The following is an 88,241-nucleotide window of genomic DNA, read 5'->3' on the forward strand; positions in this document are numbered from 1 at the left end:
ACAGCTCCTTCAGCAGAACTTGCTGCAGCTATTGATGCCACATTTGGTTCATTTGAAGACTTCAAAGCAGCCTTCACAGCAGCAGCAACGACACGTTTTGGTTCTGGCTGGGCATGGTTGGTTGTCAACAAAGAGGGTAAACTTGAAGTCACTTCAACAGCAAACCAAGATACACCAATCTCTGAAGGAAAAACACCAATCCTTGGTTTGGATGTTTGGGAACATGCCTACTACGTGAAATACCGTAACGTACGTCCTGACTATATCAAAGCTTTCTTCTCAGTGATCAACTGGAATAAAGTGAATGACTTGTTTGCGGCAGCAAAATAATAAAATAAAGGAATCTATAAGAGCGACAATTGCCTCTTATAGATTTTTTTGTTTGTATCCGGAAAATCGGAGTATAATTTCTTGCGTTTGGACAGGAAAATGATACACTAGTAGGAGTGTGTCTTACTTATCAAAAGCCCAGTTTGAAGGGCCTAGGCAAGGAAAAGATGACCGTTAAAATGAAAACTGAAACATGCAGGGAGAAATGAAATGACTAGTATTACCATTACCAAAGGAGCAGTTGAGACGCCTATCTATTTACGGATGTTGAATCGTCATGGCTTAATTGCAGGAGCAACAGGGACAGGGAAAACAGTTACCCTCAAGGTCCTCACAGAAAAATTAAGCAAAGAGGGCATTCCGGTCTTTCTAGCTGATATCAAGGGAGATTTATCTGGTTTAGCCAAAGCGGGACAATGGACTCCAAAACTGGAAGAACGCTACAAACTGCTTGGTCTCACAGATCCGTTTGAGCCGCAAGCCTTCCCTGTTCGATTGTGGGATGTCTTTGGCCAAGCTGGTCATCCTGTTCGTGCGACTGTCGAAGGAATGGGGTCATTGCTTCTTTCTCGTCTGCTTGATTTGAATGAAACTCAATCAGGAATTCTTGCAATTGTCTTTAAAGTGGCTCAAGAGAAAGATTGGCCCTTGATTGATTTGAAGGACCTACAAAGCCTTTTAAAGGAAGTCTATGAACACAGCTCGGACTATTCTGCCCAATATGGTAATATCACCAAACAATCTGTCGGAGCCATCCAAAGAAGCCTCTTGGTTCTTGAAGAAGAAGGAGCGGATCAGTTTTTCGGAGAGCCTGCACTTGATTTAAATGACTTTATGCAACTCGATGCATCAGGGCGTGGGTATATCAATATTCTTTCGGCTACAAAGCTCTTTCATTCACCAAAATTGTATTCAACCTTTTTAATTTGGATGTTGTCTCGTCTCTTTGAAACACTTCCCGAGGTTGGGGATCCCGAAAAGCCAAAACTGGTTTTCTTCTTTGATGAAGCCCATCTCCTCTTTAAGGATGCAAGCAAGCTCTTTCTTGAGAAGGTCGAGCAAGTCGTGCGCCTGATTCGTTCTAAGGGTGTAGGGATTTACTTTATTACCCAAAATCCTCAAGATCTACCAGAATCTGTTTTGGCACAGCTTGGAAATCGTGTACAACATGCTCTTCGAGCTTATACACCAAAAGAAATGAAGGCCATCAAGGTGGCTGCCCAAAGTTTTCGTCCGAATCCAGACTTTGATACAGAAACAGTGATCACAGAATTAGGGACAGGGGAAGCCTTGGTTTCTTTCCTAAATGAGAAGGGGCAACCTAGTGTTGTTGAGCGTGCTTATATTCTCTCTCCTCAATCAAGTTTTGACCTCTTAAATGAAAGTGAACAATTAGCCTTAATCACGACATCGCCTTTCCATCAAAAGTATGCGACGACGATTGATCGGGAATCTGCCTATGAAAAATTAGCAGCTAAAGCAAGCAAGGAAGCACAAGAAAAAGAGCAAAAAGAAGCAGAAAAGGAAGAGGCTGCAGCAGATAAGGCAGCTCAAAAACGTAGTCCGGGTCGTCCAAGAAAATCTAGTCTTGAAAAGGCAAAAGATTCCTTCTTGAGTTCCTTATTCCGGACGATTGCGCGTGAGATCGCTAAGCTAATTATGGGCTCCTTTAAACGGAAATAACCCTTTTATGAAAAGAAAAAAACTTTTTAAAAAGAAACCGTTTTCTCTTTCTGATAATTCTTGTTATTTTCAGTAGAATCTTTTATAATTAATCTCGTATGAAAAAATATTTTAATCTACGCTCGATCATGATTGCGGTCAGTATTTTATTGTGCTTAGTGGGAACAAGCGCACTGGGCTACTTGCATCTTACGCAACCAACAGCATCAGCAATTGAAAAAAAATCAAAGAAAACAAAAGAAGCAAAAGAACAAGATATCGAAAAGTCTACCCCTGAGACGAAAAAACCGCGTGTCAAATCTCCTGAAGCTAAGCAAGCAGTAGTAGATGCAGACATGGAAACGATGAGCGCTTATGGCCTTGTCTATGATTATGCTAATAAAGGTTTGGTAGAGGTTGTCCAGGATTTCCTAGCGGAAAGTGGAATTGATCCGTCACAAGTTGCCTTCACGTATCGCAATGCCATTACTGGAGAGCAATTTGCCATGAATGATCTTCAACCAATGACGGCAGGTAGTACCTATAAGCTACCCTTGAACATGTTGGTGGTGGATGAAGTCGCAAAGGGTAAACTCAATTTAACAGATCGATTTGATATTACCAATACCTACTATGAATATGTAGGGGAGCATGACAATTACGTTGCTGCCTTTGATGGAGCTATGTCTATTCCTGATATGCAGCGCTATTCATTGGTTTACTCTGAAAATACCCCAGCCTATGCTTTGGCAGATCGTTTAGGGGGGATGGAGCAAGCGCGCAAGTTATTCAGTCGTTATGGTCAATCCCGTTCACCAGAAGTCAAAACCTTTAGCGAAGATAATAAAACGACAACGGATTATTACATCCATGTCTTGGAATATCTTTGGAATCATCAAGAAAAATATGCAGATTTACTAGAACTGATCGGGGAGTCTTTCCCAGGTGAGTACTATAAAAAATTCTTGCCAGATTTGGTGATTCAACAAAAACCAGGATATGTTGCTGAAGCACTTAATGTGGATGCGATTGTCCGTGAATCGACTCCTTATTTGGTTGCCATTTACACTGCAGGACTTGGAGGTACGACTCCAGAAAGTTCTGAAATCAGTGGCGTTGGTCTTTATCAATTGGGACAATTGGCTTATGTTATCAATGAATGGCATCGTGTCAATATGAATGAATAATCGACAAAAGGTCTGAGTTTTGCTCAGACCTTTTCTTTTAACAAAGTATCATGAAAATGACTTGGTGTTTCGAATTACTTTTCTGTTCTAAAGAGACTTCTTTCCCTTTTCTATAAAAAGTATGTTATACTACTAATAGTAATAAGAGGAAGTATAGACATGATTACAAAGGAAGATTACCAGTTGCTCCGCTCGCATCCAGCCTTTTCTGCGCTACCAGTGGAGCTATTTGATAAATTAGCTGTTGAAATTCATGCCAGGGATATCCCTAAAGGACAAATTTTATTTTATGCAGGAGATAGGCGGGAGCGCATTTTTCTTCTGGCAAAAGGCTTTGCTCGTATTGAGCAATTCGATTCGTCTGACCAATTCTCCTATATGGATTATATTAAGAAGGGGGCTCTGTTCCCTTATGGTGGGATGTTCCAGGATGAGCGTTACCACTATACAGCTAGTGCGGTGACGGATTTGCGTTGTTTCGTGATTCCCGTCAACCTCTATGAATTATATGCCCAAGAGAGTAAGGAGCAGTTGCTCTTTATTATGAGAAAGCTCTCCTCCATCCTAGAATTTCAAGAGTTGCGCTTGCGCAATGTCGTGACAGCTAGTGCCAGTGAGCGCGTGATTCAATCCTTAGCCATTCTGTGCAAGGACTATGAAGGTCTAGGAAATCAGCTTCCATTTCCAATTAGTATGAAGGAAATGGCCAAATTAGCAGCCACAACTAGAGAAACCGTCAATCAAGTTTTAAAGAAACTCATTGATTCTCATAAGATCCAGTATGAGAGAAAACAACTAACTTTTCTAGATACAGCCTACTTTTTAAAAAGTTTTGAAGAGATCAACTAATTCGTTGATCTTTTTTTATTTTTTACAAAAAAATATATATTCATAAAAATAATATAAAAGGCAAAATATGCAAAGAAAACGCTTCATATTAACTAAAAAATAGGAAGGATTCAAAAAAACGCCAAATTATTTGCATTCAAAAAGTAGAATCCTTTGTGAAAGCGGTACCAATAAAGAATATAATAACAATTGTAATAAGCTTGTGAACAAGCTCAAAGAAAAAAGGAGGATGACAGATGTCAACTAAACCAATTCATGTTTTCTCAGAAATTGGAAAACTGAAAAAAGTAATGTTGCACCGTCCAGGTAAAGAGTTGGAAAACTTGATGCCTGACTATCTAGAGCGTCTTCTTTTTGATGATATTCCATTCTTGGAAGATGCACAAAAAGAACACGACAATTTTGCTCAAGCGCTTCGTAACGAAGGAATCGAAGTACTTTATCTTGAAAAATTGGCAGCTGAGTCATTGACTACTCCAGAAATTCGCGAACAATTCATCGAAGAATATCTTGATGAAGCAAACATTCGTGGACGCCAAACTAAAAACGCTATTCGCGAAATCCTTCGTGGTATTGAAGACAACCAAGAATTGGTTGAAAAAACAATGGCTGGTTTCCAAAAAGCTGAGCTTCCAGAAATTCCAGAAGCTGACAAAGGCTTGACAGACCTTGTTGAATCTGACTACCCATTTGCGATTGATCCAATGCCAAACTTGTACTTCACACGTGACCCATTTGCTACAATTGGGAATGCAGTATCATTGAACCACATGTATGCTGATACACGTAACCGTGAAACTTTGTATGGTAAATACATCTTCAAATATCACCCAGTATATGGTGGTAATGTAGAATTGGTATACAACCGTGAAGAAGATACTCGTATCGAAGGTGGGGACGAATTGGTCCTTTCTAAAGATGTCTTGGCAGTTGGTATCTCACAACGTACAGATGCTGCATCAATTGAAAAATTGTTGGTAAACATCTTCAAGAAAAACGTTGGCTTCAAGAAAGTATTGGCCTTCGAATTTGCAAACAACCGTAAATTCATGCACTTGGATACAGTATTCACAATGGTGGACTACGATAAATTCACAATCCACCCAGAAATTCAAGGCAACCTTCGCGTCTTCTCTGTAACATATGAAAATGAAGCATTGAAGATTGTTGAAGAAAAAGGTGATTTGGCTGAATTGCTTGCTGAAAACCTTGGTGTTGAAAAAGTTACATTGATTCCTTGTGGTGATGGTAATGTGGTTGCAGCTGCTCGTGAACAATGGAACGACGGTTCTAATACTCTTACAATCGCACCTGGTGTGGTAGTTGTATACGATCGTAACACAGTTACAAACAAGAAATTAGAAGAATACGGACTTCGTTTGATTAAGATCCGCGGAAGTGAATTGGTTCGCGGTCGTGGTGGACCTCGTTGTATGTCAATGCCATTTGAACGTGAAGAAATCTAATAGAGAAGACCGGGAGCTGGTCTATAGAGATCAGCTCTTCCTTCTGACTGATCAATACTAGAAAGAAAATAGGAGACGAATAGAATGACAAATTCAGTGTTCCAAGGACGTAGCTTCTTGGCAGAAAAAGACTTTACACGCGCAGAGTTAGAATACCTCATCGGACTTTCAGCTCACTTGAAAGACCTTAAAAAACGCAACATTGAACACCACTATCTTGCTGGTAAAAACATTGCGCTTTTGTTTGAAAAAACTTCAACTCGTACTCGTGCTGCCTTCACAACAGCAGCTATCGACCTTGGTGCTCACCCAGAATACCTAGGTGCAAACGACATCCAACTTGGTAAAAAAGAATCTACAGAAGATACTGCTAAAGTTCTTGGACGTATGTTTGACGGTATTGAATTCCGTGGTTTCAGCCAACGTATGGTTGAAGAATTGGCTGAATTCTCAGGTGTTCCAGTATGGAATGGTTTGACTGACGAATGGCACCCAACTCAAATGCTTGCAGACTACTTGACAGTTCAAGAAAACTTTGGACGTTTGGAAGGTTTGACACTTGTATACTGTGGTGATGGACGTAACAACGTTGCGAACAGCCTTCTTGTAACAGGTGCTATCCTTGGAGTGAACGTACACATCTTCTCACCAAAAGAACTCTTCCCAGAAAAAGAAATCGTTGAATTGGCAGAAGGATTTGCAAAAGAAAGTGGCGCTCATATCTTGATCACTGAAGATGCTGACGAAGCAGTGAAAGGTGCAGACGTACTTTACACTGACGTTTGGGTATCAATGGGTGAAGAAGACAAATTTGCAGAACGTGTTGCCCTTTTGAAACCTTACCAAGTAAATATGGATTTGATTAAGAAAGCTGATAACGAAGACTTGATCTTCTTGCACTGCTTACCAGCCTTCCACGATACAAATACTGTTTACGGTAAAGATGTTGCTGAAAAATTCGGCGTAGAAGAAATGGAAGTTACTGACGAAGTGTTCCGCAGCAAATATGCTCGTCACTTTGACCAAGCTGAAAACCGTATGCACACCATCAAAGCGGTTATGGCAGCTACTCTTGGTAACTTGTACATTCCAAAAGTTTAAGACTTTATAACCAGATACCAACAGCTATAGGGGCTGGACTGCTAGCTTTAGTCCTGCCCCTATTTTTTATAGAAAGGGAAAATTAATGTCAAGAAAAATCGTCGTTGCTTTGGGAGGAAATGCTATTCTCTCATCTGATCCTTCTGCGCAAGCTCAACAAGAAGCACTTGTAGAAACAGCTAAACACTTAGTTAAATTAATCAAAAATGGAGATGAGTTGATCATTACTCACGGAAATGGTCCTCAAGTAGGAAACCTCTTGCTCCAACATTTGGCAGCAAATTCTGAAAAGAACCCAGCATTCCCACTTGATTCATTAGTTGCTATGACCGAAGGAAGCATTGGCTACTGGCTTCAAAACGCTCTTCAAAATGCTCTTCTTGAAGAAGGAATTGAAAAAGATGTGGCTTCTGTTGTAACACAAGTCGTTGTTGATAAGAATGACCCAGCTTTTGTCAACCTCAGTAAACCAATCGGTCCATTCTACTCAGAAGAAGAAGCAAAAGCAGAAGCTGAAAAATCAGGAGCAACTTTCAAAGAAGATGCTGGTCGTGGCTGGCGTAAAGTTGTGGCTTCACCAAAACCAGTGGATATCAAAGAAATCAATACCATTCGTACTTTGTTGAACGAAGGTCAAGTCGTTGTAGCTGCCGGTGGTGGTGGTATCCCAGTTGTGAAAGAAGCAGATGGTAGCTTATCAGGTGTTGAAGCTGTCATCGATAAAGACTTTGCATCTCAACGTTTGGCTGAATTAGTAGAAGCAGACCTCTTCATCGTCTTGACTGGTGTCGATTATGTCTTTGTAAACTATAACAAACCAGACCAAGCAAAATTGGAACATGTTAATGTGGCTCAATTGGAAGAATATATCAAACAAGACCAATTTGCACCAGGAAGCATGCTTCCTAAGGTAGAAGCTGCCATTGCCTTCGTCAATGGTCGTCCAGAAGGAAAAGCAGTCATTACGTCCCTTGAAAACCTTGGAGCTTTAATTGAGTCTGAAAGTGGAACAATCATCCAAAAAGACTAATAAAAAATTAGGAAAAAACTAGTATTTTAAAGCTTATTGTGATAGAATAAGTCTATAGGTAAGCGTTTTACAAGATGCTCTTGTAAAATATCACTCACACTTTGTTGCGTTAGGAGGAAGACAAATGAGTGAAAAAACGAAAAAAGGATTTAAGATGCCTTCATCTTTTTCCGTATTGTTAATTATCATTGCCATTATGGCAGTGTTAACTTGGATCATTCCAGCTGGTCAATACAAGGTTGATAAAGCTGGTGCCATCATCGCAGGTAGTTATGAATCTGTGAAACAAAATCCTCAAGGGATTTGGGATGTCTTGATGGCTCCGATCAATGCCATGCTTGGTAAAGCACCAACTAGTGCAGCGATTGACGTAGCCTTCTTCATCTTGATGGTCGGTGGTTTCCTTGGAGTTGTGAACGAAACAGGTACCCTTGATGTAGGGATTGCTTCTATCGTTCGTAAATACAAAGGCCGCGAAAAAATGTTGATCTTGATCTTGATGCCATTGTTTGCCCTTGGTGGGACAACTTATGGTATGGGTGAAGAAACCATGGCCTTCTATCCACTTCTTGTACCTGTTATGATGTCCGTTGGTTTTGACAGCTTAACAGGGGTAGCCATTATCCTTTTAGGATCACAAATCGGATGTTTGGCGTCAACATTGAACCCATTTGCAACAGTTATAGCTTCTGACACTGCAGGTATCTCAAGTGCCTCAGGTCTCTTGCTCCGTGTAATCTTCTGGATTGTCTTGACAGCCCTTAGCACATACTATGTTTATCGTTATGCAGACAAGGTTCAAAAAGACCCAACCAAATCTCTCACCTATGCAACTCGTGAAGAAGATTTGAAACACTTCAACGTTGATAGTGGCGAAGAAATTCCTTCACAAATGAACAAGAAACAAAAACGTGTCTTGCTCGTCTTCATTTCAACATTCGTTATCATGGTTGCTGGATTTATCCCATTCAAAGATTTGGGTATTACATTCTTTGAAAACTTTAACGAATCTCTCCATAAAGTTCCAGTGCTTGGCCAATTGATCGGTAACACAGATGCTCTTGGTACATGGTACTTCCCTCAAACAGCTATGCTCTTTGCCTTTATGGGAATCCTTGTTGGTATCATTTATGGCTTGAAAGAAGATAAAATCATTTCATCCTTTATGAATGGTGCAGCTGACCTCTTGAGTGTTGCTCTTATCGTAGCGGTAGCACGTGGTATCCAAGTCATCATGAACGACGGTATGATCACTGCGACAATTCTTCACTGGGGTGAAGAAGGACTTAAAGGTCTTTCATCTCAATTGTTCATTGTCTTGACTTACATTTTCTACTTGCCAATGTCATTCTTGATCCCATCATCATCTGGTCTTGCCAGCGCAACAATGGGTATCATGGCACCTCTTGGTAAATTCGTCAATGTACCAGGTAGCTTGATTGTCACAGCTTACCAATCTGCATCTGGTGTCTTGAACTTAATCGCACCAACTTCAGGTATCGTAATGGGGGCTCTTGCTCTTGGACGTATTGACTTGAGTGCATGGTGGAAATTCATGGGTAAATTGGTCGTAGCGATTGTTGTGATCACCATTGCCCTTCTTCTACTAGGAACAATGGTTCCATTCTTGCAATAGCATAAAGTAGGTGTTTCATGAAAAATAGAATAAAGGACGATGTGAAAGAGCAGTTTTTAAACTCGCTTCAAACCATCATTTCTTACCCTTCTGTATTAAATGAAGGGGAAAATGGAACACCGTTTGGACAAGCTATCCAAGATGTCCTAGAAAAAACCTTAGAGCTTGCTCGAGAATTAGGTCTTCAAACTTATATAGATCCTGAAGGATACTATGGATATGCAGAGATCGGTCAGGGGGAAGAACTCCTGGCCGTTCTTTGTCACTTGGATGTTGTTCCAGCCGGTGATCTAAAAGATTGGCAAACGCCACCTTTTGAAGCGACTATTGTCGGTGATTATCTAGTAGGTCGTGGTGTGCAGGATGATAAGGGACCGTCTCTTGCTGCCCTCTATGCAGTCAAGAGTTTGCTGGATGATGGCATCCAGTTTACCAAACGAATCCGCTTTATCTTTGGGACGGATGAAGAAACCTTGTGGCGCTGTATGAACCGCTACAACAAAATCGAAGAACAAGCAGATCTTGGATTTGCACCGGATTCCTCTTTCCCATTAACCTATGCTGAAAAAGGCTTATTACAAGTGAAATTGCATGGTCCAGGTTGGGATGATCTTCCCTTACAGGCTGGTCAGGCCCTCAATGTTGTTCCAGACAAGGCGACCTATGCTGGTCATCGTTTGGAAGAGTTGCTTCCTGTTTTGGATCAAAGTGGGGTTCAGTATAGCCAAACAGAAAATTCTGTAACGGTTTTGGGTGTTTCCAAGCACTCTAAAGATGCAGCTGAAGGAGTGAATGCCATTGTCGGTTTAGCGGAAAGTTTATCCCTCATTCAACCCCATCCAGCCTTGCTCTTTATCGCAGATGCTGTTGGTGAAGACGCGACAGGAGCAGCTCTCTTCGGTGAAATCAAAGATGAACCAAGTGGAGATCTTTCCTTCAATCTTGCGACCCTTGTGATCGATCAAGAACAATCGGAAATCGGAATTGATATTCGGATCCCCGTCTTAGCAGACAAGGACGCCTTGGTAGCTCGTTTGCAAGAAATTGCAGCTAGTTATCAGTTGGAATATGAAGAGTTTGATTATCTGGCTCCTTTATATGTTCCTTTGGATAGTCCTTTAGTCAGCTCTTTGATGGCCGTTTATCAGGAAGAAACTGGGGATAAGACGCCAGCTATGTCTTCTGGTGGTGCGACATTTGCGCGGACCATGGAAAATTGTGTTGCCTTTGGGGCTCTTTTCCCAGGTGCAGAACAGACCGAGCACCAAGCCAATGAACGAGCAAAAATTGACGATCTCTATGCTGCGATGGAAATCTATCGAGAAGCCATTCAACGCTTAGCCACCATATAAAAAAGTTTGGAAACTTGGTTTCCAAACTTTCATAACGAAGACAAAGTTATACTAAAAACTTTCCTTAGGTGAGTACGGACGTCAGCGAACTTCTACGAAGTTCCAAGACTAAATCAAGATACTAAGGGCGTCTGTGGATAAAGTCAAAATAGGAAGTTTGACGCGGAATCTTTCGATTCTAGGAGAACTTATCTTTTTGACACAATCCGCAGCCCGTGTTCAATTTGTATTGAGCCCCCTCGCTCTTTAATTTCTGGGCTCAGGCTAAAACAGTTTCCCAAACTGTTTTACTCTCAATAATTCCGAGTGCCTGAAACAAAATTGTTTCAGGCACTTTTCTCACGGCGGAAAGTTTCAGTGTTTTCTTCATTCATTCAAAAAATTAGAACACATTTTAATTTTTTTGCAGAATCGCTCACCTTATTTTAAGATAGTTTGTCTACATTTTAAAAAGTTTGGAAACTTGGTTTCCAAACTTTTTATTTACTAAAGAAGAAGGGTGGGGTGAATTCTTTTAATTTTTCAAAACAATCCAAAGCTCCTTGGTTGTCTTCGCAGATGACCAAACAGACATCGTCTCCACAGATGGTGGCTACAATTTCTTGGAGTTCCAATGCGTCTAGGATCGCTCCAAAGGATTGGGCCAGACCTGGAAGAGTTTTTACAACGACCTGGTTTTGAACCGGTCGCAACATGACTAAGGCATCTTCCATATACATCCGCAGGCGCTTTTCCCAACGGGAAGGAGCGATGGTGTTCATGGCATAGTAGGAACTATCCCCCTCGTTAATTTTCACCAGATTCAAGGATTTGACATCCCGTGAAAGGGTGGACTGGGTAACGAGAACACCATTGGCTTCTAAGGCTTCTTGAAGTTCTTGTTGGGTATGAATCCTACGCTCAGAAATGATCGAGCGGATCAAGCGGTGGCGGCTTTCAATTTTATTCATGAGAGACTCCTTTACTTGATGAACATGGCATCCCCAAAGCTGAAGAAACGGTAGCGTTCTTGAATCGCATGGTGGTATGCTTCGAGGGTTAATTCACGGCCAGCAAAGGCAGAAACCAACATGACCAGAGTTGATTTTGGAAGGTGGAAGTTAGTTGAAAAGGCATCGACGACTTTCCATTCGTAACCTGGTTTGATAAAGATATTGGTCCAGCCGGAATCGGCTTGGATATCACCATCAAATTTGTTTCCAATCGTTTCAAGAGTTCGAATAGAAGTCGTTCCGACGGCTACGATGCGTTTTCCTGCAGCTTTTACCTGACGAAGGGTAGCAGCAGCCTCTTCAGAAAGTTGGTAAAATTCAGAGTGCATCTCATGGTCTTCAAGATTGTCCACAGATACTGGACGGAAGGTTCCCAGGCCCACATGAAGGGTCAAATAGACCAGGTGAACCCCTTTTGCTTCAATTTTCTGGAGCAATTCTTGGGTGAAATGAAGACCTGCCGTCGGAGCTGCAGCAGAACCATTTTCTTTGGCGTAAACGGTTTGGTAGCGCTCGCGGTCAGCCAGTTTTTCATGGATATAGGGAGGAAGTGGCATTTCACCAAGGCTTTCCAAAACTTCTAAAAAGATCCCTTGGTAGTGGAAGCGAACGATACGGCCTCCGTGCTCTAATTCTTCCTCAACGGTTGCGGTCAATCGACCATCTCCGAAGCTGACTGTGGCCCCTAACTTTAAGCGTTTTGCAGGTTTTGCCAAGACTTCCCAACAGTCATCTTGAGTATTTTTAAGGAGAAGGAATTCGACGTGACCACCTGTTTCTGGTTTGACCCCATGAAGGCGGGCTGGTAGAACGCGCGTATTGTTCATGACAAGAGCATCTCCTGGCTCCAATTCATCCAAAATTGCATCAAAATGACGGTCTTGGAATTGCCCTGTTTTTCGATCGAGGATCAAGAGTTTAGAGGCATCTCGTTTTTCAAGAGGGGTTTGAGCAATCAGTTCTTCAGGCAAATCAAAGTCAAAGTCGTTGGTATTCATTTGCGCTCCTTTTATAATAAATTTGTGAGTAGATAGATGGTAGTCCCGACCGCTAAGAGCATCAGGCAGATTCCCATCAAAAAGATCAGGACCTTGAGAATCTTTCTCTGATGAATCAAGAAAGATAAGAGAAAGACAAGGAGTCCGATCAAAAAAATGATGAATAATAGTGATACAATCATACCTTTCATTATATCACGAATCGACTTGAAAATGAAAAAAAATGCCAGAAAAAGATAGCGGTTTCACTTGACAAAAATTGGTCTATACCATATAATAAAAGCATAAAGAAATAGGAGGTCTATCCAATGAACATTATTGAAGTAAAGGACCAAATTGAAGGTGGAAAAGTTGCCTTTGATATATTAAAAGAAACCTTAAAGGAAGGTGCTCAAACCTTAGGTCTTGCGACTGGAAGCAGTCCCCTTGAGTTTTATAAACAAATTCGTGAAAGTGATTTGGATCTGTCTAATCTAATCAGTGTGAACTTAGATGAATACGTAGGGTTGACGGGAGATGATCCTCAATCTTATCGTTATTTCATGGAGAAAAATCTCTTTGATGCCAAGCCGTTCAAAGAAAGCTATCTCCCATCAGGTGTAGAAGAATCTGCCGATCAAGAAGTGATCCGTTATAACAAAATCCTCGAAGACCATCCAGTAGACCTTCAAATCTTAGGGATTGGACGCAATGGGCATATCGGTTTTAATGAGCCGGGCACTTCCTTTGATAGTCAGACCCACTTAGTTCAGTTGGATGTCTCTACGATTGAAGCCAATTCTCGTTTCTTTGATAAGATCGAAGATGTACCAACCCAAGCCATCTCGATGGGGATTGCCAATATCTTAGCTGCGAAATCAATTGTCTTGTTTGCCTATGGGGAATCGAAAGCCCAAGCGATCAAAGGTACGGTAGAGGGTGAAAGGACAGAAAAAGTGCCAGCTAGTGCCCTTCAAGGACATCCAAATGTGACCATTATTGCGGATAAGGAAGCCTTGAGCTTGTTAAGTCGATAAAAAACAGGACCTATCGCCGATTTATTCGGGCCAGATAGGTTTTTTTCTGCTTCAAAATATGGTACAATACAAGTAATTATCTGCTGTGATTAGCTCTTTTCATCTACTGGGAGACAAGAGGAAAGGGCATGAGGGCTAGAAGCTTATTTTAGCCTCCAGCTGATTAGTCTGTTTTAAAGGAAAAGTTTATGATAAAAAAATATTTGATCCATATTTGCCTCCTTCTGAGTCTCTTATGCCAGCCAATTCTAGCGAGTGCGGATGAATTGGTGGATATGGCGCAAAAGATGTATCCAAATGACAATGTCCAAGCCATTAACCGTCCGCATTCTTCGCTTATTATTGACGGAAATACGGGCAATGTTCTTTGGAAAGACAATATCGATGAAGTCAGAGATCCGGCCAGCATGAGTAAGCTCATGACGCTCTATCTCTTGTTTGAAGATATGGCAAATGGCAAGATCAGTAAGGATACAGTGATCAAGGCGACCGCTTCAGACCAAGCGATCGGAAAGATCTATGAGATCTCCAACAATAATATTGTTGCTGGGGTGGACTATACAATTCCTGAGTTGATTACCATGACAGTGGTTCCATCCTCAAATGTATCGACCCTTATGTTGGCCAATCTCATGTCCAACAATGATCCAGATGCCTTTATCGAGCGCATGAATGCCAAAGCTAAGGAATTAGGGATGACCAACACGGTCTGGAATAACCCGAGTGGGGCGGCCATCTCCACCTTGCAAGGCTACTATCAGGTAAACAATTATCCAAATGATGCGGCTAACCAGACAACTGCGCGTGATTTAGGGATTTTGGTCTATCATTTTATCAATCAATACCCAGATATTTTAAACTATACCAATCAAGCCCAAGTCACGGTCAAAAAAGGAACTCCGTATGAGGAAACCTTTGATACCTACAATTATTCATTGCCAGGAGCCAAGTATGCCTTGAAAGGTGTGGATGGTTTAAAAACTGGTTCAAGTCCTCGTGGAGCTTTCAACTATATCGCGACCATCAAACGGGGCAATCAGCGCTTAATTGCTGTCATTATGGGCGTAGGAGATTGGGCAGACCAAGATGGGGAATATTACCGCCATCCGTTTGGCAATGCTTTGATCGAAAAAGCTTATAAAGATTTTGGCTATAAAAAATTGTTAGATGCGGGTGTCCAGAAGATTGACGGCAAGACCTATACACTCGAAAAACCCTTCTATGCAACGGTTAAAAAAGGTGCTAAAGAACCGACCCTTGCGGTAAAAGATGGCTATCTGACAGTAGATAATGATCTCTACACCTTGTCTGAAGGTATCCGAGATGATATGAAGGTGGAAGAAGGAGCCAAGCCAGAGCTTGTCAAAGAAACAGCAAGTGGGAAAAAGACAACGGCTAAGCACAGTAAATGGCTTTCGCTGGATCACTTCCTGATTTTGATTCCGATTCTCATTATTGTCATCATTCTCTCGATTGAAAAACAAAGTCGTGAGAGACGCAAAAAAGAGGCTCAAAAGCGCTATAATAAAGAATAAAATAAAACCTAACTGATTGTCAGTTGGGTTTTGTCATTGTCCCATTCCGATATTTTTAGAAAGGATTCATATGAAAAAATTCCGAAATTCTTATGCGGCTTATATGCTGCTCTATAGTTTTTATTTTATGTCCACCTCTCTCTTTACGACCCTCATTTCCGTCTATTTGATGGGAAAGCACTATAGTGCAACTCAAGTGTCGACCTTGGTATCGATTGCCTTTTTCTTATCCATGGTAGCCCAACCCTTCTTTGGTTATATCAATGAGCGATTTGGAATCGTAAAAATGACGACCCTCAGTCTAAGTGTGATCATTGGTGGTGTCTTCGGTTTTCTTTGGGCCCCCAATCTCTTTTGGCTGACTGTTTTTTACGGGATTGTTCTAGTCTGTTTGAATGGGACAGCTCCCATGATGGAAGTATTTGCAACGCAAAGTCCATACGCTTTTGGGAAGATTCGCGTTTGGGGAACCATTGGCTACTCGGTCGGTGTTCAAATAGCCGGCTGGGTCTATCATCAGTTTAGCCCCCAAGCTGTCTATTATACGGTTTTGATCACCATTGTATTGAGTCTCTTCTGCCTAAGTGCGGTTCGAATGAAGAAAAAAGAGACAGTCGTAGAAAAGGAAAAACATCCTGTCTCTATTCGTCCTCTTCTTCATAATGGACCTTATCTCTTCTTTATCATTTTGATTGGCTTGGCTTCAGGGGTTGGAAATATTGGTCATACCTATATTCCTGAGTTGCTCATGGATAGTGGTCTACCAGTCCATATTGCCTCTACGGTTGTAGCTATCTCCGTCGTAGTGGAAGCCCCCTTGATCTTTTTCTCTGATCGATTCATGGACCACTGGCCTTTACGGGTTTTGATCGCTCTTCCAATCGGGATTATTTTTGCTCAATATGCTGTCTACGCTCTTCCAAGTCCTGTCTTCTTAAAAGTGCTTTTGACTCTTTTAGCCAAGCATACAACAGGGATGGTTTTGATTATGGTCTCCTTACGGTTTATTGCCCAACAGGTGAATGGCAAAGACTTGGTTCTTGCCATGGCCATTGTCCAAGGAGCTCGTTATTTAGGAACCATTCTTTTACAACCCTTCGCAGCCCTCTGTATTGAAAGAGGTGGTTACCAAGTCATGAGTTTCTTTTTAGCAGGGGTTGTAGGGATCGTCTTTTTACTGAGCTTTGCCTTAAAAATGCCCCAAGGGAAGGCTCACGGCCTTTTTGGTGGCAAAGTAGACTAATGAAATTGTTACAATTGTATGACTAATCATCGAGGAGTTGGACAGAAACACTGATCTCATAGTGTTTTGTCCAACTTTTTTGCTATTATTAAGAACTAGTGATTAATTTGACAATCAAAGTATTCGATGATAGAATGAGGTAAAATAAATATAAAGGAGACCATTTTATGAAAAAAATGATCTTATCGACAGCTGCTCTTTTGACGATTGTTTCCCTAGCTGCTTGTTCAAACAAACAAGACACAAAGAAGGAAACTTCAAATAGTCAATCAACTACTAAAGTGACGAGCAAATCTGCCAACACTTCGAAAAGTAAGGATACTTCAACAGATTCAGAAGATACGTCATCTTCTAGCCTCTTAACAGATGCTGAAATCAGTAAAGCAAAAACTGTTGGGGACTTCAAAAAGTTGTTTGCAAAATTAATGGATCAATCTGTTTCACTTACCGAAGAAGCAGGTACTTCTGTGACAGGTTCTGCAAAAGAGCAATACGATGCAACTGTTAGCGCCTTGAAGCAAGAATTGGAAAACCAAAAAGATATTTTTAATGAAGGCTTGAAAAGCATCGGTTCAGATAGCACAGTCGTTCCTAAAGAAGACCGTGAAGCTTTGATCGAAAGCTTGAAAGATGCTCGAGAAGAGTTGGAAAGTACTCGTAAAGAAATGAAAGATATGCAGAAAGAATTGAGTAAATCTCCTGTTGCAGATGACGACAGTGATGATTCAGATTCAGATTCTGAAGAATAAAAGGAAGAAAAGGTTGGAATTTCCAGCCTTTTTCTTATTTTTTTTCGAATGATATAGATGAGGAGGTGGGCCTATGTTTATTGCCATGGATAACAATCAAAAGCGGTGGAACTGTATGGAAGAGATCCCAGCTGTGACAGAAGGGCCCTTCTATTGCTTAGCTTGTCATAGTCCAGTGCGTCTAAAAAATGGCTCGGTTCTAAGGGCTCATTTTGCTCATGTAGAATTACAGCATTGTCCCTATCATCACGAAGCGGAGAGTTTTGAACATCTGGAATTGAAAGCCAGTCTTTATGACTGGGCCTCTAAGGAGTCTAATACAGAAGTAGAAAGTTATTTAGCAGATTTTCAACAAATTGCCGATCTTTTGGTAGTAGACAAGAACTTAGCTTTGGAAGTGCAGTGTAGCTCCCTATCTTTAGAACGTTTGAAGGAGAGAAGCGATGCTTATCGATCCCATGGTTACCAGGTCTATTGGTTACTTGGTAAAAAGTTGTGGCTCAAGGAAAGACTGACAAAGCTACAGGCTGGTTTTCTTTATTTTAGTCAGAATCGCGGGTTCCATCTTTGGGAATTGGATCTTGAAAAGAAAGAAGTGCGTTTGCAATACCTCATCCATGAGGATTTGAGAGGGCGATTGCATTATCAAACAGAAGTTTTCCCTTTTGGCCAAAGGTCTTTACTGGAAGTCTTACGGACCCCTTATCTTTCACAACCCATGCGGCAAATGGCAGTCGAGCTCGATCGTACATTTTTAACGTATATCCAGCAGCAACTCTTTTATCGTCACCCAAAGTGGCTGAAGCTTCAGGAAGAACTCTATTTGCAGGGAAACCATCTGATGGAACTGGGGCTGGATTTCTTTTATCCTCTTTGTCGTCCGATCCTTTCACAGAACTTGCTTCAAATTGAAGAGGATGTAGAAGATTACTACCAGCAGTTTATGACCTATTATCAGTCGCAAGGGATCCAACCTGTTCAGATCCTTTATCCCCCACGTTTTTATGCTCAGCAGAAAAGCTAACTTTCTAAGATAGAAATCCTCCCGAAATGTTCATTTTTATGCTAAAATAGAACCATTGGAGGATTAATCGAAATGGTAAAACAACGTAATGAAATTGATGAAAAATACCAATGGGATTTGTCGACTATTTTTGCGACAGATCAAGCTTGGGAAGAAGAAGCAGCTAGCTTAGCTGCAGATATTAAAGCAGCAAGCCACTATGCTGGTCATTTGTTGGATTCAGCGCAAACACTGTTGGATACAACCAATGCATATTTAGAATTGAGCCGTCGTTTAGAAAAGGTCTACGTCTATGCCCATATGAAAAATGACCAAGACACACGAGTGGCTAAATACCAAGAGTACCAATCAAAAGGGATGTCTCTTTATAGCTTGTTAGGTGAAACCTTTGCCTTCTATGAGCCTGAATTCATGGCCATTACGGATGAGCAATACAAAGCCTTTGTGAGTGAGGTTCCAGCCTTAGAACAATATGGTCATTATTTTGATCGTTTGCTAGAGAAAAAAGAACATGTCTTGTCTCAAAAAGAAGAGGAATTACTTGCAGGAGCTGGTGAGATCTTTGCGGCTGGTGGTGAAACCTTTGAAATCTTGGACAATGCAGATATTGTTTTCCCAACTGTACATGATGACAAGGGCGAAGAAGTTCAATTAACCCATGGAAACTATATTTCTTTGGTAGAATCAAAAGATCGTGCCGTTCGTAAAGAAGCTTACGAAGGTCTCTACAAGGTCTATGGACAGTACCAACATACCTATGCTAAAACCTTGCAAACCAATGTGAAAGTTCATAACTTTAATGCTAAAGTTCGCAAATTCTCTTCTGCCCGTGAAGCGGCCCTTTCTGAAAACTTTGTACCAGAAAGTGTTTATGATAGCTTGGTAGCAGCTGTGAACAAACATTTGCCACTCTTGCAACGCTATGTGCAATTGCGTTCAAAAATTCTTGGAATCTCAGACTTGAAGATGTACGATATGTATACGCCATTATCCGATACAGACTACAAGTTTACCTATGAAGAATCGTTGGCCAAAGCAGAAGAAGTCTTGGCTGTTTTGGGTGAGGACTACCTTTCTCGTGTGAAACGTGCCTTTAGCGAACGGTGGATTGATGTGCATGTCAACCAAGGAAAACGCTCAGGTGCTTATTCAGGTGGTTCTTATGATACCAATGCCTTCATGTTGTTGAACTGGCAAGATACATTGGATAATCTCTTCACCTTGGTCCATGAAACTGGTCACAGTATGCATTCTAGCTATACCCGTGAAACCCAGCCTTATGTCTATGGGGACTATTCCATCTTCCTTGCCGAAATCGCCTCTACAACCAATGAAAATATCCTGACCGAACGTCTGTTAGAAGAAGTAGAAGACGATGCAACTCGCTTTGCTATTTTGAATCACTTCTTGGATGGCTTCCGTGGAACCGTCTTCCGTCAAACCCAGTTTGCCGAATTTGAGCATGCCATTCATAAAGCAGACCAAGAAGGTACCGTTTTGACTAGTGAGTTCTTGAATAACCTTTATGCAGAGCTCAATGAAAAATACTATGGTCTTTCAAAAGAAGACAATCCTGAGATCCAATATGAATGGGCTCGGATTCCTCACTTCTACTATAACTACTATGTCTTCCAATATTCAACAGGTTTTGCAGCAGCTTCGGCTTTAGCTGAAAAGATTGTTCATGGAACCCAGGAAGATCGTGATAAATATATCGACTACTTGAAGGCTGGAAACTCTGATTATCCACTCAACGTCATCCGTAAAGCAGGTGTGGATATGGAAAAAGAAGACTACTTGGACGCAGCCTTTGCGGTCTTTGAACGTCGGTTGAATGAATTTGAAGCCCTAGTAGAAAAATTAGGACTCGCATAAGATGGTAGAGTCTTATAGTAAAAATGCCAACCACAATATGCGCCGGCCAGTCGTTAAAGATGAGATCGTTGATTTTATGCGCACGCGTCAAAAACCGGTAGCAGGCGCCTTGAAGGAGTTAGAAGCATTCGCCCGCAAGGAAAATATTCCGATTATTCCGCATGAAACGGTAGCTTACTTTAGACTACTCCTGCAAGCCCTACAACCAAAGAAAATCCTTGAAATTGGAACAGCAATCGGGTTTTCAGCCCTCTTAATGGCTGAAAATGCCCCCAACGCACAGATAACGACCATTGATCGGAATGAAGAGATGATTGGCTTTGCTAAGGAAAATCTGGCTAAATACGATCAGAGAAAGCAAATCACCTTGCTTGAAGGAGATGCAGTAGATGTCTTGCAGGATTTGACAGAGACCTATGACTTTGTCTTTATGGACTCTGCTAAGTCTAAGTACATCGTCTTTTTACCACGAATTCTCGAACTCTTAGAGGTTGGGGGAGTCGTGGTATTGGATGATATTTTCCAGGGAGGAGATGTTGCCAAGGACATCATGGAAGTGCGTCGTGGGCAACGAACCATTTACCGGGGGCTTCAGAATCTCTTTCATGCGACTCTCAATCATCCGGATTTGACTGCTAGTTTGGTGCCGCTTGGAGATGGTATTTTGATGATTCGGAAAAATACAGAGACGGTAACCTTGCCAGATCCTAGCTCTTTTTAGGTAAATTTAAGGTATTCTCTCTAATTTGTGGTAAAATAGAAGAAGTTTAAAAAGGAACGGAGAATAATTTTCATGAAGAAAAAACTTGTAGCGGGTGCTGTGACCTTGCTATCAGTCGTAACACTAGCAGCATGTGCCAATGGCACAAACAAAGATATCGTGACCATGAAAGGGGACACGATTACAGTTTCTGATTTCTATGATGAAATCAAAACTAACCAAGGTGCTCAACAAGTTCTTTTCCAAATGACCATCAATAAAGTCTTTGAAAAAGAATATGGATCAAAAGTTTCTGATAAAGAAGTCGATAAAGAATTGGCTAAACAAAAGAAACAATTAGGTAACCAATTCGATGCATACTTGGCGCAACAAGGCTTGACGGAAGAAACAGCGAAGAAACAAATCCGTAGCAATATGTTGTTGGAATATGCAGTCAACCAAGCTGCTAAGAAAGATATCAAAGAGTCTGACTACAAGGCGGCTTTTGAATCTTACACACCAGAAGTAACAGCACAAATTATCAAGTTAGATTCAGAAGATAAAGCAAAAGAAGTGTTGGAAGCTGCTAAAGCGGAAGGTGCAGACTTTGCCCAAATCGCCAAAGACAATTCAACAGATACTGCTACAAAAGACAAAGGTGGCGAAGTTAAGTTCGATTCAGGAACAGCAAATATTCCATCTCAAGTCAAAGAAGCTGCCTTTAAATTGGATGAAAATGGGATTTCAGATGTGATCACAGTTTCAGCAGGTCAAAACTATTCTGCTAGCTACTATATTGTCAAGTTGAATAAGAAGACAGAAAAAGGTTCTGACTGGAAGAAATACGAAAAACGTTTGAAAGAGATCATTGTTGACGGTCGTAAGCAAGATACCAATTTCATCCGTAGCGTTATTGCAAAAGCGATGACCAATGCCAATATCAAGGTCAAAGATGATGCTTTCAAATCAACATTTAACCAATATTTGCAAAATATCGGTGTTCAAACGAGCGATAGCAGTTCATCATCTAAAAAATAGTTGACGGTTCCTTTTGGAACTTGTATAATGAAATAGTTGAGAATAAATCATTGTTACTCGGAATCAGAGAAGTGGCGGGGGTGCGAGCCATGGAAGAGAAATGATTTTGCTACTCGGCTGAGACAATTGCATATAAAATGAAGAATGACAAGTTCATTGAATGAAGGTGGTACCGCGGTTTTTCGCCCTTCGTTTAGTGGCTTGTCTTTTGTTTATGGGTAGTTGTCTGGAGCTTTTTAAAGGAGATCAAAAGATGCGAACCTATCAAGTGAAACAAAAATTTCGATTGGGTGGCGAGCGGTTCGATATCAAAGATGAGTTGGGAAATGTTGAATACCAGGTTGAGGGATCTTTTCTTAAGATTCCCAAGACTTTTACCATCTATGATAAGAATGGACAAGAAGTGAGCCACATTACTAAAAAAACAATCAGCTTTCTTCCCAAGTTTGTGGTTGAGTTGAAGGATGGGGACCGCTTTTTTATCCATAAAAAGCTGACGCTCTTCAGGGATAAGTACGATATCGAAGATTTGGGACTTCGGGTACAAGGAAATATCTGGGACCTAGAATTCAAATTATTCGATGATCGGGATCAAATCGTCGCTGAGATTAGCAAGGAACTCTTTCATCTAACCTCTACCTACCAAGTATCGGTGTATGAGGATGAATACGCTGATTTAGTCATCTCACTTTGTGTCGCTATCGATTATGTCGAAATGTTAGAAGCTAGCGCAAATTAATCTTAGAAAAATTAGGAGACAAATATGAAACAATTATCTAGTGCACAAGTCCGCCAAATGTGGCTTGATTTCTGGGCAAGCAAAGGCCACTCTGTAGAACCATCTGTTAGCTTGGTTCCAGTAAACGATCCAACCCTTTTGTGGATCAACTCAGGGGTTGCCACTCTTAAGAAATACTTCGATGGAACCATCAAACCTGAAAATCCACGGATTACCAATGCTCAAAAAGCCATCCGTACCAATGATATCGAAAACGTAGGAAAGACTGCTCGTCACCATACCATGTTTGAAATGTTGGGGAACTTCTCAATCGGAGATTACTTCCGTGATGAAGCCATTACGTGGGCTTATGAACTTTTGACAAGCGCTGAATGGTTTGACTTCCCCAAAGACAAACTTTACATGACTTATTACCCTGACGACAAGGATTCATACAACCGTTGGATCGCTGTTGGGGTAGATCCAAGTCACTTGATCCCAATCGAAGACAACTTCTGGGAAATCGGTGCAGGGCCTTCTGGACCAGATACAGAAATCTTCTTTGACCGTGGAGAAGCCTTTGACCCTGAAAATATCGGTCTTCGTCTGCTTGCAGAAGATATCGAAAACGACCGTTACATCGAAATCTGGAACATTGTCTTGTCACAATTTAACGCAGACCCTGCTGTTCCTCGTAGCGAATACAAGGAATTGCCACACAAGAACATTGATACGGGCGCTGGTTTGGAACGTTTGGTAGCCGTTATTCAAGGAGCGAAGACCAACTTTGAAACAGACCTCTTCATGCCGATCATCCGTGAAGTTGAAAAGATGTCTGGTAAAACCTACGATCCAGATGGCGATAACATGAGCTTCAAGGTGATTGCTGACCACATCCGTTCGCTTTCATTTGCGATTGGTGATGGGGCTCTTCCAGGTAATGAAGGACGCGGTTACGTTCTTCGTCGTCTCCTCCGTCGTGCTTCCATGCATGGTCAAAAATTAGGGATTGAAGGAACCTTCTTGTATAAATTGGTTCCAACCGTTGGGAAGATCATGGAAAGCTACTACCCAGAAGTACTTGAAAAACAAGACTTCATCGAGAAAATTATCAAGAGTGAAGAAGAATCATTTGCTCGTACCTTGAACTCCGGACAACACTTTGCCCAAACTATCGTTGAAGACTTGAAAGCAAAAGGTCAAACAGTGATTGCTGGTCAAGATGTCTTCAAACTTTATGATACATATGGATTCCCCGTAGAATTGACAGAAGAAATCGCTGAAGAAGCTGGAATGACAGTCGATCGTGAAGGTTTTGAAGCAGCCATGAAGGAACAACAAGAACGGGCGCGTGCATCGGCTGTCAAAGGTGGATCTATGGGGATGCAAAATGAAACCCTTCAAAACATTACAGTTGAAAGTAGCTTCAACTACAATGCTAGTCAATTGCCTTCTAAGTTGGTGGCTATCGTAGCGGACAATGCAGAAGTAGAGGCTGTATCAGAAGGGACTGCATCATTGATCTTTGCAGAAACTCCATTCTACGCTGAAATGGGTGGACAAGTTGCGGACCATGGTCAAATCTTGGATGCTGCAGGAAACGTCGTAGCGACAGTGACAGATGTTCAAAAAGCACCAAATGGACAACCACTTCATACTGTTGAAGTTCTTGCTCCTCTTGCCTTGAACCAAGAATACACCTTGGCGATCGATACCAATCGTCGTCATCGTGTTATGAAGAACCACACTGCAACTCACTTGCTCCATGCGGCTCTTCACAATATCCTTGGTAACCATGCAACCCAAGCAGGATCTCTTAACGAAGTAGAATTCCTTCGCTTTGACTTCACTCACTTCCAAGCCGTAACTCCTGAAGAATTGCGCGCTATTGAACAACAAGTCAATGAAAAGATTTGGGAAGCGATCGCAGTCGAAACGATTGAAACAGATATCGATACTGCTAAAGAAATGGGAGCCATGGCCCTCTTTGGTGAGAAATACGGTAAGGAAGTCCGTGTTGTAACGATCGGTGACTACTCTGTTGAGCTCTGTGGTGGTACTCACGTAGGCAATACTTCTGAAATTGGTCTCTTCAAGATTGTCAAAGAAGAAGGAATCGGATCAGGAACTCGTCGTATCTTAGCAGTAACTGGTAAGGAAGCCTTCGAAGCATACCGTGAACAAGAAGACGCACTGAAAGCAGTCGCAGCAACCTTGAAAGCACCTCAACTCAAAGAAGTCCCTCACAAGGTGGAAGGTCTTCAAGAACAACTCCGTCAATTGCAAAAAGAAAATGCAGAATTGAAGGAAAAAGCGGCAGCAGCGGCAGCAGGCGATGTCTTCAAGAATGTTCAAGAAGCAAACGGTCACCGTTACATTGCCAGCCAAGTTTCTGTATCAGATGCAGGTGCCCTTCGTACCTTTGCCGATAACTGGAAACAAAAAGATTACTCGGATGTGCTTGTTCTTGTCGCAGCCATCGGTGACAAGGTCAATGTCCTTGTAGCCAGCAAGACAAAAGAAGTACACGCAGGTAATGTGATCAAAGAATTGGCTCCAATCGTCGATGGACGTGGTGGTGGGAAACCAGACATGGCCATGGCAGGAGGAAGCAACCAAGCGAAAATCCAAGAATTGTTGGATGCCGTAGCAGGTAAATTGTAATAATCGGAGAGGTTGGATGTTTGTCCAACCTCTTTTTTCAAAAAAAAGCAGATCCAATTAGAAAATGATTACAACAAAAAAACCTTTCCGTCTGGAAAGGTTTCAGATTGAAGATAAAGTCTTCTAAAAAACTTTCCTTAGGTGAGTACGGACGTCAGCGAACTTCAAAGAAGTTCCATGACTAATTCTTGAGACTAAGGTCTCAAGAATTCCGAGAGAGGCTGGGACAAAAGTCCTAGCCTCTCAATTATTTTTGGATTGTAGAGCAAGACGCAGTGGTTGAGTGGGCTCTACTATGCTGATTTCATCAGCTTTTACAGCCCTACTCAACTGTGCGGAGGTGGGACGACGAAATCGAATTCTAACGAATTACCGATTTCTGTCCCACTCTCACTTTTCTCACGGCGGAAATTTTCAGTATCTATTTAAATGTTTCTGAAAATTAGATGTCAATTATATTTTTTCAGGAATACTTTAATTCTTATTTTTACGGTCTTTACAAGTCCTAAGCGATCATTCTCAAAAAATATGTACAAAAAAACCTTTCCGTCTGGAAAGGTTTTTCTTCTTATAAACCGTAGTTATAATCGTCATCCTGCATGGCTTCTACTTCACCGAGAAGGTAACCATTTCCGACTTGAGAGAAGAAGTCGTGGTTAGAGGTACCGGTTGAGATTCCGTTCATGACGATTGGGTTAACGTCATCTGCTGAGTCTGGGAAAAGCGGATCTTGTCCCAAGTTCATGAGGGCTTTATTGGCGTTGTAGCGAAGGAAGGTCTTGACTTCCTCAGTCCAGCCCACACCGTCATAGAGGCTCTCTGTGTAGCCTTCTTCGTTTTCATAGAGGGTGTAGAGAAGATCATACATCCACTCTTTGAGTTTTTCTTGTTCTTCTTCTGGTAATTCGTTAAATCCAAGTTGGAACTTGTAGCCGATATAGGTTCCGTGAACTGATTCGTCACGAATGATCAACTTGATGATTTCAGCTACGTTGGCCAATTTGTTGTTTCCAAGATAGTAGAGAGGTGTGAAGAAACCAGAGTAGAAGAGGAAGGTTTCAAGGAAAACGCTGGCGACTTTCTTTTCAAGAGGGGTCCCATTGAGATAGATTTCGTTGATGATTTCTGCCTTCTTTTGAAGGAAAGGATTGGTGTTGGTCCATTCGAAAATCTCTTCGATTTCTGACTTAGTATTCAAAGTAGAAAAGATAGAAGAGTATGACTTAGCATGGACAGATTCCATAAATTGGATGTTGTTAAAGACAGCTTCTTCATGGGGAGTACGAATATCCGCACGAAGAGCCTGAACACCTGTTTCAGATTGCATGGTATCTAGAAGAGTTAATCCCCCAAAGACTTTACCAACTAGGTCTTTTTCTTTATTCGACAACTTTCTCCAGTCATCCAAGTCGTTTGACAAAGGGATACGTGTATCCAACCAGAATTGCTCTGTCAGTTTTTCCCAGGTCGATTTATCGATGACATCTTCGATCGCATTCCAGTTAATGGCTTTGTAGTATGTTTCCATTTGCATCACTTTCTTTTTCTATTCATTCAATCGTTACTATTCTACCATAAATTGATAGAATACCGCACAAAAAGTCGGCGAACCGACTTTTGATAGCTATCTAGGATAGCGGATTAGATGACACAGCTTTCACATTGGTTGGCGCCAACTTCTCCACCATCATCTGTAAAGGTACGGACGTAGTAGATAGACTTGATACCCTTGTTAAAGGCGTAGTTTCGAAGGATAGACAAGTCACGAGTGGTTTGTTTGTTTTCAGTTTTCCATTCGTAAAGACCCTTTGGAATATCGCTGCGCATAAAGAGAGTCAGTGAAAGACCTTGGTCTACATGCTCGGTTGCAGCAGCATAGACATCGATGACTTTTCTCATATCCATGTCGTAGGCAGAAGTGTAGTAAGGAATCGTTTCCGTTGACAATCCTGCTGCAGGGTAGTAGATCTTACCGATTTTCTTCTCTTGACGTTCTTCAATCCGTTGTGTAATTGGGTGGATAGAAGCAGATACGTCATTGATGTAGCTGATAGATCCATTTGGTGCGACAGCCAAGCGGTTTTGGTGGTAAAGACCATCTGCTTGAACTTTAGCACGCAGTTCTGCCCAATCCTCTGCACTTGGGATAAAGATATCTTTAAAGAGTTCTTTGACGCGATCAGATTTTGGTACAAATTCTCCAGTCGTGTACTTATCAAAGTAAGTACCGTTGGCATAGTCTGATTTTTCGAAGTTGTGGAAGGTAACACCACGTTCGCGCGCAATGTTATTTGATTCTACGAGAGTCCAGTAGTTCATGAGCATGAAGTAGATACTTGTGAACTCAACAGACTCAGGTGATCCGTATTCAATCAATTGTTGCGCAAGGTAGCTGTGAAGTCCCATAGCTCCAAGTCCGAACGAATGCGCCAGTTTATTTCCGTGGTCAATAGTTGGAACGGCTACGATATGAGAGCTATCTGTAACGAAGGTCAAAGCACGAACCATGGCACGAATCGAACGACCAAAATCAGGTGAAGTCATCATGTTAACTACGTTGGTTGAACCAAGGTTACATGAGACGTCTGTTCCCATTTGGACAAATTCTTGGGCATCGTTGATCAAGCTTGGTTCTTGAACCTGGAGGATCTCTGAACACAAGTTACTCATGATGATTTTTCCATCAACAGGGTTTGCCCGGTTAGCAGTATCAATGTTGACTACATATGGATAGCCAGATTCTTGTTGCAATTTAGAAATTTCAGTTTCTAAATCACGTGCCTTAATTTTTGTCTTGCGGATATTTGGATTAGCAACCAACTCATCGTATTTTTCAGTGATGTCGATGTAGTTAAATGGTACTCCGTATTCACGTTCCACAGAGTATGGGCTGAAGAGGTACATTTCTTCATTTTTACGAGCCAATTCATAGAATTTGTCTGGCACGACTACCCCAAGTGAGAGAGTCTTCACCCGAACTTTTTCATCAGCATTTTCTTTCTTAGTAGAAAGAAAGGCAATGATGTCTGGGTGGAAGACGTTGAGGTAAACCACCCCAGCCCCTTGGCGTTGTCCCAATTGGTTAGAGTAAGAGAAGCTATCTTCAAAGAGTTTCATAACAGGTACGACCCCAGAAGCGGCTCCTTCATACCCTTTGATTGGTGCTCCAGCTTCACGAAGGTTGCTGAGGGAAATCCCAACCCCACCACCGATACGTGAAAGTTGAAGGGCAGAGTTGATGGAACGTCCGATCGCATTCATATCATCAGTTACTTGGATCAAGAAACATGAAACCAATTCTCCACGGCGGGCACGACCAGCATTTAAGAAAGAAGGAGTAGCTGGTTGGTAGCGTTGGTGGATAATTTCGTTTGCGATGTCTCGTGCGATAGCTTCATTTCCATCTGCAAAATAGAGAGCATTGAAGAAGACACGGTCTTCCATGCTTTCAAGATAGTATTCTCCATCATTTGTTTTCAAAGCGTATTGGTTATAGAATTTGTAGGCCGCCATGAAGGACTTGAATTGGAAGTTTTGGTCTTTGATAAATTGGGCCAATTCCTCTAAAAATTCAGGACGGTATTTCTCGATAAAAGCTCTCTCAATGTAATTGTGCTCGAGAAGGTACTGAATCTTGTCTGTAATCGAGTCAAAGGCTTTAGTATTTGGTACAACATTTTCTTTAAAGAACGCATCCAAAGCTTCTTTATCTTTATGAAGCATGATTTGGCCGTTTACTGGACGGTTGATTTCATTGTTAAGACGAAAATACGTCACATCTTCAAGAGATTTTAATCCCATAATAATCCTTTTCTAGTTCAAAAAATGAAGAGGAGAAGTCCTCTCTTTCCAAGTAAAAAGTCTAGTGTTAGGTTGCTAACGCTAGACCCTATTTAAGCAAAATACTGTGTTTATTATGAAAGTTTCTTCAACTTAGCTGGTTGAAAACCAGAAAATACTTCATCCGGTGTTTGAATAACTGGAGCAGCATTGAAGCCAAGGTTCTTAACATGCTCTACAAATTCTGGCTGTTCGTCTAAGTTAATTTCGCGGTATTCCACATGATTGCTATCAAGGAATCGCTTGGTCATTTTGCATTGAACACAATTATTTTTTGAATAAATGGTTACCATTTCTTTTCCGTTCTCCTATCGAAATATAAATCTGTAAACAGTATAAACAAAATCCAGCAACTTGTCAACAAAATAAAACTAAATATTGTGCAAAGATATGAAATGGAGTTTTCAAAGCACAATATATTGTGGTGAGTGAAAAGCGTGAAAATCGAAGAAATGGGATAGGAATAGGCTTTAAAGCATCTTTAATTAGTTATAATTTTTTGGTGAATCAATATCCTGTGGTTCAAGAGCTTCTTTTCATTGAAAGCGGAGGAAAATGTTACTTATAATATAGTAGAAAATTGAAAAGATATTTCCTCTGTTCTTCAGGTGCTTCTTAAAATGTATCTAAATTGGGATTTTTCGCAGTCTTTTTCTGTAAGTCAGTGATAAAAATCTTGAAAAAAATTTCAAAAGATGATATAATACCAAATTGTAAGGGTTATCAAAAGGTAACTCAAAAACTATTTTTAAAAAGGAGAGTCAAACTATGGCTTCTAAAGATTTCCACATCGTGGCAGAAACAGGTATCCACGCACGTCCAGCAACTTTGTTGGTTCAAACTGCTAGCAAATTTGCTTCAGATATTACTCTTGAATACAAAGGTAAATCAGTTAACTTGAAATCAATCATGGGTGTTATGAGCCTTGGTGTTGGTCAAGGAGCAGACGTTGTAATCTCTGCAGAAGGTGCTGACGCTGATGATGCTATCGCAGCTATCTCAGAAACAATGACTAAAGAAGGATTGGCTTAAAATATGACAAAAATGCTAAAAGGAATTGCAGCATCTGACGGTGTTGCCGTTGCTAAGGCATATTTGCTCATTCAACCAGACTTATCATTTGAGACTGTTTCAGTCGAAGATACAAGTGCAGAAGAAGCTCGTTTGGATGCAGCTCTTGAAGCTTCACAAAACGAGCTTTCTCTTATTCGGGAGAATGCAGTAGCAAGCCTTGGTGAAGAAGCAGCGCAAGTTTTTGATGCGCATATGATGGTTCTCGCTGACCCTGAAATGATTGGTCAGATCAAAGAAACGATTCGTACGAAAAAAATCAATGCAGAGGCTGGCTTGAAAGAAGTCACTGACATGTTCATTGCAATCTTTGAAGGAATGGAAGACAATCCTTACATGCAAGAACGTGCAGCAGACATTCGCGACGTTACCAAACGTGTCCTTGCCAACTTGCTTGGTAAGAAATTGCCAAACCCTGCTTCTATCAATGAAGAAGCAATCGTGGTGGCGCATGACTTGACTCCATCTGATACAGCACAGTTGAACAAAAAGTATGTAAAAGCTTTTGTTACGAATATCGGTGGACGTACCAGTCACTCAGCTATCATGGCTCGTACACTTGAAATCGCAGCTGTTCTTGGTACAAATAACATCACAGAACTTGTCAAAGATGGCGATGTTTTGGCTGTTTCAGGGATCACTGGTGAAGTGGTGATCAACCCTACTGAAGAACAAATTGCAGAGTTCAAAGCAGCTGGTGAAGCTTATGCCAAACAAAAAGCTGAATGGGCTCTCCTTAAAGATGCGAAAACAGTGACTGCTGATGGAAAACACTTCGAGTTGGCTGCCAACATCGGTACACCTAAAGACGTTGAAGGTGTAAACGATAATGGTGCAGAAGCTGTTGGTCTCTATCGTACAGAATTCTTGTACATGGATTCTCAAGACTTCCCAACGGAAGATGACCAATACGAAGCCTACAAAGCAGTTCTTGAAGGTATGAATGGTAAACCTGTGGTTGTTCGTACAATGGATATCGGTGGGGATAAAGAACTTCCTTACTTCGACCTTCCTAAAGAAATGAACCCATTCTTAGGTTTCCGTGCTTTGCGTATTTCTATCTCTGAAACTGGTAATCAAATGTTCCGTACACAATTGCGTGCTTTGCTTCGGGCATCTGTTCACGGTAAATTGCGGATCATGTTCCCAATGGTTGCTTTGTTGACTGAGTTCCGTACAGCTAAAGGTATTCTTGAAGAAGAAAAGGCTAAATTGCTTGCGGAAGGTGTTGCTGTTGCAGACGATATCCAAGTAGGGATCATGATTGAAATCCCAGCTGCAGCAATGCTTGCGGATCAATTTGCTAAAGAAGTTGATTTCTTCTCAATTGGTACTAACGACTTAATCCAATACACAATGGCTGCTGACCGTATGAACGAGCAAGTTTCATACCTTTACCAACCATATAACCCATCTATCCTTCGTTTGATCAACAATGTGATCAAAGCGGCGCACGCTGAAGGCAAATGGGCTGGTATGTGTGGTGAAATGGCCGGTGACCAAACTGCTGTTCCACTTCTTGTCGGAATGGGCTTGGATGAGTTCTCTATGTCAGCGACATCTGTCCTTCGTACACGTAGCTTGATGAAGAAACTCGACACAGCTAAAATGCAAGAATACGCTAACCGTGCTCTTACTGAATGTTCAACCATGGAAGAAGTTCTTGAACTTTCAAAAGAATACGTGAACGTAGACTAAGAATTCAACAAGACTAAGACAAATCTGTCTTAGTCTTTTTTTACATTGTTCATAAAAATGTTCATTTTATTCGTAATAAACTAGTTAGTAATAAAAATAGTGATTTAAATGTTCGGTTTTTGTTTGATTTTCCTCGTATATATAGTATAATCGTAAGTAAGATAAGGAGGATGACCAAGGAAGGATCGAAAAGGTTCGGGAAAGAAAATGGAAAAACTTTTCCTGATAATTTTACATGATTTTACAGGAATCAACTTGAAAATTAAGTGATTTTATAGTAGAATAATATCAAATAGAAAACGCTTTCAAAAAGCAAAGAGGTGAGTATATGGATAGAAGCACAGACTTATGGACATTTGGAAGAGGGGATAATTTCCATCTTCAAGAGTACTTAGGAGCTCACAAGGAAACAAGGGGAGAACAAGAAGGCTTTACCTTCCGTGTTTGGGCTCCCAATGCTCAGGCGGTGGATCTGATTGGTGATTTCACTGATTGGGAAGCTCGTAAAATTCCAATGGTTCGTAATGAAGGAGGCGTCTGGGAAGTCTTCTGTTCCGATGCAAAAGAGGGAGATATATACAAGTATTTGGTGACTCGACAAAATGGTCATCAGGTGCAAAAAATCGATCCTCTAGCATTATGGATGGAAAAGAGACCCAATACAGGATCTATTATTAAGACCATTCCAGAGAAAAACTGGAAAGATGGTCTCTGGAGAGCACGCCGCAAAAAACTTGGTTTTAAGGAACGACCTGTTAATATTTATGAGGTTCACGCAGGATCTTGGAAACGAAATGACGATCACAGTTCCTATACCTTCAAACAACTAAAAGAAGAATTGATTCCGTATTTAGTGGAGATGAACTACACCCACGTAGAATTTATGCCAGTGATGGCCCATCCATTGGGATTGAGCTGGGGGTATCAGCTCATGGGCTATTTTGCCCTCGAGCAGACTTATGGTAGCCCAGAAGAATTTCAAGATTTCGTGGAAGAATGTCACCTCAACAATATCGGAGTAATTGTGGATTGGGTACCTGGCCATTTCATCATTAATGATGATGCTTTGGCATATTATGATGGAACACCAACCTTTGAATACCAGGATGAACATCGGGCCCATAACTATGGTTGGGGGGCTTTGAACTTCGATTTAGGAAAGAATCAAGTACAGTCTTTCTTGATTTCTAGTTTGAAGTTTTGGATTGAAACCTATCATTTAGATGGAATTCGGGTCGATGCTGTGAGCAATATGCTCTACCTCGATTATGACAGTGGTCCATGGACACCAAATATTGATGGGGGAAACCTCAACTATGAAGGGGTTCATTTCCTCAGACGTTTGAATGCGATTATCAAGAACGAACACCCAGATGTTATGATGATTGCTGAAGAAAGTTCTGCTGGTCAAAAGATCACAGGCCCTGAAGAAGAAGGTGGTCTTGGTTTTGACTATAAATGGAATATGGGTTGGATGAATGATATTCTACGATTCTATGAGGAAGACCCGGTCTACAGGAAATTTGACTTTAATCTGGTAACCTTTAGTTATATGTATGCATTTTCTGAGAATTTCTTACTACCATTTTCACATGATGAAGTGGTACACGGTAAGAAGAGTTTGATGCACAAGATGTGGGGAGATCGTTACAATCAATTTGCTGGACTCCGTAATCTTTTAACCTATCAGATCTGCCATCCAGGTAAGAAATTGCTCTTTATGGGTTCAGAATTTGGTCAATTTTTGGAATGGAAGTCAGAGGAGCAACTGGAATGGGGGAATCTAGAGGATGAAATGAATGCTAAGATGCGTCGTTTCACTTCTCATCTCAATCATTTCTACAAGGAACACAAGGAATTGTGGGAGATTGATGATAGCTTTGATGGCTTAGAGATTATTGATGCAGATAACCGGGATCAGAGCGTCTTGTCTATGGTCCGGAAGAATCGTAAAGGCGAGCTTCTAGTATGTGTCTTCAATATGGCACCAGTAGAACGCAAGGACTTTACAATTGGTGTGCCTGTATCAGCGGTCTATGAAGAAATTTGGAATACAGAATTAGAAGAATGGGGAGGTGTCTGGAAAGAGCACAATCCGACAGTTCAGTCTCAAGAGGGACTGTGGAAGGATTATGAACAAACTTTGACCTTTACTTTGCCGGCTTTAGGGGCTAGCATTTGGAAGGTGAAACGGAAGGTTCGCAAAACGAAATCTAAAACATCAGATAAAAAATGATGATCGGTTGACTCTAAGGGAGTCCAAGCTTTAAAAAGAGGAAGTAGTCAATGAAGAATGAAATGCTCGCTTTAATTCTTGCCGGTGGGCAAGGAACACGTCTTGGAAAATTAACCAAAAACATCGCGAAACCTGCGGTTCAATTTGGTGGGCGCTATCGGATTATCGATTTTGCTCTCTCAAACTGTGCCAACTCAGGAATTCACAATGTTGGTGTGATTACACAGTACCAACCCCTTGCACTTAACAGCCATATTGGAAATGGTTCCAGCTGGGGCTTGGATGGAATCAATACAGGTGTGTCTATTCTCCAACCTTATTCAGCTAGTGAAGGAAATCGGTGGTTCGAAGGAACTAGTCATGCGATTCTTCAAAACATCGACTATATCGATAGCATCAATCCGGAATATGTCTTGATTCTATCTGGGGACCACATCTACAAGATGGATTACGATGACATGCTTCAAGCGCACAAGGATAATAACGCAAGCTTGACTGTTGCCGTCCTAGATGTCCCTTTGAAGGAAGCAAGCCGTTTTGGAATCATGAATACAGATGCTAATAATCGGATTGTCGAATTTGAAGAAAAACCAGCTGAACCAAAATCTACCAAGGCTTCCATGGGAATTTACATCTTTGACTGGGCTCGTCTGCGCAATATGTTGGTTGCTGCTGAAAAGAGTGATATCGATATGTCAGACTTCGGTAAAAATGTCATTCCAACGTATCTAGAATCAGGCGAAAGTGTTTATGCTTATGAATTCAATGGTTATTGGAAAGACGTTGGTACGATTGAGTCTCTTTGGGAAGCCAATATGGAATATATCGATCCAAATAATGCCTTGGATAGTCGCGATCGTCACTGGAAAATCTATTCACGCAACCTCATTTCTCCACCGAACTTCTTTGGGGAAAATGGCCACATCGAAGATTCTCTTGTCGTCGATGGTTGTTCGGTAGACGGTACAGTCAAACACTCCATCTTATCAACAGAAGCTCAAGTTCGTGAAGGAGCAGTTGTCGAAGATGCTGTCGTGATGAGCAATGCCATTATCGGTAAAGGAGCTGTTGTGAAACGCGCGATTATTGGAGAAGGCGCAGTCATTGCAGAAGGTGTCGTGATTGATGGAACAGAGGAAGTACAAGTTGTCGGTTACAATGAAAAAGTGGGGGTAGCAACAGATGAAGATTGATAAATATTCAGCCATTTTAGGAAATACAGTTGGGTATCATGATATGTCCACTTTGACCAGCCATCGTCCGGTAGCCTCCCTACCGTTTGATGGGAAATACCGCTTGATTGACTTCCCATTGTCTAGCCTTGCGAATGCTGGTATTCGTAGTGTTTTTGGGATTTTCCAACAAGAAAATATTAGTTCGGTCTTTGACCATATTCGTTCAGGTCGTGAGTGGGGCTTGTCTACTTTATTGAGCCACTATTACCTCGGAATCTATAATACTCCAGTTGAAAATACAACGGTAGGGCCAGAATACTACCAACAATTATTGACCTATTTGAAACGGTCTGGTTCCAACCAAACAGTTGCTTTAAACTGTGATGTTTTGATGAATATTGACCTCAATCAAGTTTTCCACTTGCATAATAGCGTTGACCGTCCGATTACAGTTGTTTACAAAAAGTTGCATCTTCAAAATATCTCTGAAGTCAATGCTGTCTTGAAAATTGATGAAACAGACCATGTTACAGAGCAAAGACTTTTTGATGGCAAGGATCCTGACGAAGTCTACAACATGTCAACAGATGTCTTTATTGTGGACACTCCTTGGTTGATTGAAAAAATTGAAGAAGAAGCCAAGAAAGAATACCCACAAAAATTGCGCTATATCTTGCGTGATTTGGCGGTGGAATACAATGCTTTTGCCTTTGAATATACAGGTTACTTAGCCAATATTCATTCAGTTGAATCATACTACCATGCAAACTTGGATATGTTGGAAAACCAAAAATTCATGAAGCTCTTTTCACCAAACCAAAAGGTGTATACGAAAGTGAAGAATGAAGAACCAACGTATTATTCCAAGACTTCACATATTAAAACGTCTCAATTTGCTTCGGGTAGTATTGTAGAAGGAACCGTTGAACGTTCCATTGTTTCACGTCGGGTACGCCTTTATGAAGGTTCAGAAGTACGCAGTAGCCTTCTCTTCCCTGGTGTTGTGATTCATGAAAATGCAATCGTCGAACATGCCATTCTGGATAAGGGTGTTGAAGTGGCTGCTGGTGTGACGATTCGTGGGACAGAAGAAGCACCTGTCGTGGTTAAAAAAGGAACGATTGTTACAGAGGATATTGTCTAATGAAACTATTATTTGTTGCAGCTGAAGGAGCACCGTTTTCTAAAACAGGTGGTTTGGGAGACGTTATTGGCGCTCTTCCTAAATCCTTAGCGAAAAGTGGTCATGATGTGCGCGTGATCCTCCCTTACTATGATATGGTAGAGGCTAAGTTTGGAGATCAAATCGAAGATGTCTTGCATTTTGAGACCAAGGTTGGCTGGAGAAGTCAATATGTTGGTGTGAAACGCATTGTGCGCGATGGAGTCACCTTTTACTTTATTGATAACCAACATTATTTCTTTAGAGGTCATGTGTATGGTGACTTCGATGATGGCGAACGCTTTGCCTTCTTCCAGCTCGCGGCCTTAGAAACGATGGAACGAGTTGACTTCATTCCAGATGTTCTTCATGCCCATGATTACCATACGGCGATGATTCCTTTCTTGCTGAAGGAAAAATACCGTTGGATTCAAGCTTATCATGGAATTAAGACAGTATTGACCATCCATAATTTGGAATTCCAAGGTCAGTTCGACCCAGGAATGTTGTGGGATCTTTTCGGAGTTGGATTTGAACGCTATGCAGATGGAACACTTCGATGGAATGATTGCCTGAACTGGATGAAAGCCGGCATTCTATATGCTGACCGTGTGACAACTGTTTCTCCTAGCTATGCGCATGAGATTATGACTGCTGAATATGGTTGTGGCTTGGATCAGATCCTTCGGATGGAGTCTGGCAAGGTGACCGGAATTGTTAACGGGATTGATGCAGATCTGTATAATCCTGAAACGGATCCACTCTTGACGTATCACTTCAGTCTCTCAGATCTTTCAGGTAAAGCAGCTAGTAAACGAGCTCTTCAAGAACGTGTCGGTCTACCTGTTCGCGATGATGTTCCTTTGTTTGGGATCGTCTCTCGTTTGACACGTCAAAAAGGCTTTGACGTGGTGGTAGAAGAGTTGCATCAACTCTTGCAAAAGGATATTCAGATTGTCTTGCTCGGTACAGGAGATCCTGGATTTGAAAATGCCTTTGCTTGGTTCGGTCATGCTTTTCCGGATAAACTGTCGGCTAATATCACATTTGATGTCCAATTGGCCCAAGAAATCTATGCAGCGTCGGATGTCTTCTTGATGCCAAGCCGCTTTGAACCATGTGGCCTTTCTCAAATGATGGCCATGCGTTATGGAACCCTTCCTCTGGTGCATGAAGTCGGCGGACTTCGAGATACGGTCCAACCGTATAATGCTGTTGATGGAAGTGGAACAGGCTTTAGCTTCAATAATTTGTCTGGTTATTGGTTTAACTGGGCAGTTGATGAGGCATTAGCTGTCTACTACAATGACAAACAGGCTTGGTATGGTCTCCAAGAACAAGCTATGACGCGTGACTTCTCATGGGATACAGCTAGTCAACGATACAATGATTTGTACCAATCCTTATAAATAGATCTATGATACTAACGCCTTTCGAGGCGTTTTTTGGTTTGCTTTCTTCCGATAAAGAAAACGGTTTATTTTTTTGAGTTTTAGAGCTTGCTAAAATAGAAGAAAAAAGATAAGATAGGTAAAGGTAAAAAATCCCGGGAAGGTTCTTATTTCTGGAAAGGATCCCATCCTCTCTAAAAATAATCAGGTCCCTGCTCGAGGGTTAAATATTACTATATAGGAATTTTAGGATGAAAAAAGCGAAACAAACGTTTGAAAAAATGACCAAATATTCGATTCGGAAATTATCTGTCGGTGTTGGTCCGGTGGCCATTGGAGCCTTTTTATTAGGAGGAAGCTTGTTAGGAGCTCGTCCTGTCCAAGCTGATCAGATGACTCTACCTGCTCATGTTCACTTAGGATATGTGACAGAAGAAGAGCTGACTGCTGAAGAAAAAGCACAGGTGATTCATGCAATCCCTGAAGAGTATCAAAATGAAGATACTTTCTATCTCGTCTATAAGAAGAAGGAAGCAATTCAGTCGGTTCTTCCTCAGACAGGAAGTCAGGAAGTCGCCCTTTTTGGGCTAAGTCTAGCCACAGCTTCCTTTGCGGTCCTCTTACTCTCTAAAAAGCACCGGAAGAAGGTCATGGGCGTCCTTTTGATTGGAGCCATGGGACAAAGTCTTCTACTTCCAGTTGAAGTCGCAGCCCTACAAAATCAAGTTTTGCGCGCCTATAATCAGGATCTTGCGATCGCATCGAGCAAAGATCTTGCAAATGGCGTGATTCAAATTGACGGCTATGACTATATTGGTTATCTGCGCTACCCGTCAGTCCAAAAGACGAGCTTACGAGAGCCAAAGGCTATGCAGGAAACGAAACCTTCTGTAGAAGGAACGATCAAAACAAGTACAGGTATTCCACAAGTGGAAGCACAAGCGCGTGTGACCCCAGAAGTCTCTCCAGCCTTTCCTCAAGTTGAAAAACCAAGCCTGGAAGTCTCTACTGAGCCTGTGCCATTTGAAACTGTCAAACAAGCTGATCCTACATTACCTAAAGGGCAAACCAAGGTGCTGACTGCTGGTCAAAATGGGGAGCGGACCCTATTGACAGAAGTGAGTGTGGTAGATGGGCAAGAAGTTCGCAGAGTCGTTGAAAGCAAGGTCACTAAAGAACCAGTTTCACAAATTCTTGCTGTTGGGACAAAAGAGGATGTTCAACCAAGTCCACAACCTACCCCAGTGGTCACAGCTAAGGGGACACAAGAAGAAGGTCATGTCGGTGAAGCTCCTATTCAACCGGAGAACCCAGCCTATACAGGTGTGGTGGAAGCTAAGGGGACACAAGAAGAAGGCCATGTCGGCGAAGCCCCTGTTCAACCAGAGAACCCAGCCTATACAGGGGTAGTAGAAGCCAAGGGAACACAAGAGGAAGGCCATGTTGGTGAAGCTCCTGTACAGCCAGAGAATCCAGCCTATACCGGTGTCATCGAAGCCAAAGGAACGCAAGAGGAAGGCCATGTTGGTGAAGCTCCTGTACAGCCTGAGAACCCAGCCTATACCGGTGTCATCGAAGCTAAGGGAACACAGGAAGAAGGTCATGTCGGTGAAGCTCCTGTTCAACCGGAGAATCCAACCTATCAAGTTACGGAAGGGACGGTAACAGAGACAGAAACGGTAATCCTTCCATATGAAACAGAGTATGTAACGGATGCCAATCGTTACACCGATGAAGAAAGCCTTCTTCAGAAAGGCGAGGCTGGTAGTCAGGAGATTCGTCGTGTTTATAAGACGGTCAATGGTGAGAAGATTGGCGAGCCCGTGAGCACGACAACTGAAACGGTAAAAGCTCCTGTGACAGAAAAAATTAGTCGTGGGACTAAGGCGATTGAAGGCCAAACAGAGGAAGTTGCTTTTGAAGAAATTCCATTTAAGACGGTAACCGAACAAGATGCCACCTTGCTAAAAGGAACCGAAAGGGTTTCTCAAGTCGGTAAAAATGGGAAGAAAAAAATCACCAAGGTCTATAAGACCATTAAAGGTGTCAAAACAACGGATGCTCCTACAATTTCTGAAGAAGTAGTAGAACAAGCCCAAGATCAGATCATTCAACAAGGGACCAAAGAACTTGATAAGCCTACCTTAACTTTGACCCAGGTCGATAAGGAAGAATTGAAGCGCAGTGCTAAAGCTACTTATCATTTGGATAAACCAGACGGTGTGACCATCAAGTCCATCCAGGCTGTATTGAAGAAGGGTGATCAAGTGGTGAAAACCCTGACCCTTTCAGAGACGGACTTGGCAGCTGCTTTAGCAGACTTGGACTACTACAAGGATTATACGCTCGCAACGACCATGGTGTATGACCGTGGAAATGGGGATGAAGAAGAAGTTCTCAAGGAAGAACCACTGAGAATTGATCTTAAAAAAGTTGAAATCAAAAACATCAAGGAAACCAGTCTGATTAGCGTGGATGACCAAGGTCTTGAGACCGATAGCAGCCTCTTGTCTGAAACACCATCAGATGTGAAGCCTTACTACTTAAAGGTCACTACCTATGATAATAAGGTTACAAAACTAGCCGTTGATAAAATTGAAGAAGTAACGGTAGATGGCGTGACCCTCTACAAAGTAACAGCCAAAGCTCCTGATCTCATTCAACGGACTGCGGACAACCAGTTCAGTGAGGTCTATGTCCACTATATTGCGAAACCCAAAGCACATGAAGGTGATATCTACTACAATTTCAACGAACTTGTAAAAGCTATGCAAGCCAATCCGACTGGTACCTTTAAACTGGGTAGCAATATGAATGCGGCTAATGTCCAGCCAGCAGGGAAATCCTATGTGACCAATGCCTTCAAGGGAATTTTGGAAAGTACGGATGGAAATACATTTGCCATCCATAACATTACAAGACCATTATTTGGGAACATCGAAGGTGGCTCGGTTAAGAATCTCTTGCTTGAAAATGTCAATATTGACCTACCTGGGACAGATCGAGTAGCACCAATCGCAGGTGTTATCAAAAACAATGCAACTGTTGAAAATGTTAAAGTAACAGGAAGTGTTGTCGGGAACAATGACGTAGCAGGGATCGTCAATAAAATTGATGGCAGTGGGAAAGTAAGTAATGTCGCCTTTATCAGGAAACTGCACGCTGCTGGGAACAAAGGTGGCTATCTAGCGGGTGTTGTTGGTGAGAACTGGAAAGGTGTCGTTGAAAAAGCTTACGTTGATGCTGAAATCACTGGGAACAAAGCCAAAGCTGCAGGTCTCGTTTATTCCTCTCAAAATGGTGGAAATAACCACACAGTAGGTAAAGAAGGGGTTCTCAGAAATTCAGTTGCTAAAGGTTCAATTGAACTCAAAGAAGCGGTTCAATCGGGTGGATTACTAGGGACCAACTGGGCCTTGGGGACTATTGAAGACAACATCACCATGATGAAAGTCAAAACGGGTGAGATGGTCTTTGGTCACTCAGATATTGACGCAGATGATTACTTCACCTATTCAAGAACCAAGCGCAATTACAGTGTGGAAGGCGTGAGTGAAGGGAAGAAAAGCTTTAACAACTCCCGTAAAATCCCTAGCATCTCGCTGGCAGAAGCTGAGCAGAAAATCGATGCAATGGGAATCACTGCTGATAAATTTACCAGCAGTAAACCGATTGAAGATACACTCAATAACCTTGTTAACACAGACGATCAATACAAGGCAATCACTGCTTATGATGCGACTCGTGAGCTAGCTTACCGCAATATTGCTAAACTGCAACCTTTCTACAACAAAGAATGGATTGTCGACCAAGGGAATAAACTGGCTGCAACGAGTCCTCTCTTGACCAAGGAAGTTTTGTCTGTGACCGCTATGAAGGGCAATGATTTTGTCACTGAACTATCGGATGCCGACCACATCCTGATCCACTACGCAGATAAGACCAAAGATGTCTTCAGCATTTCACCGAAAGAGTCTAATGTCAAACAAGTCAAAGAGTACAGTGTAGCGGAGCTCGGTGAAGTAGTCTACACGCCGAATATGGTGGACAAAGATCGGAGCGATCTCATTGGTGCCATCGTAGAGAAATTAAGTCCTGTCGAATTACAATCAGATCCAATCTACACACATCTTGGTCGAACAGGTCCTAACAAAGTCAATGCCATTAAGAACCTTTACCTTGAAGAAAGTTTCCAAGCAGTCAAGGACAATCTGACTCACTTTGTCAAACAACTGGTTGAAAACCAAGACCATCAATTAAATACAGATGAGTCTGCCAAACGGGCCCTCATCAAGAAAGTTGATGACAACAAGGCCGCTGTTCTTTTGGGTCTCTCTTACCTCAACCGCTATTATGGAGTGAAGTTTGATGATGTCAATCTTAAGCAGCTCATGTTGTTCAAGCCAGACTTCTATGGGAAGAATGTTGATGTCTTAGACCGTTTGATTGAAATTGGTTCAAAAGAAGACTACATCAAAGGGACTCGTACCCACGATGCCTTCCGTGAAGTTGTGGCTAAATCGACTCTTTCTGGTAACTTAAATGACTTCCTGAAATACAATATGGAGCTCTTTACAAGTGATAGAGACTTAAATGATTGGTTCATCAAAGCAACCAAAGACAATGTCTATATTGTGGAACCTGAGACGACCAATCCAGCATTCGCGTCTGCTAAACACAGAGCCTATGAGGGCTTAAACAATGATGTTCACGGTAAAATGATCTTGCCACTCTTGAACTTAAAAGATGCTCATATGTTCTTGATTTCAACCTACAATACCATGGCCTATAGTTCCTTCGAGAAATATGGCAAGAACACGGAAGCAGAGCGGAATGCCTTCAAAGCCGAAATTGATAAGGTGGCAAAAGGACAACAGAATTACCTAGATTTCTGGTCACGTCTAGCAACGGATAAGGTTCGCAATCAACTCTTGAAGAGCAATAATATGGTGCCGACCCCTGTCCTTGATAATCAAAACTACAAGGGTATTAGTACAGACCGTTATGGACATACCAACAGTGGCAAAGATGTGGCTCCAATCCGTGAATTGTATGGTCCAACCGATCGTTACCATGCGACAGATTGGCGGATGGGAGCAGTGGCGCGAATTTACGGAAATCCATATAAAGACGACTCTGTCTTCTTCATGGTGACCGATATGATCAGTGACTTTGGGGTCTCTGCCTTTACCCACGAAACGACGCACGTCAATGACCGTATGGTTTACTTAGGTGGTTGGAGACATCGCGAAGGAACTGATATCGAAGCCTTTGCCCAAGGCATGCTCCAAACGCCATCCGTATCCAATCCAAATGGGGAATACAAGGCCCTAGGACTCAATATGGCCTATGAACGTCCAAATGATGGAAACCAATGGTACAATACCAATCCGAATGACCTCACATCACGTGAGGACATCGATCGGTATATGAAAGGCTATAATGATACCCTCATGCTTCTGGATTACCTAGAAGGAGAAGCTGTCCTCAACAAAGGCAGTCAAGACTTGAACAATGCATGGTTCAAGAAGGTTGATAAACAATACCGAGGGGCTAACACCAAGAATCAATTTGATAAGGTACGTCCTTTGAGCGATGAGGAAAAAGCCATCACCTTACATTCAGTAGATGATCTCATCACCAACAACTTCATGACCAATCGTGGTCCTGGAAATGGAGTCTATAATCCATCTGACTTTGGCTCAGCCTATGTGACGGTGCCGATGATGACAGGGATCTATGGTGGAAACACCAGTGAAGGGGCTCCTGGAGCCATGTCCTTCAAACACAATACCTTCAGACTCTGGGGTTACTATGGCTATGAAAAAGGCTTCTTAGGCTATGCTTCAAACAAGTATAAACAAGAATCCAAACAAGCAGGTCATGCGACTCTAGGGGATGATTACATCATTCAAAAGATTTCTGATGGGAAATTCAGTACCCTTGAAGACTGGAAGAAAGCCTACTTCAATGAAGTGGTAACCAGTGCCAAAAATGGACTTCAGGCTATTGACATCGATGGGAAGACCTACAATAGCTATGAAGACTTGAAACGTGCATTTGCTGAAGCAGTGGATAAAGATAAGGCTACTCTAAGTAACGGTTCTGTCAAATTTGACAATACGGTTGCACTGAAAGAAAAAATCTTTAAGAAATTGCTCCAACAAACAGATAGTTTTAAAACGTCTATCTTTAAATAATTGAATTCTCTCATCTGCTGAGCAGGTGAGAGTTTTTTAGAAGGAAAAATGAATAGAGGTGGACAAAGTGTCTAAAAATTAAAAGGAATCAATCGTAGATCGGAAAGATTATCATATTAAAAAAATAACGTAATTTAACAAAAACGCTTTCTTTTCTAGGAAATATTTGACTATTATATCTTTTAGGAGTAAACTAAGGAGGTAAAATTTATAAAAGGAGAATTCATCATGAATTTAACATTTTTAGGTCTTTGTTTAGCCTGCTTTGGTGTATCACTGGCAGAAGGTTTGATGATGAGCAGCCTATTGAAATCTGCGTCTCGTCAACCAGAAATTATTGGTCAATTGCGTAGCCTCTTGATTCTTGGTGTTGCCTTTGTCGAAGGTACTTTCTTCGTAACCTTGGTTATGGCCTTCATTATCAAATAAGCACTTCTATTTTAGAAAAGGAGGTGTCAAAACTTGGAAGAAAGTATCACTCCAACGATAACTCTTGGACCTGTAACTTTTAATTTGACCCTACTTGCTATGACCTTGATTGCTGTTTTGGTGGTTTTTGGCTTTATTTATTGGGCCAGCCGTAAAATGACGATCCGACCAAAGGGCAAACAAAATGTGCTGGAATACGCATATGACTTTGTCGTAGGCTTCACCAAAGGAAATATTGGGGAACATTATATAAAGGACTATTCCTTGTTCTTGTTTGTTCTTTTCCTATTTCTTTTAGTGGCCAATAACATTGGATTGATGGCTAAAATCGAAACGACCAATGGTTACAATTTGTGGACATCACCAACCGCTAACCTGGGTTATGACTTTGCCTTTTCATTTTTGATCACCTTAATCGCCCATGTAGAAGGAATTCGCCGACGTGGTGTGAAGGAATATTTAAAGGCTTTTGTGACACCTGGATTTATGACCCCCATGAATATTTTGGAAGAATTAACGAACTTTGCCTCCTTGGCACTTCGGATCTTCGGAAATATCTTTGCGGGTGAGGTATTAGCAAGCTTGCTCGTGAACTTATCACACCAAGCTTTCTATTGGTATCCATTTGCCTTTATTGGTAGCATGGCATGGACTGCATTTTCAATTTTTATTTCATGTATCCAAGCCTATGTGTTTACCATGTTGTCATCAATCTATATTGGTAAGAAAATTAATGGCGAAGAGTAAGTAGAGGAGGAGTAGAAGAATGCATGTATCAATGAGTGAAATTATTGGTAACTTTATTCTCATTGCTGGTTCCTTCCTATTATTAATCTTTTTAATAAAGAAATTTGCATGGAACAATATCAATGGAATTTTAGAAGCGCGTGCCAAAAAGATTACAGATGATATTGATGGAGCAGAATCAGCTCGTCAAAAAGCTGAGGAACTAGCAAGTAAACGTGAAGAAGAGTTGGCAGGTAGCCGCAAAGAAGCTGCGTCTATCGTCGAAAATGCAAAGGAAACTGCAGAAAAGAACAAATCTCAGATCCTTTCAGAAGCCACTCAAGAAGCAGTACGTTTGAAAGAAAAAGCGCAACAAGAAATTGCGCATAACAAAGAAGAAGCATTGAACAGTATCAAAGGCGATGTGGCAGATCTCACTGTCAATCTTGCCGGCAAATTGTTGAGTCAACAGCTGGATGCTGAAGGTCAACGCCAACTGATTGATCGCTATCTTGATGAATTAGGAGAAGCCTAATGGACAAAAAGCAACTGATGGTGATTGAGAAATATACCCAGCCTTTTGTTCAATTGGTCTTTGAAAAAGGAGAACAAGATCTTGTCTTTGAAAAATTGACCCAAATCAAGGGCATTTTTGAGGAGACTGGACTTGCTAACTTCTTAGCTCATATCGGTGTAGAGGATGAAGAGAAAGCAAAAAGTCTCAGACTTTTTCAACCCTCTGATTCACAATTACTCGACCATTTGATTGAAGTGGTTATTCTCAATCATCGTGAAGCCTTATTTTATGACATTGTAACGATTTGTTTGGATCAGATTCAACTGTTGAGCAACGCATTTGTCGTCACTGTTACGACAGTTGCTGGTTTGGATCCTGTTCAAGAGCAAAAGCTAATCCCCATTATCGAAAGAAAATTTGGGATTCAAGTTCGCTCAATCCAACAAAAGATCGATCCAGATTTAATTGGTGGCTTTGTCGTGACAGCCAATCATAAAACGTTGGATACCAGTCTCAAACACCAATTGCAAGTTATAAAATCTAAATTGAAATAGAAAGTGGTGTGAATTTTGGCGATTAACGCACAAGAAATCAGCGCTTTAATTAAGCAACAAATTGAAAATTTCAAGCCAAACTTTGACGTCACTGAGACAGGTGTTGTAACCTACATTGGTGACGGAATTGCCCGTGCTCATGGGCTTGAAAATGCCATGAGTGGTGAGTTGTTGATCTTTGAAAATGGCTCATACGGGATGGCCCAAAACTTAGAAACAACGGATGTCGGGATCATCATCTTGGGTGATTTCACGGATATTCGTGAAGGAGACTCTGTCCGTCGTACAGGTAAAATCATGGAAGTCCCTGCAGGGGATGCCTTGATTGGTCGGGTTGTCAACCCACTTGGCCAACCAGTAGATGGTTTAGGTGAGATTGTGACAGATAAATTCCGTCCAGTTGAAACACCAGCTCCTGGCGTTATGCAACGGAAATCTGTCTCAGAACCCCTACAAACTGGTTTGAAAGCTATTGATGCCCTTGTTCCAATCGGACGAGGTCAACGGGAATTGATTATCGGGGACCGTCAAACAGAGAAAACTTCGATTGCCATCGATACCATCTTGAACCAAAAGGGTCAAGACATGATCTGTATCTATGTGGCGATTGGTCAAAAAGAATCAACAGTTCGTACGCAAGTAGAAACTCTCCGTAAATACGGAGCTATGGATTATACGATTGTGGTAACCGCTTCGGCTTCTCAACCGTCTCCATTGCTCTACTTGGCACCTTATGCCGGGGTTGCCATGGCAGAAGAGTTCATGTATAACGGTAAACATGTTTTGATCGTCTATGATGATTTGTCAAAACAAGCCGTAGCTTACCGTGAATTGTCCCTTCTTCTCCGTCGTCCACCAGGACGTGAAGCCTTCCCAGGGGATGTCTTCTATCTCCATAGCCGTTTGTTGGAACGTTCTGCGAAAGTTTCAGATGAATTGGGTGGGGGTTCTATTACAGCTCTTCCAATCATTGAAACCCAAGCAGGAGATATTTCTGCTTATATTGCAACCAACGTGATTTCGATCACAGACGGACAAATCTTTTTGCAAGATAGTTTGTTCAATGCTGGTATTCGTCCAGCCATTGATGCGGGTTCTTCTGTATCTCGTGTAGGGGGAGCTGCCCAAATCAAGGCTATGAAGAAAGTTGCAGGTACCCTTCGTATCGACCTTGCTTCCTACCGTGAATTGGAAGCCTTCACGAAATTTGGTAGTGACTTGGATGCTGCGACTCAAGCGAAATTGAACCGTGGTCGCCGAACAGTTGAAGTCTTGAAACAACCCGTTCATGAACCATTGACGGTTGAAAAACAAGTCGTGATCTTGTATGCCTTGACTCATGGTTTCTTAGATAGTATTCCAGTAGACGACATTCTTCGTTTCCAAGAAGAGTTGTTTGATTACTTTGAAGCACATTATCATCAAATCTTTGAGACGATTCGTTCGACACATGATCTTCCAGCAGAAGAAGAACTGGATGCAGCCCTTACAGAATTTGTCAACCAGTCAAATTTCAAATAGAAATAGGAGTGGAAGATGGCAGTTTCATTAAATGATATAAAAAATAAAATTGCATCCACTAAAAATACCAGTCAAATTACCAATGCCATGCAGATGGTCTCTGCTGCTAAACTCGGGAAATCCGAGCAAGTAGCCAAGGATTTTCAGGTTTATGCTGCCAAGGTACGTAAGTTATTAACAGACTTGCTCCATGGACATGAAACAGAAAATGCCAAGTCCCATCCGATGTTGGTGAGTCGCCCGGTAAAAAAGACAGCTTATATCGTGATTACATCTGATCGTGGTTTGGTCGGGGGTTATAATGCCTCCATCCTTAAAACCATGATGGAAATGAAGGCAGAATACCATCCAACTGGAGATGACTTTGAAGTGATCTGTATTGGAAGCGTCGGTGCGGATTTCTTCCGTGCCCGTGGGATTCAGCCGGTTTATGAATTGCGTGGTTTGCCTGATCAGCCTAGCTTTAAGGAAGTTCGCAAGATCATTTCGAAAACAGTCCAAATGTATCAGGAAGGCTTGTTTGATGAGTTATACGTCTGTTACAACCACCACGTCAACAGTTTGACTAGTCAAATGCGGGTGGAACAAATGCTTCCAATTATTGATTTGGACCCCAATGAAGCGGATGAGGACTACGCATTGAATCTAGAATTGGAATCTAGTCGAGATGCCATTTTAGATCAATTGCTTCCTCAATTTGCTGAAAGCATGATCTATGGTGCCATTATTGATGCTAAAACAGCTGAAAATGCTGCTGGGATGATGGCCATGCAAACTGCAACAGACAATGCCAAGAAAGTCATTGATGAATTAACGATTCAATACAACCGTGCTCGTCAAGCAGCGATTACACAAGAAATTACCGAAATCGTTGCGGGTGCTAGCGCCCTTGAATAGTTGTCGGATACAATTTTAAATACAAAAACAGATGCTTGAAAGAGAACTTTTGAGCAGTAGAAATTACTTAGAATAGGAGAATGACATGAGTTTAGGCAAAATTTCTCAGGTCGTAGGTCCCGTCGTAGACGTTACCTTTTCCGTTGGAGATAAACTTCCTGAGATCAATAATGCGCTTGTAGTCTATAAAAATGACCAACAAAAATCAAAAGTCGTTCTTGAAGTAGCTTTGGAACTTGGTGATGGGGTCGTACGGACCATCGCCATGGAATCAACCGATGGTTTAACACGTGGAATGGAAGTCTTGGACACAGGTCGTCCAATCTCTGTTCCAGTCGGAAAAGAAACCTTGGGACGTGTCTTCAATGTTCTTGGAGATACCATTGACTTGGATCAACCTTTTGCTGAGGATGCTCCTCGTGACTCCATCCACAAAAAAGCTCCATCCTTTGACGAGCTCTCTACTTCAGAAGAAATTCTTGAAACAGGGATCAAGGTCATTGACCTCTTAGCCCCTTATTTGAAAGGTGGGAAGGTCGGACTCTTCGGTGGTGCCGGAGTTGGGAAGACTGTCTTGATTCAAGAATTAATCCATAATATTGCCCAAGAACACGGTGGTATTTCTGTATTTACCGGTGTTGGGGAACGGACACGTGAAGGGAATGACCTTTACTGGGAAATGAAAGAATCTGGCGTTATTGAAAAAACAGCCATGGTCTTTGGACAAATGAATGAGCCACCTGGAGCACGGATGCGTGTTGCTTTGACTGGTTTGACCATTGCGGAATACTTCCGTGATGTCGAAGGTCAGGACGTTCTCTTGTTTATCGACAATATCTTCCGTTTCACCCAAGCCGGATCTGAAGTATCAGCCCTTTTGGGACGGATGCCATCAGCCGTTGGTTACCAACCTACTTTGGCAACTGAAATGGGGCAATTGCAAGAACGGATTACGTCAACGAAGAAAGGTTCTGTTACATCCATCCAAGCCATCTATGTGCCAGCCGATGACTATACAGACCCAGCGCCAGCAACCGCCTTTGCCCACTTGGATTCAACCACCAACTTGGAACGTAAGTTGGTACAATTGGGGATCTACCCTGCGGTGGACCCATTGGCATCAAGCTCACGTGCCCTTTCTCCAGAAATCGTAGGAGAAGAACACTATGCAGTCGCTTCTGAAGTCAAACGCGTCCTTCAACGTTACCATGAATTGCAAGATATCATTGCTATCTTGGGGATGGATGAATTGTCTGACGAAGAAAAGACCTTGGTTGCTCGTGCTCGCCGGATCCAATTCTTCTTGTCACAAAACTTCAACGTTGCAGAACAATTTACAGGTCAACCTGGATCTTATGTACCAGTTGGAGAAACTGTTCGTGGCTTTAAAGAAATTTTGGACGGGAAATATGACCATCTTCCTGAAGATGCCTTCCGTGGTGTTGGATCGATCGAAGATGTGATTGCCAAAGCTGAAAAAATGGGATTCTAAGAAGAGGTGAAAGATGAGTCAAATGAACGTCCAAATCGTTACACCGGATGGACTGGTTTATGATCATCATGCCGCATTTGTATCTGTCAAGACAATTGATGGTGAATTAGGGATTTTACCTCATCATATCAATACCATTGCGGTTTTGGCTGTAGACCAAGTAAAGGTTCGTCGTGTCGACGATGACAAACATATTGATTGGATTGCAGTCAATGGGGGGATTATCGAAGTAGCTGATAATGTCATTACCATTGTTGCCGATTCTGCCGAACGTGCTCGAGATATCGACATTAGTCGTGCAGAACGTGCCAAACTGCGAGCTGAAAAAGCGATTGAAGAAGCCAAAGATCAGCATTCGGTTGATATGGAACGTCGTGCTAAAATTGCTCTTCAACGCGCCATTAACCGGATTAATGTCGGAAATCGTTTATAACATATTCAAAATAAGGTGGAGGTATGTCCTCACCTTATTTTTGTTGGGAGAGAATCAAAAGAAGAAAGTAAGGACCAAATATGGTATAATAGCTGTATGATTCAAATGATTTTTAATCTTTCAAGCCATCTATTGTTTATCTTTTTTGCCTATTACCTATTGATGAACCTGGTTCAATGGGAAAAGTTTTTAAAAGTAAGTGCTGAAAATGCAGTTAAAATCCGTTTTTTGATCTTGATGATCAGTGTCGGAATAGGCTATCTAGCGAGCTCATTTTTTATAAGTATCTATGAGATGAGTCGGCAGATTTTTATTGGCCAATTCTAGCCACATTTTATAAAAAATATGGTATGATAGAAAGCGTGACTTTAAGAAATTGGAGAACAATCCCGTATGGAAAAAATAATCGTTAATGGTGGTCATAATCGACTGGTTGGAACCGTCAAAATCGAAGGAGCAAAAAATGCTGTCCTTCCTCTTCTTGCTGCAACAGTTCTAGCAAGCGAGGGCGTGACAACCTTGAAAAATGTACCTGTTTTATCAGATGTCTTTACAATGAACAATGTTGTTCGTGGGTTGAATGCACAAGTAACCTTCAATGAAGAAGACAATACGGTTGTCGTAGATGCGCAAGCAAAATTATCAGAGGAAGCACCTTATAAGTATGTGAGCAAGATGCGGGCTTCTATCGTTGTCCTAGGTCCTGTCTTGGCACGCAATGGCCATGCCAAAGTTTCCATGCCTGGAGGCTGTACGATCGGTAGTCGTCCGATTGACCTCCACTTGAAAGGTCTGGAAGCTATGGGAGCTGAAATTACCCAAACAGCCGGCTATATTGAAGCAAAAGCAGATCGTCTCAAGGGAGCACACATCTATATGGACTTCCCATCAGTAGGGGCGACACAAAATATTATGATGGCGGCAACCTTGGCAGATGGAGTTACTGTGATTGAAAATGCAGCTCGAGAACCTGAAATTGTTGACCTAGCTCTCTTGCTGAATAAAATGGGGGCTAACGTCAAGGGTGCAGGAACTGAGACCTTGACCATTGTTGGTGTGGAGAGCTTGCACGGTGCAAACCACAATGTTGTGCAAGACCGCATCGAGGCTGGAACCTTTATGATTGGGGCAGCCATGACTGGTGGAGACGTCTTAATCGAAGATGCCATTTGGGAACACAACCGTCCGCTTCTATCTAAGATGCAGGAGATGGGTGTGACGGTAACCGAAGAAGAAAATGGAATTCGGATTCAGTCGGATATCAGTAAGCTCCGTCCAGTGACCGTTAAAACCCTTCCGTATCCAGGATTCCCAACCGATATGCAGGCTCAATTCACAGCCTTGATGGCCATGGCTAAAGGTGAGTCTACCATGATTGAAACGGTTTTTGAGAATCGCTTCCAGCATTTGGAAGAAATGCGTCGGATGGGCGTTCACTCGGATATTATGCGGGATACAGCTCGTATCGTTGGAGGGGAAAGCTTCCAAGGTGCAGAGGTTATGTCGACCGATTTACGAGCAAGTGCAACCTTGGTCTTGATGGGCTTGGTAGCAGAAGGAGAAACGAAAGTCAGCAAATTAAGTCACTTAGATCGTGGTTATTATCAATTCCATGAGAAATTGGTGGCACTAGGTGCAGACGTGAAACGTGTAGAGGAAGAAGACGATGAAAACTAATCTTCGCTATGTTGGAAAACAGCTAGGAATTGTCCTCCTGTTGGCTGTGATTGGAATCATCATTTTTGCAGTTGGTTTGGTCATTGGCTATGGAGTGATTGGAGATGGAAAAAATCCATGGTCCATTCTCTCTCCGGATACTTGGTCAGAGATCATTGGAAAGCTAACAGGCAAATAAGCTTTTAACTAAAATTGAGTAAAAAGGAGAGCAGCGAATCGAGTCAATGACCCATCTAGCGCTGCTCTTTTTTGGAGAGAGATATGGCAAAACAAACAGTAAGCAAACGAACCAAACAAACCCTAGCAGGTTTTGTGGTGGCAACGGCCCTAGCTATTGGGGGCTATTATTTTAATCAACCGGCGGTAAAAGAAGCGACGGATCAGGTTGTTTCGGTGGTAACTAGTAGCCAGCAAGAAACACCTAGTAAAGAGTTAGCTAGCTCTGTACTAACGAAATCTGCCCGTTCACAATTGGGGAATGACTTGGAATGGAATGGTGCTGGAGCCTTTGTAGTTAAGGGGAATCGCACAGATCTGGATGCTAGTGTGGCCAGTCAACCCTATGCCGATAACAAGACAAAAGAAGTGAATGGAAAGACCGTACCGACGGTTGCGAACGCTATTATGACCAAGGCGACTCGCCAGTACAGAGATCGAGATGCAACAGGTAGTGGCCTAACCGATTGGAAACCAGCAGGTTGGCACCAGGTCCACAATCTGTCCGGTGAGTATGACCATGCTGTGGATCGGGGCCACCTATTGGGCTACGCCTTGATCGGCAATCTCAAAGGTTTCGATGCTTCGACGAGCAATCCCAAAAATATCGCTGTACAAACGGCTTGGTCCAATCAAGCCAATGACCCTCATTCTACCGGTCAAAACTACTACGAGACCCTGGTTCGAAAAGCACTGGATAAGAACAAGAGGATCCGCTATCGAGTAACCTTGATCTACAACCAACCAGAAGATTTGATTCCGTTAGGTTCTCATATCGAAGCCAAATCGAGTGATGGGACCCTTGAGTTCAATGTCTTTGTTCCCAATGTTCAAAGTGGGATTAGCCTGGATTACCAGACAGGAAAAGTAACCGTTCATCAATAAGCCAGAAAGCATGGCTATTTAAGTTTTTTTTAAGAATGGAGTGTTACAATGGCATACCTTCTTTAAGAGAAAGGAGAATGTATGAGAACCATTTTTCGATTTTTCAGAGGAATCCTTCGCATGGCTTGGAGTCTTTTTTGGGGATTTTTCTGGACCATTGCCATCAGTTTTCTCGTCCTAGTGGGGATCATCTATTTCACAGATTCTCCTAGTTCTGGTATGGATGGATTTGGACGAGCTGCCCAAAAGGTTGTCTATCAAGTCGGCAATTTATTTGGTGATCAGGGCTTTGCATCGCGCTTTGGGATGACACCTAGCTCACAGACCACGCAGACGGACAATCATGAGCATAGTGGCGCTCGCTGGGAAAAAGCGGAAGCCACGGTCTATTTGGATCCCAATATCAATCAAACCTTTATAAAAGCTTATCGGGATGCTATTGAGGCTTGGAACCAAACAGGCGCCTTTACCTTCAAGCTGGTTACAAATGAAAAAGAAGCTAATGTGGTCTTGACGGAAATGGATAACGCATCGGTTTCTGCTGCTGGAGAGACTGCCTCTCAGACTAACCTCTTAACCAACCGCTTCACCCACATCACAGTGCGTCTCAATCGCCATTATCTTTTAAATTATGTCTATAACTATAGTTATGATCGGATTGTCAATACAGCTGAGCATGAGCTAGGCCATGCGATAGGGCTGGACCACACTGATGGAGAATCGGTCATGCAACCGGCTGGTTCCTTCTACAGTATTCAGGATACAGATGTGGAAGCAGTTCGACAATTGTATAAGGAAGAATAAGTTTTAAAATACTTTCTAAAAGTTCTGAGCCTCAAGGGGCTCAGGATTTTTTTGATGGCTCGTCTTTTCTTGTTTAATCCGTAAAAAGATAGTAAAATAGGGACATGATTATTTTACAAGCCAACAAAATTGAACGCTCTTTTGCAGGGGAGGTTCTTTTTGATAATATCAGCCTGCAGGTGGATGAAAGGGACCGGATTGCCCTGGTCGGAAAGAACGGAGCCGGCAAGTCTACCCTCTTAAAAATCTTGGTGGGAGAAGAAGAACCAACTTCAGGAGAAATCAATAAAAAGCGGGATCTTTCTCTCTCTTATTTAGCCCAGGATAGTCGCTTTGAGTCGTCCAATACTATCTACGATGAGATGCTCCACGTCTTTGACGATCTCCGTAAAACGGAGAAAACTTTGCGGCAGATGGAGCTTGCGATGGGGGAAAAAACTGGGGCTGACTTAGAAAAACTCATGCAGGATTATGACCGTCTATCGGAAGAATTCCGTCAGGCTGGTGGCTTTACCTATGAGGCGGATATCCGCGCCATTCTCAACGGCTTTAAGTTCGATGAGTCCATGTGGCAGATGAAGATTGAAGAGCTGTCTGGAGGGCAAAATACCCGTCTAGCTCTGGCTAAGATGCTTCTAGAAAAACCAAATCTTTTGGTACTGGACGAGCCGACCAACCACTTGGATATTGAGACCATCGCCTGGTTGGAAAACTATCTGGTTAATTATAGTGGGGCCCTTCTCATTGTCAGCCACGACCGGTATTTCCTAGATAAGGTCGCAACCATTACCTTGGACCTGACCAAGCATTCTTTAGATCGCTATGTCGGTAATTACTCCAGTTTTGTGGAGCAAAAGGAGCAAAAATTGCTGACCGAAGCCAAGAACTACGAGAAGCAACAAAAAGAAATTGCAGCTCTGGAAGACTTTGTTAATCGTAATTTGGTGAGGGCGTCGACTACCAAGCGAGCCCAGTCTCGACGCAAGCAGTTGGAAAAAATGGAGCGCTTAGATAAGCCGGAAGCTGGGACCAAGTCTGCCCATATGACCTTCCATTCCGATAAGACCTCGGGAAATGTCGTCTTAACAGTAGAAGAAGCAGCCGTCGGCTATGACGATCAAATCCTGTCAGAGCCCATCAATTTGGATATCCGCAAGATGAATGCGGTCGCTATTGTAGGACCAAATGGGATCGGGAAATCTACTCTTATCAAAACCATCGTTGGGCAGATTCCTTTTATCAAGGGAGAAGCTCGTTTTGGGGCCAATGTCGAGGTGGGCTACTATGATCAGACCCAAAGTAAACTGACGCCTCACAACAGTGTCTTGGATGAGCTCTGGAATGACTTTAAACTGACGCCAGAAGTGGAAATTCGTAATCGCCTGGGAGCCTTTCTTTTCTCTGGGGATGATGTCAAGAAAACCGTCGGCATGTTGTCGGGTGGAGAGCGGGCCCGCTTGCTTCTAGCCAAGCTGTCCATGGAGAATAACAATTTCTTGATTCTCGATGAGCCAACCAACCACTTGGACATCGATAGCAAGGAAGTGCTGGAAAATGCCTTGATTGATTTTGATGGGACCCTGCTCTTTGTCAGCCACGACCGTTACTTTATCAATCGGGTAGCCACACAAGTTTTGGAACTCTCAGAAGAAGGCTCGACTCTTTATCTAGGAGACTACGACTATTATCTGGAGAAAAAAGCTGAGTTAGAGGCTCTCGCTGCAGCACAAGCAGAAGCTGTGCCTGTTTCTTCGATGGAAGAAGTAGCAAGTAATGATTATCACATGCAAAAGCAAAACCAGAAGGAACTCCGGAAAATCACCCGTCGCATTGAGCAATTGGAAGCAGAGATGGAAGAGCTGGATCAAAAAATCCAAGACATCACCGAAACCATGCATAGCACCAACGATGCAGCTGACTTGGTTCAACTCCAGAGCGAGCTGGATCAACTGACTGTCCAGCAGGAAGCGGTCATGGAAGAGTGGGCAGAACTGTCAGAGCAGGTGGAATAGATGGAAGATCTTGGAAAAGTTTTTCGTGAATTTCGAATAAGTAAGAATTATTCGTTAAAAGAAGCTGCAGGAGAAGCTTGCTCGACCTCCCAGTTATCCCGTTTTGAATTGGGAGAGTCGGATCTGGCTGCTTCGCGCTTCTTTGACATTTTGGACAATATCCATGTGACGATTGAGAATTTTATGGATAAGGCCAGAAATTTTCAACACCATGAACATGTCGCTTTGATGGCTCAGATTATTCCGCTTTACTACTCAAATGATATTGCAGGTTTTCAAAAGCTTCAAAGAGAACAACATGAAAAAGCCAAACATTCCACCAATCCCCTCTATTTTGAGCTGAACTGGATCCTGCTACAAGGCCTGATTTGCCAGAGAGATGCCAGCTTCACGATGAAGCAGCGTGATTTGGATAAGGTGGCAGATTATCTCTTTCAAACGGAAGAGTGGACCATGTATGAATTGATCCTCTTTGGCAATCTCTACAGCTTTTATGAGGTGGACTATGTTACACGGCTTGGGAGAGAAGTGATGGAGCGTGAAGATTTCTACAAAGAAATTGATCGCCATCGAAAACTGGTCTTAATTCTGGCCCTGAATTGCTACCAGCATTGTTTAGAATACCGTTCTTTTGAAAATGCTAGCTGTTTTGAAGCTTATGTAGAAAAGATTATCGGCAAGAGCATCAAGCTCTACGAACGCAATGTCTTTCATTATCTCAAGGGATTTGCCCTGTATCAAAAGGGGCAAACAGAAGAAGGGCGGCAGCAAATGCAGGAAGCCATGCATATTTTTGACGTGCTGGGACTGCCAGAGCAGGTGGCCTATTATCAAGAACATTTTGATAAATTTGTAAAAAATGAATGTTCTAAATAGGACAGTGATAAAGGAGATTTTATGAATCGACATGCGGTCCAATTAATTAGTCGTGGAGCTATTAACAAAATTGGAAATATGCTCTATGATTATGGGAATAGTGTCTGGCTGGCCTCGATGGGGACTATAGGAAAGACGGTATTAGGGATCTATCAGATTTCTGAGTTAGTGACAGGGATTCTTGTGAATCCTTTTGGAGGAGTGATTTCAGACCGTTTTTCTCGTCGCAAGATTTTGATGACGACCGACCTGGTTTGTGGACTTCTTTGTTTGGCGATTTCTTTTATCACAAATGATAACTTGATGATTGCGGCCCTGATTTTTGCCAATATTATTCAGGCCATTGCCTTTGGTTTTTCTCGACCTGCCAATAAGGCCATTATTACCGAGGTAGTAGAGAAAGACGAGATTGTGACCTATAACGCCCAATTGGAGTTAGTCTTACAGGTTGTCAGTGTCTGTTCACCTGTTTTTTCTTTCCTAGTTCTACAATTTGCCAGTCTTCATATGACCCTCTTGTTAGATGCACTGACCTTTTTCATTGCTTTTGTCCTAGTGGCTTTCCTTCCGAAAGAAGAAGCTAAGGTTCAAGAGAGGAAACAGTTTACCGGGAAAGATATTTTTTCTGATATCAAGGATGGCTTAGACTATATCTGGTATCAGAAAGAGATTTTCTTTCTCTTGTTGGTGGCTTCTAGCGTCAATTTCTTTTTTGCGGCTTTTGAGTTTTTACTTCCCTTCTCGAATCGTCTATACGGGGTTAAAGGAGCTTATGCGACCATTTTAACGCTGGGAGCTATTGGATCTATTCTAGGAGCGCTTGTTGCCAATAAAATGAAATCAAGTATGAAAATTCTCCTGTTTTTACTGATCATGGCAGGGGTCGGAGTATTCATAATGGGCTTGCCCCTTCCGCCTTATCTTTCCTTTTCAGGAAATTTGGTCTGTGAATTTTTTGTGACCATTTTCGACATCCACGTTTTTACCCAAGTACAAACCAAGGTGGAAGATGATTATCTAGGTAGAGTATTGAGCACAATTTATACCTTGGCTGTTCTCTTTATGCCCATCGCCAAAGGGTTGATGACTTGGTTGCCAAGCGTCCGTATGGAATCATTTCTCTTGATTGGAGCTGGGATTATTCTCTTTTCACTCTTGGCTCAGCTAGTGGCTAAGCAGCTTCAATCAAAAGAACAGTAGGGATCCTTTGATAAATTTGTAAACCATTATTTTTCCCAAATAGGGGACAAAATGAAAACCTCTTTCATGAACTGATACAATAGTTTCAGAAAATGAAGGAGGTTTTTTTATGAATCGACATGCAGTCCAATTAATTGCTCGTGGAGCGATCAATCGAATGGGAAATATGCTCTATGATTACGGGAATAGTGTCTGGCTGGCCTCGATGGGGACGGTAGGAAAGACAGTGTTGGGGATCTATCAGATTTCTGAACTTGTCACCTCCATTCTAGTCAATCCATTTGGTGGTGTGATCTCAGACCGGTTTTCTCGTCGCAAGATTTTGATGACGACCGACTTGGTTTGTGGTCTCCTTTGTTTGGGCATTTCTTTTATCACGAATGATAGCTTGATGATTGCGGCCCTGATTTTTGCCAATATTGTCCAGGCCATTGCCTTCGCTTTCTCTCGTACAGCTAATAAAGCCATTATCACAGAAGTCGTAGAGAAGGACGAGATTGTGACCTATAATGCCCACTTGGAGTTGGTCTTACAAGTAGTTGGTGTCAGCTCTCCTGTGTTCTCTTTCCTTGTTTTACAATTTGCCAGTCTCCATGCGACCCTCTTACTGGATGCACTGACCTTTTTCATCGCCTTTGTCCTAGTGGCATTCCTTCCGAAAGAAGAAGCCAAAGCTCAAGAGAAGAAGCCTTTTACGGGAAAAGATATTTTTTCGGATATGAAAGATGGACTAGACTACATCTGGCATCAGAAAGAAATTTTCTTTCTCCTCTTGGTGGCTTCCAGCGTCAATTTCTTTTTTGCAGCTTTTGAGTTTTTACTTCCCTTTTCCAATCGACTCTACGGGGTCAAGGGGGCTTACGCGACCATCTTAACATTGGGGGCTATTGGCTCCATCATCGGAGCCTTGATTGCTAATAAATTTAAATCAAGCATGGAGATGCTTCTCTTCTTATTGATTTTAACAGGAGTGGGAGTTTTCATGATGGGCTTGCCCCTTCCTCACCTTCTTACCTATTCTGGAAATTTAGTCTGTGAACTCTTTATGACAATTTTCAACATTCACTTTTTTACCCAAGTGCAAACCAAGGTAGAAGGAGACTATCTGGGCAGGGTCTTAAGCACCATTTTTACCCTAGCCATTCTCTTTATGCCCATCGCAAAAGGCTTGATGACCTGGTTACCAAGTGTTCGAGTAGAATCCTTTATCCTGATTGGAGCTGGAGTTATTCTCTTTTCACTCCTAGCACAAGTAGTCGCAAAAAAATTGCATGCAAAAAGTCATTAGAAAAGCATGAAAAAAGCACCGATCGGTGCTTTTTTAGTTGTTATTTTTTTCTTCTGTCTTGATTTACTTCTTTGCTTCTTCCAGTTGCTTTTGAGTGCTCTTAAGTTCTCTTTTTAGGGAGAAGCCCTTTGAAAAATTAACCAAGGTCATGACGAATGCACCTAAGAGGACACAGAGCAAGATCAGAATGATCAAAGGCAATTTAAATTGGACCAAGAGGAAATTTACGGTAACCGATTGCATGTTTGCAAGGGAAATACCAGCAATCAATAAAATTAAAAGTAATAAAGCAAAGTAGTGTAGATTATTTTTGTTCATCATTATCTCCTTATTGTTCAGCAGGGGCCTTGCTTTTCACATCAGCGTATTCTTCCGGCTGCTCTAGGCTTAGAATCTCCTCATAAGCCGGTAGGGAAAGGTCCTTGCCATATTTATTTTTTAAAGCAGTGCTCACTAGGCGATAGGCCAAATTGGCATTTCGGGACAAGATAGGACCGTGGAAGTAGCTGCCAAAGACGTTCTTGTAATGAACCCCTTCGCATCCATCTTCTTTGTTGTTCCCATTTCCATAGACGACCTTGCCCAGTGGTTTTTCATCCTCAGCCAAGAAGGTCCGACCTTGGTGGTTCTCAAAACCATAATAGGTTTCGTTAAATTCTTCGTTATGGATTTTGATATCACCGATATAGCGGTTGTTGACTTGGTTGAGCGTATAGTGGCCCATAATACCGAGGCCCTCAATGCGTTTGCCAGAAGCTTCAATGTAGTATTGGCCTAGAAGTTGAAAGCCACCACAGATAGCAAGGACTACCCCATCGTCATGAATAAAGCGTTCGAGGTCTTCTTTTTTATCTGGTAGATCCTCGGATACAATGGTCTGTTCGTAGTCTTGCCCGCCGCCGAAAAAGGCGATATCGTAGGCATCAGGGTCGAACCGGTCTTTGAGAGAGACGATATCAACAGTGACATGGGCTCCAAGCTTTTCCGCAACGTACTTGAGCATGAGGATATTTCCATTGTCCCCATAGGTATTCATTAAGTTGCCATAGAGATGGGCAATGCGCAGGCTGTAGGGATACTGTGCCTGATCAGAAGATTCTAGGGAAGTATAAGTCATTAGTGCATCTCCTTTTCAATCAGGTGTTCTTGGGCCAAGAGTTCACGGAATTCTAGCATGGCTGTATAGGTAGCTAAAATGTAAGCATGAGGGGTTTCCTGTTGCTGGATACGTTGGAAGACCTCTTTTAATTCAGCCATTTCAGTGATCTGGTCAGCAGGATAGCCAGTGACCCGGAGTCGCCGAGCGATCTCAGAGTGGCGTACTCCTCCGGCGTTAATCTCTGGGATGTCCATCTGGGTGATTTGCTCAAAGTCCGCATCCCAGATCCAGCTGGTGTCGATCCCATCTGCATAATTCGCGTTGAGAAGCACAGACAAGCTGAAGGAATACGGCGCTAGTTTGATCATTTCAATAGCCTGAGTAGCTCCAACTGGATTTTTGATCAGGACTAGGGTACATTCCTTATCCCCAATCTTAAAGGTTTCCTGACGACCGAAGACAGCGCGGCTGCGATCAAATCCTTGCTTAATCACTTCAGGTTGAACCCCAAAGAATCCAGCAACAGAGACAGCTGCTAAGGCATTGTAGATGTTGTAGAGACCACCGATATTGATGTGGTAATCTTGCCCTTGGATCCGGAAGTTGGAAGATCGATGGGTTAAAGAGATGAGGTCCGATACGGCATAGGTCAGAGGGGGCCGGTGGAAACCACAGTGTTCACAGATATAATCTCCCAGGTTAGCATAGGTATTGAGCTTGTACTTGAGGATGTTGTGGCAATGCGGGCACAGGATTCCTTCGGTATTGTAATGGGCTAGTTGTGGCTCTGATTTTTCTGTATCAAATCCATAATATTGGATCGGATTGGATAAGGTCTGACTATTAAATAGCGGACTATCTCCATTTAACAGAACCGTCGCAGTTGGGACCTTGTGAATGGCATCCAAAATCATTTGGTAGGTCGTATAGATCTCACCGTAGCGGTCCATCTGGTCTCGGAAAATATTGGTGACCACAAAAAGGCTGGGCTTAATATAATCACAAATCCGAGATAGGCTGGCCTCGTCGATTTCTAGTACCGCAATCGGTCGATTTGATTTCGAATGTTTGGCCCGTAAAAAGGTCGTTGTAATCCCAGAGATCATATTGGCTCCGCTTGGATTGGTCAAAATCGGTCCAAACGCTTCTTGGAGAATACCTACGGTTAGTGCAGTGGTCAGGGTTTTCCCATTTGTCCCTGTAATCACAACAATCTCATAGTTTTTTGCCAGTTGACTGAGAATATCTTTATCAAATTTGAGGGCTACTTTACCTGGTAGGGTTGATCCCCGCCCCATTTTTTCTAGAATAGAGCCGGAAAGCTTTCCTGCCAGAAGGCCCAAGGTTGTATTTATCTTCATAAATCATATTTTATCATAAAAAGCATCAGAAGGTTACAGAAAAATCTGTTGAAACATGTTATAATAAGGTGATGTCTTTTAGAGAAGTGGTAGGTATGAGAATATGAATATTCAACAGTTTACAAATCCACAATTTTGGACCAGTTTGTTCCCGAATTGGTGGAGTATTATTATCAATATCATCGATATTGCCCTGGTGGCTTGGTTGTTGTATTTTTTGATCAAGGCCATCGTAGGGACTAAGATCATGATTTTGGTTCGTGGAGTTATTATCTTTTTCTTGGTGCAGTTTTTAGCCAATTTCTTAGGGCTCACGACTATTTCATGGCTGATCAATCAAGTGATTACCTATGGGGTTATCGCCCTGGTTGTGATTTTCTCCCCTGAGATTCGGATTGGTTTAGAGCGTCTGGGCCGGGCGACAGAATTCTTTACGACGAGTGAAGTCAGTCAGGAAGAAAAGATGGTACAGGCCTATGTCAAGGCAGTAGCTTATATGAGCCCACGTAAGATTGGTGCCTTGGTAGCTATTCAAGGAGCCAGAACCCTTCAGGAATATATTTCCACAGGGATTCCTCTAGATGCAGATATTTCAGGAGAATTGCTGATTAATATCTTCATTCCTAATACTCCTTTGCATGATGGAGCCGTCATTGTCCGCAATGATAAAATCGCTGTTTCTTGTGCCTACCTGCCCTTGACCGAAAACACTGGAATTTCAAAAGAGTTCGGAACGCGTCACCGCGCAGCCATTGGTTTGTCTGAAGTTTCGGATGCCTTTACCTTTGTGGTATCAGAAGAAACGGGCGGGATCTCTGTGACCTATAATGGAACCTTCCGACATGATTTAACCTTAGAAGAGTTCGAGGCAGAATTGAGAGCCTTCTTGGTTCCTGAAGAGAATAAAACGACTAGTTGGAAAGAGCGTCTATTTGGGAGGGTAACAAAATGAGATCGAAAAAAGAATTTCTTTATGTTTTTGCCTCCGTCTTATTGTCCTTTATCTTGTTTATTAATGCGTCATCCTTTAATTTTCAAAATAATAGTAGCGCTAGACAAGTGAGTTCAGAGACCTACACCAATACCTTGACCAATATTCCAATTGATGCCAAGTACAATGACAAGACATACTTTGTCAGTGGGTTAACATCAGAGGTAACGGTCTTTCTAAAGGGTTCAAACCGGGTCGCTCTAGCAAGCGAAATGCAGCCAGGAACGCGAAAATTTCGCGTGGTAGCCGATCTTCGTAAGGCCAAGGAAGGTACCGTCGAAGTACCGTTGATTGTAGAAGATCTTCCGGCTGGTTTGACCGCAACCGTAGAGCCTCAAAAAGTTTCTGTAAAAATCGGGAAGAAAGCGAAAAAATCGTTTGCGGTCAGGGCCACGATCCCGGACAATCAAATTGTGGATGGAATAACGGTATCGGATATTACTCTTGAAACCACCAAGGTAGAAGTGACCAGCGATCAAGAAACCTTGAGTCGCATTGATCATGTCCAAGCGGTCTTCCCATCCAGTGAGATCATTAGTGGAAATTATAGCGGAACTATTTCCTTAAATGCAGTAGATGCCCAAGGAAATGTTCTACCAGGTTTGGTCAAGCCGAGTGAAACACGGATTCAAGTGACCACAAAGAGTAGCTCGTCTACGTCAAGCTCAAGCAGCTCGTCGTCGACCTCCTCCAGTTCAAGTAATTAGAAAGTAAAAAAGGTAATTAAGAATGGGTAAATATTTTGGAACGGACGGTGTCCGTGGAGAAGCAAATGTAGAATTAACGCCAGAATTGGCTTTTAAACTAGGTCGTTTCGGTGGCTATGTCTTGAGCCAACATGAAGAAGAAACACCCTTGGTATTTGTTGGGCGTGATACGCGTATTTCTGGTGAAATGTTGGAGCATGCCTTAATTGCTGGACTCTTATCTGTTGGGATTCGTGTCTACAAGTTGGGTGTGATTGCAACACCTGGTGTTGCTTACCTAGTTCGTACGGAAAAAGCCAGCGCCGGGGTGATGATTTCTGCTAGCCACAATCCAGCCTTGGACAATGGCATCAAATTCTTTGGTGGTGATGGCTTCAAATTGGATGATGATCGCGAGCTTGAAATTGAGGCCTTGCTTGATGCGGCTGAAGATACGCTTCCACGTCCAAGTGCGCAAGGTTTAGGAACGGTCATGGAATATCCAGAAGGCTTGCGTAAGTATCAAGAATTCCTTGTATCGACAGGCGTCCAACTCGAGGGCATGCACGTAGTCTTAGATACAGCAAATGGTGCAGCCTCTACTAGTGCCCGTCAAATATTTGCAGATTTGGGAGCTCAATTGACCGTCATCGGTGAAAACCCAGATGGTTTGAACATCAATGATGGGGTTGGTTCTACTCACCCAGAGCATTTGCAGGAGAAAGTGAAAGAAGTAGGCGCAGCGATTGGTCTTGCCTTTGACGGAGACAGCGATCGCTTGATTGCTGTTGATGAAAATGGAGAGATCGTAGACGGAGATAAGATCATGTACATCATCGGTTCTTATCTTTCAAGCAAAGGCTTGCTCGAAAAAAATACGATCGTCACAACCGTTATGTCTAATCTCGGCTTCCACAAGGCATTAGATGCGAAGGGAATTCAAAAAGAAATCACAGCTGTCGGAGACCGCTATGTTGTTGAAGAAATGCGCAAGTCTGGGTACAATCTTGGTGGTGAACAATCTGGTCACGTAGTCATCATGGATTACAACACAACTGGTGATGGTCAATTAACAGGCGTTCAATTGACGAAAATCATGCAAGAAACCGGTAAGAAATTATCTGAATTGGCTGCTGAAGTAACCATTTATCCACAAAAACTGGTTAATATCCGGGTTGAAAATAGTATGAAAGACAAGGCGATGGAAGTTCAAGCCATCCGTGAAATCATTGAAAAGATGGAAGCGGAAATGGCAGGAAATGGTCGCATCCTTGTTCGCCCTAGTGGTACTGAACCACTGCTTCGTGTCATGGCAGAAGCACCAACCCATGAAGAAGTGGACTACTATGTAGATACCATTGCTGCAGTTGTTCAAGCAGAGATCGGACTTTAACCTTGTAAAAAACATGGCTCGCAAACAGGTGAGAAAAGGAGGAAGTTATGAAACAGGTCCGTCAAATTGTATGGTCACTTGTCTTAGTGCTAACGGTTGTATTTGCAAGTGTTTTTACTAAAACAATTCATGCTGCAGAAGTCTCGTCTTATACACAGACAGCAAGCTTAACGAAAGATGGCAATACTTTAACGAATGGGAGCAAGGTGTTGACGAATGAAAAATTGTCAGCTAGCATTTCTTTGACCTTCCCTGATTCGCAAGCCATTCAAGCTGGTGATACTTTAACACTTAGCTTACCAAAAGAATTAACCCTCTACACAGCATTGGAATTCAATGTTCTTGAGGAAGGCCAATCAAATGGTCAGACTGTGGGGAAAGCTGTCGTTAATACAGCTAAGAAAACAGTGACTGTTACCTTTAATGATTATTTCGCATCTCATCCACTCAATAAAACGAGTTGCTCTTCATTTTGATGTAAAAGTAGACTCCGAAGTAGTTACAAAAACATCTCCAATCCAATTTAAATTAGGGAATACGAACTTTTCATTGAATTATGAAAAGACAGATGGGGAAGCTGGAGAATACGAGATGAAATACGGCTATCAAGATAAGTCTGATCCAACCATTGTTAAATGGCGTATTCTCTTAAATGCCCGTCAAGATATCCTCCGTGGAATGGTCATTAAAGACCAATTTGGAGATGGTTTAACTCTGGTTGAAGGTAGCTTGCGTGCGGTTCGCTATGCTCCTGTAGAAGGTGGGATCAAGAACGAAGCTCAGATCTTGAGTCTCCCAGTTCTGGATAACTTTACTAAAAAAGCTGTTTTCGATAAGAATGCAGATGGCAAGACCACTGGTTTTACGATTGAATTTGGTGATAACTACAATTGGCCAATGTATATTGAATATTCTACAAAAGTAGCTCCTGGAACGAAAGTCGGTGATCTTGTTCATAACACGCTAACATGGACAGCAACTAATTTCCCAGCACCGCGTAGTTTAACCCGTGAAGTGAGATTAGAATCAGGATCTGGCGAAGGATTGGGTGAGAAAGAACAAACACCACCGACACCTAGCTCAACCTCATCATCAAGTTCTAGTTCATCATCAAGCTCATCATCCTCATCAAGTTCTAGTTCATCATCAAGTTCATCATCTTCAACGAGTTCTAGTTCATCATCAAGTTCATCATCTTCAACGAGTTCTGGTTCTACATCGAACTCAACATCCACATCAAGTTCTTCATTGAAATCATCTTCATCTTCTGTTAAAGAAGAAGCCCCAAAACCTGGTAAGAAAAAAGTTCTTCCAAGTACAGGTGAAAAGATGACACCGGTGGTTCTTGTCATGGGTGTCTTCCTAGCAGTTCTATCGGTTGGTATTTTACGTGTAAGAAAAGATTCCTAAATCTATTCATAAAAGATCAGACCTTTGTCTGGTCTTTTTGTGTAGACTCGATTTGAAAAATCCCCTATTTCGTGGTAAAATAGGGCTAATGAATTTATAGTAATCGAGGTATTAGAAGTGGCTTTTGGAGATAACGGAAAACGTAAAAAAACACCATTTGAAATGATCACGATGGTTGTTATTGTGATTATGTTGATTGTAACGGTTGGTGCAATCTTTGCAACCGCAATTGGTGCTCTTTCTTACTAAGACGCACACAGAAATAAAGGAAATCATCTATTTATGAGTATGTTTTTAGATACAGCCAAGATTAAGGTCAAGGCTGGTAATGGTGGCGATGGCATGGTGGCTTTTCGTCGCGAAAAATATGTCCCTAATGGCGGACCTTGGGGTGGTGATGGAGGTCGTGGTGGCAATGTCATCTTCGTAGTAGACGAAGGCTTGCGCACCTTGATGGACTTCCGTTATAACCGACATTTCAAAGCCCAAAATGGGGAAAAAGGAATGACCAAAGGGATGCACGGACGGGGAGCAGAAGATCTCTATGTACGAGTCCCTCAAGGAACGACCGTCCGAGATGCTGAGACTGGCAAGGTCATTACAGACCTAGTTGAAAATGGACAAGAGTACATTGTCGCACACGGTGGCCGTGGCGGACGTGGAAATATTCGTTTTGCTACTCCAAAGAATCCAGCTCCAGAGATTTCTGAGAATGGGGAACCTGGTCAGGAACGCGAACTCGAATTAGAACTCAAGGTATTGGCAGACGTTGGTTTGGTTGGCTTCCCTTCTGTTGGGAAATCTACCCTTCTTAGTGTCATCACTTCAGCCAAACCAAAGATTGGAGCTTATCATTTCACAACCATCGTTCCAAACTTGGGCATGGTTCGGACACCGTCAGGTGAATCCTTTGCAGTCGCAGACCTTCCTGGATTGATTGAAGGAGCTAGCCAAGGTGTCGGATTAGGAACCCAGTTCCTTCGTCACATCGAGCGCACTCGAGTTATCTTGCATGTTATTGATATGTCTGCCAGTGAAGGACGTGACCCTTATGAAGACTATGTTCAAATCAATAAAGAGCTTGAAACCTATAATCTTCGTTTGATGGAGCGACCTCAGATTATCGTGGCAAATAAGATGGATATGCCAGAAAGCCAGGAAAATTTGAAAGAGTTCAAGAAGAAATTGGCAGCCAATTACGATGAGTTTGATGAACTGCCACAGATCTTCCCGATCTCTAGTTTGGCGCATCAAGGTTTGGACAACTTGTTAGAAGCAACAGCAGAATTGTTAGACAAAACGCCAGAATTCCTCTTGTATTCAGAAGACGAAATGGCCCAAGAAGAAGTCTACTATGGCTTTGATGAAGACCAGCCAGCCTTTGACATCAGTCGGGATGACGATGCCGCTTGGGTCTTGTCTGGTGAAAAACTTGAAAAACTCTTTAATATGACGAATTTCGATCGGGATGAAGCGGTCATGAAATTTGCTCGTCAATTGCGTGGCATGGGTGTTGATGAAGCTCTCCGTGCGCGTGGGGCAAAAGATGGCGATATCGTCCGGATCGGTAAATTTGAATTTGAGTTTGTAGATTAGGATAGATCCCCAGCGGATCAAGGATTCCAAATAAGAAGTGAGGCTTTTTCAGTGGGAGATAAACCAATATCTTTTCGAGATGAAAATGGAAATTTTGTTTCAGCAGCCGATGTTTGGAATGCTGAAAAACTTGAAGAACTCTTTAATACGTTAAACCCTAAGCGCAAATTGCGCTTACAAAGGGAAAAATTAGCAAAAGAAAACCAGCAGAAGTAAATAGACTTGGAGAATACTATGGCAAAAACAATTCATACAGATAAAGCACCTGCAGCAATTGGACCTTATGTTCAAGGGAAAATCGTAGGGAATCTTCTCTTTGCAAGTGGACAAGTTCCCTTGTCACCTGAAACAGGTGAAATCATTGGAGAAACCATCCAAGAACAAACAGAGCAAGTCTTAAAGAACATTGGGGCTATTTTGGAAGAGGCTGGGACAGACTTTGACCACGTGGTGAAAACCACTTGTTTCTTAAGTGATATGAATGACTTTGTACCTTTTAATGAGGTCTATAAAACAGTCTTTACTACAGAGTTTCCAGCTCGATCTGCTGTTGAAGTAGCACGCCTGCCACGTGATGTGAAGGTTGAAATTGAAGTTATTGCGGAAATCAAAGCCTAATAACCATTCAAAGACAAAAAGACAGAGTGGAGAGCAGGAAACTGTAGGCCACTCTGTTTTATTTATGGGAGGAGAAAATGACAGAAAGTAAGATTCAACTGGTCATGGTAACAGGGATGAGCGGTGCGGGTAAGACCGTCGCCATCCAATCGTTTGAGGATTTGGGTTACTTTACCATCGATAATATGCCACCGGCGCTCTTGCTGAAATTTATTGAGCTCATGCGCCACAGTCCCGATAACAATAAATTAGCCGTTGTTGTGGATATGCGGAGCCGGTCTTTTTTCAATGAAATTCGCACCATTTTGGATGAATTGGACAACCAAGAAGACCTCGATTTCAAGGTCTTGTTCTTGGATGCCACTGATAGTGAGTTGGTAGCACGATACAAGGAAACCCGTCGTAGCCACCCACTAGCGGCAGATGGCCGTGTCTTAGATGGGATTACTCTAGAGCGCGAACTCTTATCCCCTTTAAAAAATATCAGTCAAAATGTAGTAGATACGACTGAGTTGACACCTCGTAATCTGAGAAAAACCATTGCAGAACAATTTGCCAGTCAAGACAATCAGCCAGATTTTCGGGTTGAGGTCATGTCATTTGGGTTTAAATATGGCCTTCCGATCGATGCTGACCTTGTGTTTGACGTGCGTTTTCTTCCAAATCCCTACTACAAATTGGAGCTTCGGAATTTAACCGGTCAAGATCCAGCTGTTTATGATTATGTCATGGATCACCCTGAATCAGAGGACTTTTACCGTCATCTTCATGACTTGATCGTTCCTATTTTACCGTCCTATAAACGTGAGGGTAAATCCGTTCTCACCATTGCTATGGGATGTACCGGTGGGCAACACCGTTCAGTAGCCTTTGCAGAGCGCTTAGCACATGATTTAGAAAAAAATTGGCAGGTCAATTGCAGTCATAGAGACAAGGACAGACGGAAAGAAACGGTGAATCGCTCATGAGAAAACCTAAAGTAACCGTTATTGGAGGAGGAACAGGGATTTCTGTTATTCTCGATAGTCTGAGAAAGAAACCGGTCGATATTACTGCTATTGTAACCGTTGCAGATGATGGCGGGAGTTCAGGTGAATTGCGGAAGAACATCCAAAAATTGACACCACCTGGGGATCTTCGAAATGTGCTGGTTGCCATGTCAGATATGCCTCGTTTTTATGAGAAGGTCTTTCAATACCGCTTTGCTGACGATGATGGCCCTTTGGCCGGACACCCTTTGGGAAACTTGATTATTGCAGGGATTTCAGAGATGCAAGGCTCGACCTATAATGCCATGCAGTTGTTAACCAAGTTCTTTCATACGACCGGCAAGATCTATCCGTCCAGTGATAGTCCCTTGACCCTTCATGCCGTCTTTCAAGATGGAAAAGAAGTGGTAGGAGAAAGCCACATTGCCAACTACACCGGCATGATTGATCATGTTTATGTGACCAATACCTTTGATCAAGAGCGTCCAAAAGCTAGTAAAAAAGTAGTGGAAGCTATTCTTGAAAGTGATATGGTCGTCTTAGGTCCTGGTTCGCTCTTTACCTCGATCCTTCCTAATTTGATGATCGATGAGATTGGGAAAGCCATCCTTGAAACCAAGGCTCAGGTAGCCTATGTTTGTAACATCATGACCCAAAGAGGAGAAACCGAGCATTTCACAGACAGTGACCACGTTGCCGTTCTCCATAAACATTTGGGAGAGAAGTTCATCGATACCGTCCTTGTCAATATCAATCAGGTTCCCGCAGCTTACATGAACAGTAACAAATTTGATGAATACTTGGTGCAGGTAGAGCACGATTTCAAGGGGCTACACTCGCAAGTTCCCCAAGTGATTTCTTCTGATTTCTTGAAGTTGGTCAATGGAGGAGCCTTTCATGATGGTGAAAAAGTGGTCGAAGAGTTGATGCAGATCGTGCAGGTGAGAAAATGAGTTTTACGGTTCGTGTAAAAGAAGAATTATTGTCTCTCAAGCGATTTGAAAAGAGTGAATTGGCTGCCATTATCAAGATGTCTGGAAGTCTTGGGATTTCAATGGGGGGCTTGACGCTCTCGGTAACAACAGAAAATGCCAAGATCGCTCGCCATATCTATGAATTGTTGCATCATTTCTATGAGGCCAAATCGGATATCCGCCACCACCAAAAAACCAATTTGAAAAAAAATCGTGTTTACACAGTATTCTTGGATGAAAAGGTGGAAGAGATTCTAGCTGACTTGCATTTGGCAGATGCCTTCTTTGGGATTGAAACAGGTATTGATGCCAGTGTTTTAGAAGATGAAGTAGCCAGTCGTGCTTATCTTCGAGGGGCTTTTCTGTCGAGTGGTTCCATCAAGGATCCTGAAAAAGGAAAGTACCAGTTGGAAATTCATTCTGTTTATACAGACCACGCGGAAGGAATTGCCCTTCTCATGCAAGGATTTTTACTAGATGCGAAAACCATCGAGCGGAAAAAAGGAGTGGTGACCTATCTGCAACGAGCGGAAGATATTATTGATTTTCTCATTGTAGTAGAGGCCATGCAAGCCATGCAGGAATTTGAGTCTATCAAGGTCATGAGAGAGACGCGCAATGACGTCAATCGGGCCAATAATGCCGAGATGGCCAACATTCAGCGCACAGTCACAGCTAGCATGAAAACCATTAATAATATTAGTAAAATTGTGGATACGGTCGGCCTAGGGAGTTTACCAAGTGACTTGCAAGAAGTTGCCTATATCCGGATGAACCATCCAGATTATTCCATCCAGCAGATCGCAGATAGCTTGCAACAACCTATTTCAAAAAGCGGCGTCAATCACCGCTTGCGTAAGATCAATAAGATCGCAGACGATTTAGACAAATAAAAAAGGCCAAAGGCCTTTCATAATGAGGATAAAGTCTTTTTAAAAACTTTCCTTAGGTGAGTACGGACGTCAGCGAACTTCATAGAAGTTCCATGACTTAGTTTTGAGCCTAATGTCTCAAAACTCCCGAGTGCCTGAAACGTAATGTTTCAGGCACTTTTCTCACAGCGGAAAGTTTTGTATTTTCTTGATTCATACTAAAAATAGGAACTCATTTTTACTTCTTTGCAGAATCGATTAACTTAAAATAGTTTGACTTCAATTTAAAAAAGGCCAAAGGCCTTTTTTATTATAAACTAGTTGAGTGCGTTGGTTGGACTTTCTTATCTGGATAGATGTAGTTGATGGCATTGTTTACGGCTGTTGGAGCTTCCCCCAGACCTGTAGCGATGAGATCAATCTTTCCTTCGTAGAAGCAGCAGTCTCCACAGGCATAAATTCCAGGAAGGCTGGTTTCTTGTTTCTGATTCACCTTGATTTTATGGCGTTGCAATTCTACACCCCATTCTTTCAAGTTTCCGATTGAAGATTTAAAGCCATAGTTGACAAATAAGTGATCAATCGGGATGAGTTCGGTTTCATCGGCTTTAACTTTTGTGATTTCAAGATGAGTGGCATGACCATTTTCGCCAATCAAGCGGCTAGGAACAAATGGTGTTTTGATGCTGACAGAAGATTGCTTGAGTTCTTCTACACTGTGTTCTAGGGCACGGAAGTTGTCCCGACGGTGAACGATTGTAGTTGGAGCAATCATATCAAAAGCAAGAGCCCAGTCCACAGCAGAGTCCCCACCACCAAGGACGGTCACCTGTTGTCCTTCATATTGTTGGATGTTTGAAACATGGTAGTGGACGTTATCAAAGTCTTCAGCTCCCTCAATGTCAAGGGCGCGTGGCTTAAAGGCACCGCCACCCATGGCAATGATGACGGCTTTAGACTGATGCACCTGGCGAGAAGTAGTGATCGTGAAGAGGTCACCCTCTTTTTGAATATCCTCTACAGTTTCATTGAGGAAGATCGGTGTATCGAATCGTTTGACTTGCTCGATCAAGCGGTTGCTCAATTCTTCACCTGTTAAATTGGTAAATCCGGGTACATCGAGGATACTTTTTTCTGGATAGAGAATGGCTGGTTGTCCTCCAAGTTGAGGTAAGGAATCAATCAGTTTGACTTTAACTTGGCGCATATTGCCATAAAAAGCAGCAAACAGACCAACTGGTCCGCCCCCAACAATCGTAATATCATAAATTTCTGACATGGTATCTCCTTCAGGGTTTTCTTTGCTTCCATTGTATCATAAAATAGGAAGAATGAAAAAGTCGGAAAAAGAAATAGCATGAAGGTTAGGAAGGCTAGAAAAGTTTTAAAAGATCTTGACAGCACCTTTAAAGTATGATAAAATGATTAAGATTTTAGGCTTGAAGGGAGTGAAAAATATGTCAAAAACAGTAGTACGTAAGAATGAATCTCTTGACGATGCTCTTCGTCGTTTCAAACGTGCGGTTACTAAAGCTGGTACTCTTCAAGAAACACGCAAACGTGAATTCTATGAAAAACCTTCTGTAAAACGTAAACGTAAATCAGAAGCAGCTCGTAAACGTAAAAAATTCTAATTGAATACAGAAACAGACTTCGGTCTGTTTTTTGTTTTTTCTCATCCATCAAAGACAAAAAAACCGACCTTCCAGCTAGAAGATCGGATCTTTTTATCTGATTATTTGTTTGCAAGCAAGTCGCGGATTTCAGTAAGCAACTCTTCTTGAGTAGGAGCTGGAGCTTCTTCTTCGACAGCTTCTTCTTTTTTACCAAGGTTTTGTGCTTTTTCTGCAGCTTTAACGATAAAGAAGAGAACAGTTCCAATGACGATGAAGTTGATTACTGCGCTCAAGAAGCTACCGTATGCAACACCGTTCCATGTCAATTCAGCAATCTTTTCAACACCAGCAGCTTTCAAAGCTGGGTTCAAAATAAGCGGTGTTATGATGTCGTTTACAAATGAAGTAACGATAGCTCCAAATGCAGCCCCGATAATCACAGCAACAGCAAGGTCAACAACGTTTCCACGAAGGAGGAAAGCTTTCAATTCTTTTAACATATCCTAAATATGTCCTTTCATAATAATTTTTTACTATGATAGTATAACGGAAAAATATTCGACTGACAAGGAATATGCCTCTTTTTTTTAAAATTAGTGATAAAGGTTGAAAATCTTTTCTTTTCTGTGTGAAATCGGTAGGAAAAAATTTACTTTTACTAACTTTTAGTATAAAATATAAAGTGATAATCTATGGTAAAATGGAGGCACTGTTTATGGTTGATAAAGAGCTGATTGCAGAAATTAAAAACAGTGTAAACATTGTTGAAGTTATTGGAGAAGTTGTTTCTTTGACCAAGGCTGGCCGTAACTTTTTGGGCCTCTGTCCTTTTCATGGTGAAAAGACTCCTTCTTTTAATGTCGTTGAAGACAAGCAGTTTTACCATTGTTTCGGATGTGGTCGCTCGGGAGATGTCTTTAAGTTTATTGAGGACTACCGTGGAGTTGCCTTTATGGATGCGGTTCAGATCGTAGCAGAAAAAGCGGGTATTGCGCTTCAGTACCAAGCAAGGCCGGCTCAACCAACGTCTATCAATCCCAACCAAGAACTTTATGAGATTCATCAGGAAGCCAGTAAGTTCTACCAGGCGATTCTGATGACGACAAAGATGGGAGAAGAAGCGCGAAATTATCTGCATGAACGTGGACTGACGGATGAGGTCATCCGACATTTTCAATTGGGCTTAGCACCAGCAGAAGGAAATTATCTCTATCGAAATCTCTCTGAGAAGTTCTCTGAGAAAGTGATTACCGATTCGGGGTTATTCACAATCTCAGATGCTGGAACAGTTTTTGATGCCTTTCAGGATCGGATTATGTTTCCTTTGACGGATGATAGTGGACGTGTCATTGCTTTTTCTGGTAGGCTGTGGAAAATGACGGAGGATGGTAGTCATCAAGCCAAGTACAAGAATAGTCGTAGTACCCGTCTATTTAATAAAAGTTATGAACTCTATCATTTGGATCAAGCCAAGACGAGCGCCAAAAAGCAACATGAAATGTATATCATGGAAGGCTTTATGGATGTCATTGCGGCTTATCGAGCTGGGATTGAAAATGCAGTCGCCTCTATGGGGACAGCCTTGACACCAGAGCATGTCCAGCACCTGTCTCATTTTACTAAAAAGGTCATCTTGACCTATGATGGAGATAAGGCAGGGCTTGAAGCAACAGCTAAGGTCTTGGATGTCTTGCAGGATCTGGAGTTGGAGATCGTCCGTATCCCAGATCAGATGGACCCTGATGAGTACCTCAAAAAGACGTCCCCAGAAGATCTAGCTACCCTCTTGAAGAATTCTCGGATCAGTAAGGTTGAATTCTTGATGCACTACTGGAAACCCCAGTATATTGAAAACTTGCAAGCACAAATTGAGTTTGTCGAAAAGCTGGCACCGATGATCGCCCAGACGCGCTCTATTACAGCGCAAAACACTTATATTTATAAGTTGGCCGATTTATTGCCGGACTTTGATTACTTGCAGATTGAGCAGATTGTCAATAATAGTCGTTTGCAACAACGGCAGGAGGCTCAAAGTGGTGGACGATCAAAAACATCGCATCTTTCAGTAGAGCTCTTGCCGAATCGTGGGATGACGCGCTTGATCAAGGCGGAAAATCATTTGTTAAGTAGGATGAAGGATTTTCCAATGGTCCTCAATGATTACCGTTTGCGATCTGATTTTGCCTTTGACACGCCGGAGTTACAGATCTTGTATCAATTGCTCTGTCAAAATGGAGAAGTCACCTCTCAGGATTTGTCCGAGCAGCCTGAAGGGGTCCAGCACGCCTGGTACCGCATGTTAGAAGAAGATTTACCAGATGAGATAGCAGATGGTGAGTTAGAAGAAGTAGAAGCGACACGGAATCGTGAGCTTCTTCGCAAAGAAAGTCAACAAATTGGAAATAAAGTGAAGGAAGCTTCCTCAATAGGGGATGCGGAAAAAGCTTTATTGGAACTCGAGCGTTTAATCGCTCAAAAAAGAAGAATGGAGTAAGAATGGCTAAAGAACAAAAAGATATTACAACATTGGACGTTCAAATTGCAGAATTTATTCGCAGCCACAAGAAAAGCGGAACTGCAACAGATGATGAAATTAATGACCAATTGGTTATTCCATTCACACTCGATGCAGATGGGATTGAAGATCTTTTGCAACGCATTCAAGATGCAGGGATTTCGATCACTGATAAAGACGGCAACCCAAGTGCGCGTGTGTTGAACAATGAAGAAGAGCCAGAGTTGTCAGATGAGGAATTGCTTGGAAGCAACTCTGCTAAGGTCAATGACCCGGTACGGATGTACTTGAAAGAAATTGGGGTTGTTCCTCTTTTGACCAATGAAGAAGAACAAGAATTGGCTATCTTGGTGGAACAAGGTGACTTGGAAGCCAAACAACGTCTAGCAGAAGCCAACCTTCGTTTGGTTGTATCCATTGCGAAACGTTACGTTGGTCGTGGGATGCAATTCTTGGATTTGATCCAAGAAGGAAATATGGGCTTGATGAAGGCGGTTGATAAGTTTGACTATACCAAAGGGTTCAAGTTCTCTACTTATGCTACTTGGTGGATCCGTCAGGCCATCACTCGTGCCATTGCAGACCAAGCGCGTACCATTCGGATTCCTGTTCACATGGTGGAAACCATTAACAAGTTGGTTCGTGAGCAACGCAATCTCTTGCAAGAATTGGGACAAGACCCAACACCAGAACAAATTGCTGAACGTATGGATATGACACCAGACAAGGTGCGAGAAATCTTGAAGATTGCTCAAGAACCGGTTTCTCTTGAAACTCCAATCGGGGAAGAAGACGATAGCCATTTGGGCGATTTCATCGAAGATGAAGTGATTGAAAATCCAGTAGACTACACTACTCGTGTGGTACTACGCGAACAATTGGATGAAGTCCTCGATACTTTGACAGATCGAGAAGAAAATGTTTTGCGTCTTCGTTTTGGTCTTGATGATGGAAAAATGCGGACCTTGGAAGATGTGGGGAAAGTCTTCAACGTGACCCGTGAACGGATCCGTCAGATCGAAGCCAAAGCCCTCCGCAAACTTCGCCACCCAAGCAGAAGCAAACCATTGCGTGACTTTATAGAGGATTAAAAATGTCCAGTGGACATTTTTAACGGCCACCTAAAAACCAAAGAGTGGCCAGATCCTGCGGATCTTTTTAACCCGAGCCCAGAAATTCTATCGAGAGTAAATAGCAGAAAAAGGAAGTCATATGGCATATACAACTGAGCAAATTGAAGAAATTAAAAATAAAATCTTAAATGCTTTGGAAGAGGTAATCGATCCTGAGCTTGGGATTGACATTGTCAATTTAGGTCTTGTCTACGAGATACATTTTGACGGTGAAACTGGAGCAACCATCATTGATATGACCTTAACGACCATGGGGTGTCCATTAGCGGACCTTCTGACAGATCAGATTCATGATGTTTTAGCAGAAGTAGAAGAAGTGACATCGGTGGATGTGAAGTTGGTCTGGTATCCTGCTTGGACGGTTGAAAAGATGAGCCGTTATGCACGGATCGCACTTGGAATTAGTTAAACACTCTATGTATCAAAACAAATCAGAGGTTGGGGCTCCCCTAACCTCTGATTTGTTTATCCCATTTTTTTTGAACAAGCATTTACAAATTCTTAGCAAATTTTCAGATAAAGTTGCAATCATCAAGAGGACAAGGTATAATAGCATAAATAGAAAATAAAGGAGATTTACATGAATCAGTATCCTTTGGTCTACTTGGACCATGTGACAAAGAATTATGGGCATGAAGTTGCTCTCATGGATGTTAGTTTGAACATCCAACCTGGCCGTATTATTGGCCTTTTGGGGCCTAATGGTAGCGGGAAAACAACCATCATTAAATTGATTAATGGTTTGTTGCAACCAAGCCTTGGAAATATCTATATTCATGGTCAATTACCATCCCCAGCTTCTAAAAAAGTTGTTTCCTATTTGCCGGATACGACTTATCTGAGTGAAAATATAAAAATTAGTGATGCTATTAGCTATTTCCAAGATTTTTATTCAGATTTTAATGTCCAACGAGCTTACCAATTGCTCAACGATTTGCATTTGCATCCAAATCAAAAATTGAACAGCCTTTCAAAAGGGAACAAGGAAAAAGTACAATTGATTTTGGTGATGAGTCGTGAAGCTGACTTGTATGTCCTTGATGAACCAATCGGTGGGGTCGACCCAGCAGCGCGTGATTATATTTTGCGGACCATTATTCAAAACCGACGTCCAAACTCTTCTGTCTTGATTTCTACTCACTTGATTGCGGATATTGAGCAAGTTTTGGATGAAGCGATTTTCATCAACCAAGGAAGAATCCTCTTGCATGAAAATACGACTGTTTTGCGCAATCAACACGGAAAATCAATCGATGAGATCTTCCGTGATCAATTCCGTGTTTATTAGGAGGAACCCATGTTTGGTAAATTATTAAAATATGAATTTAAATCGACAGCTAAGTGGTATTTATTGATCACCCTGATTGCACTAGGTTTGTCAGTGATTACAGGTGTTATTGGTGGAAGTGCTACAAACGGTTTTGTGGATATGGAAACCAATAGTATGCAAATCATAACAGGGACTCTTGGGATTCTCATTTTTGGAGGAGTCATTGGTCTTTATCTTAGCAACTACTATATTATTATCCGTCGTTTCTATTCCAACTTATACGGACGTGAAGGTTACTTGACCTGGACTCTTCCAGCTAGCCCCCATGCGATCATTTTGTCAAAATTTGTGGGAGCTTTAGTAGCGAGTCTTTACTGCCTATTCCTTCTATTTTTTAGTGGTTTTATCACAATTATTGTGATGGGTGCTGTCATTGGACAAGACCTCTCTCCTGTATTTAGTATTATCGCTGAGGCTTTTAGTCATTCTATTGCTTATTGGATTATCGTTTGGTGGATTTTTACCACAGCTTCAGGAATCTTACTATTTTATGTATCGATCGCACTTGGCCAACTCTTCCAAAATCGTCGTGGATTTAAGGCTATTCTGTTTTTCTTTCTCTTGTGCATTGTTTTAAGTATCATTGGTACAGCATTTAATCCATTAAAAGATTCATATGCTGTCGGGTCTGCATTGGTTTATGGAAATATTGATGATTTTGGACCTAACTTTATCCCAGGTCTTATCTATGAAGTCATCAAGATTGTTTCTATGTACTTCACGATTCACTATATCAGCAAGTACAAGTTGAATCTTCAATAATAACAGTAAATTGAGCAAGGAGCTTCCCGGTGGAAGCCTTCTTGTTCAATTTTTTTCTTTTGCATTTTTGGCTACATTTTGATATACTAATTGTATTCGTTTTGGGGTCGTTACGGATTCGACAGGCATTATGAGGCATATTTTGCAACTCATCTAGCGGATGTAAAACGCCAGTTAAATATAACTGCAAAAAATAATAATTCTTACGCTTTAGCTGCCTAAACACCAGCAGGCGTGACCCGATTCGAATCGCTCGTGTTTGATGACAGGTCTTAATTATAGCGAGATACGATCTAGCTTGGTCTAGGAGTTAGATAAGAGATTGATAGACTCGCAGGTACAGGGCTTGAGTTATGTGTCATGTAGCTGTTAAACTAAGACATAACCTATGGTTGTAGACAAATATGCTGGCAGGTGTTTGGACGTGGGTTCGACTCCCACCGGCTCCATATTTTTATTCATGGAAGATTACTCAAGAGGCTTAAGAGGCCGTGTTGGAAACGCGGTAGGCGTGTAAAAGCGTGCGTGGGTTCGAATCCCATGTCTTCCGTTGTTGAGACATCATTGTGTAGCAGTGGTGTTTTTTTGTACAAAAAAGAGTCCCAAAAATAGACAAGTGAGGGAGGAGACAAAGTGATTGCACAGCTAGATACCAAATCAGTCTATACTTTTATGGAAAGCCTTGTGACCATAAAAGACTATGTCCACGTGGCTAAAAGCATGGGGTATGACGCATTGGGAATCATGGATGTAGATAATTTGTATGGTGCTTATGAATTTATCGAAGCCTGTCAGGCCCACAATCTCAGCCCCTTGGTCGGATTAGAAGTTGGACTAGAAGTAGACAATGAAACAATTCCGTTTCGGATGATGGCCCTGTCAACGAAGGGCTACCAGAATCTGATGAAGATGTCGACCGTCAAAATGATGGGGAAGAGCAATTGGGAGGATGTGAAGCACCTAACAGAAGGAGTAGCAGTTATTGTCCCAGCGCCTTTTGCTAGTGGAGACTTGCCGTTTGGTCTAGATTACTTCATCGGAGTTTTTGCGGATACGCCGGTTCAAGAGTTTAGCCACCCTGTGCTCCCTCTTCATACCGTTCGATTTTTTGAGGCGGGAGATGTGGAAGCCATGCAGATGCTGGCAGCCATCAAGGACAATCAAAGCTTGACGGAAACAGGGCCAATTGATCAGACAACAGTCCTAAAAACTCCTCAGGATTTAAAGAATGATTTTGCAGAGCGATTTCCTCAAGCCATCACAAATCTGGAAAACCTTGTTCAAGGGATTCAATATGACATTGATACCCAGTTGAAATTGCCTCGCTTCAATCCTCAGAAACCAGCTGTTGAGGAACTCAGAGAATTAGCTCAAGCGGGTCTCCTTCGAAAGAACTTGACTAGTCCGGTCTATCAAGAACGTCTGGAGCATGAATTAGACATTATTCACCAAATGGGCTTTGATGACTATTTCTTGATTGTCTGGGACCTTCTTCGTTTCGGACGGAGTCAAGGCTATTATATGGGAATGGGACGTGGGTCTGCTGTAGGCTCACTGGTAGCCTATGCATTAGGAATTACAGGGATTGACCCTGTGGAGAAGAACCTCCTCTTTGAGCGCTTTTTAAATGTGGAGCGCTACACCATGCCGGATATTGATATTGATATTCCTGATATCTATCGTCCAGAATTTATCCGCTATGTGCGAGACCGTTACGGGAGTTACCATGCAGCTCAGATCGTGACCTTTTCAACCTTTGGGGCCAAACAAGCCATTCGAGATGTCTTTAAACGTTTTGGGGTACCAGAGTACGAATTGACCTCCATTACCAAGCGGATTGGCTTTAGGGATACACTGACGACAGCTTATGAACAGAATCTAGCTTTTCGACAAGTGATTCATAGCCGAGCAGAATTTGAGCGTGGCTTTGAAATTGCCAAAAGAATAGAAGGCCAACCAAGGCAGACCTCTATCCATGCGGCTGGGGTTGTGATGAGTGACCAGGATTTGACGGATCACATTCCTCTCAAGTATGGAGAAGACATGTTTGTCACCCAGTATGATGCCCATGCGGTTGAAGCCAATGGTCTGTTGAAGATGGACTTTTTGGGTCTGCGAAATTTAACCTTTGTTCAGAAAATGAAGGAAGCCGTCTATGAAAAGTACCAAGAAGAGATCGTGATTGAAGCCATTGATTTAGAAGATCCAGAAACCTTGGCCTTGTTTGCTGCTGGGGATACCAAGGGGATTTTCCAATTTGAACAGGCTGGAGCCATTCGCCTCTTGAGACGTGTGAGACCCAATCATTTCGAAGAAGTGGTAGCGACCACCTCTCTCAATCGTCCAGGGGCTAGTGATTACATTGATAATTTCGTCAAAAGAAAGCACGGCCAAGAAAAAGTTGAGATTTTAGATCCAGCTATTGAAGAAATCTTAAGGCCCACTTATGGGATCATGCTCTACCAAGAGCAGGTCATGCAGGTTGCCCAGCGTTTTGCAGGCTTTAGTCTAGGGAAAGCCGATATTTTACGTCGGGCTATGGGCAAAAAAAATGCAGCTGAAATGCATCAGATGGAAGACGATTTTGTCGCAGGTGCTCTTAAACTTGGGCATACGGAAGAAAAAGCTAAAGAGGTCTTTGCAATCATGGAAAAATTCGCAGGCTATGGGTTTAACCGTTCCCATGCCTACGCCTATTCTGCCTTGGCCTTTCAGATGGCCTATTTCAAGGTCCATTATCCAGATGTTTTCTTTGATGTTATGCTCAATTATTCGAGCAGCGATTATCTGACAGATGCTCTCCAGTTTGATTTTAAAGTCGCGCCATTATCCATCAACACCATCCCTTACAGAGATAAGTTCCAGGATCGAAAAATCTACTTGGGAATGAAAAATATCAAGGGACTCCCAAGAGATTTCGCGTATTGGATCATTGATAATCGTCCCTTTGAAAGTGTCGAAGATTTTATTTTACGCCTCCCCAATCAGTATCATAAATTACCTCTGTTAACACCTTTAGTGGAGCTTGGATTGTTTGATATTTTTGAAAAAAATAGGCGCAAGGTGCTTCACAATTTGCCGAATTTGTTTGTCTTTGCCGATGAGCTAGGTAGTTTATTTGCAGATTCTAACTATTCCTGGACAGAAGCAGAAGACTTTAGCCAAGCTGAAAAATATGAGAAGGAAGAGGCCATTATTGGTGTCGGGCTCAGTACTCACCCATTGGTTGCGATTGGGCAAACGAGTCCCTACGAGATCCAACCAATTTCTCAAATCATACAAGGAGAGCAGGTACGCATTCTCATTGAGGTACAAAGCATTCGAACCATTCGAACCAAGTCAGGTGATCTCATGGCTTTCTTACAAGTCAGTGATACCAAGAAAAAATTGGATGTGACCCTTTTCCCTGAAACCTACAATCGATTTTCCTCCTTGATAAAAGAAGGTGGCTTTTATTACTTGACAGGGAAGATACAAGAGCGTGATGGGCGCTTGCAGATGATTCTAGCAGAGGCACAACTAGCGACCAATGAAAAGTTCTGGATCCAGTTGCTCGATCATCGTCAGGATAAAACAATTCTTTCTATCTTGAAAAAATATCCGGGCCCATATCCTGTGATATTACGCTATGAAGACGAGAAAAAAACTCTACAATTGAAGGGCTATACAGTCCAGAAAAACAAAGAATTGGAAGATGAATTAAAGAATCTCGTTATGAAAACGATTTATCGGTAAAAACTGCGAAAAATACGAGAATTTTAGTCTTCTTTGTGTTATAATTACGTAGAATGTAAAAGAAAAAAAGGAGCAAACAACGAAATGAAACGTATTGCTGTTTTAACTAGTGGTGGAGATGCCCCTGGTATGAACGCTGCCATCCGTGCAGTTGTTCGTCAAGCAATTTCAGAAGGAATGGAAGTTTTCGGTATCTATGATGGATATGCGGGAATGGTTGCTGGTAAAATTCAGCCTCTTGACGCCTCATCTGTTGGAGATATTATCTCCCGTGGTGGTACCTTCCTTCATTCAGCTCGTTACCCTGAATTCGCTCAACGCGAAGGTCAATTAAAAGGGATCGAGCAATTGAAGAAACACGGGATCGAAGGTGTTGTCGTTATTGGTGGAGATGGTTCTTACCATGGTGCGATGCGCTTGACTGAGCTTGGATTCCCAGCTGTTGGTCTTCCTGGTACGATCGACAACGATATCGTCGGAACTGACTTTACAATTGGTTTTGATACGGCAGTCACAACTGCAATGGACGCGATCGATAAGATCCGTGATACTTCATCTAGTCACCACCGTACTTTCGTAATTGAAGTTATGGGACGTAACGCTGGAGATATCGCTCTTTGGGCAGGGATTGCATCTGGTGCAGATGAAATCATCATCCCTGAAGAAGGATTCAAGATCGAAGATGTTGTTGAGAGCATCAAAGAAGGTTACGCAAAAGGTCGTACCCACAACATCATCATCTTGGCTGAAGGCGTGATGTCTGCAGATGAATTTGGTAAAGCGTTGAAAGAAGCTGGTGATGAAAGTGACCTTCGTGTGACTGAGCTTGGCCACATCCAACGTGGTGGTTCACCTACTGCGCGTGACCGTGTTCTTGCTTCACGTATGGGAGCACATGCAGTTAAATTGTTGAAACAAGGAATCGGTGGTGTAGCCGTTGGTATCCGTAATGAAAAAATGGTGGAAAACCCAATCCTTGGTAAAGCAGAAGAAGGAGCCCTCTTTAGCTTGACAGAAGATGGTAAGATTGTGGTAAACAATCCACATAAAGCTGATCTTGGTCTTGCCGAGTTGAACCGTAGCTTGTCTTCAATCTAATTTTATTTCATAAATTCGTTAACCTTGTCTTAAAAAGACAGATATATTTAAAAAGGAGTCATATATATCATGAACAAACGTGTAAAAATCGTTGCAACTTTAGGTCCTGCGGTAGAAATCCGTGGCGGTAAAAAATTCGGTGAAGATGGATACTGGGCTGAAAAACTTGACGTTGAAGCTTCAGCACAAAACATTGCTAAATTGATCGAAGCTGGTGCGAACACTTTCCGTTTCAACTTCTCACACGGTGACCACCAAGAACAAGGTGAACGTATGGCGACTGTTAAACGTGCAGAAGAAATCGCTGGTAAAAAAGTTGGTTACCTTCTTGATACAAAAGGTCCTGAAATCCGTACTGAATTGTTCGAAGGCGAAGCTAAAGAATATTCATACAAGACTGGTGAACGTATCCGCGTTGCTACAAAACAAGGTATTAAATCAACTCGTGAAGTGATTGCTTTGAACGTTGCTGGTGCGCTTGACATCTTTGATGACGTTGAAGTTGGACACCAAGTATTGGTTGATGATGGTAAATTGGGTCTTCGCGTTGTAGAAAAAGACGCTGCAAAACGTGAATTTGTTGTTGAAGTTGAAAACGATGGTATCATCGCTAAACAAAAAGGTGTAAACATCCCTAACACTAAGATTCCTTTCCCAGCACTTGCTGAACGTGATAACGACGATATCCGTTTCGGTTTGGAACAAGGTATCAACTTCATCGCGATCTCATTCGTACGTACTGCAAAAGACGTTCAAGAAGTTCGTGCTATCTGTGAAGAAACTGGTAACAGCCACGTTCAATTGTTTGCGAAAATCGAAAACCAACAAGGTATCGAAAACTTGGATGAAATCATCGAAGTTACTGATGGTATCATGATCGCTCGTGGTGACATGGGTATCGAAGTACCATTCGAAATGGTTCCAGTTTACCAAAAAATGATTACTTCTAAAGTAAATGCTGCTGGTAAAGTTGTTATCACTGCAACAAACATGCTTGAAACAATGACTGAAAAACCACGTGCTACACGTTCTGAAGTATCTGACGTCTTCAACGCTGTTATCGATGGTACTGATGCTACAATGCTTTCAGGTGAGTCTGCAAACGGTAAATACCCACTTGAATCTGTAGCTACAATGGCGAAAATCGACATGAACGCTCAAACACTTTTGAAAGAATATGGTCGTTTGAACCCAGCTTCATTCGAACGTAACTCTAAGACAGAAGTTATGGCTTCAGCTGTTAAAGATGCTACAAACTCAATGGATATCAAATTGGTTGTAACCTTGACTAAGACAGGTCACACTGCACGTTTGATCTCTAAATACCGTCCAGATGCTGATATCTTGGCATTGACATTTGACGAATTGACAGAACGTGGATTGATGTTGAACTGGGGTGTTATCCCAATGTTGACAGATGCTCCTTCATCAACTGATGATATGTTCGAAATTGCTGAACGTAAAGCAGTTGAAGCTGGTCTTGTTAAATCTGGTGATGATATCGTTATCGTTGCTGGTGTACCAGTTGGAGAAGCTGTTCGTACAAACACAATGCGTATCCGTACAGTACGTTAATAGACAATTATATCTAAAAGCCTTGCTGGTTGGTCCGAAAGGATTGACCGCGAGGTTTTTCTTTTTCTTCTGGTGTGTGTTGATAAGAATTCTCACTAATGCTTACTTTCTCTTTTTTAAAGATCAAAAACATGGTATAATAAATAAAAAGGAAGGGAGACATACATGCCAAGGAGAGATTTAATTAGAAATGTCATAATTGTCGGTGTACTGGTTTTGGCACTGATTTTGCTTCGAATCTTTGTATTTCATCCATTTAGTATCAATGATAAAATGGCCAATGCTTCTGTGAAAACTGGAGATCTTGTGGTAGCAACTAGAAACGCTCAGGTAGATCGCAGTGATTTGGTCTTATATAAGGTCGGTGGAAAAGAATACCTTGGACGTGTCATTGCCAAAGAAAACGACGAAGTCAGCTACGTAGATGACGTCCTCTATTTGAATGGACAGGCAACACCAGAACCTTACCTGAATAAAATGCTGAATAAACACCTAGCTGCTCCAACGAGTAATGGGTATTATACGGATGATTTCTTTTTATCAGAGTTAAAAGGGACCAAGGCTGGTCGTGTACCATCGGATACTTATCTAGTCTTAAATGATAACCGTGGGGATACAGAAGATAGCCGTGAGTTTGGTTATATCCATAAAAATCAGATCGAAGGAGTCGTGAATCTGCGTCTCTATCCTCTCAATAAATTTGGATTTATAAAAGTAGAAGAATAGCCGAAAGGCTATTTTTTTTATAAATATCAAAATGAACTAGTTTTTTTCCATTTTTGTGGTAAGATGTTCATTAAATAATTTTTTAGGAGGAGAATGCTATGCAGTATGCTTTGGAAATTTTACCAAGTTTGTTAAAGGGAGCAAGCCTCACCTTGCAAGTGTTTGCTTTCGTATTGATTTTATCGATTCCGCTAGGAATCGTTGTTGCTTTTTTGCTTCAGTTGCGCTCAAAGATCCTGCATGGACTCCTAACGATTTATATCTGGATCATGCGAGGAACTCCTCTTTTGCTTCAGTTGATCTTTATTTATTACGTCCTTCCAAGTATTGGGATTCGGATTGATCGCTTGCCTGCAGCTATCACAGCCTTCACTCTCAATTATGCAGCCTATTTTGCGGAAATCTTCCGTGGAGGAATTGTCGCCATTCCGACAGGTCAGTATGAGGCGGCCAAGGTCTTGAAATTGAGTTCATGGCAAACAATTCGCTATATCATTTTGCCTCAGGTGGTGAAGATCGTTCTTCCAAGTGTCTTCAATGAAGTCATGTCCTTGATTAAAGACACCTCCTTGGTCTATGCTCTGGGAATTAGTGATTTGATCCTGGCTAGTCGGACGGCAGCCAATCGTGATGCCAGTCTAGCGCCTATGTTTTTGGCGGGAGCTATTTATTTAATCCTCATTGGGATCGTGACCATCATTGCTAAGCGAGTTGAAAAGAACTTTTCATATTATAAATAGGAGGAGAAGCATATGTTAGAATTAAAACAAATTTCGAAACGGTTTGGGGATAAGCAGATCTTATCAGATTTCAATCTTCTCGTTCCTGAAAAACAAATCGTCGCCATTGTTGGTCCTTCTGGGGGAGGAAAAACCACCTTGCTTCGCATGCTAGCTGGTCTTGAAACCATTGATTCTGGTCAGATCATTTACAATGGTGAAAACTTGCCTCTGGATGCCTTAGAAAAACGAAATCTTCTCGGTTTTGTCTTTCAAGATTTTCAATTGTTTCCACATTTATCGGTCTTGGAAAACCTTATCTTGTCTCCTGTTAAGACCATGAATGTGACTAAGGAAGAAGCGAGTAAAAAAGCCATGAGCTTACTGGAGCGTCTAGGACTCGAACAACATGCGGATGCTTATCCCTTCTCTCTATCTGGTGGTCAGAAGCAACGGGTGGCATTGGCTCGTGCTATGATGATCGATCCAGAAATTATTGGCTATGATGAGCCGACTTCGGCCTTGGATCCAGAATTGCGATTAGAAGTTGAGAAGTTAATCTTGCAAAACCGTGAACTGGGGGTGACTCAGATCGTTGTTACCCATGATATTCCGTTTGCAGAAGCAATTGCGGATGTTCTTCTCAAGGTTGAGCCTAAATAGGAGGAGACTATGAAACGAGTAATACCATGGCTGATAGGTGTCCTTAGTCTCGCTCTTCTGACTGCCTGTGGACAGACAGTCAGTGATCCTAAAGTGGACAACTGGCAAAAATACCAAAAAGAGCAGTCCATCACGATTGGTTTTGATAATACTTTCGTTCCCATGGGCTTTGAGCAAAAAGATGGGAGCTACGCTGGTTTTGACATTGATTTGGCCAATCAAGTCTTTGAATCTTATGGGATTCATGTCAACTGGCAACCCATTGATTGGGATATGAAAGAAACGGAACTGAAAAATGGGACCATTGATGCCATCTGGAATGGCTATTCGGCAACAGATGAACGTCGGGAAAGTGTTGCTTTTACCAAGCCCTATATGAAAAATGAACAAGTCTTGGTCACTAAGAAAGCCTCTGGGATCCAATCAGTCGATGGGATGAAAGAGAAACGATTAGGTGCCCAGACCGGATCGTCTGGCTATATGGATTTTGAAGCCAATCCTAAAATCTTAAAAAATAAGGTTAAAAATCAAAAGGCTACCCAATACCAGAGTTTCAACGAGGCGCTGATCGATCTTCAGAATGATCGGATCGATGGCCTCTTAATCGACCGTGTCTATGCCAACTATTATCTGCAAACGGAAGGAATTTTAAAAGACTACAATGTCTTTCCTGTCGGTTTTGAGACAGAATCCTTTGCGGTAGGGGTGCGCAAGGCGGATAAAACTTTGAAGAAAAAAATTGATGAAGCATTCGTAAAACTTTATCAAAAGGGCCAGTTCCAAAAGATCTCTAAGAAGTGGTTCGGAACGGATGTAGCAACAGACGATATCAAGTAATAAAGAGAGTGGGACAGAAATCGGTAATTCGTTAGAATTCGATTTCGTCGTCCCACCTCCGCACAGTTGAGTAGGGCT

Annotated in this window: 78 protein-coding genes, 1 tRNA gene and 1 other RNA gene (1 of these 80 cut by a window edge); 70 read left to right on the plus strand and 10 right to left on the minus strand. The window is 42.1% G+C overall.

Annotated features, from left to right (window positions below; genetic code table 11):
• The 9 genes from sodA to K1I56_RS04195 form a co-directional block, all read left to right on the plus strand.
• A protein-coding gene (gene sodA, locus K1I56_RS04155) for a superoxide dismutase SodA (RefSeq protein WP_061455362.1) crosses the window boundary here: on the plus strand, positions 1-330 show its 3' portion. 276 nt of this gene lie to the left of the window's left edge; only the last 330 of its 606 coding nucleotides appear in the window; its start codon lies beyond the left edge, outside the window; the stop codon is at positions 328-330.
• Between the two features lie 210 nt (positions 331-540).
• On the plus strand, positions 541-2,013 hold the full coding sequence (locus K1I56_RS04160) for a helicase HerA-like domain-containing protein (protein ID WP_195529527.1): 1,473 nt from the start codon (positions 541-543) through the stop codon (positions 2,011-2,013).
• Between the two features lie 98 nt (positions 2,014-2,111).
• Positions 2,112-3,179 (plus strand): serine hydrolase, encoded by a 1,068-nt coding sequence (locus tag K1I56_RS04165; protein WP_195529526.1) that lies wholly within the window; start codon positions 2,112-2,114, stop codon positions 3,177-3,179.
• A gap of 159 nt (positions 3,180-3,338) precedes the next feature.
• A complete protein-coding gene (locus tag K1I56_RS04170; RefSeq protein WP_003006344.1) occupies positions 3,339-4,028 on the plus strand; it encodes a Crp/Fnr family transcriptional regulator in 690 nt (229 codons plus the stop codon).
• A gap of 236 nt (positions 4,029-4,264) precedes the next feature.
• Entirely contained in the window at positions 4,265-5,494 is a 1,230-nt protein-coding gene (gene arcA, locus K1I56_RS04175; RefSeq protein ID WP_003002445.1) for an arginine deiminase, read from the plus strand.
• 84 nt (positions 5,495-5,578) lie between these two features.
• A complete protein-coding gene (gene argF / locus K1I56_RS04180; protein ID WP_003006350.1) occupies positions 5,579-6,595 on the plus strand; it encodes an ornithine carbamoyltransferase in 1,017 nt (338 codons plus the stop codon).
• An 85-nt stretch (positions 6,596-6,680) separates the two neighbouring features.
• Positions 6,681-7,625, plus strand: a complete 945-nt coding sequence (gene arcC, locus K1I56_RS04185) for a carbamate kinase (RefSeq protein WP_223325350.1) — start codon at positions 6,681-6,683, stop codon at positions 7,623-7,625.
• Positions 7,626-7,749: 124 nt separating this feature from the next.
• The gene (locus K1I56_RS04190) at positions 7,750-9,261 is read left to right on the plus strand and encodes a YfcC family protein (RefSeq protein ID WP_003012149.1); all 1,512 of its coding nucleotides are present in this window, start codon (positions 7,750-7,752) and stop codon (positions 9,259-9,261) included.
• Between the two features lie 17 nt (positions 9,262-9,278).
• Positions 9,279-10,613: a dipeptidase gene (locus K1I56_RS04195; protein WP_223325351.1), complete on the plus strand. Its 1,335-nt coding sequence runs from the start codon at positions 9,279-9,281 to the stop codon at positions 10,611-10,613.
• Between the two features lie 479 nt (positions 10,614-11,092).
• Here K1I56_RS04195 and K1I56_RS04200 read toward each other — a convergent pair whose 3' ends face one another.
• On the minus strand, positions 11,093-11,563 hold the full coding sequence (locus K1I56_RS04200; protein ID WP_003006364.1) for an arginine repressor: 471 nt from the start codon (positions 11,561-11,563) through the stop codon (positions 11,093-11,095).
• Positions 11,564-11,574: 11 nt separating this feature from the next.
• Positions 11,575-12,603 carry a tRNA preQ1(34) S-adenosylmethionine ribosyltransferase-isomerase QueA gene (queA, locus tag K1I56_RS04205; protein ID WP_223325352.1) on the minus strand — a complete coding sequence of 343 codons (1,029 nt, stop codon included), beginning with the start codon at positions 12,601-12,603 and terminating at the stop codon, positions 11,575-11,577.
• Between the two features lie 308 nt (positions 12,604-12,911).
• Here queA and K1I56_RS04210 point away from each other — a divergent pair, with 308 nt between their 5' ends.
• The 10 genes from K1I56_RS04210 (at position 12,912) to alaS (ending at position 25,165) form a co-directional block, all read left to right on the plus strand.
• Positions 12,912-13,619, plus strand: coding sequence for a glucosamine-6-phosphate deaminase (locus K1I56_RS04210; RefSeq protein WP_223325353.1), 708 nt, complete (start codon positions 12,912-12,914; stop codon positions 13,617-13,619).
• 188 nt (positions 13,620-13,807) lie between these two features.
• Positions 13,808-15,154 (plus strand): DUF1958 domain-containing protein, encoded by a 1,347-nt coding sequence (locus K1I56_RS04215; protein ID WP_070673833.1) that lies wholly within the window; start codon positions 13,808-13,810, stop codon positions 15,152-15,154.
• Positions 15,155-15,224: 70 nt separating this feature from the next.
• Positions 15,225-16,397, plus strand: coding sequence for an MFS transporter (locus tag K1I56_RS04220; RefSeq protein WP_155199435.1), 1,173 nt, complete (start codon positions 15,225-15,227; stop codon positions 16,395-16,397).
• A 167-nt stretch (positions 16,398-16,564) separates the two neighbouring features.
• Complete coding sequence (locus K1I56_RS04225) at positions 16,565-17,146, plus strand: hypothetical protein (protein WP_201036894.1); 582 nt, start codon at positions 16,565-16,567, stop codon at positions 17,144-17,146.
• Between the two features lie 73 nt (positions 17,147-17,219).
• Positions 17,220-18,170, plus strand: coding sequence for a competence protein CoiA (locus K1I56_RS04230; protein ID WP_201036896.1), 951 nt, complete (start codon positions 17,220-17,222; stop codon positions 18,168-18,170).
• A 72-nt stretch (positions 18,171-18,242) separates the two neighbouring features.
• Positions 18,243-20,045: an oligoendopeptidase F gene (gene pepF, locus K1I56_RS04235; RefSeq protein ID WP_201036898.1), complete on the plus strand. Its 1,803-nt coding sequence runs from the start codon at positions 18,243-18,245 to the stop codon at positions 20,043-20,045.
• Between the two features lies 1 nt (position 20,046).
• On the plus strand, positions 20,047-20,766 hold the full coding sequence (locus K1I56_RS04240) for an O-methyltransferase (RefSeq protein ID WP_223325354.1): 720 nt from the start codon (positions 20,047-20,049) through the stop codon (positions 20,764-20,766).
• Positions 20,767-20,838: 72 nt separating this feature from the next.
• Entirely contained in the window at positions 20,839-21,783 is a 945-nt protein-coding gene (gene prsA, locus K1I56_RS04245) for a peptidylprolyl isomerase PrsA (protein ID WP_223325355.1), read from the plus strand.
• A 253-nt stretch (positions 21,784-22,036) separates the two neighbouring features.
• Complete coding sequence (locus K1I56_RS04250; RefSeq protein ID WP_023917679.1) at positions 22,037-22,522, plus strand: LURP-one-related/scramblase family protein; 486 nt, start codon at positions 22,037-22,039, stop codon at positions 22,520-22,522.
• 24 nt (positions 22,523-22,546) lie between these two features.
• Positions 22,547-25,165, plus strand: a complete 2,619-nt coding sequence (gene alaS / locus K1I56_RS04255; protein ID WP_223325356.1) for an alanine--tRNA ligase — start codon at positions 22,547-22,549, stop codon at positions 25,163-25,165.
• 568 nt (positions 25,166-25,733) lie between these two features.
• Here the strand turns inward: alaS and nrdF are convergent.
• From nrdF to nrdH, 3 genes are all read right to left on the minus strand, one after another.
• A complete protein-coding gene (gene nrdF / locus K1I56_RS04260; protein WP_003011591.1) occupies positions 25,734-26,693 on the minus strand; it encodes a class 1b ribonucleoside-diphosphate reductase subunit beta in 960 nt (319 codons plus the stop codon).
• 113 nt (positions 26,694-26,806) lie between these two features.
• Positions 26,807-28,966 carry a class 1b ribonucleoside-diphosphate reductase subunit alpha gene (nrdE, locus tag K1I56_RS04265; RefSeq protein WP_049472150.1) on the minus strand — a complete coding sequence of 720 codons (2,160 nt, stop codon included), beginning with the start codon at positions 28,964-28,966 and terminating at the stop codon, positions 26,807-26,809.
• A gap of 113 nt (positions 28,967-29,079) precedes the next feature.
• A complete protein-coding gene (gene nrdH, locus K1I56_RS04270) occupies positions 29,080-29,298 on the minus strand; it encodes a glutaredoxin-like protein NrdH (RefSeq protein WP_003006408.1) in 219 nt (72 codons plus the stop codon).
• A 475-nt stretch (positions 29,299-29,773) separates the two neighbouring features.
• Here nrdH and K1I56_RS04275 point away from each other — a divergent pair, with 475 nt between their 5' ends.
• The 24 genes from K1I56_RS04275 to K1I56_RS04390 all read left to right on the plus strand — a co-directional run bounded on the left by K1I56_RS04275 (position 29,774) and on the right by K1I56_RS04390 (position 59,465).
• Positions 29,774-30,037, plus strand: a complete 264-nt coding sequence (locus K1I56_RS04275; RefSeq protein ID WP_003006411.1) for a phosphocarrier protein HPr — start codon at positions 29,774-29,776, stop codon at positions 30,035-30,037.
• Positions 30,038-30,040: 3 nt separating this feature from the next.
• Positions 30,041-31,774 carry a phosphoenolpyruvate--protein phosphotransferase gene (gene ptsP / locus K1I56_RS04280; RefSeq protein ID WP_003006414.1) on the plus strand — a complete coding sequence of 578 codons (1,734 nt, stop codon included), beginning with the start codon at positions 30,041-30,043 and terminating at the stop codon, positions 31,772-31,774.
• Positions 31,775-32,102: 328 nt separating this feature from the next.
• On the plus strand, positions 32,103-34,010 hold the full coding sequence (glgB, locus tag K1I56_RS04285; protein ID WP_223325357.1) for a 1,4-alpha-glucan branching protein GlgB: 1,908 nt from the start codon (positions 32,103-32,105) through the stop codon (positions 34,008-34,010).
• Positions 34,011-34,060: 50 nt separating this feature from the next.
• Positions 34,061-35,203 (plus strand): glucose-1-phosphate adenylyltransferase, encoded by a 1,143-nt coding sequence (locus K1I56_RS04290; RefSeq protein WP_070586547.1) that lies wholly within the window; start codon positions 34,061-34,063, stop codon positions 35,201-35,203.
• Complete coding sequence (gene glgD / locus K1I56_RS04295) at positions 35,193-36,329, plus strand: glucose-1-phosphate adenylyltransferase subunit GlgD (protein WP_223325358.1); 1,137 nt, start codon at positions 35,193-35,195, stop codon at positions 36,327-36,329. Before K1I56_RS04290 ends, glgD begins: the two co-directional genes overlap by 11 nt.
• On the plus strand, positions 36,329-37,756 hold the full coding sequence (gene glgA / locus K1I56_RS04300) for a glycogen synthase GlgA (protein WP_118228343.1): 1,428 nt from the start codon (positions 36,329-36,331) through the stop codon (positions 37,754-37,756). Before glgD ends, glgA begins: the two co-directional genes overlap by 1 nt.
• Before the next feature lie 233 nt (positions 37,757-37,989).
• Positions 37,990-43,938 (plus strand): ZmpA/ZmpB/ZmpC family metallo-endopeptidase, encoded by a 5,949-nt coding sequence (locus tag K1I56_RS04305; protein ID WP_223325359.1) that lies wholly within the window; start codon positions 37,990-37,992, stop codon positions 43,936-43,938.
• A 228-nt stretch (positions 43,939-44,166) separates the two neighbouring features.
• Positions 44,167-44,367 carry a F0F1 ATP synthase subunit C gene (locus K1I56_RS04310; protein WP_003006433.1) on the plus strand — a complete coding sequence of 67 codons (201 nt, stop codon included), beginning with the start codon at positions 44,167-44,169 and terminating at the stop codon, positions 44,365-44,367.
• A gap of 33 nt (positions 44,368-44,400) precedes the next feature.
• A complete protein-coding gene (atpB, locus tag K1I56_RS04315) occupies positions 44,401-45,114 on the plus strand; it encodes a F0F1 ATP synthase subunit A (protein WP_004219958.1) in 714 nt (237 codons plus the stop codon).
• A gap of 19 nt (positions 45,115-45,133) precedes the next feature.
• Positions 45,134-45,628 (plus strand): F0F1 ATP synthase subunit B, encoded by a 495-nt coding sequence (atpF, locus tag K1I56_RS04320; RefSeq protein WP_003006439.1) that lies wholly within the window; start codon positions 45,134-45,136, stop codon positions 45,626-45,628.
• Complete coding sequence (locus tag K1I56_RS04325; protein ID WP_024055549.1) at positions 45,628-46,164, plus strand: F0F1 ATP synthase subunit delta; 537 nt, start codon at positions 45,628-45,630, stop codon at positions 46,162-46,164. The genes atpF and K1I56_RS04325 overlap by 1 nt, the downstream gene beginning before the upstream one ends.
• A 15-nt stretch (positions 46,165-46,179) precedes the next feature.
• On the plus strand, positions 46,180-47,685 hold the full coding sequence (gene atpA / locus K1I56_RS04330; protein ID WP_223325360.1) for a F0F1 ATP synthase subunit alpha: 1,506 nt from the start codon (positions 46,180-46,182) through the stop codon (positions 47,683-47,685).
• Between the two features lie 15 nt (positions 47,686-47,700).
• Entirely contained in the window at positions 47,701-48,582 is an 882-nt protein-coding gene (locus tag K1I56_RS04335; RefSeq protein ID WP_223325361.1) for a F0F1 ATP synthase subunit gamma, read from the plus strand.
• Positions 48,583-48,667: 85 nt separating this feature from the next.
• Complete coding sequence (gene atpD / locus K1I56_RS04340; protein ID WP_223325362.1) at positions 48,668-50,074, plus strand: F0F1 ATP synthase subunit beta; 1,407 nt, start codon at positions 48,668-48,670, stop codon at positions 50,072-50,074.
• Positions 50,075-50,087: 13 nt separating this feature from the next.
• Positions 50,088-50,507, plus strand: coding sequence for a F0F1 ATP synthase subunit epsilon (locus tag K1I56_RS04345; RefSeq protein WP_003002471.1), 420 nt, complete (start codon positions 50,088-50,090; stop codon positions 50,505-50,507).
• Positions 50,508-50,603: 96 nt separating this feature from the next.
• The gene (locus K1I56_RS04350) at positions 50,604-50,834 is read left to right on the plus strand and encodes a DUF1146 family protein (protein ID WP_049474822.1); all 231 of its coding nucleotides are present in this window, start codon (positions 50,604-50,606) and stop codon (positions 50,832-50,834) included.
• A 66-nt stretch (positions 50,835-50,900) separates the two neighbouring features.
• Entirely contained in the window at positions 50,901-52,184 is a 1,284-nt protein-coding gene (gene murA / locus K1I56_RS04355; protein ID WP_049474821.1) for a UDP-N-acetylglucosamine 1-carboxyvinyltransferase, read from the plus strand.
• Positions 52,174-52,362, plus strand: a complete 189-nt coding sequence (locus tag K1I56_RS04360; protein WP_003006464.1) for a DNA-directed RNA polymerase subunit beta — start codon at positions 52,174-52,176, stop codon at positions 52,360-52,362. Before murA ends, K1I56_RS04360 begins: the two co-directional genes overlap by 11 nt.
• A gap of 83 nt (positions 52,363-52,445) precedes the next feature.
• Complete coding sequence (locus K1I56_RS04365; RefSeq protein ID WP_223325363.1) at positions 52,446-53,285, plus strand: DNA/RNA non-specific endonuclease; 840 nt, start codon at positions 52,446-52,448, stop codon at positions 53,283-53,285.
• 81 nt (positions 53,286-53,366) lie between these two features.
• Complete coding sequence (locus K1I56_RS04370) at positions 53,367-54,089, plus strand: M57 family metalloprotease (RefSeq protein WP_223325364.1); 723 nt, start codon at positions 53,367-53,369, stop codon at positions 54,087-54,089.
• 104 nt (positions 54,090-54,193) lie between these two features.
• The gene (locus K1I56_RS04375; RefSeq protein WP_223325365.1) at positions 54,194-56,101 is read left to right on the plus strand and encodes an ABC-F family ATP-binding cassette domain-containing protein; all 1,908 of its coding nucleotides are present in this window, start codon (positions 54,194-54,196) and stop codon (positions 56,099-56,101) included.
• Positions 56,102-56,977, plus strand: a complete 876-nt coding sequence (locus K1I56_RS04380) for an XRE/MutR family transcriptional regulator (RefSeq protein ID WP_223325366.1) — start codon at positions 56,102-56,104, stop codon at positions 56,975-56,977.
• Positions 56,978-56,998: 21 nt separating this feature from the next.
• Entirely contained in the window at positions 56,999-58,177 is a 1,179-nt protein-coding gene (locus K1I56_RS04385; protein ID WP_223325367.1) for an MFS transporter, read from the plus strand.
• A 109-nt stretch (positions 58,178-58,286) separates the two neighbouring features.
• Positions 58,287-59,465, plus strand: coding sequence for an MFS transporter (locus K1I56_RS04390; RefSeq protein ID WP_223325368.1), 1,179 nt, complete (start codon positions 58,287-58,289; stop codon positions 59,463-59,465).
• Between the two features lie 63 nt (positions 59,466-59,528).
• On the opposite strand, the gene K1I56_RS04395 is transcribed toward K1I56_RS04390, so the two are convergent.
• Genes K1I56_RS04395 through murT form a run of 3 tightly spaced genes read right to left on the minus strand, consistent with a single transcriptional unit; the run spans position 59,529 to position 61,925 of the window.
• Complete coding sequence (locus tag K1I56_RS04395; protein ID WP_223325369.1) at positions 59,529-59,783, minus strand: lipopolysaccharide assembly protein LapA domain-containing protein; 255 nt, start codon at positions 59,781-59,783, stop codon at positions 59,529-59,531.
• Between the two features lie 10 nt (positions 59,784-59,793).
• Positions 59,794-60,582: a lipid II isoglutaminyl synthase subunit GatD gene (gatD, locus tag K1I56_RS04400; RefSeq protein WP_009732567.1), complete on the minus strand. Its 789-nt coding sequence runs from the start codon at positions 60,580-60,582 to the stop codon at positions 59,794-59,796.
• Positions 60,582-61,925 (minus strand): lipid II isoglutaminyl synthase subunit MurT, encoded by a 1,344-nt coding sequence (gene murT / locus K1I56_RS04405; RefSeq protein WP_195422933.1) that lies wholly within the window; start codon positions 61,923-61,925, stop codon positions 60,582-60,584. The genes gatD and murT overlap by 1 nt, the downstream gene beginning before the upstream one ends.
• 103 nt (positions 61,926-62,028) lie before the next feature.
• Between murT and cdaA the strand changes: the two genes are divergently transcribed.
• The 12 genes from cdaA to whiA all read left to right on the plus strand — a co-directional run bounded on the left by cdaA (position 62,029) and on the right by whiA (position 71,475).
• A complete protein-coding gene (cdaA, locus tag K1I56_RS04410; RefSeq protein ID WP_223325370.1) occupies positions 62,029-62,877 on the plus strand; it encodes a diadenylate cyclase CdaA in 849 nt (282 codons plus the stop codon).
• The gene (locus K1I56_RS04415) at positions 62,874-63,623 is read left to right on the plus strand and encodes a CdaR family protein (protein ID WP_118397085.1); all 750 of its coding nucleotides are present in this window, start codon (positions 62,874-62,876) and stop codon (positions 63,621-63,623) included. Before cdaA ends, K1I56_RS04415 begins: the two co-directional genes overlap by 4 nt.
• 22 nt (positions 63,624-63,645) lie before the next feature.
• Positions 63,646-64,995 (plus strand): phosphoglucosamine mutase, encoded by a 1,350-nt coding sequence (gene glmM / locus K1I56_RS04420; RefSeq protein WP_223325371.1) that lies wholly within the window; start codon positions 63,646-63,648, stop codon positions 64,993-64,995.
• A gap of 47 nt (positions 64,996-65,042) precedes the next feature.
• Positions 65,043-65,471 carry an Ig-like domain-containing protein gene (locus K1I56_RS10020; RefSeq protein WP_411575281.1) on the plus strand — a complete coding sequence of 143 codons (429 nt, stop codon included), beginning with the start codon at positions 65,043-65,045 and terminating at the stop codon, positions 65,469-65,471.
• A gap of 115 nt (positions 65,472-65,586) precedes the next feature.
• The gene (locus K1I56_RS10025) at positions 65,587-66,405 is read left to right on the plus strand and encodes a collagen binding domain-containing protein (RefSeq protein WP_411575282.1); all 819 of its coding nucleotides are present in this window, start codon (positions 65,587-65,589) and stop codon (positions 66,403-66,405) included.
• Between the two features lie 117 nt (positions 66,406-66,522).
• On the plus strand, positions 66,523-66,654 hold the full coding sequence (locus tag K1I56_RS04430; RefSeq protein WP_003011566.1) for a DUF4044 domain-containing protein: 132 nt from the start codon (positions 66,523-66,525) through the stop codon (positions 66,652-66,654).
• Between the two features lie 33 nt (positions 66,655-66,687).
• A complete protein-coding gene (gene obgE / locus K1I56_RS04435) occupies positions 66,688-68,001 on the plus strand; it encodes a GTPase ObgE (RefSeq protein ID WP_023917726.1) in 1,314 nt (437 codons plus the stop codon).
• Between the two features lie 51 nt (positions 68,002-68,052).
• Positions 68,053-68,217 (plus strand): hypothetical protein, encoded by a 165-nt coding sequence (locus K1I56_RS04440; protein WP_003006512.1) that lies wholly within the window; start codon positions 68,053-68,055, stop codon positions 68,215-68,217.
• Between the two features lie 18 nt (positions 68,218-68,235).
• Positions 68,236-68,619 carry a RidA family protein gene (locus K1I56_RS04445; protein ID WP_003006514.1) on the plus strand — a complete coding sequence of 128 codons (384 nt, stop codon included), beginning with the start codon at positions 68,236-68,238 and terminating at the stop codon, positions 68,617-68,619.
• A gap of 77 nt (positions 68,620-68,696) precedes the next feature.
• Positions 68,697-69,587 (plus strand): RNase adapter RapZ, encoded by an 891-nt coding sequence (gene rapZ / locus K1I56_RS04450; RefSeq protein WP_009732574.1) that lies wholly within the window; start codon positions 68,697-68,699, stop codon positions 69,585-69,587.
• Complete coding sequence (locus tag K1I56_RS04455) at positions 69,584-70,561, plus strand: YvcK family protein (RefSeq protein WP_003017791.1); 978 nt, start codon at positions 69,584-69,586, stop codon at positions 70,559-70,561. Before rapZ ends, K1I56_RS04455 begins: the two co-directional genes overlap by 4 nt.
• The gene (gene whiA / locus K1I56_RS04460; RefSeq protein WP_023917728.1) at positions 70,558-71,475 is read left to right on the plus strand and encodes a DNA-binding protein WhiA; all 918 of its coding nucleotides are present in this window, start codon (positions 70,558-70,560) and stop codon (positions 71,473-71,475) included. The genes K1I56_RS04455 and whiA overlap by 4 nt, the downstream gene beginning before the upstream one ends.
• 289 nt (positions 71,476-71,764) lie before the next feature.
• On the opposite strand, the gene K1I56_RS04465 is transcribed toward whiA, so the two are convergent.
• Positions 71,765-72,733: an NAD(P)/FAD-dependent oxidoreductase gene (locus tag K1I56_RS04465; protein WP_118397094.1), complete on the minus strand. Its 969-nt coding sequence runs from the start codon at positions 72,731-72,733 to the stop codon at positions 71,765-71,767.
• A 178-nt stretch (positions 72,734-72,911) separates the two neighbouring features.
• Between K1I56_RS04465 and rpsU the strand changes: the two genes are divergently transcribed.
• A complete protein-coding gene (gene rpsU / locus K1I56_RS04470) occupies positions 72,912-73,088 on the plus strand; it encodes a 30S ribosomal protein S21 (protein ID WP_000048054.1) in 177 nt (58 codons plus the stop codon).
• A gap of 101 nt (positions 73,089-73,189) precedes the next feature.
• Here the strand turns inward: rpsU and mscL are convergent, their stop codons facing one another.
• Positions 73,190-73,570, minus strand: coding sequence for a large conductance mechanosensitive channel protein MscL (mscL, locus tag K1I56_RS04475; protein WP_118397097.1), 381 nt, complete (start codon positions 73,568-73,570; stop codon positions 73,190-73,192).
• A gap of 215 nt (positions 73,571-73,785) precedes the next feature.
• Between mscL and dnaG the strand changes: the two genes are divergently transcribed.
• The 14 genes from dnaG (at position 73,786) to K1I56_RS04545 (ending at position 88,163) form a co-directional block, all read left to right on the plus strand.
• Positions 73,786-75,564 (plus strand): DNA primase, encoded by a 1,779-nt coding sequence (gene dnaG / locus K1I56_RS04480; protein WP_223325372.1) that lies wholly within the window; start codon positions 73,786-73,788, stop codon positions 75,562-75,564.
• Positions 75,565-75,566: 2 nt separating this feature from the next.
• On the plus strand, positions 75,567-76,676 hold the full coding sequence (gene rpoD / locus K1I56_RS04485) for an RNA polymerase sigma factor RpoD (protein ID WP_003003251.1): 1,110 nt from the start codon (positions 75,567-75,569) through the stop codon (positions 76,674-76,676).
• A gap of 121 nt (positions 76,677-76,797) precedes the next feature.
• Complete coding sequence (locus K1I56_RS04490) at positions 76,798-77,127, plus strand: metal-sulfur cluster assembly factor (RefSeq protein ID WP_004220168.1); 330 nt, start codon at positions 76,798-76,800, stop codon at positions 77,125-77,127.
• Between the two features lie 171 nt (positions 77,128-77,298).
• Positions 77,299-78,006 (plus strand): ABC transporter ATP-binding protein, encoded by a 708-nt coding sequence (locus tag K1I56_RS04495; protein WP_021152925.1) that lies wholly within the window; start codon positions 77,299-77,301, stop codon positions 78,004-78,006.
• A gap of 9 nt (positions 78,007-78,015) precedes the next feature.
• Positions 78,016-78,810 carry a hypothetical protein gene (locus K1I56_RS04500; protein WP_070586565.1) on the plus strand — a complete coding sequence of 265 codons (795 nt, stop codon included), beginning with the start codon at positions 78,016-78,018 and terminating at the stop codon, positions 78,808-78,810.
• Between the two features lie 103 nt (positions 78,811-78,913).
• Positions 78,914-79,262, plus strand: a transfer-messenger RNA (tmRNA) gene (ssrA, locus tag K1I56_RS04505).
• A gap of 10 nt (positions 79,263-79,272) precedes the next feature.
• Positions 79,273-79,360: transfer RNA gene (locus tag K1I56_RS04510), tRNA-Ser, on the plus strand.
• A gap of 83 nt (positions 79,361-79,443) precedes the next feature.
• On the plus strand, positions 79,444-82,545 hold the full coding sequence (locus K1I56_RS04515; RefSeq protein ID WP_023917739.1) for a DNA polymerase III subunit alpha: 3,102 nt from the start codon (positions 79,444-79,446) through the stop codon (positions 82,543-82,545).
• Between the two features lie 84 nt (positions 82,546-82,629).
• Positions 82,630-83,643: a 6-phosphofructokinase gene (gene pfkA / locus K1I56_RS04520; protein WP_021152956.1), complete on the plus strand. Its 1,014-nt coding sequence runs from the start codon at positions 82,630-82,632 to the stop codon at positions 83,641-83,643.
• Between the two features lie 69 nt (positions 83,644-83,712).
• Positions 83,713-85,218: a pyruvate kinase gene (gene pyk, locus K1I56_RS04525; protein ID WP_013903352.1), complete on the plus strand. Its 1,506-nt coding sequence runs from the start codon at positions 83,713-83,715 to the stop codon at positions 85,216-85,218.
• A gap of 165 nt (positions 85,219-85,383) precedes the next feature.
• Entirely contained in the window at positions 85,384-85,944 is a 561-nt protein-coding gene (gene lepB, locus K1I56_RS04530) for a signal peptidase I (RefSeq protein ID WP_003006560.1), read from the plus strand.
• A 98-nt stretch (positions 85,945-86,042) separates the two neighbouring features.
• Entirely contained in the window at positions 86,043-86,684 is a 642-nt protein-coding gene (locus tag K1I56_RS04535) for an amino acid ABC transporter permease (RefSeq protein ID WP_023917742.1), read from the plus strand.
• Between the two features lie 12 nt (positions 86,685-86,696).
• A complete protein-coding gene (locus K1I56_RS04540; RefSeq protein WP_023917743.1) occupies positions 86,697-87,326 on the plus strand; it encodes an amino acid ABC transporter ATP-binding protein in 630 nt (209 codons plus the stop codon).
• 9 nt (positions 87,327-87,335) lie between these two features.
• Positions 87,336-88,163: an amino acid ABC transporter substrate-binding protein gene (locus K1I56_RS04545; protein ID WP_023917745.1), complete on the plus strand. Its 828-nt coding sequence runs from the start codon at positions 87,336-87,338 to the stop codon at positions 88,161-88,163.
• The last annotated feature ends 78 nt before the right edge of the window (positions 88,164-88,241 follow it).

This window comes from Streptococcus parasanguinis, assembly GCF_019929185.1.
Lineage (GTDB): Bacteria > Bacillota > Bacilli > Lactobacillales > Streptococcaceae > Streptococcus > Streptococcus parasanguinis_O.

Coding starts and splice junctions, on each gene's coding strand:
- K1I56_RS04160 (WP_195529527.1), top strand. CDS start 541: ATGACTAGTATTACCATTACCAAAGGAGCAGTTGAGACGCCTATCTAT.
- K1I56_RS04165 (WP_195529526.1), top strand. CDS start 2,112: ATGAAAAAATATTTTAATCTACGCTCGATCATGATTGCGGTCAGTATT.
- K1I56_RS04170 (WP_003006344.1), top strand. CDS start 3,339: ATGATTACAAAGGAAGATTACCAGTTGCTCCGCTCGCATCCAGCCTTT.
- arcA (WP_003002445.1), top strand. CDS start 4,265: ATGTCAACTAAACCAATTCATGTTTTCTCAGAAATTGGAAAACTGAAA.
- argF (WP_003006350.1), top strand. CDS start 5,579: ATGACAAATTCAGTGTTCCAAGGACGTAGCTTCTTGGCAGAAAAAGAC.
- arcC (WP_223325350.1), top strand. CDS start 6,681: ATGTCAAGAAAAATCGTCGTTGCTTTGGGAGGAAATGCTATTCTCTCA.
- K1I56_RS04190 (WP_003012149.1), top strand. CDS start 7,750: ATGAGTGAAAAAACGAAAAAAGGATTTAAGATGCCTTCATCTTTTTCC.
- K1I56_RS04195 (WP_223325351.1), top strand. CDS start 9,279: ATGAAAAATAGAATAAAGGACGATGTGAAAGAGCAGTTTTTAAACTCG.
- K1I56_RS04200 (WP_003006364.1), bottom strand. CDS start 11,563: ATGAATAAAATTGAAAGCCGCCACCGCTTGATCCGCTCGATCATTTCT.
- queA (WP_223325352.1), bottom strand. CDS start 12,603: ATGAATACCAACGACTTTGACTTTGATTTGCCTGAAGAACTGATTGCT.
- K1I56_RS04210 (WP_223325353.1), top strand. CDS start 12,912: ATGAACATTATTGAAGTAAAGGACCAAATTGAAGGTGGAAAAGTTGCC.
- K1I56_RS04215 (WP_070673833.1), top strand. CDS start 13,808: ATGATAAAAAAATATTTGATCCATATTTGCCTCCTTCTGAGTCTCTTA.
- K1I56_RS04220 (WP_155199435.1), top strand. CDS start 15,225: ATGAAAAAATTCCGAAATTCTTATGCGGCTTATATGCTGCTCTATAGT.
- K1I56_RS04225 (WP_201036894.1), top strand. CDS start 16,565: ATGAAAAAAATGATCTTATCGACAGCTGCTCTTTTGACGATTGTTTCC.
- K1I56_RS04230 (WP_201036896.1), top strand. CDS start 17,220: ATGTTTATTGCCATGGATAACAATCAAAAGCGGTGGAACTGTATGGAA.
- pepF (WP_201036898.1), top strand. CDS start 18,243: ATGGTAAAACAACGTAATGAAATTGATGAAAAATACCAATGGGATTTG.
- K1I56_RS04240 (WP_223325354.1), top strand. CDS start 20,047: ATGGTAGAGTCTTATAGTAAAAATGCCAACCACAATATGCGCCGGCCA.
- prsA (WP_223325355.1), top strand. CDS start 20,839: ATGAAGAAAAAACTTGTAGCGGGTGCTGTGACCTTGCTATCAGTCGTA.
- K1I56_RS04250 (WP_023917679.1), top strand. CDS start 22,037: ATGCGAACCTATCAAGTGAAACAAAAATTTCGATTGGGTGGCGAGCGG.
- alaS (WP_223325356.1), top strand. CDS start 22,547: ATGAAACAATTATCTAGTGCACAAGTCCGCCAAATGTGGCTTGATTTC.
- nrdF (WP_003011591.1), bottom strand. CDS start 26,693: ATGGAAACATACTACAAAGCCATTAACTGGAATGCGATCGAAGATGTC.
- nrdE (WP_049472150.1), bottom strand. CDS start 28,966: ATGGGATTAAAATCTCTTGAAGATGTGACGTATTTTCGTCTTAACAAT.
- nrdH (WP_003006408.1), bottom strand. CDS start 29,298: ATGGTAACCATTTATTCAAAAAATAATTGTGTTCAATGCAAAATGACC.
- K1I56_RS04275 (WP_003006411.1), top strand. CDS start 29,774: ATGGCTTCTAAAGATTTCCACATCGTGGCAGAAACAGGTATCCACGCA.
- ptsP (WP_003006414.1), top strand. CDS start 30,041: ATGACAAAAATGCTAAAAGGAATTGCAGCATCTGACGGTGTTGCCGTT.
- glgB (WP_223325357.1), top strand. CDS start 32,103: ATGGATAGAAGCACAGACTTATGGACATTTGGAAGAGGGGATAATTTC.
- K1I56_RS04290 (WP_070586547.1), top strand. CDS start 34,061: ATGAAGAATGAAATGCTCGCTTTAATTCTTGCCGGTGGGCAAGGAACA.
- glgD (WP_223325358.1), top strand. CDS start 35,193: ATGAAGATTGATAAATATTCAGCCATTTTAGGAAATACAGTTGGGTAT.
- glgA (WP_118228343.1), top strand. CDS start 36,329: ATGAAACTATTATTTGTTGCAGCTGAAGGAGCACCGTTTTCTAAAACA.
- K1I56_RS04305 (WP_223325359.1), top strand. CDS start 37,990: ATGAAAAAAGCGAAACAAACGTTTGAAAAAATGACCAAATATTCGATT.
- K1I56_RS04310 (WP_003006433.1), top strand. CDS start 44,167: ATGAATTTAACATTTTTAGGTCTTTGTTTAGCCTGCTTTGGTGTATCA.
- atpF (WP_003006439.1), top strand. CDS start 45,134: ATGCATGTATCAATGAGTGAAATTATTGGTAACTTTATTCTCATTGCT.
- K1I56_RS04325 (WP_024055549.1), top strand. CDS start 45,628: ATGGACAAAAAGCAACTGATGGTGATTGAGAAATATACCCAGCCTTTT.
- K1I56_RS04335 (WP_223325361.1), top strand. CDS start 47,701: ATGGCAGTTTCATTAAATGATATAAAAAATAAAATTGCATCCACTAAA.
- atpD (WP_223325362.1), top strand. CDS start 48,668: ATGAGTTTAGGCAAAATTTCTCAGGTCGTAGGTCCCGTCGTAGACGTT.
- K1I56_RS04345 (WP_003002471.1), top strand. CDS start 50,088: ATGAGTCAAATGAACGTCCAAATCGTTACACCGGATGGACTGGTTTAT.
- K1I56_RS04350 (WP_049474822.1), top strand. CDS start 50,604: ATGATTCAAATGATTTTTAATCTTTCAAGCCATCTATTGTTTATCTTT.
- murA (WP_049474821.1), top strand. CDS start 50,901: ATGGAAAAAATAATCGTTAATGGTGGTCATAATCGACTGGTTGGAACC.
- K1I56_RS04360 (WP_003006464.1), top strand. CDS start 52,174: ATGAAAACTAATCTTCGCTATGTTGGAAAACAGCTAGGAATTGTCCTC.
- K1I56_RS04365 (WP_223325363.1), top strand. CDS start 52,446: ATGGCAAAACAAACAGTAAGCAAACGAACCAAACAAACCCTAGCAGGT.
- K1I56_RS04370 (WP_223325364.1), top strand. CDS start 53,367: ATGAGAACCATTTTTCGATTTTTCAGAGGAATCCTTCGCATGGCTTGG.
- K1I56_RS04375 (WP_223325365.1), top strand. CDS start 54,194: ATGATTATTTTACAAGCCAACAAAATTGAACGCTCTTTTGCAGGGGAG.
- K1I56_RS04380 (WP_223325366.1), top strand. CDS start 56,102: ATGGAAGATCTTGGAAAAGTTTTTCGTGAATTTCGAATAAGTAAGAAT.
- K1I56_RS04385 (WP_223325367.1), top strand. CDS start 56,999: ATGAATCGACATGCGGTCCAATTAATTAGTCGTGGAGCTATTAACAAA.
- K1I56_RS04390 (WP_223325368.1), top strand. CDS start 58,287: ATGAATCGACATGCAGTCCAATTAATTGCTCGTGGAGCGATCAATCGA.
- K1I56_RS04395 (WP_223325369.1), bottom strand. CDS start 59,783: ATGAACAAAAATAATCTACACTACTTTGCTTTATTACTTTTAATTTTA.
- gatD (WP_009732567.1), bottom strand. CDS start 60,582: ATGACTTATACTTCCCTAGAATCTTCTGATCAGGCACAGTATCCCTAC.
- murT (WP_195422933.1), bottom strand. CDS start 61,925: ATGAAGATAAATACAACCTTGGGCCTTCTGGCAGGAAAGCTTTCCGGC.
- cdaA (WP_223325370.1), top strand. CDS start 62,029: ATGAATATTCAACAGTTTACAAATCCACAATTTTGGACCAGTTTGTTC.
- K1I56_RS04415 (WP_118397085.1), top strand. CDS start 62,874: ATGAGATCGAAAAAAGAATTTCTTTATGTTTTTGCCTCCGTCTTATTG.
- glmM (WP_223325371.1), top strand. CDS start 63,646: ATGGGTAAATATTTTGGAACGGACGGTGTCCGTGGAGAAGCAAATGTA.
- K1I56_RS10020 (WP_411575281.1), top strand. CDS start 65,043: ATGAAACAGGTCCGTCAAATTGTATGGTCACTTGTCTTAGTGCTAACG.
- K1I56_RS10025 (WP_411575282.1), top strand. CDS start 65,587: ATGAAATACGGCTATCAAGATAAGTCTGATCCAACCATTGTTAAATGG.
- obgE (WP_023917726.1), top strand. CDS start 66,688: ATGAGTATGTTTTTAGATACAGCCAAGATTAAGGTCAAGGCTGGTAAT.
- K1I56_RS04445 (WP_003006514.1), top strand. CDS start 68,236: ATGGCAAAAACAATTCATACAGATAAAGCACCTGCAGCAATTGGACCT.
- rapZ (WP_009732574.1), top strand. CDS start 68,697: ATGACAGAAAGTAAGATTCAACTGGTCATGGTAACAGGGATGAGCGGT.
- K1I56_RS04455 (WP_003017791.1), top strand. CDS start 69,584: ATGAGAAAACCTAAAGTAACCGTTATTGGAGGAGGAACAGGGATTTCT.
- whiA (WP_023917728.1), top strand. CDS start 70,558: ATGAGTTTTACGGTTCGTGTAAAAGAAGAATTATTGTCTCTCAAGCGA.
- K1I56_RS04465 (WP_118397094.1), bottom strand. CDS start 72,733: ATGTCAGAAATTTATGATATTACGATTGTTGGGGGCGGACCAGTTGGT.
- rpsU (WP_000048054.1), top strand. CDS start 72,912: ATGTCAAAAACAGTAGTACGTAAGAATGAATCTCTTGACGATGCTCTT.
- mscL (WP_118397097.1), bottom strand. CDS start 73,570: ATGTTAAAAGAATTGAAAGCTTTCCTCCTTCGTGGAAACGTTGTTGAC.
- dnaG (WP_223325372.1), top strand. CDS start 73,786: ATGGTTGATAAAGAGCTGATTGCAGAAATTAAAAACAGTGTAAACATT.
- rpoD (WP_003003251.1), top strand. CDS start 75,567: ATGGCTAAAGAACAAAAAGATATTACAACATTGGACGTTCAAATTGCA.
- K1I56_RS04490 (WP_004220168.1), top strand. CDS start 76,798: ATGGCATATACAACTGAGCAAATTGAAGAAATTAAAAATAAAATCTTA.
- K1I56_RS04495 (WP_021152925.1), top strand. CDS start 77,299: ATGAATCAGTATCCTTTGGTCTACTTGGACCATGTGACAAAGAATTAT.
- K1I56_RS04500 (WP_070586565.1), top strand. CDS start 78,016: ATGTTTGGTAAATTATTAAAATATGAATTTAAATCGACAGCTAAGTGG.
- pfkA (WP_021152956.1), top strand. CDS start 82,630: ATGAAACGTATTGCTGTTTTAACTAGTGGTGGAGATGCCCCTGGTATG.
- pyk (WP_013903352.1), top strand. CDS start 83,713: ATGAACAAACGTGTAAAAATCGTTGCAACTTTAGGTCCTGCGGTAGAA.
- lepB (WP_003006560.1), top strand. CDS start 85,384: ATGCCAAGGAGAGATTTAATTAGAAATGTCATAATTGTCGGTGTACTG.
- K1I56_RS04535 (WP_023917742.1), top strand. CDS start 86,043: ATGCAGTATGCTTTGGAAATTTTACCAAGTTTGTTAAAGGGAGCAAGC.
- K1I56_RS04540 (WP_023917743.1), top strand. CDS start 86,697: ATGTTAGAATTAAAACAAATTTCGAAACGGTTTGGGGATAAGCAGATC.
- K1I56_RS04545 (WP_023917745.1), top strand. CDS start 87,336: ATGAAACGAGTAATACCATGGCTGATAGGTGTCCTTAGTCTCGCTCTT.